Annotated in this window: 102 protein-coding genes, 3 tRNA genes, 1 other RNA gene, 3 pseudogenes and 1 other annotated feature (2 of these 110 only partly in view); of the genes and pseudogenes, 53 read left to right on the top strand and 56 right to left on the bottom strand. The window is 55.8% G+C overall.

Features of this window, described 5'->3' with window-relative positions:
• The 3 genes from eptA to rnt form a co-directional block, all read left to right on the top strand.
• Nucleotides 1-1,164: the 3' portion of a phosphoethanolamine transferase EptA gene (gene eptA / locus J2X14_RS03595; RefSeq protein WP_352409823.1), read on the top strand. It extends 471 nt beyond the left edge of the window; 1,164 of the gene's 1,635 nt are visible here — the last part of the coding sequence; the start codon falls outside the window, past its left edge; its stop codon occupies nucleotides 1,162-1,164.
• 309 nt (nucleotides 1,165-1,473) lie between these two features.
• Entirely contained in the window at nucleotides 1,474-1,881 is a 408-nt protein-coding gene (gloA, locus tag J2X14_RS03590) for a lactoylglutathione lyase (RefSeq protein WP_352409822.1), read from the top strand.
• Nucleotides 1,882-1,982: 101 nt separating this feature from the next.
• Complete coding sequence (rnt, locus tag J2X14_RS03585; protein WP_352409821.1) at nucleotides 1,983-2,657, top strand: ribonuclease T; 675 nt, start codon at nucleotides 1,983-1,985, stop codon at nucleotides 2,655-2,657.
• A gap of 57 nt (nucleotides 2,658-2,714) precedes the next feature.
• Here the strand turns inward: rnt and J2X14_RS03580 are convergent, their stop codons facing one another.
• Nucleotides 2,715-3,050 carry a Grx4 family monothiol glutaredoxin gene (locus J2X14_RS03580; RefSeq protein WP_205960846.1) on the bottom strand — a complete coding sequence of 112 codons (336 nt, stop codon included), beginning with the start codon at nucleotides 3,048-3,050 and terminating at the stop codon, nucleotides 2,715-2,717.
• 358 nt (nucleotides 3,051-3,408) lie between these two features.
• Here J2X14_RS03580 and J2X14_RS03575 point away from each other — a divergent pair, with 358 nt between their 5' ends.
• The gene (locus J2X14_RS03575; RefSeq protein WP_352409820.1) at nucleotides 3,409-4,215 is read left to right on the top strand and encodes a C40 family peptidase; all 807 of its coding nucleotides are present in this window, start codon (nucleotides 3,409-3,411) and stop codon (nucleotides 4,213-4,215) included.
• A gap of 60 nt (nucleotides 4,216-4,275) precedes the next feature.
• On the opposite strand, the gene cydH is transcribed toward J2X14_RS03575, so the two are convergent.
• Complete coding sequence (gene cydH / locus J2X14_RS03570; RefSeq protein WP_352409819.1) at nucleotides 4,276-4,365, bottom strand: cytochrome bd-I oxidase subunit CydH; 90 nt, start codon at nucleotides 4,363-4,365, stop codon at nucleotides 4,276-4,278.
• A 286-nt stretch (nucleotides 4,366-4,651) separates the two neighbouring features.
• On the opposite strand from cydH, the gene purR reads away from it, so the two are divergent.
• A complete protein-coding gene (purR, locus tag J2X14_RS03565; RefSeq protein WP_352409818.1) occupies nucleotides 4,652-5,677 on the top strand; it encodes an HTH-type transcriptional repressor PurR in 1,026 nt (341 codons plus the stop codon).
• Nucleotides 5,678-5,710: 33 nt separating this feature from the next.
• Here the strand turns inward: purR and punR are convergent, their stop codons facing one another.
• Nucleotides 5,711-6,619, bottom strand: coding sequence for a DNA-binding transcriptional activator PunR (gene punR / locus J2X14_RS03560; protein ID WP_352409817.1), 909 nt, complete (start codon nucleotides 6,617-6,619; stop codon nucleotides 5,711-5,713).
• 110 nt (nucleotides 6,620-6,729) lie between these two features.
• Here punR and punC point away from each other — a divergent pair, with 110 nt between their 5' ends.
• Together punC and cfa are read left to right on the top strand one after the other, a co-directional pair.
• A complete protein-coding gene (punC, locus tag J2X14_RS03555; RefSeq protein ID WP_352409816.1) occupies nucleotides 6,730-7,899 on the top strand; it encodes a purine nucleoside transporter PunC in 1,170 nt (389 codons plus the stop codon).
• Between the two features lie 263 nt (nucleotides 7,900-8,162).
• A complete protein-coding gene (cfa, locus tag J2X14_RS03550; RefSeq protein ID WP_352409815.1) occupies nucleotides 8,163-9,311 on the top strand; it encodes a cyclopropane fatty acyl phospholipid synthase in 1,149 nt (382 codons plus the stop codon).
• Between the two features lie 52 nt (nucleotides 9,312-9,363).
• Here cfa and J2X14_RS03545 read toward each other — a convergent pair whose 3' ends face one another.
• Nucleotides 9,364-10,011, bottom strand: a complete 648-nt coding sequence (locus J2X14_RS03545; RefSeq protein WP_352409814.1) for a riboflavin synthase subunit alpha — start codon at nucleotides 10,009-10,011, stop codon at nucleotides 9,364-9,366.
• A 218-nt stretch (nucleotides 10,012-10,229) separates the two neighbouring features.
• Here J2X14_RS03545 and mdtK point away from each other — a divergent pair, with 218 nt between their 5' ends.
• From mdtK to pykF, 5 genes are all read left to right on the top strand, one after another.
• Entirely contained in the window at nucleotides 10,230-11,603 is a 1,374-nt protein-coding gene (mdtK, locus tag J2X14_RS03540) for an MdtK family multidrug efflux MATE transporter (protein WP_352409813.1), read from the top strand.
• A gap of 138 nt (nucleotides 11,604-11,741) precedes the next feature.
• A tRNA-Val gene (locus J2X14_RS03535) sits at nucleotides 11,742-11,818 on the top strand.
• A gap of 4 nt (nucleotides 11,819-11,822) precedes the next feature.
• Nucleotides 11,823-11,899, top strand: a tRNA-Val gene (locus J2X14_RS03530).
• A gap of 6 nt (nucleotides 11,900-11,905) precedes the next feature.
• Nucleotides 11,906-11,982: transfer RNA gene (locus J2X14_RS03525), tRNA-Val, on the top strand.
• A 689-nt stretch (nucleotides 11,983-12,671) separates the two neighbouring features.
• Entirely contained in the window at nucleotides 12,672-14,084 is a 1,413-nt protein-coding gene (gene pykF, locus J2X14_RS03520) for a pyruvate kinase PykF (RefSeq protein WP_352409812.1), read from the top strand.
• Nucleotides 14,085-14,088: 4 nt separating this feature from the next.
• Here the strand turns inward: pykF and J2X14_RS03515 are convergent, their stop codons facing one another.
• Complete coding sequence (locus tag J2X14_RS03515) at nucleotides 14,089-14,292, bottom strand: hypothetical protein (protein ID WP_352409811.1); 204 nt, start codon at nucleotides 14,290-14,292, stop codon at nucleotides 14,089-14,091.
• A gap of 92 nt (nucleotides 14,293-14,384) precedes the next feature.
• On the opposite strand from J2X14_RS03515, the gene J2X14_RS03510 reads away from it, so the two are divergent.
• Nucleotides 14,385-14,621 carry a major outer membrane lipoprotein gene (locus J2X14_RS03510; protein ID WP_002908860.1) on the top strand — a complete coding sequence of 79 codons (237 nt, stop codon included), beginning with the start codon at nucleotides 14,385-14,387 and terminating at the stop codon, nucleotides 14,619-14,621.
• A gap of 72 nt (nucleotides 14,622-14,693) precedes the next feature.
• Here the strand turns inward: J2X14_RS03510 and J2X14_RS03505 are convergent, their stop codons facing one another.
• From J2X14_RS03505 to sufA, 7 genes are all read right to left on the bottom strand, one after another.
• Nucleotides 14,694-15,659: a L,D-transpeptidase family protein gene (locus tag J2X14_RS03505; protein WP_352410133.1), complete on the bottom strand. Its 966-nt coding sequence runs from the start codon at nucleotides 15,657-15,659 to the stop codon at nucleotides 14,694-14,696.
• Nucleotides 15,660-15,773: 114 nt separating this feature from the next.
• Nucleotides 15,774-16,190: a cysteine desulfuration protein SufE gene (sufE, locus tag J2X14_RS03500; RefSeq protein ID WP_352409810.1), complete on the bottom strand. Its 417-nt coding sequence runs from the start codon at nucleotides 16,188-16,190 to the stop codon at nucleotides 15,774-15,776.
• 27 nt (nucleotides 16,191-16,217) lie between these two features.
• Nucleotides 16,218-17,441 (bottom strand): cysteine desulfurase SufS, encoded by a 1,224-nt coding sequence (sufS, locus tag J2X14_RS03495; RefSeq protein WP_352409809.1) that lies wholly within the window; start codon nucleotides 17,439-17,441, stop codon nucleotides 16,218-16,220.
• Nucleotides 17,438-18,715, bottom strand: a complete 1,278-nt coding sequence (sufD, locus tag J2X14_RS03490; RefSeq protein ID WP_352409808.1) for a Fe-S cluster assembly protein SufD — start codon at nucleotides 18,713-18,715, stop codon at nucleotides 17,438-17,440. The genes sufS and sufD overlap by 4 nt, the downstream gene beginning before the upstream one ends.
• Nucleotides 18,690-19,436, bottom strand: coding sequence for a Fe-S cluster assembly ATPase SufC (gene sufC / locus J2X14_RS03485; RefSeq protein ID WP_352409807.1), 747 nt, complete (start codon nucleotides 19,434-19,436; stop codon nucleotides 18,690-18,692). Before sufC ends, sufD begins: the two co-directional genes overlap by 26 nt.
• 46 nt (nucleotides 19,437-19,482) lie before the next feature.
• Nucleotides 19,483-20,979 (bottom strand): Fe-S cluster assembly protein SufB, encoded by a 1,497-nt coding sequence (gene sufB / locus J2X14_RS03480; RefSeq protein ID WP_352409806.1) that lies wholly within the window; start codon nucleotides 20,977-20,979, stop codon nucleotides 19,483-19,485.
• A 7-nt stretch (nucleotides 20,980-20,986) separates the two neighbouring features.
• Nucleotides 20,987-21,361: a Fe-S cluster assembly scaffold SufA gene (sufA, locus tag J2X14_RS03475; protein ID WP_352409805.1), complete on the bottom strand. Its 375-nt coding sequence runs from the start codon at nucleotides 21,359-21,361 to the stop codon at nucleotides 20,987-20,989.
• Between the two features lie 391 nt (nucleotides 21,362-21,752).
• Between sufA and J2X14_RS03470 the strand changes: the two genes are divergently transcribed.
• Nucleotides 21,753-22,157, top strand: coding sequence for a hypothetical protein (locus tag J2X14_RS03470; RefSeq protein WP_352409804.1), 405 nt, complete (start codon nucleotides 21,753-21,755; stop codon nucleotides 22,155-22,157).
• Nucleotides 22,158-22,161: 4 nt separating this feature from the next.
• On the opposite strand, the gene J2X14_RS03465 is transcribed toward J2X14_RS03470, so the two are convergent.
• The gene (locus J2X14_RS03465) at nucleotides 22,162-22,593 is read right to left on the bottom strand and encodes a hotdog fold thioesterase (protein ID WP_352409803.1); all 432 of its coding nucleotides are present in this window, start codon (nucleotides 22,591-22,593) and stop codon (nucleotides 22,162-22,164) included.
• Entirely contained in the window at nucleotides 22,593-25,646 is a 3,054-nt protein-coding gene (gene ydiJ / locus J2X14_RS03460; RefSeq protein ID WP_352409802.1) for a D-2-hydroxyglutarate dehydrogenase YdiJ, read from the bottom strand. The genes J2X14_RS03465 and ydiJ overlap by 1 nt, the downstream gene beginning before the upstream one ends.
• A 218-nt stretch (nucleotides 25,647-25,864) precedes the next feature.
• Here ydiJ and ydiK point away from each other — a divergent pair, with 218 nt between their 5' ends.
• Together ydiK and rprA are read left to right on the top strand one after the other, a co-directional pair.
• On the top strand, nucleotides 25,865-26,995 hold the full coding sequence (gene ydiK, locus J2X14_RS03455; protein WP_352409801.1) for an AI-2E family transporter YdiK: 1,131 nt from the start codon (nucleotides 25,865-25,867) through the stop codon (nucleotides 26,993-26,995).
• Between the two features lie 244 nt (nucleotides 26,996-27,239).
• Nucleotides 27,240-27,349: antisense sRNA RprA (gene rprA, locus J2X14_RS03450), an RNA gene on the top strand.
• 67 nt (nucleotides 27,350-27,416) lie between these two features.
• Here rprA and ppsA read toward each other — a convergent pair.
• A complete protein-coding gene (gene ppsA, locus J2X14_RS03445) occupies nucleotides 27,417-29,789 on the bottom strand; it encodes a phosphoenolpyruvate synthase (protein WP_352409800.1) in 2,373 nt (790 codons plus the stop codon).
• Between the two features lie 607 nt (nucleotides 29,790-30,396).
• Between ppsA and ppsR the strand changes: the two genes are divergently transcribed.
• A complete protein-coding gene (ppsR, locus tag J2X14_RS03440) occupies nucleotides 30,397-31,224 on the top strand; it encodes a posphoenolpyruvate synthetase regulatory kinase/phosphorylase PpsR (protein WP_502889941.1) in 828 nt (275 codons plus the stop codon).
• Between the two features lie 139 nt (nucleotides 31,225-31,363).
• Nucleotides 31,364-32,410, top strand: coding sequence for a 3-deoxy-7-phosphoheptulonate synthase (locus tag J2X14_RS03435; protein WP_352409799.1), 1,047 nt, complete (start codon nucleotides 31,364-31,366; stop codon nucleotides 32,408-32,410).
• 339 nt (nucleotides 32,411-32,749) lie between these two features.
• Here J2X14_RS03435 and J2X14_RS03430 read toward each other — a convergent pair whose 3' ends face one another.
• From J2X14_RS03430 to thrS, 15 genes and pseudogenes are all read right to left on the bottom strand, one after another.
• The gene (locus tag J2X14_RS03430) at nucleotides 32,750-34,189 is read right to left on the bottom strand and encodes a protein adenylyltransferase SelO (protein ID WP_352409798.1); all 1,440 of its coding nucleotides are present in this window, start codon (nucleotides 34,187-34,189) and stop codon (nucleotides 32,750-32,752) included.
• Nucleotides 34,190-34,264: 75 nt separating this feature from the next.
• Nucleotides 34,265-35,005 (bottom strand): EAL domain-containing protein, encoded by a 741-nt coding sequence (locus tag J2X14_RS03425; protein ID WP_352409797.1) that lies wholly within the window; start codon nucleotides 35,003-35,005, stop codon nucleotides 34,265-34,267.
• 380 nt (nucleotides 35,006-35,385) lie between these two features.
• A complete protein-coding gene (locus tag J2X14_RS03420) occupies nucleotides 35,386-35,847 on the bottom strand; it encodes a C40 family peptidase (RefSeq protein WP_352409796.1) in 462 nt (153 codons plus the stop codon).
• 70 nt (nucleotides 35,848-35,917) lie between these two features.
• Nucleotides 35,918-36,673 (bottom strand): vitamin B12 ABC transporter ATP-binding protein BtuD, encoded by a 756-nt coding sequence (gene btuD, locus J2X14_RS03415; protein ID WP_352409795.1) that lies wholly within the window; start codon nucleotides 36,671-36,673, stop codon nucleotides 35,918-35,920.
• Nucleotides 36,673-37,218 carry a glutathione peroxidase gene (locus J2X14_RS03410; RefSeq protein ID WP_352409794.1) on the bottom strand — a complete coding sequence of 182 codons (546 nt, stop codon included), beginning with the start codon at nucleotides 37,216-37,218 and terminating at the stop codon, nucleotides 36,673-36,675. The genes btuD and J2X14_RS03410 overlap by 1 nt, the downstream gene beginning before the upstream one ends.
• Before the next feature lie 33 nt (nucleotides 37,219-37,251).
• A complete protein-coding gene (btuC, locus tag J2X14_RS03405; protein WP_352409793.1) occupies nucleotides 37,252-38,235 on the bottom strand; it encodes a vitamin B12 ABC transporter permease BtuC in 984 nt (327 codons plus the stop codon).
• Between the two features lie 101 nt (nucleotides 38,236-38,336).
• Nucleotides 38,337-38,765: a DUF2502 domain-containing protein gene (locus J2X14_RS03400; RefSeq protein ID WP_352409792.1), complete on the bottom strand. Its 429-nt coding sequence runs from the start codon at nucleotides 38,763-38,765 to the stop codon at nucleotides 38,337-38,339.
• 203 nt (nucleotides 38,766-38,968) lie between these two features.
• Nucleotides 38,969-39,268 (bottom strand): integration host factor subunit alpha, encoded by a 300-nt coding sequence (gene ihfA, locus J2X14_RS03395; protein ID WP_038626354.1) that lies wholly within the window; start codon nucleotides 39,266-39,268, stop codon nucleotides 38,969-38,971.
• Nucleotides 39,269-39,272: 4 nt separating this feature from the next.
• On the bottom strand, nucleotides 39,273-41,660 hold the full coding sequence (gene pheT, locus J2X14_RS03390) for a phenylalanine--tRNA ligase subunit beta (protein ID WP_352409791.1): 2,388 nt from the start codon (nucleotides 41,658-41,660) through the stop codon (nucleotides 39,273-39,275).
• Between the two features lie 14 nt (nucleotides 41,661-41,674).
• Nucleotides 41,675-42,658, bottom strand: coding sequence for a phenylalanine--tRNA ligase subunit alpha (gene pheS, locus J2X14_RS03385; RefSeq protein WP_352409790.1), 984 nt, complete (start codon nucleotides 42,656-42,658; stop codon nucleotides 41,675-41,677).
• Between the two features lie 72 nt (nucleotides 42,659-42,730).
• Nucleotides 42,731-42,855, bottom strand: a sequence feature (Phe leader region).
• A pseudogene (gene pheM / locus J2X14_RS20990) lies at nucleotides 42,805-42,846 on the bottom strand (pheST operon leader peptide PheM). It overlaps the preceding feature by 42 nt.
• Before the next feature lie 113 nt (nucleotides 42,856-42,968).
• Nucleotides 42,969-43,325 carry a 50S ribosomal protein L20 gene (rplT, locus tag J2X14_RS03380; RefSeq protein ID WP_352409789.1) on the bottom strand — a complete coding sequence of 119 codons (357 nt, stop codon included), beginning with the start codon at nucleotides 43,323-43,325 and terminating at the stop codon, nucleotides 42,969-42,971.
• Between the two features lie 39 nt (nucleotides 43,326-43,364).
• On the bottom strand, nucleotides 43,365-43,562 hold the full coding sequence (rpmI, locus tag J2X14_RS03375) for a 50S ribosomal protein L35 (protein ID WP_038626362.1): 198 nt from the start codon (nucleotides 43,560-43,562) through the stop codon (nucleotides 43,365-43,367).
• Between the two features lie 96 nt (nucleotides 43,563-43,658).
• The gene (gene infC, locus J2X14_RS03370; protein ID WP_038626364.1) at nucleotides 43,659-44,201 is read right to left on the bottom strand and encodes a translation initiation factor IF-3; all 543 of its coding nucleotides are present in this window, start codon (nucleotides 44,199-44,201) and stop codon (nucleotides 43,659-43,661) included.
• Nucleotides 44,202-44,204: 3 nt separating this feature from the next.
• Entirely contained in the window at nucleotides 44,205-46,133 is a 1,929-nt protein-coding gene (gene thrS / locus J2X14_RS03365) for a threonine--tRNA ligase (RefSeq protein ID WP_352409788.1), read from the bottom strand.
• Nucleotides 46,134-46,632: 499 nt separating this feature from the next.
• Here thrS and J2X14_RS03360 point away from each other — a divergent pair, with 499 nt between their 5' ends.
• Nucleotides 46,633-46,962 carry a hypothetical protein gene (locus J2X14_RS03360; protein ID WP_352409787.1) on the top strand — a complete coding sequence of 110 codons (330 nt, stop codon included), beginning with the start codon at nucleotides 46,633-46,635 and terminating at the stop codon, nucleotides 46,960-46,962.
• A complete protein-coding gene (locus J2X14_RS03355) occupies nucleotides 46,904-47,293 on the top strand; it encodes a hypothetical protein (protein WP_352409786.1) in 390 nt (129 codons plus the stop codon). Before J2X14_RS03360 ends, J2X14_RS03355 begins: the two co-directional genes overlap by 59 nt.
• 80 nt (nucleotides 47,294-47,373) lie before the next feature.
• Here the strand turns inward: J2X14_RS03355 and J2X14_RS03350 are convergent, their stop codons facing one another.
• Nucleotides 47,374-47,529 carry a hypothetical protein gene (locus tag J2X14_RS03350; protein WP_352409785.1) on the bottom strand — a complete coding sequence of 52 codons (156 nt, stop codon included), beginning with the start codon at nucleotides 47,527-47,529 and terminating at the stop codon, nucleotides 47,374-47,376.
• The gene (locus J2X14_RS03345) at nucleotides 47,522-47,818 is read right to left on the bottom strand and encodes a hypothetical protein (protein WP_352409784.1); all 297 of its coding nucleotides are present in this window, start codon (nucleotides 47,816-47,818) and stop codon (nucleotides 47,522-47,524) included. The genes J2X14_RS03350 and J2X14_RS03345 overlap by 8 nt, the downstream gene beginning before the upstream one ends.
• Before the next feature lie 217 nt (nucleotides 47,819-48,035).
• Here J2X14_RS03345 and fdhF point away from each other — a divergent pair, with 217 nt between their 5' ends.
• From fdhF to J2X14_RS03325, 4 genes are read left to right on the top strand one after another with little or no spacing between them, the layout of a single operon-like run.
• Nucleotides 48,036-51,008: a formate dehydrogenase subunit alpha gene (fdhF, locus tag J2X14_RS03340; RefSeq protein WP_352409783.1), complete on the top strand. Its 2,973-nt coding sequence runs from the start codon at nucleotides 48,036-48,038 to the stop codon at nucleotides 51,006-51,008.
• The gene (locus tag J2X14_RS03335) at nucleotides 51,008-51,496 is read left to right on the top strand and encodes a DUF1641 domain-containing protein (protein WP_352409782.1); all 489 of its coding nucleotides are present in this window, start codon (nucleotides 51,008-51,010) and stop codon (nucleotides 51,494-51,496) included. The genes fdhF and J2X14_RS03335 overlap by 1 nt, the downstream gene beginning before the upstream one ends.
• Nucleotides 51,489-52,868 carry a cytochrome ubiquinol oxidase subunit I gene (locus tag J2X14_RS03330; RefSeq protein WP_352409781.1) on the top strand — a complete coding sequence of 460 codons (1,380 nt, stop codon included), beginning with the start codon at nucleotides 51,489-51,491 and terminating at the stop codon, nucleotides 52,866-52,868. The genes J2X14_RS03335 and J2X14_RS03330 overlap by 8 nt, the downstream gene beginning before the upstream one ends.
• A complete protein-coding gene (locus J2X14_RS03325) occupies nucleotides 52,865-53,818 on the top strand; it encodes a cytochrome d ubiquinol oxidase subunit II (RefSeq protein WP_352409780.1) in 954 nt (317 codons plus the stop codon). The genes J2X14_RS03330 and J2X14_RS03325 overlap by 4 nt, the downstream gene beginning before the upstream one ends.
• Before the next feature lie 91 nt (nucleotides 53,819-53,909).
• Here the strand turns inward: J2X14_RS03325 and J2X14_RS03320 are convergent, their stop codons facing one another.
• Nucleotides 53,910-54,671: a DUF481 domain-containing protein gene (locus J2X14_RS03320; protein ID WP_352409779.1), complete on the bottom strand. Its 762-nt coding sequence runs from the start codon at nucleotides 54,669-54,671 to the stop codon at nucleotides 53,910-53,912.
• A gap of 270 nt (nucleotides 54,672-54,941) precedes the next feature.
• The gene (locus J2X14_RS03315) at nucleotides 54,942-56,072 is read right to left on the bottom strand and encodes an ABC transporter substrate-binding protein (protein ID WP_352409778.1); all 1,131 of its coding nucleotides are present in this window, start codon (nucleotides 56,070-56,072) and stop codon (nucleotides 54,942-54,944) included.
• A 165-nt stretch (nucleotides 56,073-56,237) separates the two neighbouring features.
• Between J2X14_RS03315 and ghoS the strand changes: the two genes are divergently transcribed.
• Both ghoS and J2X14_RS03305 read left to right on the top strand, forming a co-directional pair.
• On the top strand, nucleotides 56,238-56,537 hold the full coding sequence (gene ghoS, locus J2X14_RS03310; protein WP_352409777.1) for a type V toxin-antitoxin system endoribonuclease antitoxin GhoS: 300 nt from the start codon (nucleotides 56,238-56,240) through the stop codon (nucleotides 56,535-56,537).
• 68 nt (nucleotides 56,538-56,605) lie between these two features.
• The gene (locus tag J2X14_RS03305; RefSeq protein WP_352409776.1) at nucleotides 56,606-57,487 is read left to right on the top strand and encodes a fructosamine kinase family protein; all 882 of its coding nucleotides are present in this window, start codon (nucleotides 56,606-56,608) and stop codon (nucleotides 57,485-57,487) included.
• Between the two features lie 30 nt (nucleotides 57,488-57,517).
• On the opposite strand, the gene J2X14_RS03300 is transcribed toward J2X14_RS03305, so the two are convergent.
• Nucleotides 57,518-58,054, bottom strand: coding sequence for a YniB family protein (locus J2X14_RS03300; protein WP_352409775.1), 537 nt, complete (start codon nucleotides 58,052-58,054; stop codon nucleotides 57,518-57,520).
• Nucleotides 58,055-58,214: 160 nt separating this feature from the next.
• Here J2X14_RS03300 and hxpB point away from each other — a divergent pair, with 160 nt between their 5' ends.
• The 6 genes from hxpB to katE all read left to right on the top strand — a co-directional run bounded on the left by hxpB (nucleotide 58,215) and on the right by katE (nucleotide 65,522).
• Nucleotides 58,215-58,886, top strand: coding sequence for a hexitol phosphatase HxpB (gene hxpB, locus J2X14_RS03295; RefSeq protein WP_352409774.1), 672 nt, complete (start codon nucleotides 58,215-58,217; stop codon nucleotides 58,884-58,886).
• A 245-nt stretch (nucleotides 58,887-59,131) separates the two neighbouring features.
• A complete protein-coding gene (kduI, locus tag J2X14_RS03290) occupies nucleotides 59,132-59,968 on the top strand; it encodes a 5-dehydro-4-deoxy-D-glucuronate isomerase (RefSeq protein WP_352409773.1) in 837 nt (278 codons plus the stop codon).
• 22 nt (nucleotides 59,969-59,990) lie between these two features.
• Complete coding sequence (gene kduD / locus J2X14_RS03285; RefSeq protein ID WP_352409772.1) at nucleotides 59,991-60,752, top strand: 2-dehydro-3-deoxy-D-gluconate 5-dehydrogenase KduD; 762 nt, start codon at nucleotides 59,991-59,993, stop codon at nucleotides 60,750-60,752.
• Between the two features lie 124 nt (nucleotides 60,753-60,876).
• On the top strand, nucleotides 60,877-61,452 hold the full coding sequence (locus J2X14_RS03280) for a metal-dependent hydrolase (protein ID WP_352409771.1): 576 nt from the start codon (nucleotides 60,877-60,879) through the stop codon (nucleotides 61,450-61,452).
• A 189-nt stretch (nucleotides 61,453-61,641) separates the two neighbouring features.
• Complete coding sequence (locus J2X14_RS03275; RefSeq protein WP_352409770.1) at nucleotides 61,642-63,033, top strand: L-cystine transporter; 1,392 nt, start codon at nucleotides 61,642-61,644, stop codon at nucleotides 63,031-63,033.
• Nucleotides 63,034-63,257: 224 nt separating this feature from the next.
• Complete coding sequence (gene katE, locus J2X14_RS03270) at nucleotides 63,258-65,522, top strand: catalase HPII (RefSeq protein ID WP_352409769.1); 2,265 nt, start codon at nucleotides 63,258-63,260, stop codon at nucleotides 65,520-65,522.
• A gap of 684 nt (nucleotides 65,523-66,206) precedes the next feature.
• On the opposite strand, the gene osmE is transcribed toward katE, so the two are convergent.
• Nucleotides 66,207-66,542, bottom strand: coding sequence for an osmotically-inducible lipoprotein OsmE (osmE, locus tag J2X14_RS03265; RefSeq protein ID WP_352409768.1), 336 nt, complete (start codon nucleotides 66,540-66,542; stop codon nucleotides 66,207-66,209).
• Nucleotides 66,543-66,821: 279 nt separating this feature from the next.
• On the opposite strand from osmE, the gene J2X14_RS03260 reads away from it, so the two are divergent.
• A complete protein-coding gene (locus tag J2X14_RS03260; protein WP_352409767.1) occupies nucleotides 66,822-68,012 on the top strand; it encodes a multidrug effflux MFS transporter in 1,191 nt (396 codons plus the stop codon).
• Between the two features lie 122 nt (nucleotides 68,013-68,134).
• Entirely contained in the window at nucleotides 68,135-68,962 is an 828-nt protein-coding gene (nadE, locus tag J2X14_RS03255; protein WP_352409766.1) for an NAD(+) synthase, read from the top strand.
• A gap of 758 nt (nucleotides 68,963-69,720) precedes the next feature.
• On the opposite strand, the pseudogene J2X14_RS03245 reads toward nadE, so the two are convergent.
• From J2X14_RS03245 to J2X14_RS03225, 5 genes and pseudogenes are all read right to left on the bottom strand, one after another.
• Nucleotides 69,721-70,298 (bottom strand): annotated as a pseudogene (locus tag J2X14_RS03245) (phage major capsid protein); the annotation flags it as partial.
• 242 nt (nucleotides 70,299-70,540) lie between these two features.
• Complete coding sequence (locus J2X14_RS03240; protein WP_352409765.1) at nucleotides 70,541-70,906, bottom strand: hypothetical protein; 366 nt, start codon at nucleotides 70,904-70,906, stop codon at nucleotides 70,541-70,543.
• A gap of 10 nt (nucleotides 70,907-70,916) precedes the next feature.
• Nucleotides 70,917-71,243 (bottom strand): DUF1493 family protein, encoded by a 327-nt coding sequence (locus J2X14_RS03235; protein ID WP_352409764.1) that lies wholly within the window; start codon nucleotides 71,241-71,243, stop codon nucleotides 70,917-70,919.
• A complete protein-coding gene (locus J2X14_RS03230) occupies nucleotides 71,240-71,689 on the bottom strand; it encodes an STM2901 family protein (RefSeq protein WP_352409763.1) in 450 nt (149 codons plus the stop codon). The genes J2X14_RS03235 and J2X14_RS03230 overlap by 4 nt, the downstream gene beginning before the upstream one ends.
• A gap of 288 nt (nucleotides 71,690-71,977) precedes the next feature.
• Nucleotides 71,978-72,274, bottom strand: a complete 297-nt coding sequence (locus J2X14_RS03225; RefSeq protein WP_352409762.1) for a primase-like DNA-binding domain-containing protein — start codon at nucleotides 72,272-72,274, stop codon at nucleotides 71,978-71,980.
• Between the two features lie 21 nt (nucleotides 72,275-72,295).
• Between J2X14_RS03225 and J2X14_RS03220 the strand changes: the two are divergent.
• The 3 genes and pseudogenes from J2X14_RS03220 to J2X14_RS03210 all read left to right on the top strand — a co-directional run.
• Nucleotides 72,296-72,961: pseudogene (locus tag J2X14_RS03220) on the top strand (IS3 family transposase); the annotation flags it as partial.
• A gap of 193 nt (nucleotides 72,962-73,154) precedes the next feature.
• Nucleotides 73,155-74,018 (top strand): excinuclease Cho, encoded by an 864-nt coding sequence (gene cho / locus J2X14_RS03215; RefSeq protein WP_352409761.1) that lies wholly within the window; start codon nucleotides 73,155-73,157, stop codon nucleotides 74,016-74,018.
• A 96-nt stretch (nucleotides 74,019-74,114) separates the two neighbouring features.
• Nucleotides 74,115-75,146, top strand: coding sequence for an SDR family oxidoreductase (locus tag J2X14_RS03210; protein WP_352409760.1), 1,032 nt, complete (start codon nucleotides 74,115-74,117; stop codon nucleotides 75,144-75,146).
• A gap of 117 nt (nucleotides 75,147-75,263) precedes the next feature.
• On the opposite strand, the gene spy is transcribed toward J2X14_RS03210, so the two are convergent.
• A complete protein-coding gene (spy, locus tag J2X14_RS03205) occupies nucleotides 75,264-75,755 on the bottom strand; it encodes an ATP-independent periplasmic protein-refolding chaperone Spy (RefSeq protein WP_352409759.1) in 492 nt (163 codons plus the stop codon).
• A gap of 481 nt (nucleotides 75,756-76,236) precedes the next feature.
• Between spy and J2X14_RS03200 the strand changes: the two genes are divergently transcribed.
• Together J2X14_RS03200 and J2X14_RS03195 are read left to right on the top strand one after the other, a co-directional pair.
• Complete coding sequence (locus J2X14_RS03200; protein ID WP_352409758.1) at nucleotides 76,237-77,391, top strand: mandelate racemase/muconate lactonizing enzyme family protein; 1,155 nt, start codon at nucleotides 76,237-76,239, stop codon at nucleotides 77,389-77,391.
• On the top strand, nucleotides 77,384-78,661 hold the full coding sequence (locus J2X14_RS03195; protein WP_352409757.1) for an MFS transporter: 1,278 nt from the start codon (nucleotides 77,384-77,386) through the stop codon (nucleotides 78,659-78,661). The genes J2X14_RS03200 and J2X14_RS03195 overlap by 8 nt, the downstream gene beginning before the upstream one ends.
• 105 nt (nucleotides 78,662-78,766) lie before the next feature.
• On the opposite strand, the gene astE is transcribed toward J2X14_RS03195, so the two are convergent.
• The 5 genes from astE to J2X14_RS03170 are packed head-to-tail and all read right to left on the bottom strand — an operon-like array spanning nucleotide 78,767 to nucleotide 84,894.
• Nucleotides 78,767-79,783, bottom strand: a complete 1,017-nt coding sequence (astE, locus tag J2X14_RS03190) for a succinylglutamate desuccinylase (RefSeq protein WP_352409756.1) — start codon at nucleotides 79,781-79,783, stop codon at nucleotides 78,767-78,769.
• Nucleotides 79,784-79,839: 56 nt separating this feature from the next.
• Entirely contained in the window at nucleotides 79,840-81,171 is a 1,332-nt protein-coding gene (gene astB, locus J2X14_RS03185; protein WP_352409755.1) for an N-succinylarginine dihydrolase, read from the bottom strand.
• Nucleotides 81,168-82,637 (bottom strand): succinylglutamate-semialdehyde dehydrogenase, encoded by a 1,470-nt coding sequence (gene astD / locus J2X14_RS03180; protein WP_352409754.1) that lies wholly within the window; start codon nucleotides 82,635-82,637, stop codon nucleotides 81,168-81,170. The genes astB and astD overlap by 4 nt, the downstream gene beginning before the upstream one ends.
• Entirely contained in the window at nucleotides 82,634-83,677 is a 1,044-nt protein-coding gene (astA, locus tag J2X14_RS03175) for an arginine N-succinyltransferase (RefSeq protein WP_352409753.1), read from the bottom strand. The genes astD and astA overlap by 4 nt, the downstream gene beginning before the upstream one ends.
• On the bottom strand, nucleotides 83,677-84,894 hold the full coding sequence (locus J2X14_RS03170) for an aspartate aminotransferase family protein (RefSeq protein ID WP_352409752.1): 1,218 nt from the start codon (nucleotides 84,892-84,894) through the stop codon (nucleotides 83,677-83,679). Before J2X14_RS03170 ends, astA begins: the two co-directional genes overlap by 1 nt.
• Before the next feature lie 500 nt (nucleotides 84,895-85,394).
• Between J2X14_RS03170 and J2X14_RS03165 the strand changes: the two genes are divergently transcribed.
• From J2X14_RS03165 to J2X14_RS03145, 5 genes are all read left to right on the top strand, one after another.
• Nucleotides 85,395-86,831 (top strand): cytochrome ubiquinol oxidase subunit I, encoded by a 1,437-nt coding sequence (locus J2X14_RS03165; RefSeq protein WP_352409751.1) that lies wholly within the window; start codon nucleotides 85,395-85,397, stop codon nucleotides 86,829-86,831.
• A complete protein-coding gene (gene cydB, locus J2X14_RS03160; protein WP_352409750.1) occupies nucleotides 86,831-87,841 on the top strand; it encodes a cytochrome d ubiquinol oxidase subunit II in 1,011 nt (336 codons plus the stop codon). Before J2X14_RS03165 ends, cydB begins: the two co-directional genes overlap by 1 nt.
• A gap of 27 nt (nucleotides 87,842-87,868) precedes the next feature.
• Nucleotides 87,869-88,012, top strand: coding sequence for a DUF2474 domain-containing protein (locus J2X14_RS03155; RefSeq protein ID WP_352410130.1), 144 nt, complete (start codon nucleotides 87,869-87,871; stop codon nucleotides 88,010-88,012).
• Between the two features lie 222 nt (nucleotides 88,013-88,234).
• Nucleotides 88,235-89,374 carry an HNH endonuclease signature motif containing protein gene (locus tag J2X14_RS03150; protein WP_352409749.1) on the top strand — a complete coding sequence of 380 codons (1,140 nt, stop codon included), beginning with the start codon at nucleotides 88,235-88,237 and terminating at the stop codon, nucleotides 89,372-89,374.
• Nucleotides 89,375-89,383: 9 nt separating this feature from the next.
• On the top strand, nucleotides 89,384-89,869 hold the full coding sequence (locus J2X14_RS03145) for a YrhA family protein (protein WP_352409748.1): 486 nt from the start codon (nucleotides 89,384-89,386) through the stop codon (nucleotides 89,867-89,869).
• Nucleotides 89,870-90,277: 408 nt separating this feature from the next.
• Here J2X14_RS03145 and J2X14_RS03140 read toward each other — a convergent pair whose 3' ends face one another.
• The 8 genes from J2X14_RS03140 to J2X14_RS03105 all read right to left on the bottom strand — a co-directional run bounded on the left by J2X14_RS03140 (nucleotide 90,278) and on the right by J2X14_RS03105 (nucleotide 103,852).
• The gene (locus J2X14_RS03140) at nucleotides 90,278-91,708 is read right to left on the bottom strand and encodes a YchO/YchP family invasin (RefSeq protein WP_352410129.1); all 1,431 of its coding nucleotides are present in this window, start codon (nucleotides 91,706-91,708) and stop codon (nucleotides 90,278-90,280) included.
• A gap of 164 nt (nucleotides 91,709-91,872) precedes the next feature.
• Nucleotides 91,873-92,694 (bottom strand): uroporphyrinogen-III C-methyltransferase, encoded by an 822-nt coding sequence (cobA, locus tag J2X14_RS03135; protein ID WP_352409747.1) that lies wholly within the window; start codon nucleotides 92,692-92,694, stop codon nucleotides 91,873-91,875.
• Nucleotides 92,691-95,333, bottom strand: a complete 2,643-nt coding sequence (locus tag J2X14_RS03130; protein WP_352409746.1) for a nitrate reductase — start codon at nucleotides 95,331-95,333, stop codon at nucleotides 92,691-92,693. Before J2X14_RS03130 ends, cobA begins: the two co-directional genes overlap by 4 nt.
• On the bottom strand, nucleotides 95,330-99,418 hold the full coding sequence (gene nirB / locus J2X14_RS03125; RefSeq protein WP_352409745.1) for a nitrite reductase large subunit NirB: 4,089 nt from the start codon (nucleotides 99,416-99,418) through the stop codon (nucleotides 95,330-95,332). The genes J2X14_RS03130 and nirB overlap by 4 nt, the downstream gene beginning before the upstream one ends.
• A 10-nt stretch (nucleotides 99,419-99,428) precedes the next feature.
• Entirely contained in the window at nucleotides 99,429-100,217 is a 789-nt protein-coding gene (locus J2X14_RS03120) for an ABC transporter ATP-binding protein (RefSeq protein ID WP_352409744.1), read from the bottom strand.
• Between the two features lie 11 nt (nucleotides 100,218-100,228).
• A complete protein-coding gene (gene ntrB / locus J2X14_RS03115; protein WP_352409743.1) occupies nucleotides 100,229-101,104 on the bottom strand; it encodes a nitrate ABC transporter permease in 876 nt (291 codons plus the stop codon).
• A complete protein-coding gene (locus tag J2X14_RS03110) occupies nucleotides 101,101-102,366 on the bottom strand; it encodes a CmpA/NrtA family ABC transporter substrate-binding protein (RefSeq protein ID WP_502889960.1) in 1,266 nt (421 codons plus the stop codon). Before J2X14_RS03110 ends, ntrB begins: the two co-directional genes overlap by 4 nt.
• A 241-nt stretch (nucleotides 102,367-102,607) precedes the next feature.
• Entirely contained in the window at nucleotides 102,608-103,852 is a 1,245-nt protein-coding gene (locus J2X14_RS03105; RefSeq protein ID WP_352409742.1) for a nitrate- and nitrite sensing domain-containing protein, read from the bottom strand.
• Between the two features lie 168 nt (nucleotides 103,853-104,020).
• Here J2X14_RS03105 and J2X14_RS03100 point away from each other — a divergent pair, with 168 nt between their 5' ends.
• From J2X14_RS03100 to J2X14_RS03060, 9 genes are all read left to right on the top strand, one after another.
• Nucleotides 104,021-105,808 (top strand): methyl-accepting chemotaxis protein, encoded by a 1,788-nt coding sequence (locus J2X14_RS03100; protein WP_352409741.1) that lies wholly within the window; start codon nucleotides 104,021-104,023, stop codon nucleotides 105,806-105,808.
• A 386-nt stretch (nucleotides 105,809-106,194) separates the two neighbouring features.
• The gene (locus tag J2X14_RS03095) at nucleotides 106,195-106,686 is read left to right on the top strand and encodes an SH3 domain-containing protein (protein WP_352409740.1); all 492 of its coding nucleotides are present in this window, start codon (nucleotides 106,195-106,197) and stop codon (nucleotides 106,684-106,686) included.
• A gap of 85 nt (nucleotides 106,687-106,771) precedes the next feature.
• Nucleotides 106,772-107,989, top strand: a complete 1,218-nt coding sequence (gene icmH, locus J2X14_RS03090; protein ID WP_352409739.1) for a type IVB secretion system protein IcmH/DotU — start codon at nucleotides 106,772-106,774, stop codon at nucleotides 107,987-107,989.
• Complete coding sequence (tssM, locus tag J2X14_RS03085) at nucleotides 107,989-110,103, top strand: type VI secretion system membrane subunit TssM (RefSeq protein WP_352409738.1); 2,115 nt, start codon at nucleotides 107,989-107,991, stop codon at nucleotides 110,101-110,103. The genes icmH and tssM overlap by 1 nt, the downstream gene beginning before the upstream one ends.
• 10 nt (nucleotides 110,104-110,113) lie before the next feature.
• A complete protein-coding gene (tagF, locus tag J2X14_RS03080) occupies nucleotides 110,114-110,809 on the top strand; it encodes a type VI secretion system-associated protein TagF (RefSeq protein WP_352409737.1) in 696 nt (231 codons plus the stop codon).
• A gap of 34 nt (nucleotides 110,810-110,843) precedes the next feature.
• The gene (gene tagH / locus J2X14_RS03075) at nucleotides 110,844-112,016 is read left to right on the top strand and encodes a type VI secretion system-associated FHA domain protein TagH (RefSeq protein WP_352409736.1); all 1,173 of its coding nucleotides are present in this window, start codon (nucleotides 110,844-110,846) and stop codon (nucleotides 112,014-112,016) included.
• The gene (locus J2X14_RS03070) at nucleotides 112,013-112,789 is read left to right on the top strand and encodes a PP2C family protein-serine/threonine phosphatase (protein WP_352409735.1); all 777 of its coding nucleotides are present in this window, start codon (nucleotides 112,013-112,015) and stop codon (nucleotides 112,787-112,789) included. Before tagH ends, J2X14_RS03070 begins: the two co-directional genes overlap by 4 nt.
• A gap of 44 nt (nucleotides 112,790-112,833) precedes the next feature.
• Nucleotides 112,834-113,784 carry a hypothetical protein gene (locus J2X14_RS03065; RefSeq protein WP_502889959.1) on the top strand — a complete coding sequence of 317 codons (951 nt, stop codon included), beginning with the start codon at nucleotides 112,834-112,836 and terminating at the stop codon, nucleotides 113,782-113,784.
• A 54-nt stretch (nucleotides 113,785-113,838) separates the two neighbouring features.
• On the top strand, nucleotides 113,839-115,257 hold the full coding sequence (locus tag J2X14_RS03060; protein ID WP_352409733.1) for a serine/threonine protein kinase: 1,419 nt from the start codon (nucleotides 113,839-113,841) through the stop codon (nucleotides 115,255-115,257).
• A gap of 10 nt (nucleotides 115,258-115,267) precedes the next feature.
• On the opposite strand, the gene J2X14_RS03055 is transcribed toward J2X14_RS03060, so the two are convergent.
• Nucleotides 115,268-115,343, bottom strand: the end of a protein-coding gene (locus J2X14_RS03055) for a gamma-glutamylcyclotransferase (RefSeq protein WP_352409732.1). Its footprint extends 602 nt past the window's final position; the window shows 76 of its 678 coding nt (coding positions 603-678); its start codon lies off the right edge, out of view; its stop codon occupies nucleotides 115,268-115,270.

Here is a 115,343-nt window from a genome sequence, read left to right as displayed (position 1 = left end):
TGGTCTATCAGCTGCCTGCTGACAATTTTGCTGATTGCCGCCCTGATGTATAAAGATTACGCCTCGCTGTTCCGCAATAATAAAGGCCTGGTGAAAATGGTCACGCCCGCCAACGTCGTTAGCGGCGTGATTAATTATGCTGATAATCGCTGGCTACAGGGCAGTAAAGCGCTGGTTCGCATCGGACAGGATGCGCAAAAAGGCCCGCTTATCGACGCCGCCGAGAAAAAGACGCTGGTTATTTTTGTGCTGGGCGAAACCGCGCGGGCGGAAAACTTCTCGCTGGGCGGCTACCCGCGGGAAACCAATCCCAGACTGAAACAGCAGAACGTGATCTACTATCAGCACGCCAGCTCATGCGGAACAGAAACCGCGATCTCCGTGCCCTGTATGTTTTCCGGTATGACGCGCGCGCACTATAACGCCAACCTGGCGCATCATCAGGAAGGCTTAATGGATGTGCTGGCCCATGCGGGCATCAACGTGATGTGGCGTGAGAACGATGGCGGCTGTAAAGGTGCCTGTGACCGTATTCCGCATAGCGATATGACCTTATGGAAACTTACCGATCTTTGCCGCAACGACGCCTGCCTGGATGAAGTGCTGCTGCATCGTTTATCGCACTATATTGATGGCGTGAAGGATGATTCGGTGATTGTGCTGCATCAGATGGGCAGTCACGGCCCCGCTTACTATTTACGTTATCCGCCCGCGCTGCGCCGCTTTACGCCGACCTGCGACAGCAAACAGATTCAGGATTGCGATCATCAGGCGCTGGTGAACACTTATGACAATACGCTGCTCTACACCGACGCGATGCTGAGCGACACTATCGAGTTGTTGAAAACGTATCAGCAGCGCTTTAACGTGGCGCTGATCTATCTCTCCGACCATGGTGAGTCGTTGGGCGAGCATGGTATGTATTTGCATGGCACGCCTTATCTGTTTGCGCCCAGCCAGCAGACGCACATCCCTTTCCTGTTGTGGCTCTCTGCCGATTACGCCCGGACTTTCGGCATTAACCAAGCCTGCCTGCGACAGCATGCGCAACAGGATGAGATCTCGCAGGATAATGTTTTTCATACGCTGTTAGGGATGGTTAACGTGCAGACCAGCCTTTATCAGCCACAGCTTGACCTGCTGAAAAGATGCCAGGCGCATTAAGGTTGCATTAGACCAACTGGTCTATTACCCTGAGCGCCATGAATAAAACGGCCCACAGGCTGCCCGTGTACAGCCGCTTGCCAGGGGTAAATGGCTCTGTTTGCCGAGCAAAACATGACACGGGGGCAGTGCGTTAATCCACGCGCTCCAGGCAATTTTGCAGCTGTTGCCGGAGCGCTAAATTAAAAAACCCGCTTCAAGACGACCGGTCTACTGAAGGCTATCGTGGGTTTTCCCGTCTGGTAACAGGCAGCTATACTAAGCTTTTTTGACCGTCATCGGATGATGACCCCCTTTTTGGAGACTATTATGCGCTTACTTCACACCATGCTGCGCGTTGGCGATATGCAACGTTCCCTGGATTTCTATACTCGCGTGCTGGGCATGCGTCTGCTGCGCGAAAGTGAAAATCAGGAATATAAATATAACCTGGCGTTTGTTGGCTATACCGACGAAAGCGAAGGCGCAGTGATTGAGCTGACCTATAACTGGGGTGTGGATCACTATGATCTCGGCAACGCCTATGGCCATATCGCGCTGGGCGTGGATGATGTCGCAGCAACCTGCGAACGAATTCGTCAGGCGGGCGGTAAAGTGACCCGTGAAGCGGGCCCGGTTAAAGGCGGCAACACCGTTATCGCCTTTGTTGAAGACCCGGACGGTTACAAAATCGAACTGATTGAGAACGAACACGCTGGTCATGGCCTCGGCCACTAAGTTTTTTGGGCGCCTGCGGGCGCCCTTCTTTTTCCTGCTGCTGCAACCCCTGGCGAAATTTGCCATAATGCGCGCTGCATTTTTTCGCCAATGAGATCCTGATGTCTGAATCGAAACAACTGAACGCATTATCTGACCGCTTCCGCGGCTTTTATCCAGTGGTAATTGATATCGAAACCGCCGGATTTAACGCCAAAACCGATGCACTGCTGGAAATTGCCGCCGTTACGTTGAAAATGGATGAAAATGGCTGGCTGCAACGCGACCAGACGCTGCATTTTCACGTCGAGCCTTTTGCGGGCGCGATTCTGCATCCGGAGGCGCTGGCGTTCAATGGTATCGATCCTGAGAATCCGCTGCGCGGCGCGGTCAATGAATATGATGCGCTGCACGCTATCTTTAAACAGGTGCGCAAAGGCATAAAGGATCAGGGCTGCAATCGCGCCATTGTCGTTGCGCATAATGCCAATTTCGATCACAGTTTTATGATGGCCGCCGCTGAGCGAACGGCGCTAAAGCGCAATCCGTTTCATCCGTTCGCCACCTTTGATACCGCGGCCCTGAGCGGGCTGGTAGTGGGTCAGACGGTGCTGGCGAAAGCCTGTAAGGCCGCAGGCATCGCTTTTGACGCCAGCCAGGCGCACTCGGCGCTGTATGACACTGAGCGCACGGCGGAGCTGTTTTGCGAGCTGGTAAACCGCTGGAAACGTCTGGGCGGCTGGCCGCCGCTGCCGGTCGATGAGGAACAGCCTGCTGAAATCAGCGACGGTGAATAGTCCGTCCGCCGTAAAAAAGGGCGCCTGAAGCGCCCTTTGCTGTTGTAAGCGGAAAATTTATTCCGCTTCTTTATATTTTTCTGCTGTTTCTTTAATCAGCGTCTGCAGTTCGCCGCGCTGGAACATCTCGATCACGATATCGCAGCCGCCAACCAGTTCGCCATCTACCCACAGCTGCGGGAAGGTGGGCCAGTTAGCATATTTCGGCAGCTCAGCACGAATGTCAGGGCTTTGCAGGATATCCACATAGGCGAAGCGCTCGCCACAGGCAGAGAGAGCCTGAACCGTTTGCGCCGAAAAGCCACAGCTGGGTAACTTCGGCGAGCCTTTCATGTAAAGCAGAATCGGGTTTTCTGCGATCTGGCGCTGAATTTTTTCAACAGTACTCATAATTGCCTTCCTTAAATAGCATGCTTCGTGTCTATTGATTGTAGCGACTGTAGCGGGTTGCTGAAAACGACATTTTCTGTAAGGTTAAATGACGCGGGTTATTGTAGCGGCTTGTCACAGCAAAATAACCCGTATCAGCGCGATGCATTGCGCGGTGGTTAATACCTGGCAATAACTTTGCTGAGATAACCGCCTGTTTACGCTTATTTTTACATCTATATGCATTTAAAGTTTATTTCACTAAAAAAGGCTTTATCTTTTCGCAAAAAGTTCGATTAGAATTGGCCCTTCAGGAGTCTGTCGCTATGGCAGAAATAAGATTAACCTTGCGCTATCACTGCGCTTTGAGTGTAACCACACCATGCGTTTATTGATTACGCTTTTTATGCTGACCGTTGCTCAACTCTTTTTTAACGTTGCCGAGGCATCCCCGCAGGCGCCAGTCAAAGCCACTCAGCATAAAATTGATAAAAAAGCCGCCCGCGACGACGACCGTCGCAAGCGCCGGGTGGTAAAAACCACCAGTAAAAAAGCCCGTCCGGCCAGCGTCGAAAAAAACAAGCTAAAGAAGAAAAGTAAACCTGCCACGGTTGCCACAGCCAGCACGAAAAAGAGTCGTAGCGCGGTTAAAACCACCAGCGTAAAAAAAAGCATCAGTAAAAAAAGCAAACAGCGCTATGGTCGCCAGCGCGGCGAGAAAAAAACCGCTGTAGTCGCTAAGCGCGGCCCGCTGGAGATGAGCAAGGCGCATCGTGAGCGCTATCAAAAGGCGCGTGAAACGGCGATGAACAAACTGATGAGCCAGTTAGGTAAGCCCTATCAGTGGGGAGGCACCTCGCCTCATACCGGTTTCGACTGTAGCGGTTTGGTCTGGTACGCCTATAAAGATGTGGTGAAGTTTAAAATTCCCCGCACCGCTAATGAAATGTACCACCTGCGTGATGCGGCATCGATTAACCGTGAAGCGCTGGAAAAAGGCGATCTGGTGTTCTTCCGCATTAATAATCGTGGCGCAGCCGATCACGTCGGCGTCTATCTCGGTAACGGACGCTTTATCCAGTCGCCGCGCACCGGTAAAGATATCCAGATTAGCCAGCTGAGCGATGATTACTGGCAGCGGCACTACGTTGGCGCTCGCCGCGTGATGACGCCGCGCACCATTCGCTAACGCGGTTGCGCAACAAAAAAGCCTGTCATATGACAGGCTTTTTTTATTTCTGGCTGGCGATTAATTGATAACGGCGGTGAAGCTAAACGCCATGATCACCAGTAATGCCGCCACCGTGGTGCCTATTGATAGTTTTAAATCCGTGCTCATTTGGCCTCTCCTTTAACCACACAAAAAATAACGGTATAGATTTTCCCATACTCCCTGGTAAAAATCTCGTTTTCTTTGCGCCAGCTTGGTAGAATCCCCGCCTTGCGTTGCGCAACGACCAAAACCACCGTTGTCGACGACCCTTATTTTAAGACGTCCCGCCGCTAAGACGTACCTCAGCCCGCCTGATGATAACCCATACGCGTGCTGAATAACGCTATCGGGACGCAAACGATTAACATTAGCCTTATCAAACTATTACGATAGGCGCAGGAGTATCTTTTTAATGGCAACAATCAAAGATGTCGCAAAGCGTGCCGGCGTTTCTACCACCACGGTATCGCACGTCATCAATAAAACCCGTTTTGTCGCGGAAGAAACCCGTGAGGCCGTGTGGGCAGCCATCAAAGAACTACACTATTCGCCCAGTGCGGTCGCACGCAGCCTGAAAGTCAACCACACTAAATCGATCGGCCTGTTGGCGACGTCCAGCGAGGCGCCCTATTTCGCTGAGATTATCGAAGCGGTGGAAACGCGCTGTTTCGCCCGTGGCTATACCCTGATTCTGGGCAACGCCCATAACGATTTACAGAAACAGCAGGCTTATCTTTCCATGATGGCGCAAAAGCGCGTGGATGGCCTGTTGGTGATGTGCTCCGAATATCCTGAAGCGCTGCTGAAGATGCTGGAGGAGAACCGCAATATTCCTATGGTAGTCATGGACTGGGGCGAATCGCGCGGCGACTTTACCGATACCGTGCTGGATAATGCTTTCCAGGGCGGCTATCTCGCTGGCCGCTATCTGATCGAGCGCGGACATCGTGATATCGGCGTGATCCCCGGTCAGATGGAACGCAACACCGGCAGCGGGCGCTTCGCCGGTTTTGTCAAAGCGCTGAATGAGGCCAGCATTGCGGTACGCGAAGAGTGGATCGTTCAGGGCGACTTTGAGCCAGAGTCTGGCTATCGCGCTATGCAGCAAATCCTGGCGCAGAAGCAGCGCCCTACCGCCGTTTTCTGCGGCGGCGATATTATGGCGATGGGCGCGATTTGCGCCGCCGATGAGCTGGGACTGCGCGTGCCGCAGGATATTTCAGTGATCGGTTACGATAACGTGCGCAACGCCCGCTATTTTACCCCTGCGCTGACCACAGTGCATCAGCCGAAAGAGCAGCTGGGCGAAACCGCTTTTGATATGCTGCTGGACAGGATCACCAGCAAACGTGAAGAATCGCAAACCATTGAAGTCCATCCTACGCTGATTGAGCGCCGCTCTGTCGCCGATGGTCCCTTCCGCGACTACCGCCGCTAAGGTTCAGGCTCAGGAACCGCTGTTCCTGAGCCGCTACGCTTCCCGCAGCCATTCCCGATTGATCGTTTCCGTATCGCCAAGATAATCCAGCAGCCAGCGCAGCGCGGGCGAACTGCTTTGCTCCGACCAGCTGACGCAACAGAAGCTGTCGGGAAAAGGTTGCGGCAGCGCCAGCTCGGTGAGCTGCCGGGTTTTCAGCAGCGGTGCGGCGAAATGTCCGGGAACCATGCCCACACACAGCCCGGCACGCAGGCAGTCAAACGCGCTTTCCCAGTCGGGCACCACCAGACGGCGCTGATTATCCAGCGTCCAGGTGGTACGTCGTGGCAATGCGCGCGAGGTATCTTCCAGCACCAGCGAGGGCCAGGGACGAATATCATCATCCTCCAGCTGCCTGCTGACGCTGGCTAAAGGATGATCAACGCTTACTACGCAGCGCCAGTTAAGCGCGCCCATATCGCGAAAGGCAAAGCGCCCGCCAACCGGAATCGCCTGCGTCGCGCCAATCGCCACATCAACCCGCTCGTCCGCCAGCGCATCCCAAACGCCGTTAAACACTTCCGGCGTGATCAGCAGTTCCATATCCGGGAAGTGCCGATAGAAATCAAGCACCAGCTGACGGGTACGCTGCGGCTTAACAATGCGATCCACGGCGATGCTTAACTGCCCGCGCCAGCCATTCGCCACCTGCTGGCACTGCCGCCGCGTGGCTAGCATTTTTTTGATAACAGCACGGCCTTCGCGAATAAACAGCTCGCCTGCCTCAGTGAGTACCACGTCGCGATGGCGTCGCTCAAAAAGCGGCACCGCCAGCCAGGACTCCAGCTGACGTACGGTATAGCTGATGGCCGAGGGTACGCGATGTAGCTCCTCGGCGGCGGCAGAGAAGCTGCCATTGCGCGCCACGGCATCGACCACTTCCAGTGCATATTCAGACCACATGTTTTGCCTGCAAAATTTTTGATATCAACCGGCAAATTTTAGCGTTTCACAATCAGAAAAACATCCTTTAACCTCGCGCGGTCTGTTCACCTGCTAATAATGAGAAAGTGATGTCTGCTTCAAAAGGATTTATGCTCTATCTGGCGCTGCTCAGTACGCTGGGTTTTCTCGCCACCGATATGTACCTGCCCGCGTTTACCGCCATGCAGGAAAGTTTTCACACCTCTGCCGGCGTGATTAGCGCCAGCCTCACCGTGTTCCTTGGCGGTTTCGCCTGCGCGCAGCTGCTGTGGGGACCGCTCTCTGACCGTTTTGGTCGTCGACCGATCTTGCTGCTGGGTCTGGCGCTGTTTGCGCTGGGCTGTGCGGGGATGCTGTGGGCGGAGACCACCTGGCAGATGTTAATCCTGCGCTTTGTGCAGGCGGTGGGCGTCTGCTCGGCGGCGGTGAGCTGGCAGGCGCTGGTAGTGGATCGCTATCGCGGGGCGCAGGCGAATCGGGTTTTCGCCACCATTATGCCGCTGGTCGCGCTGTCGCCCGCGCTGGCGCCGCTGCTGGGCGCCTGGCTGCTGAGCCACTTTTCATGGCGATCGATTTTTCTGACGCTGTTTCTGGTAACGCTTCCGCTGCTGTTTGCGACGGCGAAGCTGAAAAAAAGCGCGCCCGCCTCTGAGCCAACCGGCCAGCGCAGCGGTTTTTTCCGTCTGCTGGCGTCGCGTATCTACAGCGGCAACGTGCTGATTTATGCCGCCTGCTCCGCCAGCTTTTTCGCCTGGCTGACCGGTTCGCCCTTTATCCTGCACGATTTGGGATTAAGCCCGGCCGATATTGGTTTGAGCTATCTTCCGCAGACCGTGGCGTTTCTGGTAGGCGGCTTTGGCTGTCGCTCGGCGCTGCAGCGTCGCAGCGGTCGCACGCTGCTGCCCTTCCTGCTGGTTTTTTATGCTGTGAGCGTAGCTGCGCTGTTTATCGTCTCGCTTAGCGATCGGGTTACGCTGTGGGGATTGTTAATTCCATTTTGCGGCATGGCGCTAGCGAATGGCGCTATTTATCCCATCGTGGTAGCCAATGCGCTGCTGCCCTTCCCGGATGACACCGGCAAAGCCGCTGCGCTGCAAAACTGCCTGCAGCTGGGCCTGTGCTTTTTTGCCAGCCTGGCGGTCTCTTCCTGGTTACGCCATCCGTTACTGACCACCAGCTCGGTGATGTTCTCAACCATTCTGCTGGTCGCGTTGGGCTATGCGTTGCAGTACGTGGCACACGAACGCACACATAATTAGCACCCTAATTATTAACCGTTGTATCTTGCCTTGCGGGAGCCTATACTCCTTGCAAGGCAGTCACTTATAACAGTTAGCGTACTTTTCCCCGGCCCATCGCCCGCTTTCCGCGACAATAATTGTGGCCCCGGGCTTTCAATGCCTTTCAATCCTCTGCGCAACGTCAGATATCTGGCACACGGTCTTCCGTGAGATTTCTCACAATCCTGAGAAATTGACTATTCTGTTTCTCAGGTTCGTATCACACAGGTGATGGAGAAGCTATGAGTACATCGTGCATAGAAGAAGTGAACCTGGAGGAAAACCATTGGTATCGTATCGTCCATGAAATGTTGGAAACGGCTGATATTGAGATCAATGGTAAGCGCCCCTGGGATATTCAGGTCAAAAATCCTGAATTTTTTAAACGTGTTTTGCAAGAAGGATCGCTTGGCCTGGGTGAAAGCTATATGGATGGCTGGTGGGATTGCGAGCGGCCAGATATATTTTTTCAACGCGTATTAAAACATCAACTTGATCAACAACTTCCTCATCATTTCAAAGATACATTACGTATCGCGGCAGCGCGGCTTACCAATTTACAGTCAAAAAAACGCGCGTGGATGGTGGGCAAGGAGCATTACGATTTAGGGAACGATCTCTTTTCACTGATGCTGGATCCCTTTATGCAATACTCCTGCGGCTACTGGAAAAGCGCTCAGACGCTGGAAGAGGCGCAACAGGCTAAATTAACCTTGATTTGCGAAAAGCTTAAGCTAAAACCTGGCCTGAAGCTGCTGGATATCGGCTGCGGCTGGGGCGGACTCGCTGAGTTTGCCGCGCGTCATTATGGCGTCACGGTCGATGGCGTGACCATCTCCGCCGAACAACAGAAAATGGCGCAGCAGCGTTGCGAAGGTCTGGACGTCAATATCCTGCTGCAGGATTACCGTGATTTAGATAATCAGTATGACCGCATCGTTTCCGTTGGCATGTTTGAACACGTCGGCCCGAAAAATTACGCCACCTATTTCAACGTGGTCGACCGTAACCTTAAGCCGGATGGCCTGTTTCTGCTGCATACCATTGGCGCGATAAAAACCGACATGCATGTCGATCCGTGGATCGATAAATATATCTTCCCCAACGGCTGTTTGCCGTCGGTACGCCATATTGCTGAAGCCAGCGAAGCGCATTTTATTATGGAAGACTGGCATAATTTCGGCGCCGACTACGACAAGACGCTAATGGCATGGTATGAGCGCTTCCTGCAGGCCTGGCCGCAGCTGGCGGAAAAATATGGTGAGCGCTTTAAACGCATGTTCACCTATTATTTAAACGCCTGCGCCGGGGCGTTTCGTGCGCGTGATATTCAGCTGTGGCAGGTGGTATTCAGCCGCGGCGTTGAGGGCGGCCTGCGCGTACCGCATTAACCGCTGTCGCGTATAAAAAAACAGGCAACCGGGTTGCCTGTTTTTTTATTATTTACTCTGCAATCTGATTAACCGTTGCCGCCAGCGTCGCTTCTCGCTGCGCCAGCACGCGCTCTACCGTATCCACAATCGCCTGCGTATGCGGATCGATTTCAATATTCACCCGCTGCCCCAGCTTTTTCGCGCCCAGCGTAGTGCGCATCAACGTTTCAGGGATAAGATGCACGCAAAATTTGGTTTTGGTGACATCGCCCACGGTCAGGCTGATGCCATCAATACCAATAAAGCCTTTGTGCAGGATATATTTCAGCAGCGTGCTGTCCTGCGGTTTGAACCAAATTTCACGGTTATTTTCTGCGTTAATGACCTTGCTGATTTCAGCTGTGGTCATAATATGGCCGGACATTAAATGACCGCCAATTTCGTCACTGAACTTCGCTGCTCGTTCAATATTTACCGTGTCGCCCGGCTGCAGATCGCCAAGATTGGTAATGCGCAGTGTCTCTTTCACTAAATCAAAGCTGACGCGATCGCCATTAATTTCGGTAACGGTCAGGCAGCAGCCGTTATGCGCTACCGAGGCGCCCAGCTCCAGGCCCGGTAATAACGCCGACGGCATTTTAATAATGTGAGTACGAAAGTTGGTTTTTTCTTCAATGGCAACCACCTCTGCGGTGCCCTGCACAATTCCGGTAAACATGATTCGGCCTCTGTGAGTTTTTGCTGATATTAACATACTCTCTGGTGCAGAGCAGGCGGGCAAAAGCGTGAAAAACGCCGCCTGGGTACCATAAAATGCGGTTTTCTTCCCGGTCTGATGTCGTTATGATTCTGCACCAGCGTTGTGCATCATTATCTATCTTTATTATCCTGTCTCTCTGGGTGTTATTCATTCCTTAAAACATAAAAGGTGTAAACGTGCAGAAGTATCTGACAGAAGCGCGTCAATTATTAGCGCTTGCTATTCCGGTTATTCTGGCGCAGGTGGCGCAAACCGCCATGGGATTTGTCGATACCATTATGGCGGGTTCGGTTAGCGCAACGGATATGGCTGCCGTTGCGGTCGGCACCTCGATCTGGCTGCCCGCCATATTGTTCGGTCACGGCCTGCTGCTGGCCTTAACGCCGGTAGTGGCGCAGCTTAACGGCTCCGGTCGCCGTGAGCGTATCGCCGGTCAGGTGCGTCAGGCTTACTGGTTGGCGGCATTGGTTTCCGTGCTGATTATGATTGTACTGTGGAACGCGGGTTATATGATCCACGCGATGCAGGATATCGACCCGGCGCTGGCTGATAAAGCAGTGGGCTATCTGCGTGCGCTGCTGTGGGGGGCGCCGGGCTATCTGTTTTTCCAGGTTGCGCGTAATCAGTGCGAAGGATTGTCGAAAACCAAGCCCGGTATGGTCATGGGTTTTATCGGGTTACTGGTGAATATTCCGGTTAACTATGTCTTTATTTATGGTCACTTGGGTATGCCTGCGCTGGGCGGCGTTGGCTGCGGCGTGGCGACGGCATCGGTTTACTGGGTAATGTTTATCGCTATGCGGCTGTGGGTGAGTCGGGCGCGTTCCATGCGCGATATCGCCCTGCCCGGCCATTTTAGCCCGCCGGACTGGCCGGTTCTGAAGCGTTTAACGTTCCTTGGGCTGCCGGTTGCGCTGGCGCTGTTCTTTGAAGTAACGCTGTTTGCCGTGGTTGCTCTGCTGGTTTCGCCGCTGGGGATCGTGAATGTGGCTGGTCACCAGATTGCGCTGAACTTCAGTTCATTGATGTTTGTGCTGCCGCTTTCGCTGGGCGTCGCGACCACCATTCGCGTCGGCTTCCGCCTTGGGCAGGGTTCGGTAGAGGCGGCAAAAGTCGCCGCCTGGACCGGTCAGGGCGTTGGCATCATGATGGCCGCCGCAACGGCGCTGTTTACCGTGACGTTCAGAGAGCAGATCGCCCTACTGTATAACGATAATCCGCAGGTGGTGGCGCTGGCGTCGCAGCTGATGATGCTGGCCGCGATTTACCAGTTCTCTGACTCTATTCAGGTTATCGGCAGCGGTATTCTGCGTGGCTATAAAGATACGCGCTCGATCTTCTTTATTACCCTGGTGGCGTACTGGGTGGTGGGCTTGCCCAGCGGCTATCTGTTGGCGCTAACCGACTGGATCGTCTCGCCGATGGGCCCGGCGGGATTCTGGTGCGGTTTTATTCTGGGGTTAACTTCCGCAGCGATTATGATGCTGTGGCGTATTCGTCGGCTGCAGAAATTACCCGCCGAACTGATCCTGCGCCGCGCGGAACATTAAGCTAAAGGCCCGCCGCGTCTAAAAAAACGGCGGGTCGCACAGTTGATGGGCAGTTGCGCAGAAAATTGCATGTTTCTACTTGCCAGCGGTGAACAGTGTCGCTAATATTCGTCCCCGCCGTCACCCAAGACGGCAGATGCGTTCTTAGCTCAGTTGGTTAGAGCACCACCTTGACATGGTGGGGGTCGATGGTTCGAGTCCATTAGAACGCACCAAAGTGCGTCCGTAGCTCAGTTGGTTAGAGCACCACCTTGACATGGTGGGGGTCGGTGGTTCGAGTCCACTCGGACGCACCAAATATTGCGTTCTTAGCTCAGTTGGTTAGAGCACCACCTTGACATGGTGGGGGTCGATGGTTCGAGTCCATTAGAACGCACCACTCTCTTTTCTCACGGGTTTCACTCTTCCGCTCCTGCGTTTATATCTTTTTACTTCCGTTTCGTTTCTGCACACCTGTCCGCTGCTACCTCTGCACATTATCTGTTTCGTACTCGCACCTGAATTGGTTTTCGCTGCGGTAAAATCCGTTGTTCACACCGGTTTTATTTCTGCGTTTGGCATTTAAAACGCCGTTATTTTTTGTGTAATTTATTTTCCGCGCAAAAAAAATTACACAAAAACAGGGCATGAATAAAGGCATCCGTTATCAGAACTTTCCTGGTATACAACCGGCGCGCGCTCTGGTTTGCCGCCCTTTTTTTCATTGCCTGACCGGCTGGATACGCGGGCTAAAACAGGTTGCCGCAACGTGACTTTCCTTGATCTGGAACCAGCTGCCTTCACGCTTTTTGATTGGTTTTCGTATACTTAGCGTCTATACTATCTTCCGGTGTCTCACTTGAATGGTTTCAGCCAATTGACGTGCCCTTACCTACACATACAACCAGTTGCGCAACTCGCCCACAGGGGCTACGGAACATCATCGCTCAACTTCCTCTGCACGCTTTATATCTGTCACCTATTCTTAGTTTGTATCGCAGTCCGCTCACTGAGCATGAATATTTCCCCGATGCACCAGGCATCGACCTCAAACCTTAATCATCCATCACAACTTACAGATAACTTGTCATGAAAAAGACCAAGATCGTTTGTACCATCGGCCCGAAAACTGAATCAGAAGAGATGCTGACCAACCTGCTGGAAGCGGGCATGAATGTTATGCGTCTGAATTTCTCTCACGGTGATTACGAAGAGCACGGTCGCCGTATCGCCAATATCCGCGCGGTTATGGAAAAGACCGGTCATCAGGCGGCTATCCTACTGGATACCAAAGGCCCGGAAATCCGCACCATGAAACTGGAAGGCGGTAGCGATGTGTCGCTGAAAGCGGGTCAAACCTTCACTTTCACCACCGATCAATCGGTGATTGGCAACAACGAACGCGTTGCGGTGACCTACTCCGGCTTTACCGCCGATCTGAAAATTGGCAATACCGTGCTGGTAGACGACGGTTTGATCGGTATGGAAGTCACCGAAGTCACTGAAAATACCGTGGTATGTACCGTACTGAACAACGGCGACCTGGGTGAAAACAAAGGCGTTAACCTGCCGGGCGTTTCCATTCAGCTGCCTGCACTGGCGGAAAAAGATAAGCGCGATCTGATTTTCGGTTGCGAACAGGGCGTGGACTTTGTTGCCGCCTCCTTTATCCGTAAGCGTTCAGACGTGCTGGAAATCCGTGAGCATCTGAAAAAGCACGGCGGCGAGCATATCCAGATCATCTCCAAAATCGAAAACCAGGAAGGTCTCAACAACTTTGATGAGATCCTCGACGCCTCTGACGGCATCATGGTTGCACGTGGCGACCTCGGCGTGGAAATCCCGGTTGAAGAGGTGATTTTCGCCCAGAAGATGATGATCAAAAAATGTAATAAAGCACGCAAAGTGGTGATTACCGCTACCCAAATGCTTGATTCCATGATCAAAAACCCGCGCCCTACCCGTGCGGAAGCGGGCGACGTGGCCAACGCCATTCTCGACGGCACGGATGCGGTGATGCTTTCTGGTGAAAGCGCCAAAGGTAAATATCCGCTGGAATCAGTACGCATCATGGCGACCATCTGCGAACGTACCGATCGCGTGATGAAATCGCGTATTGATACCGTTAACGACAACCGCAAGCTGCGTATCACCGAAGCCGTATGTCGCGGTGCGGTAGAGACCGCAGAAAAACTGGAAGCGCCGCTGATTGTGGTAGCGACCGAAGGCGGTAAATCAGCGAAATCAGTGCGTAAATATTTCCCGGACGCCACGATTCTGGCGTTAACCACCAACGACATCACTGCTCGTCAGCTGCTGCTGAGCAAAGGCATTGAAGCGCGCGTGGTGAATGAGATCGCCTCTACCGACGATTTCTACCGTATTGGCAAAGAAATTGCGCTGGAAAGCGGCTACGGCCAGAAAGGCGATGTGGTTGTTATGGTTTCTGGTGCACTGGTACCAAGCGGAACAACAAATACCGCATCGGTACACGTACTGTAAATACTTACAGCCTTATGGATAAAAAGCGCCGCGAGGCGCTTTTTTTATTTCTGCGGTAAGCGTTATTTCCAAAAATTCCAATTGAAAATAACAATAAAATCTGCGTTTCACGCAAGATAAAATCAATTAAATCTGACTGTTTTGATTTATTTTTTGGCATTATTGGCATAACAGATGTTTCTTTGAGCGAACGAGCAAAATTAAGCATGTTCTCATCAAAAATTTATTCTCATACCAAAAAACTTTGTGTAATACTTGTAACGCTACATGGAGATTAACTCAATCTAGAGGGTATAAATAATGAATCGTACTAAACTGGTACTGGGCGCGGTAATTCTGGGTTCAACTCTGCTGGCTGGTTGCTCAAGCAACGCTAAAATTGACCAGCTGTCAAGCGACGTTCAGACTCTGAACGCGAAAGTTGATCAGCTGAGCAACGACGTGAACGCAATGCGTTCTGACGTACAGGCTGCTAAAGACGACGCAGCTCGTGCTAACCAGCGTCTGGACAACCAGGCTCATTCTTACCGTAAGTAAGAGTACTGGTGTAATAAAAATGGTGCCCAATGGGCACCATTTTTTTTGGCCGCTACCAGCACACTATACTCTTCAGCTTTTGCCCTGCGCGCGCGCCTCTGTATCCTGCTGCTGTGCGCTCTCCAGCGCATCCTGCGGCGCTGTTTGCACCTCACTCACCGCTTGGCCCAGGTTAACCAGAACCGGCATGCCAGAGCGGCGTTTAAGCGTTGCTTCGATTAACGCCTTATCGCTCTCTTCGCTGTTGATAAAGCGCTTCAGTGTTTTGCTGAGCGGCAGCGGCATAGTTTGTGGATCGTCCTGCTCATTACGCGACAGCGGCTGGTGAACTTCGATATAGCGTTTGCCGTCAGGCTCAATAGCGTACTTCACCGGCTGATTAACAACCTGCACCCGCGTTTTTTCTGACACGCTGTCAAACAGCGCGGCAATGTCATCAGGACGCAGACGAATACAGCCGGAGCTGACGCGCATACCAATGCCGAAATCCGCGTTGGTGCCGTGAATCAAATAATGGCCGCTACCGTAAGCCAAACGCAGCGCAAACAGGCCCATTGGATTATCAGGTCCGGCAGGAAACACCGCCGGTAGCTTTACGCCGTCCTGCGCGTAGCGCTTGCGGATATTCGGCGTTGGCGTCCAGGTGGGGTTAGGGATTTTTTGGCTGATATGGGTCACCATCGAAGGCGTCATAATTCCCTGCTGACCGATGCCAATGGGATAAACGATCACCTTATTCTCTCCTTTGGGATAGTAATAGAGGCGCAGCTCCGCCAGGTTGACCACAATGCCCTCGCGTTTGGTATCAGGCAGCAGCATCTGATGCGGAATAGTGAGTTGGCTCCCGGCGGCAGGCAGCCAGGGATCGGTGCCTGGATTCGCTTCCAGCATATTCAACAGGCCAACCTGATAACGCGCAGCAATCGACTCCAGCGGGCGCTTATCATTCGGGACTTGCGTCGTGGTATTTTCGCCAATCAAACGGCTGTTTTCAGCGGGTAAAGGATATTCAGCAGCGCTAACCAGGCGCGGCACCATCAGCGCGGCGCAAATTAGCCAGCCGACGAAAGGAAAGTGAAGGTTCATGTAGGCTTCTCTCATGGTGAAAAAACGCACCCCGTTACGGTTAACGGGGTGTGAGAGAAGTGTAGCTTAGCAAAGCGCCTGAGCGCGGGTACGGATAGTACGGATCATCGCTTCCAGTCCCTGAGAACGGGACGGCGTGAGGTGCTGCGTTAACGCCAGCTGTTCAAACCAGGGACGCACATCAAATTCCACAATCTGCTGCGGCGTCATGCCCTGATACAGGCTAAATACAATCGCAATCAAGCCTTTAACGATGGCAGCGTCGCTGTCGCCCATCAGTTCGATGGTGTCGTCAGCGGCCTGATGCATCACAATCCATACCTGACTCTGGCAGCCGGAAACGCTGTATTCCGCCTGATGGAAGGAATCAGACAATTCTGGCAGCTTCCCTCCCAGTTCAATCACATACAGATACTTCTCTTCCCAGTTGGCGCAGCGGTTAAAATTGCGCACCAGCTTCTCTTTCTCTGGCAGAATCGCCATTCCTCTCTCCCTTGCCAGCCGGACGGCTTAGCCCCCCAGCAGGCGATGAATACGTGTCAAACCCGCGGCAAGCCGATCGGCCTCTTCCTCGCTATTATACATAGCGAACGAGGCGCGACACATAGCAGGCACGCCGTAGTGCTTCATTAACGGCATCGCGCAATGGTGGCCGGTGCGAATAGCGATCCCGTACTGATCGAGGAAGCTGCCCACATCGTAAGCATGATGGTTGCCGAGATTAAAGGCGATCACGCCAGCACGTTCCTGCAGCCCGTAAATCGTGAGATCGGGCACCGAAGCAAGCTTATCGAGCGCGTAGCGCATCAGCGACTGCTCGCGAGCCTGGATATTATCCAGCCCCAGCGCTTCGACATAGGCCAGCGCAGCGCCAAGGCCGATAATGCCGCCGGTATTGGGCGTGCCCGCTTCCAGGCTCCAGGGCGCTTTGGCGTAGGTGGTGCCTTCCGGCAGCACCACATGCTCAATCATCGAGCCGCCACCTTCCCACGGCGGCATCGCTGACAGCAGCGCCTGGCGACCATACAGAATACCGATCCCGGTCGGGCCATACAGTTTATGCGCGGAGAAGATGTAAAAGTCGCAGTCGATATCCTGCACATCCACCCGCTGATGCATCACCGCCTGCGCGCCGTCGATCAGCGTCACCAGACCTGCCGCTTTCGCCTGCGCCACCAGCGCTTTGACCGGGTTAACCGTACCCAGCACATTCGAAACGTGCGTCACCGCCAGCAACCGCGTTTTGCTGTCGATCAGCGAAGCGAGCTGCGCGCAATCCAGTTCCCCGTCCGCCGTCAGCGGCAACACGCGAATAGTGGCGCCGGTTTGCGCGGCGATCATCTGCCACGGCACGATATTCGCGTGATGCTCCATGGCGGTGATAATGATGTTATCGCCCGCCCGCAGCTGGCTACCGCCCCAGCTGTTGGCAACCAGGTTAATGCCTTCGGTGGTGCCTTTAACGAAAACAATCTCTTCCGGCGAGGCGGCATTAAGAAAACGCGCCGCCTGGGCGCGCACGTTTTCCATATCCGTGGTGGCGGCGGCGCTAAGGGTATGAATCCCCCGATGCACCGCGGCGTAGCCGTGCTGGTAAAAATGACTTTCGGCGTTAATCACCGCCAGCGGTTTTTGCGCGCTGGCCGCGCTGTCGAGATAGGCCAACGGCTGTCCGTTGACCTCGCGTGCCAGAATCGGAAAATCGGCCCTGACGCGTGCGAGATCAAAACTCATTGAATGCCTCCGGGAAAACGTTGTGCGATACGCTCCAGCACAAAGGCCTTCAGCGTGTCATCAGCAATCGCTTCTGTTAGCTCTGCGGCAAAGGCGTAGACGATCATGCGCTGGGCCGCTTCTTCGCTGATACCACGCGCGCGCAGATAGAACATCTGCTCTTCGTCGATGCGGCCAACCGTTGCGCCGTGGCTACATTTCACGTCATCCGCATAGATTTCCAGCTGTGGTTTGGTATCCACTTCCGCCAGACGCCCTAACAGCAGATTGTTGTTGGTCATTTGACCGTCGGTTTTCAGCGCGTGCTGCGCCACCTTGATCATGCCGTTAAACACCGCACGCGCGCGATCGCGTACGATAGTTTTGTGCAGCTGACGGCTCTGACAATAGCCTTTGTTATGCTCAAGGTAAGTACGGGTATCGCATACCTCTTTATCGGTCGGCAGCACCAGGCTGTTGATCGCCAGCTCGCTGTTCTCGCCGTTGAGCTGCGCACTGGTATTGTGACGGCTCAGGCCCGCGCCCAGCAGGAAACTGTGGCTGCTGACGCGTGCATCGCGTCCGGTAACGATGTCGTTATGCGCAAAGTGATAGCTACCGGCATTCTCAAACGAAAGCTTGGTATGGGTCAGCTGCGCATTGTCGCCAACGGTCATCGTCAGGCGCGCGCCGGTAAAGTGCGGCTGCGCATTCAGGCTCACGTAATGCTCAATGACCTGTGCCTCGGCGCCATCCTCAATTTGCAGATGGTGACGATAGTGTGCGGTATTCAGCTGCTCCGCCTGCCCGCTGCTGATATGCAGCAGATAGAGCGGACGCTCAGCGGCTTTACCGCGCGGCAAACGCAGCGTGGTCGCCTGCTCGGCGAGGCTTTCGGTCAGGTGCAAAAACACCTCCGGCTGCACCGGCGCGGCAAAGTTGCGTCTTTCCGCCGCGCTGGAGACCTGCACATCGAAGCGATCGAACTGGGTGTCGCTCAGTTCCGCGTTAAAATGGCCGTCAACAAACACCAGACGCACCGCATCAAGCGGCAGCGCCAGGCGCGCCACGTCGTCAGCCGTCAGCGCGGGCGCATCGGGCAGAACAAAGTGCTGACTAAGCAGATCGTCCAGCGGGGTATATTTCCAGTTTTCATGCTTACGGGTCGGCAAACCGATCCGCATCAGCTGCTGCCAGTGCTGCTGCGCCTGCATTGAGCGCACGTCGCCGCGTGACTCAAACAGATGATGCCACTGCTGCAGCGCGTTTTCACTCCTGGTCGGTAAGCCAGCCATAGCCTTGCTCCTCCAGCTGTTTCACCAGCGTAAAGTCGCCAGATTTCACGATCTTGCCCTGATAGAGCACATGCACATAGTCCGGCTTGATGTAATCCAGGATGCGCTGGTAGTGCGTCACAATGATAAAGGCGCGTTTGCCGTCACGCAGCGAGTTAACGCCGTTAGCGACAATTTTTAAGGCATCGATATCCAGACCGGAGTCGGTTTCATCCAGAATGCAGAGATCCGGCTCCAGCGCCGCCATCTGCAGAATATCGTTACGTTTCTTTTCGCCGCCGGAGAAGCCGACGTTCACTGAACGGGTCAGCAAATCTTCCGGCATTTTCAGCAGGTCGATTTTCTCTTCGATAAAGTCCTGGAAATCGAAGCGGTCCAGCTCATCCTGTTGACGATATTTACGCACCGCATTCACGGCGGTTTGCAGGAAGAACTGGTTGCTGACGCCAGGGATTTCTACCGGGTACTGGAAAGCCATAAAGATGCCTTCGCCAGCGCGATCTTCCGGCGACAGCTCCAGCAGATCTTTATCTTTAAACGCTACCGAACCGCCAACCACTTCATACTCTTCACGGCCCGCCAGCGTGGCGGAAAGCGTACTTTTACCGGAACCGTTAGGGCCCATGATGGCATGAACTTCGCCCGGTTTTACCTCGAGATCCAGTCCGCGCAGGATGGCCTTATCTTCAATACTTACCTGTAAATCTTTAATGCTTAACATGTTTTATCCTTCGCTTGCCCACAGGCAACGATGCATCGCGCTGGCATTAGCCAACGCTGTGTTCCAGACTAATGGCCAACAGCTTTTGCGCCTCAACGGCAAACTCCAGCGGCAGTTCCGAGAAAACGTCTTTACAGAAGCCGTTAACGATCATGGAAATCGCATCTTCCTCGCTGATCCCGCGCTGCAGGCAGTAGAAGAGCTGGTCTTCACCGATACGTGACGTGGTCGCTTCATGCTCCAGCTGCGCGGTATTGTTACGCGTCTCCACATACGGGAAAGTATGCGCGCCGCAGTCCGGGCCAATCAGCATGGAGTCACACTGCGTAAAGTTACGCGCGTTGGTCGCGGTCGGCATAATTTTCACCAGGCCGCGATAGGTGTTCTGGCTTTTACCGGCGGAAATCCCTTTCGAGATAATGGTCGATTTGGTGTTTTTACCAATATGGATCATTTTGGTGCCGGTATCGGCCTGCTGACGTCCGCTGGTCAGCGCCACGGAGTAAAACTCACCGATGGAGTTATCGCCGCGCAGAATAACGCTGGGGTATTTCCAGGTGATGGCGGAGCCGGTTTCCGACTGCGTCCAGGACATCTTGCTGCCGTCGCCTTCGCACAGCGCGCGCTTGGTCACGAAGTTCAGAATACCGCCCTGGCCTTCGCCGCCCGGGAACCAGTTCTGCACCGTGGAATATTTCACTTCGGCGTTTTTATGGATAATCACTTCCACCACCGCCGCGTGCAGCTGATAGGTATCACGTACCGGCGCGGAGCAGCCTTCGATATAGCTGACGTAGCTATCTTCATCCGCCACCAGAATGGTGCGCTCAAACTGACCGGTTTTCGCCGCGTTGATACGGAAATAGGTAGAGAGCTCCATCGGGCAGCGCACCCCTTTCGGGATATACACGAAGGTGCCGTCAGAGGCGACCGCCGAGTTCAGCGCGGCAAAGAAGTTATCGTTGTGCGGCACCACGGTACCGAGATATTTCTTCACCAGTTCCGGATGATCGTGAATAGCTTCCCCAAAAGAGCAGAAAATAATGCCCTGCTCCGCCAGTTTATGGCGATAGGTAGTGGCCACCGATACTGAGTCAAAAATGGCGTCTACCGCCACCTCTTTGCCTTCGCGTACCGGTACGCCAAGCTGTTCAAAGGCGGTTTCCACTTCCTGCGTCAGGTAGCTGCTGCTGGCCTGCGCGCCGGAGGATTGCAGTGCGCCCGGCTCAGAGGCGCAGCTGTCGTCGCAGTTGCCGCAGGACGGCGCTGAGTAATAGCTGTAATCCTGATAATCCAGCTTGTCGTAATGGGCCTTCAGCCAATGCGGCTCTTCCATCTGCAGCCAGGCTTCATAGGCTTTCAGACGAAATTCCAGCATCCATTCCGGTTCATTACGCTTGGCGGAAATCGCACGCACGACCTCTTCGCTGATGCCGTGCGCCAGCTCATCGGTTTGCAGTTGGGTAAAGAAGCCTTCTTTATAGTTTTTGCGGCCGCCTTCCCAGATTTGTACGTCATCTGATGCTTCACTGTTTCGGGACATAGCACTGTTACTCAACGCCAAAGCTCTCACCACAACCGCAGGCGTGTTGAGCTTTAGGATTATTAAATTTAAATACCTGATTCAGACCTTCGCGAACGAAATCTACCTGCGTACCATCAATAAAGGGCATCGCCTGAAGCGGCACGTACAGCGTTGCGCCCTGATGAGTAAACAGCAGATCGTCCGCTGCTGGCTCTTTCACCAGGTCCATGGTATAGCCGAACCCCGCGCAGCCAGACTGCTTGATGCCCAGCCGGAGTCCTGAAACATGCGGATCGTTAGCGGCAAGCGCCTTGATTTGCTGCGCTGCGCTGTCAGTAATGGTCAAACCCTTCCAGCTAAAATCATCTGGAGAGAAAGAGGCCGGATTTGCAGATTGCATTGTTTATTACCTCGCGATGCGATGCCTTACAGGCTTATCCCACTATGTTAGTGATAATGATAATTGCTTCAACCTCTTGTTTTGCAGGGATAAGCGCAAAATGCCTTTTTCAAGTCCGTTAATTAAGGATAGTCCCTGCCAGACCAGGTTGCGTTGGCCATTAAGGGGCGCTTTTTCACCGGGAATAATATTTTAAAATCATCCATTTAAAAAGCGCTACCTGCGTTAACCTTTCACATCCTCTATTTTACGCTTATATAAGATGGTTGGGATTGCTATCGCCAATTTTATCAACAGGCCGCATTAATCGATAAATTATTCCGCTACGCCATTGCAACCTGGAGCAATTTTATTATGATAATGATTATCATTAACACATCTCTGGTGACGCATGAACGTCTCTGTCAATGCCTGGCTGCAATATAAAATTGATGAATATAAGTTTGCCGTGCGCGACATTACGGTAGATTTTTATCTGGCGCAGGCCAAACTGAACCGCCCCGATTGCTCACTCGATCAGCTACGCAATTTCAATGACACCTGCTTAGATATGGCCGAACTTTGTCAGCTCAATGGCGATGAGCAAAGTTATCTGCATGCGCTGGGAAAACTCCATCATCGTCTGTTACAGGAAATCAATAACACGCAGCGGGAGCGGCTGTTTCGTATGCAGGCCTGCCAGCTGGCGCGCCATACGCTGACTAAACTTTGTCAGCAGCTGGCGCTAAGCGGCGACTGGGAAAAAGCCACCGTGCTGCAAAGCGATTTCGTTAAGCATGCTGGTTGGATCTGGTAAGGGCTTACTCGCTGGGCGCGCCGGGCCTGACCGAGGTGGTCAGGCGCGAGCTGCAGCAAAGACGGTTTTCATCATCATAAATATCTATCTGCCAGACCTGGTGCGTGCGGCCAAGATGCAGCGGCCGACAACGGCCTCGCACCTCGCCTGCGCGTACCGCACGCAGATGGTTGGCGTTAATTTCCAGCCCCACCAGCATCTCATCATCCTGCGTACAGAGGTAGCCCGCCATCGAGCCTAAGGTTTCCGCCAGCGCGGCAGATGCGCCGCCATGCAGCAGCCCAAAAGGCTGATGTGTACGCGCATCGACCGGCATCGTCGCTTCCAGCCCGTCATCATACATCGCCGTAAAGCGAATGCCCAAATGCCCGACCAAACAGCCGTCGGCCTGGGCATTGATCTGCGCCAGGGTAGCCTGTCGTTTCCAGATCGTCATCAGATAAGCTCCAGTAACGCCTGTAGTGGATGACGCATGCCATTGCCTTCGATACGCTTCACCTGGCTGCGGCAGGAGTAACCGGTTGCCAAACAGCGCTGGCGCGGCAGTTTTTGCAGCTGCGGATGCCAGGAAAGCTCATAGATGCCCAGCGAATTATCGAGATTTTTCGCCTCATGGCCATAGGTGCCCGCCATGCCGCAACAGCCGACGTTGATATTCTCCAGCCGGGCGCCAAAACGGGCGAAAATCGCGGCCCATTGATGCGGCGTGGCTGGCAGCGTGGTGACTTCGGTGCAGTGGGCGAACAAGTACCAGGCCTCGCCTGCCAGCGGCTGGATGGTGCGCGCGGAGAGCGCCTGATGCAGCCACTCATGCACCAGCTGCACATGGAAGTCGCCGCGTTTATCACCCAGCGTCTGCTGATATTCATCGCGATAACAGAGCACCAGCGCCGGATCGACGCCCACCATCGGCATGCCCAACTGCGCCAGCCGGTTAAGGAAATCAGCGGTTTTCTGCGCGGTGCGGGCAAAGCGCTTCAGGAAGCCTTTAATATGCTGCGCTTTACCGTTCGGCGAAAACGGCAACAGCACCGGCTGATAGCCCAGCTTTTCGATCAGGCGCACAAAATCCGCTACCACCTGCGCTTCGTAATAGCTGGTAAAAGGATCCTGCACCACCAGCACCGTTTTTTCCCGCGCGTTGGCGTCCAGCCGCTCCAGCTGCTCCAGCGTCATGGCGGACGCGGTATGGCCTGCCAGCTGCTGTTTCAGCGTAGGGGATGAGAGCAACGGTAAATCAACCATGCCGATATGGCGCTGGCTGAGGTTGCGCATCCAGGGCTGGCGCAAAAAAAAGTTAAACGCGCGCGGCGCACGCGCCATCACCGGCGCATAGCTTTCTACCGCCGCCACCAGATGGTCGCTGAGCGGGCGCAGATAACGCGTGTGGTAGAGCTGCAAAAAGCGCGAGCGGAATGCCGGAACATCGATTTTAATCGGACATTGCGTTGAGCAGGCTTTACAGGCGAGACAGCCCGACATCGCCTCTTTCACCTCATGCGAAAAGTCATATTCGCCTTTTCGCGCATACCAGCTGTTGCGGGTACGGGCGATGAAGCCGCGCAGGCTAATCGTGGACTCCGGGATCTGCTGCTCCAGCGTCAGCGGATCGACCCCTTTTTCCGTCAGCAGACGTAGCCATTCACGCGTCAACGTCGCGCGCCCTTTCGGGGAATGGATGCGATCGCGGGTGATTTTCATCGAGGGGCACATCGGGCTGCGCACGTCGAAATTAAAGCACAGGCCGTTACCGTTACACTCCATCGCACCGCGCCACTCATTACGTACCCCCAGCGGAATTTGCCGGTCGTAATAGCCGCGCTTCACGCCATCGACCTGCATCATCGGCTCATCGACGCCAAACGGCGTACAGATTTTGCCAGGGTTAAGACGGTTAGCGGGATCGAAAGCCGCCTTGATGCGGCGCAGCTCTTCATACAGCGTTGCGCCAAAAAAGGCGGGGCTGTACTGCGCGCGAAAACCCTTGCCATGCTCGCCCCACAGCAGGCCGCCGTAGCGCGCCGTTAGCGCCACCACCTCATCGGAGATCTGCTTCATTAGCATCTCCTGCTGCGGATCGCACATATCCAGCGCCGGACGCACATGCAGCACGCCCGCGTCCACATGACCAAACATGCCGTAATCCAGGCCGTGGTTATCCAGCAGCGCACGGAACTCGGTGATATAGTCCGCCAGATGCTCCGGCGGCACCGCCGTATCCTCTACAAACGGGATCGGCTTGGCGCGCCCTTTGGCATTACCCAGCAGGCCAACCGCTTTTTTACGCATATTGTAGATGCGCTCGATGGCGTCGATATCGTTACAGAGCTGATAGCCGATAACGCCGCTCTGCGGCTGCGCAATCAACGTATCAAGACGCTGGCAGAGCGTACTAATCTGCTGGTCAATCAGCTGAGCATCATCTCCGGCGAACTCCACGATATTAATGCCCAGCATCGCTTTGTCCGGCACATCGGTAATTAACTCACGCACCGAATGCCAGACAATATCTTCACGCGCCAGGTTCAGCACTTTTGAGTCAACGGTTTCAACCGACAACGCGTTGGCTTCCACCATTAACGGCGCATTACGCAGCGCCGAATCAAAGGAATCATATTTGATATTCACCAGCCGACGCACCGCCGGTAGCGGCGTAATATTCAGCCGGGCCTCGCTGATAAAAGCCAGCGTGCCCTCTGCGCCGCACAGGATGCGCGTTAAATCGAACGTTTGCAGATCATCGCTGAGTACGTGACGCAAATCGTAGCCGGTAAGGAAGCGGTTCAGCGGCGGGAATTTTTCCGTTATCAGCGCGCGCTGTTCGCGGCAGCGTGACAGCACCGTATGATAGATGCGTCCTTCCGGCGTCTGCTCGGCGGCCAGCTGCTCCGCCAGCGCTATCGGCATGGCGCGCGTGTCGATAATCTCGCCACCCAACACCACCGCCCGCAGCCCCAGCACGTGATCGGAGGTTTTGCCATACACCAGCGACCCCTGACCGGAAGCGTCGGTATTGATCATGCCGCCCAGCGTGGCGCGGTTGCTGGTGGAAAGCTCCGGCGAGAAGAAGTAACCGTAAGGCTTCAGGAAGGCGTTAAGCTGATCTTTTACCACGCCCGCTTCAACCCGTACCCAGCCCTGTTCCGGGTTAATTTCCAGGATACGGTTCATGTAGCGCGACATATCGACCACGATGCCCTGATTAAGCGACTGCCCGTTGGTGCCGGTGCCGCCGCCGCGCGGAGTAAAGACCAGGCGGGTAAACTGCGGCATCGCCGCCACGCTGGCCAGCAGTGCGACATCGGCCGTGGAGCGGGGAAATAGCACCGCATCCGGCAACAGCTGATAGATGCTGTTATCGGTCGACATGGTGAGACGATCGGCGTAGCTGGTGGCCGTATCGCCGGTAAATCCGCGTTGTTTAAGCGTGTCCAAAAATGACAGCACCAGTTGCACAAGGCCTGGCGCCTGAGAAATCTGTGGGATCATTATCGGGTGACCAAATGTTGTGTATCGTTTGCGCGTACTGTTTTATCAGCAGATTCCCGTTGTATCACATTTTTTTATGGTCCGCTGTTTTTTCAGAAAACGTAAAAACTTCCACTGCTTAACCCTGTCGCAACGCTAAGAAATCACGCATTATTATGTGATGAGCGGCAACGGGCTGCTTATAATCGCAAGGCGCAAATTAAGGATCTTTTTTTCGTATGAGAAAACTGCAACAGGATATGGATTTAACCCAAATTCTATTCTCTCTGATGTTCATCCTGCTGATGATTGTCGCCAGCTTCTGGGTGGTGCAGCCATTTATTTTGGGATTTGCCTGGGCAGCGATGGTGGTGATTGCTACCTGGCCGCTGATGATTAAGCTACAGGCTTTGCTTTGGGGACGGCGCACGCTGGCGATTATCGCTATGACGCTTATTCTGCTGCTGCTGTTTATTATTCCTGTCGCATTACTGGTTAATAGCCTAATTGATAACACCGGGCCGGTTATCGCCTGGGCGACGTCAGGGGATCTTCATCCGCCGCAGCTGAGCTGGCTGAATGATGTGCCAATGGTCGGCAACAAGCTGTATAACAGCTATCACCTGCTGCTGGACGGCGGCGGCAGCGCCATCATGGCGAAAGTGCAGCCTTATGTCGGGCGCACAACCGGCTTTTTTGTCGCCCAGGCGGGCCATTTCGGCCGTTTTCTGCTGCACCTTGGTCTGATGCTGTTGTTCAGCGTGCTGCTTTACTGGCGCGGCGAGCAGGTTGGCGAAGGCATGCGCCACTTTGCCTTCCGCCTGGCGGGACGCCGCGGCGATGCGTCGGTGCTGCTGGCCGGACAGGCGATCCGCGCGGTGGCGCTGGGCGTGGTGGTTACCGCGCTGGTGCAGGGCGTGCTGGGCGGTATTGGCCTGGCGATAGCCGGTATCCCTTACGCCACGCTGCTGACGGTGCTGATGATTCTGTTCTGTCTGGTGCAGGCGGGTCCGCTTCCGGTGCTGATTCCGGCGGTTATCTGGCTTTACTGGAGCGGCGATACCACCTGGGGCACAGTGCTGCTGGTCTGGAGCTGCGTTGTCGGCACGCTGGATAACGTGCTGCGTCCGGTGCTGATCCGCATGGGCGCGGATTTACCGATGATTTTGATCCTCTCCGGCGTTATCGGTGGTTTGGTCGCTTTCGGTATGATTGGCCTGTTTATTGGGCCAGTAGTGCTGGCAGTCTCTTATCGTCTGGTCTCAGTTTGGATGCATGAAGCGCCGATGCCGCAGGACGACCCTGAAGATGTGGTGGAAGAACTGGCGGAACATGAAGAAGACGTAAAGAAAAATAAAAGCTCACAATAATCCATCTGCCAGGCAGCAAAGGCTGTCTGGCCCCTTCCCCGCTTTTACTCCTACAAAAAAACATTAACCCTGCTTAATATTTATACGCAGTTACGTCTTTTGAGGTAGTGCCACTGTGAAACTGATTACCTCTGGCACAGTTTTAAGGCCTGAAAAGGCTAAGAAGCCGCACAAAATATAACGAACGGTTAACTAATAAGAGGATTCTTAATGACTGTCAGGCCGTAGCTGAATACTATGAGTCCCATGTTTAGGATCAACCCCCTGATTTTTAAACAACCTTTTTCCCCTGAGTAAAGTGAAGAATTGCTGTGTGTAGTCTTTGCCCATCCCATGTGATGGGCTTTTTTTTATGCTTTTTTCATAAGAAAAGGCCGGAAATTCCGGCCTTTATCGTTAAGTAACATTATTAAGGGATCTTTTACTTTAACTCAGCCAGGCTGAGCCAGGTCTGCACAACCGTATCAGGATTTAACGACAGGCTGTCGATACCCTCCTCCATCAGCCAGGCGGCGAAGTCCTCGTGGTCGGAAGGTCCCTGACCACAAATGCCCACATATTTTCCCTGCTTCTTCGCGGCGCGGATAGCCATCGACAGCAGCGCCTTAACCGCCTCGTTACGCTCATCGAACAGCTCAGAGACCACGCCGGAATCGCGATCTAGCCCTAACGTCAGCTGCGTCATATCGTTTGAGCCGATAGAGAAGCCGTCGAAGTGTTCCAGGAACTGCTCCGCCAACAGTGCGTTGGAGGGGATTTCACACATCATAATGATCTTCAGACCGTTTTCGCCGCGTTTCAGTCCCTGACGCGCCAGCTCGTCGATCACCGCTTCCGCCTGCGCCACGGTACGCACGAAAGGCACCATGATTTCGACGTTGGTTAATCCCATCTCATTGCGTACGCGCTTCACGGCCTCACACTCCAGCGCAAAGCAGTCGCGGAAGCGATCCGCCACGTAACGTCCGGCGCCACGGAAGCCCAGCATCGGGTTTTCCTCTTCCGGCTCATAGCGTTCACCGCCGACCAGGTTGGCATACTCGTTAGACTTAAAGTCAGACAGGCGCACAATCACCCGCTTCGGCGCAAAGGCGGCACCGAGCGTGGCGATGCCTTCGGTCAGGCGGCCAATGTAAAACTCTAACGGATCGTCAAAGCCCTTCATTAACTCACGGATTTTCTGCTGCAGCTCCGGCGTCTGCTGATCAAACTCCAGCAGCGCTTTGGGATGCACGCCAATCATGCGGTTAATGATAAATTCCAGACGCGCCAGGCCGACACCTTCGTTTGGCAGGCAGGCGAAATCAAATGCCCGATCGGGGTTGCCGACGTTCATCATGATTTTCAACGGTAGCTCAGGCATTTTATCAACCTGCGAGCTTTTTACGTCAAAGTCGAGCAGATCATTGTAGACATAGCCGGTATCCCCTTCAGCGCAGGAGACCGTGACCTTATGACCATCCTTCAGCCGATCGGTGGCGTCGCCGCAGCCTACCACCGCCGGGATGCCTAACTCACGCGCGATAATCGCCGCGTGACAGGTGCGCCCGCCACGGTTAGTCACAATCGCCGCCGCTTTTTTCATGATCGGTTCCCAGTCCGGGTCGGTCATATCGGTGACCAGCACATCGCCCTTTTGGATACGGTTCATTTCGCTGATATCGTGAATAACTTTCACTTCACCCGCGCCGATGCGATGGCCGATGGCGCGGCCTTCCACCACCACCTGCCCTTTACCCTGAAGGGTGTACCGCTCCATAACCTGCCCGTTTGAGCGCACGGTTTCGGGGCGCGCCTGCACGATATACAGCTTGCCGGTATGGCCATCTTTCGCCCACTCAATATCCATCGGACGCTTATAGTGCTTCTCGATTTGCAGTGCCTGCTGTGCCAGCGCCTGCACTTCATCATCATTAAGGCAGAAACGGTCGCGATCCTGCTGCGCGACATCCTCGATTTTTACCTGCTCGCCATGGGCCTGCGAATCGGCATAGACCATACGGATTTTTTTCGAACCCATATTGCGGCGCACAATGGCGGGACGGTTTGCCTGCAACGTAGGTTTATGCACGTAAAACTCATCAGGGTTCACCGCGCCCTGCACCACCATTTCACCCAGGCCCCATGCGGCAGTGATAAACACCACCTGGTCAAAACCTGACTCGGTATCGATGGTAAACATCACGCCGGAGGCCGCCTCATCGGAACGCACCATGCGCTGCACGCCTGCGGAGAGCGCCACGCCGCGATGATCGTAGCCCTGATGCACGCGATAAGAGATAGCGCGATCGTTAAACAGCGAAGCGTAAACATGCTTCACCGCAACCATTACGGCATCAATGCCCTGCACGTTAAGGAAGGTTTCCTGCTGACCGGCGAACGACGCATCCGGCATATCTTCAGCGGTTGCGGAAGAGCGCACGGCAAAAGAGGCGGCGGCATCATCTGCGGACAGCTGCTGATAGGCTTCGCTTATCGCCGCTTCCAGCGCGGGCTGGAACGGGGTTTCAACAATCCACTGGCGGATCTGTTTACCCGCTTTAGCCAGTTCATCCACATCATCAATGTCGGTTTCATCCAGCAAGGCATAAATCCGCTGGTTAACGCCGCTCTGATCGAGGAATTGATTGAATGCTTCCGAAGTGGTGGCAAAACCGTCGGGAACGGAGACGCCAAGCGACGACAGGTTAGTAATCATTTCACCCAGAGAGGCGTTTTTTCCTCCCACGCGATCAACATCGTTCATGCCTAACTGGCTATACCAGAGCACTAGCGGCATTTCTTGACTGGACATTGGGGCAATCCTTTTATGATAAATTTGAGGGGCACACAGAAAATGGCGTTGCTCTCCTGAATAATTCGGTTTGCACGCTGGCGGCGACGCCGCCCATTTCTGCCGTTCACGCCGGTATGTGTTCGACGTAACGGCGGAAAAGCCACGCACCTGCAATCCGAAATATAGGGGGTATAACGCTTATCCAGCCTGGCACAGAGGAATGTAAAAACGAAAGAGGTGAATCGTTAAAGCAGCGCAAAAAAAGATATTTTAAGAAAACTCCGCCTCTAATTTTTTCGTTGCGCAACAAAATGAATTTTAATAAAATACTTTAAATTCAAATAATTAAATTAATGTAATCGCTTTACCTGTTTTATTTCGTTGCGCAACGTTGCGCCCGCTTTTTTATCCATTTATTTTTCTTATCCTGCCTGAATGATAAATAAAAACAGGAACGCCATTTCATTTACTCTGCGATTAAAAAAACCCGGAAAAGCACAGCGAATAAAACATTCAAAATAACTATTTTTGAACATTTAGTTTCAATAACTATGCGAAATTGCTGATTGATTTTATTGTCGATTATCTGCCAGGCTCAGTTAACCCTGTATAAGAGAGAATAAGTATGACGGCAGAACGCAGCGTTTTTTATATCTCTGACGGCACCGCGATCACCGCTGAGGTGTTGGGACATGCGGTGATGTCGCAGTTTCCGGTGGCGACCAACAGTTTTACCCTGCCCTTTGTGGAGAATGTGCAGCGTGCGCAGGCCGTTAAAGCACAGATCAACGCCATTTATCAACTAAGCAGTCTGCGTCCTCTGGTGTTTTTCTCTATTGTACTGCCTGACGTGCGCGATGTGATTTTGCAGAGCGACGGCTTTTGTCAGGATATTGTGCAGGCGCTGGTCGCACCGCTACAGCAGGAACTGGGCATGGCGCCCGCGCCTGTTGCCCACCGTACCCACGGCTTAACCGCCAGCAATTTGGGCAAATATGACGCGCGTATCGCCGCCATCGACTATACCCTCGCACATGATGACGGCATTTCGCTGCGCGGCCTCGATGAGGCGCAGGTGATTTTGCTGGGCGTTTCCCGCTGCGGTAAAACCCCGACCAGCCTTTATCTCGCCATGCAGTTTGGCGTACGGGCGGCAAACTATCCGTTTATTGCCGATGATATGGATAATCTGAAGCTGCCCCCGGCGCTGAAACCTTTTCAGCATAAGCTGTTTGGTTTGACGATCGATCCTGAACGGCTGGCGGCGATTCGTCAGGAGCGCGCCGAGAATACGCGTTATGCCTCAATGCGGCAGTGTCGGCTGGAGGTGGGCGAAGTTGAAGCGCTGTTTCGCTCGCACCAGATTCGCTATCTCAACAGTACTAATTATTCGGTTGAAGAGATCGCTACCAAAATTCTCGATATCATGGGGCTGGATCGTCGGATGTATTAAGCACAGGCCCGCTGTTTGTTATGCATCAGGTCACGCTTTACCCCTTTCAGGCGGTTGAATTTACTGCTGGTTGGTTTATTGTGATCGTCATCACTTCCCGGCGCTTCTGCCGTTGTGAAGACATTATTCTGAGATCTCAATGAACAAGACTGATGAACTGCGAACTGCTCGCATTGATACGCTGGTGACGCCCGCCGCGCTGGCGGAGAAGTACCCAATTAGCGAGGCTGTCGCTGAGAATGTTACCGCCGCCCGCCAGCGCATCGCACGCATTCTGGCAGGCGACGATCCGCGTCTGCTGGTGGTTATTGGCCCCTGCTCGCTGCATGATCCGCGCGCCGCGCTGGAGTATGCCGCTAAGCTTAAGGCGCTGCATGATAAGTATCACTCCCGCCTTGAAATTGTGATGCGCACCTATTTTGAAAAGCCCCGCACCGTTGTCGGCTGGAAAGGGCTGATTTCCGATCCCGATCTTGATGGCTCTTTTCGCGTGAATGAAGGGCTGGCTATCGCGCGTAAGCTGCTTTTGGATATCAACCGGTTGGGTCTGCCGACCGCGACAGAGTTTCTGGATATGGTGATCGGCCAGTTTATTGCTGATTTGGTGAGCTGGGGCGCTATCGGCGCACGCACCACCGAGAGCCAGATTCATCGTGAGATGGCTTCGGCGCTTTCCTGTCCGGTCGGCTTTAAAAACGGTACCGACGGCAATACCCGTATCGCTATTGATGCGATTCGGGCGGCGCGGGTGAGCCATATGTTTTTGTCACCGGATAAGCATGGTCAGATGACGATTTATCAGACCAGCGGTAATCCGTCTGGCCATATTATTATGCGCGGCGGGAAGGTGCCGAATTATCATCCGCAGGATATTGCTGAGGCGGCAGCCAATTTGCGTGAGTTTGCTTTGCCGGAGCAGTTGGTGGTGGATTTTAGCCATGGGAATTGCCTGAAGCAGCATCGCCGTCAGCGTGACGTGGCGGAGTCGGTTGCGCAGCAGATTCGTGACGGTTCACGTGCGATTGCAGGCGTGATGATTGAGAGTTTTTTGCAGGAAGGTAATCAGCCGGTGGTGAGCGGGCAACCTCTTACTTATGGCCAGTCAATTACCGATCCTTGCCTCGGCTGGGAAGATAGCGAGGCGGTGCTGGCGCAATTGGCGGACGCGGTGGATAGCCGTTTTTAGTTGCGGAGCGCGCGGGACAAGACAGTGCCTGCACAGGTAGACGGCGCAAAACGGTGCCTGTGTAGGTAAACGGCGCAAAACGGTGCCTGCGCAGAAAGTGCAGGCTGGGTAGATAGCGCAAAACGGTGCCTGCGCGGGGAGTGCAGGCCGATCGTAAAGACGCAAAATACGTCATCCCTGACAGCTCGACCCGCGCCGTCCATGGCGCGGGACGCTTTACTCTTCTGCCTGCACTCCCCACGCCTTACGTTCAGTGCATATTTGCGAGAGATTAACTGCGAGCTGCTGCCAGTTTGTACTCTTCTGCTTGTACTCCCCGCGCCTTACGTTCGGTGCAAATCAGCTGGAGCAGCTGACCTCGATTTTTTTGCCTTCGTCCGGCGGACGGCGGGTCAAATCGGCATAGTCCGGCGCATCGCTGAATGGGTTACATAACGCCTGATGCAAATGTTGCAGCATAGTGATGTCATTCCGTTCCGCGCCTTCAATTGCCTGCTGCGCCAGGTAGTTACGCAATATCACCGCCGGATTGGCGGCTTTCATCTGCTGTTCGCGATCGGTATCGCTGCGCCCATCTTTTAATAAACGCTGCTGATAACGCAGATACCATTGATCGAATGCTGCACGGTCGATAAATTCATCGCGCAGCGGCGAGCGGCTCTCCTGCTGCTGCGTTGCGCTGAGCATGCGGAAGGTGCGCGTATAGTCGCTGCCCTCCTGGCTCATCAGCGCCAGCAGCCCGGTTAATAGCTCGTTGTCCTCCGCCTGCGGCGTAAGAAAGCCCAGCTTCGCGCGCATTTTTTCGCCCCACGCCGCCATTAGCGCGGGTTCATACCGGCTCAGCGCCTGTTTGAGCTGCTCGGTGGTCATCAGATCCGACAGCGCATGCGCCAGTCGGTTAAGATTCCATAGCCCAATCATCGGCTGATTATCAAAAGCGTAACGTCCCTGATAATCGGAATGGTTGCAGATAAAGCCCGGCTGATAATCATCCAGAAAACCGTAGGGACCATAATCCAGCGTCAGACCCAGAACCGACATATTGTCGGTATTCATCACCCCGTGAGCGAAGCCCACGCTCTGCCAGGCGGCGATCAGGCGCGCGGTGCGCTCCACGACATCGCTAAACCATAACAGATAACGATCCGCCTCCGATTCCAGCTGCGGCCAGTGATGATGAATCAGGTAATCGGCCAGCTGCCGTACTTTCTCCGGCTCGCCATTATAGAAGAAATGTTCAAAATGACCGAAGCGCGCATGGCTCTCCGCAACGCGCAGCAGCATCGCGCCGCGCTCTTTGGTTTCCCGGTAAACCGGCTCATCGCTGGTCACAATGGTCAGCGCCCGGCTGGTGGGAATACCCAGATGATGCAGGGCTTCAGAGGCGAGGAATTCACGCACCGTTGAGCGCAGCACGGCGCGCCCATCGCCCATCCGTGAATAAGGCGTTAAACCGGCACCCTTTAAATGCCAGTCAAATTTTCTGCCGTCAGCGAGCTGCTGCTCGCCCAGCAGAATGCCGCGTCCGTCGCCCAGCTGTCCGGCCCAGACGCCGAACTGATGCCCGCTATAGACTTGCGCCAGCGGTTGCATACCTGGCAACAGCGTTTCGCCGCTCCAGACGCCAATTTTATCCTCGCGGAACCAGCTTTCATCCAGTTCCAGCTCACGCGCCAGCGCCTCGCTATGGTACAGCAGGCGGGGCTGTTTCAGCGGTGTCGGCTTCAGCGCGGTATAAAATCCGCTTAACTCGTTATGCCAGGTGTTATTAAACTCCATGCTGCCTCCGTTTGCCGCAGTAGAGTTTAAGTGTAACCCTGATGTGGAGAGGTAAACAAAAACCGCGTGGGTTTATTAGCCGTGAACGTCAGAAAAGCCGGATGGCGGCTCCATCAGCGTAGCCAGTTCGCTCTCAGGAACGGGGGGAAACAGCGCGCCCTGCATACCGGCAAAGGTAAACGGGGTAATCTGTTCCAGCATGGCGAGATCGTCAATGCCCGACGCGATAAACTGCTCACAGTGATCGCTAACCTGATGCACGATCGCCTGTAGCATGGCGTGATAAGAGGCGCGTTTTAGTGTCTGCTGCAAAAAATATTTATCCAGCCGAATACGGTTGAACAGGTTATCGTAAACCGCTTTTGCCGGTGCTTTGCCTGAGCCAAAATTATTCAGAGTTAATTTAAAATTATCGCTTAGTTGGCTTAATAACGGATGATCCTTTCCCGCTTTAAACGCAGGGAAGTTCTCATTAATCGCTAATTCCAGCGCCGGAAACGACCGCAGCTTACGCAGCAGAAATTCACTGGATAAAATGGTCTCAACCATCTCTTCATCGACGCTCAAAATTACCGCAACATTATTCTGCAGAAAAAAGTCATGATAATGCTCAATAACGCCGATCTGCTTTTGTAATGTTTGTAAGCGCTGTTCGCCGTTGAACTGAGATAACAGAATATCCTGCGGTACAACAACATTATGAGAAGTGTGTATAAAGCTGGATAGCAAATCTACGGCAAGTAATCGACCCTTTAAAGCATAAACAGGGTTGAAGGCTGTATGAATAAAATAATCAGCAAAAACTGTAGTTGTCATTTTTTTAGCCATAAAAAAGTGGCAATTCAGGCATCCTATACTAAGGAAAAACCACAATCAATAGCATCCTTAATGCCAGGTAACAGCCCCTTGCGCCTCTTTTTGTGCAGTAACTCACTGATAGTGCGATGTTTAACTCAAATTTACCTTTATGGCCGCTTATGTTTTCCTGCGCTGATCCACGCTAATAAATAAGATTTAATGATGATTCCCATGATGATAAGGAATATCTGACTTACCGCACAATTAAAAAGGCTGCTTATGTAAAGCCGAAACTTCATTCATTCCGGCATAACATTTCCGGCCTATCATTTCATATTTTAAAAGCTGATTAAATGAGCATTTTCTGAATCGATTGGTGCTTTTTCAGCAGGTTATTCTTAAATTCTTCGCGCCTGCCAAAATACTTTTCGCCAGTAATCGTTATCCAGCGAAGAGCGGATTACCCCTTTGCTGGTTGAGGCATGAATAAACTGTTTATCGCTGTCGTAAATGCCGACGTGCAGACCATTCTCACCGCGACCCGTTTTAAAAAAAACTAAATCACCGGGAAGTAACTCATCTTTATCAATGCGCGTGCCTATATCGGTTTGCGCGCGTGTGCTGCGCGGCAACTGTAAATTAAAGCGATCGCGAAACGTCAGATAAACAAAACCGGAACAGTCAACGCCGCTCCGGCTCAGGCCGCCGTAGCGATAAGGCGTACCGTGCCAGCGACTTAGCTGCTCGTTCAGTTCAGCAATAACGGTGATGGAATCAGAAAGACGTCCGTCAGGCGGTGGCGCATGATGACTACAGCCCACCAGCAATACACTAAGCAAAATTAACCCACCGATTCGCATAACCTGTGTCCTTTCTGTGTAAGCGCAGCCGGGCTAACTGTAGCGGTAAGCCTTCACGCTGGCAATCCTCTCAGCGCATCTCTTCAGCCACTAACCAGCTCTCACCTTCCGCCTGTAGCTTACGAAAAGCCAGGCCATAAAGCGCGCGTAGCGTCTCAGGCTGTAACACCGCCTCTGCCCGCCCCTGCTGTACCACTTTCCCCTGCTGCATCAGCCAGACATGACGTGCATGACGCAGGCTATGATTCAGGTCATGGCCGCTGGTGATAACCGCGCCGCCCGCACGGCAAAACGTTGTTAACTCGTTATCCAGCGCCTGCTGCTGCGCCACGTCCAGTCCGCTGTAAGGCTCGTCGAGTAGCAGCAGCGTTGCAGGCCGCGCGGCGCATGGCCATACCTGTAACAGCACCGCCATCAGCCTTACGCGCTGCCATTCGCCGCCGGAAAGCTGGGTCAACGGTCGCGTGAGTTTATCGCGCAGCTGAAAAGCATTGAGGAGTCGCGATAGCAGCGTATCCTGTGCCGGTTTTGCCGCCGTCAAATGCTGCTGTAAATAGTGGAATACCGCCATTTGCCCTGGCTGTTGCTGTTGCTGCGGGAGCCAGGCGCGTCGGCGCGCCAGCGATGCCCGTGACCACGCTTCCAGCGGCGTGCCGCTAAGACGCACGATGCCTTCGCCGGGCAGAAGCCCGGCCAGACGCGCCAGTAAGGAGCTTTTACCGGCACCGTTGGGGCCAAGCAGATGGATTAGCTCTCCGCTATTAACCTGAGCGTTAAAAGCCTGCAGGCGTCCGGCAACGGCCGCCTGCTCAACGGATAACAACATTATTTCGCCAGCGCGAGCTTAATGCTTTCCATTACGATCGGGTCTTCCGGGGTCATATCCGGCGCGAAACGCTGCACCACCTCACCGTTGCGGCCCACGAGGAACTTTTCAAAATTCCATAAAATATCGCCCTTCTCTTTTGGCCCCCGGCCTTTACTTGTCATACGCTCGTAGAAGCCGCTGTTTTCCGGCTCTACCGCTTCCGGGCATGCCGCGATCAGCTGCTGGTAAAGCGGATGACGTTCAGGCCCGTTTACCTCGATTTTGCTAAACATCGGGAAACTGACGCCATAATTGGTGCTGCAAAAGGCGGCGATCTCTTCGTTACTGCCTGGCTCCTGACCAAGAAACGCGTTGCACGGGAAGCCCAGCACATTAAAGCCAGATTTATTCCAGGCGCGCTGCAGATTCTCCAGCTCCTTATATTGCGGCGTCAGACCGCACTCAGAGGCGACGTTAACAATCAACAGCACATCGCCTTTCCATTGTTCCAGCGTGGTACGTTTGCCATCCAGCATAACCAGTTCAGTATCGTAAATGCTCATGCACGTTTCCTGTTTCAAGGTGTGATACAGCCCTTAGCGGCGCTGCGTGAGTAATAACCAAATAAACAGCGGCGCGCCCAGGGTGGCGGTAACCACGCCGATGGGCAACTCCGCTGCGGTAAGTACCAGTCTGGCAATGATATCGGCAGCAAGCAATACGGCGGCCCCTGCCAGGGCACTGGCGGGCAGCAGCATACGGTGATCGGTCAGCCCGTTCAGACGCAGCAAATGCGGTACCACCAGACCGATAAAGCCAATGGCGCCCGCCAGCGCGACGCTGACGCCCACCAGCCACCCCATCGCCACCACCAGCAGGTTACGCCACAGAAAAAGCGACAGACCGAGCTGGCGAGCGCTGACTTCGCCCAACGCCAGTAAATTCAGAATTTTCGCCTGCGCGCCCAGCCAGCCCAGCACCGGCAGCAAGGCCAACATCAGCCAGCGGTAGCGCCAGTCGATGCCGCTAAAGCCGCCCATCATCCAGTACATCAGCTGGCGCAGGTCGAGATTGTTACTGAAATAGACCACCCAGGTCATCGCCGCGCTACAGATAATTCCCAGCGCGACGCCCGCCAGCAGCAGGCGGCTATTGGAAAGATGACGCTTTGCAAAACGCAGCAGAATAAAGGTGACCAGCAGCGCACCGGCAATGGCTGCCAGACTAAACGCCCAAAAATCGCCATTGCCCAGCAGCACGCACAGCACTAGTCCGATGCCCGCGCCGTTTGATACTCCCAGCAGGCCTGGCTCCGCCAACGGATTTTCAAACAGCGCCTGCATTACGCAGCCCGCGACGGCCAGCGAGGCGCCGACCAGCAGCACGCTTAAGGTGCGCGGCAGCCGCAGTTGCCAGACAAACAGCTGGCCCTCTTCGCTCAGCCAGCGGTCAGGCGGGATCCATGTCTCTCCCGCGCACAGGCTTATCAACGTCATGCCCAGCAGAATAGCGCTCAGCCAGCCCAGCCAGCGATAAGCGCGGCGATCCGCCTGACGGGAGAGTTCAGTTAGCAGCGACATAGCCGTAGTTTTATAAGGAAAACAGAGATTTGATTGTAGTGGCTGAGGCAAAAAAAGAAAGGAATAAGAGAGGCCGGGCGCGCAGGCCCGGCGTAGCGCGCTTAGCCATGCGGCTGAAAATCAGGCCGATGGCCTGCCGCGCCATGGCTGTGACGATCCGCAGTCAGCTGAGGGTTGTTATGTTCTTCATGGTGCGCCGTGGGCCGATGCTGTTCGGGTTGCTGATGACGCGTTACCGGCTTTCTGCGTTCAGGTTGCTGATGCGCCTCAGGCCGATGGGGCTGCCAGCCGTTGCCGTTCCAGTAACCGCGCGGCCCTTGCTCGCCGATATGGCGGCCGCGATGCGCCTGCCACCATGTCGGGGCGCGCCAGTCATAGCCATCCCAGAAATATCCTCGATGATCGCGATCGCCAATATGGATCGTCACGCCAGCTGGCGTTAAATCAAACGAAACGGCGGCGCTGGCGACAACGGGCAGCGCGGTCAGAATGCTCAGCGCCAGGCATGGAAGTAATGTTTTCAATTTCATCGGGGTACCTCATCTGGTTTTCTCCCCTGTTTATACGCCTCAATTGCCCGCTGTCACTATCGTCCTGAGACGATTTTCACCTTATTTTCCTGCGGCTTACGCATTCCTTACATTGTGATGGCTTTATGGAAACCACAGCGTTCTGGCGCGGAAAAATGGCAATAAAAAAGGCCGCACGGGGCGGCCTTTTTGCTGCTGACAGATCAGCTGTTTTTCGGGGACGCGTTCTCGACGCGGCTTTTCAGCTTTTGTCCAGGGCGGAACGTCACGACACGACGTGCGGTGATAGGAATATCTTCACCGGTTTTCGGGTTACGTCCCGGCCGTTGATTTTTGTCGCGAAGATCAAAGTTGCCAAATCCAGACAGTTTGACCTGCTCGCCGTTTTCCAAAGCTCTTCTTACCTCTTCAAAAAACAGTTCAACCAGCTCTTTGGCATCCCGTTTACTCAGCCCAAGCTTTTCAAACAGGTATTCCGACATATCAGCTTTTGTAAGCGCCATAGGTTCAATCCCTCAAGGTTGCCTGGAATCGCTCTTTTAATGCCGCAACACAGTTGGCGACGGTTGCGGCAATCTCGTCTTCTTCGAGTGTCCGGCTGGTATCTTGCAAAATCAGGCTTATCGCGAGGCTCTTAAAACCTTCGTTTACGCCCTTACCACGGTACACGTCAAACAAGTTTACGCCAACTATCTGATTTGCGCCAACTTTCTTACACTCCGCAATGATATCTGCTGCGGGAACCGTTTCAGCTACCACAACGGCGATATCGCGACGGTTTGCCGGGAAGCGTGAAATCTCGCGCGCATCAGGCAGGACGCGGTCTGCAACCTTATTCCAAAGCAGTTCAAACACTAAGGTGCGGCCATTGAGGTCCAGCTTGCGTTCCAGTTCAGGATGAATCACACCGATAAATCCGATGCGCTCGCCCTGTAAATAGATCGCTGCGCTTTGACCCGGGTGCAGGGCCGGATTCGCTTCGGCACGGAATTCAATGGCATCCAGCTTGCCGGTCAGCTCCAGTACCGATTCCAAATCACCTTTTAAATCATAGAAGTCGACGGTCTGACGCGCCAGGTCCCAATGCTCTTCGAAGCGGTTACCGCTCAGTACGCCAGCCAGCATAACATCCTGACGAATACCTAAATCTGCTTGCGTATCCGGCACAAAGCGCAAACCGCTTTCAAACAGGCGCACGCGGCTCTGCTGACGGTTCTGGTTATACACTACCGCAGAGAGCAGACCGGTCCAGAGCGAAAGGCGCATCGCAGACATATCGCTGGAGATCGGGCTGGGCAGAATCAGCGCTTCCTGGCCTGGATGCAGCAGCGCCTGCACTTTAGGATCGACAAAGCTGTAGGTAATCGCTTCCTGATAGCCTTTATCCACCAGCAGATTTTTCACGCGCTTCAGCGACAGCGAAGCTTCGCGATGCTGCGTCATAACCAGCGAGGCTTTAACCGGCACATCGGGGATGTTGTTATAGCCGTAGACGCGCGCGACCTCTTCCACCAGATCTTCTTCAATCGCCATGTCAAAGCGCCAGCCTGGCGCTACCGCCCGCCACTCGCCTTCGCTCACGCTAACTTCACAACCCAGGCGCTGCAGAATATCGGTGACCTGCTCATCAGCAATGTGATGACCAATCAGACGATCCAGCTTCTCACGACGCAGGGTAATGGTAGCGCGAACCGGCAGCTGTTCCTGTACGCTGGTATCGACGACCGGGCCGGCTTCGCCGCCGCAGATATCAAGCAACAGACGCGTAGCACGCTCCATGGCCTGCTGCTGCAACGCTGGATCGACGCCGCGCTCATAACGATGAGAGGCATCGGTATGCAGACCGTGACGACGGGCACGACCGGTAATCGCCAGCGGAGCGAACCAGGCGCACTCCAGCAGCACGCTGCTGGTATCTTCATTCACGCCTGAATGCTCGCCGCCAAAGATGCCGCCCATGGCCAGCGGCTTATGATGATCGGCAATCACCAGCGTATCGCTGTTCAGCTTCACTTCGTTGCCGTCAAGCAGCGTCAACGCTTCATCCTGCTGCGCCATGCGCACCACGATGCCGCCGTCGATGCGATCCAGATCGAAGGCGTGCATCGGCTGACCCAGCTCCAGCAGCACGTAGTTGGTCACGTCTACCACCGGATCAATAGAGCGAATGCCGCAGCGACGCAGCTTCTCTTTCATCCACAGCGGCGTGGCCGCTTTAACATTGATATTTTTCACTACCCGGCTCAGGTAGCGCGGGCAGGCATCAGTGGCGTCTACGCGAATCGGCAGCGTATCGCTGATGGTTGCCGGTACTGCGGCCATCTCCGGCGCGTTCAGCGGCAACGCGTTCAGCACCGCTACGTCACGTGCGATGCCGATAATGCCAAAGCAGTCGGCACGGTTCGGCGTAATGCTGATTTCGATGCTGTTGTCGTTCAGCTGCAGATAATCACGGATATCGCTGCCAATCGGCGCATCCGCAGGCAGTTCAATAATGCCGTCGTGGTCATCGCTGATGCCCAGCTCGGAGAAGGAGCAGAGCATGCCTTCTGACGGCTCGCCACGCAGTTTCGCCGCTTTGATTTTAAAATCACCCGGCAGCACGGCACCGACGGTGGCAACGGCCACTTTCAGGCCCTGACGGCAGTTTGGCGCACCGCAGACGATATCCAGCAGACGATCGCCGCCGACGTTGACCTTGGTGACGCGCAGCTTATCGGCGTTGGGATGCTGACCGCATTCCACCACTTCGCCCACGACCACGCCGTGGAAAGCGCCTGCGACCGGTTCAATGCCATCGACTTCCAGACCTGCCATGGTGATTTGTTCCGCCAGGGCCGCGCTATCAAGAGCCGGATTTACCCATTCGCGTAACCAGAGTTCACTGAATTTCATTGGATAACCTGCCCTTATTTAAACTGTTTGAGGAAACGAAGATCGTTTTCGAAGAAAGCGCGCAGATCGGTCACGCCATAACGCAGCATGGTCAGACGCTCCATGCCCATGCCAAAGGCGAAGCCAGAGTAGATCTCCGGGTCGATGCCGACATTACGCAGCACGTTTGGGTGCACCATGCCACAGCCCAGCACTTCCAGCCATTTGCCGTTTTTGCCCATGACATCCACTTCCGCAGAAGGCTCAGTGAATGGGAAGTAGGAAGGACGGAAGCGGATCTGCAAATCTTCCTCAAAGAAGTTGCGCAGGAAATCGTGCAACGTGCCTTTCAGGTTGGTGAAGCTGATATCTTTATCGACAATCAGGCCTTCCATCTGATGGAACATCGGCGTATGCGTCTGATCGTAGTCGTTACGGTAAACGCGGCCCGGCGCGATAATGCGAATCGGTGGCTGCTGGTTTTTCATGGTGCGGATCTGCACGCCGGAGGTCTGGGTACGCAGCAGGCGCGTCGCATCAAACCAGAAGGTGTCGTGATCGGCGCGCGCCGGATGGTGGCCAGGAATGTTCAGCGCATCGAAGTTATGATAGTCGTCTTCGATTTCCGGGCCGGTCACCACAGCAAAACCCAGCTCGCCAAAAAAGTCTTCGATCCGATCGATGGTGCGGGTCACCGGATGCAGACCGCCATTTTCGACGCGGCGTCCTGGCAGGGAAACATCAATGGTTTCGGCGGCCAGACGCGCGTTAAGCGCAGCGGACTCCAGCGCATCTTTACGTGCGTTGAGCGCTTCCTGCACCTGCTGTTTGGCTTCGTTAATCACCGCTCCTGCTGCCGGACGCTCTTCGGCCGGCAATTCACGCAGGGTGGTCATCTGCAGGGTCAGATGCCCTTTTTTACCCAGATATTCGACGCGGACGTTATCTAACGCCGCAACATCCTGCGCATGTTCAATGGCTGCCCTGGCGTTGGCAACCAGCTCTGCGAGATGGGACATTGTTTCCTCTTCTTCCAGCCTAAGGCCGGGCTGTTTCAGGTGGGGACCAGAAGTCCATATTGGTTCGCGGAAAACAAAAAAGCCTCCACGAGGGAGGCTTTCAGTGCGATTTTTCGTTTCTTTTTTCGCGCACAAGCCCCCGGAACTCAGGTGCTAAAGTAAAAAAAGAAACGAAAAATAGCGTGCATGCTTGGGTTACCTTGTCGCTTGCGTTAAACGGCTCTATTGAAATGCCAGCAGGCGGAAAAGTCAATCTTTTGCTGCGGTTACATAAAATGAAAGAGGGAGCAAGCTCCCTCTTTCATCTGACTTACGCCAGAGCTGATTTCGCTTTTTCAACCAGTGCAGTGAATGCCACTTTGTCGAATACAGCGATGTCGGCCAGGATTTTACGGTCAATTTCAATGGACGCTTTTTTCAGGCCATTGATGAAACGGCTGTAAGAGATACCGTTCTGACGCGCTGCTGCGTTAATACGCGCAATCCACAGCTGACGGAACTGACGCTTACGCTGACGACGGTCGCGGTAAGCATACTGACCAGCTTTGATAACAGCCTGGAAGGCAACGCGGTATACACGTGAACGTGCACCGTAGTAGCCTTTAGCTTGTTTTAAGATTTTTTTGTGACGTGCGCGAGCAACTACACCACGTTTTACACGAGCCATTTAGCTCTCCTGTTCTATATTCTGATTGAAAAAATTAACTTATGCGTACGGCAGGCAGGCAATAACCAGACCCAGATCGCCTTTAGACACCATGGCTTTCGGGCGCAGGTGACGTTTACGCTTGGTTGATTTTTTGGTCAGGATATGACGCAGGTTCGCGTGCTTGTGCTTAAAGCCACCTTTACCGGTTTTTTTAAAGCGTTTAGCCGCGCCACGGACAGTTTTAATCTTAGGCATTTATAAAATATCCACTTCGCATTGTTAATAAAATGAACCAGACAGGCGAATAAAACCGCACAGCGCGAACGCTGCGCGGCATTATTACTTGAAAGCCTACTGTTTCTTCTTGGGTGCGAGCACCATGATCATCTGGCGGCCTTCAATCTTCGATGGGAAGGATTCAACCACTGCCAGTTCACTCAGATCTTCTTTCACGCGGTTAAGCACTTCCATACCGATCTGTTGGTGCGCCATCTCACGTCCACGAAAACGCAGGGTGATTTTGGCTTTGTCGCCTTCTTCCAGAAAACGAATCAGGTTGCGTAGTTTGACCTGATAGTCGCCTTCATCGGTACCAGGGCGGAATTTAATTTCCTTCACCTGGATAACTTTCTGCTTCTTCTTCTGTTCCTTAGAAGACTTACTCTTTTCATAGAGGAACTTGCCGTAATCCATTATACGACAAACCGGCGGTTCGGCGTTAGGGCTGATTTCAACTAAATCAACACCTGCTTCTTCAGCTTTTTCAATAGCTTCGCGTAAACTAACAATACCAAGCTGCTCGCCTTCGACGCCAGTCAGACGCACCTCGGTAGCACGGATTTCACCGTTAATACGATTGGGACGCGTCGGTTGAACTCGTTTTCCGCCTTTAATACCTTATTCCTCCAATTGATGAAGATTGCGGCTGCGTATTTCTTGCTGCAGCTTCTCGATCAGCACATCCACGTCCATGGACCCGAGGTCTTTACCGCGGCGGGTACGAACGGCTACTTTACCAGCCTCTACCTCTTTATCGCCGCAAACCAGCATATAAGGGACGCGACGTAATGTGTGCTCACGGATTTTAAAGCCAATCTTCTCGTTTCTCAAGTCTGCTTTTACACGAATGCCCGCATTCTGTAATTTTCGCGTTAATTCGTTCACATAATCAGACTGCCCGTCGGTGATATTCATCACCACCGCTTGTACCGGTGCCAGCCAGGTTGGATAAAAACCGGCGTATTCTTCAGTGAGAATACCGATAAAGCGTTCCATTGAACCCAGAATAGCACGGTGAATCATCACCGGCACCTGTCGTTCGTTATTTTCACCTACATAAGAGGCGCTCAGACGGCTCGGCAAAGAGAAGTCGAGCTGAACGGTGCCGCACTGCCATGGACGATCCAGGCAGTCATGCAGGGTGAATTCAATCTTAGGACCGTAGAAAGCGCCCTCGCCCGGCTGGTATTCGAACGGAATCGCGTTCTCTTTCAGCGCCGCAGCCAGATCCGCCTCTGCGCGATCCCATAAATCATCGCTGCCGATGCGTTTTTCCGGACGGGTAGACAGTTTCACCACGATTTTTTCAAAACCGAAGGTGCCGTACATGTCATACACCATCTTAATGCAGCTGTTTACTTCGTCACGCACCTGATCTTCAGTACAGAAAACGTGCGCGTCGTCCTGCGTAAAGCCGCGTACACGCATCAAACCATGCAATGCGCCAGACGGCTCGTTACGATGACAGCTGCCGAACTCCGCCATACGTAACGGCAGGTCGCGGTATGATTTTAGACCCTGATTGAAAATTTGCACGTGGCCGGGGCAGTTCATTGGCTTGATGCAATATTCACGGTTCTCCGAAGAGGTGGTGAACATCGCTTCTTTGTAGTTTTCCCAATGGCCGGTTTTTTCCCACAGTACGCGGTCCATCATAAACGGACCTTTCACTTCCTGGTACTGATACTCTTTCAGTTTGCTGCGAACAAAGGTTTCCAGCTCGCGGAAAATTGTCCAGCCGTCGTTATGCCAGAACACCATTCCCGGCGCTTCTTCCTGCATATGATAGAGGTCAAGCTGCTTACCGATCTTACGATGGTCACGCTTGGCCGCCTCTTCCAGACGTTGCAGATAGGCGCTCAGCTGCTTTTTATCCGCCCAGGCGGTGCCATAAATGCGCTGCAGCATCTTGTTGCTGCTGTCGCCACGCCAGTAGGCGCCCGCGATTTTTTGCAGCTTAAAGTGATGGCAGAAACGCATGTTCGGCACGTGCGGCCCACGGCACATATCAACATACTCTTCATGATGATAAAGGCCAGGACGGTCGTCGTGGCTGATATTTTCATCAAGAATGGTGGTTTTGTAGTTTTCGCCGCGCTCGGCAAAGACGTCACGCGCTTCCTGCCAGCTGACTTTTTTCTTAACGACGTTGTAGTTCGTTTCAGCCAGCTCATGCATACGCTTTTCCAGCCGATCGAGATCTTCCTGGGTCAGGGTATGATCAAGGTCAACATCGTAATAAAAGCCGTTATCGATCACCGGACCAATAGCCATTTTTGCGTTCGGCCACAGCTGCTTCATGGCATGACCCAGCAAATGCGCGCAGGAGTGACGAATAATCTCCAGGCCCGCGTCATCTTTGGCGGTAATAATGGCTACGTTGGCATCTTCAGCGATAGGATCGACTGCATCCACCAGCTCGCCGTTAACACGACCGGCGATACAGGCTTTCGCCAGACCAGGTCCGATATCTTGCGCGATATCCATCACGCTAACCGGGCCGTCAAAGCTGCGCTGACTGCCGTCAGGAAGAGTAATTACAGGCATTTCATATCCTTAATTGCAGTGGTAACCCACACGAAAGATTACATGCAAACATTGGTTTAATTAGTGTTTCAACAACTTACATCCCAAAACCGACCCACAATTGTCAATTTGGTACGCAGCCTAAGGCTCACTGCAAAAGTCGCCGGGCCGGGTAATTGCTGAAGAGTGAACATCTTACACGCTAAAGAGATGATCTTAAACAGAAGAAAACAGAGAACAGGCGACAACACAGAGCAGCCTATGCAAACACGGGTTTTCAGGAGAGAAAATAGGTCCATGGCCAGGCGCGCCTTACCGTATCCCCTGCCCGCTTATTGATCCCCTTGTTCACCACCGCTCGCCGCAATGTATATACAAAAAAACCTCAGAAAACGAAAATAAATTAGCTGCAAGCAATAACCAGCACCAAAAATCAGCTTGAAACAGGAAAAAAGCGCTTGATGCCAGGCAAAAACTACACTAATTTGTATATACAGAATTGCATGGAGGCCATTCGAAAATGAAGCTACTGGTTTCACCAAAAATCGTCAGAAAGTTGGCAGGAAAGATCCCGCCGGTAACAGAAGGCGAAATCCTTCAATGTTTCTCTAACCGACAGGGAGCGTTCCTTGAAGATACCAGAGAGGATCATCAAAGCAATCCGCCTACGCAATGGTTTATTGCTGAGACAGATTATGGCGTGCGCCTGAAAGTGGTCTTTGTATTTTACCCAGGTAAAGGGGTGGCAATAAGGACAGCGTACTCCCCTAATGAGGCAGAAATACGCATTTATGAAAAATATGGACAAAGTGAAGGTTATTATGAGCAAAAACGCGAAACAGGCTACTGAGTCAAAAAGTATCACGACAACGGATGAGGCGTGGGAAACTGGCGAGCTTGGCAGGAGCGAAGCTCACGTTAAGGTTTCTGACATTACGGCTGAATTTGAGTTCGACATTAACGAAGCGCTTGAGCTTCAGCCGATATCTATCCGTCTGAATAAATCCCTGATAGAAGATCTGAAGATGATTGCGGAATTAAACGGGCTAGGCTATCAGCCCCTGATTCGCCAAATCTTAAACAGGTTCGTTGACTGTGAAAAAAAGAAACTTTTACAGGAAGTGCATTCAGAAGAAATGAAGAAACTATCGGCACGCAAAAAAACCAAAAAAATAGCTTAATGTAACCTGCTTTCGGTTGCTTCTTGTCTAAAAAAACGGCCCGCGTTTGCGGGCCGCTAGCGTATTAAAGAAAATTTTTCTTATTGCTGTTTATCGCTGCAGAGCCGATCCCATAGCTCATTATGCGTATTAATCGCGCGAATAGTGCGTACATCCATCACTTCCGCATCGTTGCCATGGGTATAAATTGGTTGAAATAAGGTACAGGATGAATCGACGCTGGCGCGGTCAATCATCGACGTTGTATTTCGACTGGCGCAGCTTGTCACGAGCAGCAGCGTCACTGACAGTAGCGTTAGACGTCTCCACATGTTTAGCCACCTTGATATTATCCGCCTGTTTTTTAGCAATCGCCTCCGCCTGTTGGGTTTGCAGCTGTGCCGCCGCGACATCCCCGCGAGCCTTCTCTTGCGTCTTGCCGATTTTTTTTCCACCAAAGTAGGATCCTGCAAGCCCGACAACCACTGCCAGACCTCCCAAAACCCAACTCCAGCCCCCGGACAGTAATGACATTACTTCACTCATGATAAGGCCCTCCACTTTAGCCAGCCTCACTTTAAAGCGTAGGCAGCAAGCGCAGGCGCGCAACCCATTGAAATAATTTTTACCCGCTGTAACCCGTTTTTTCGTGTCTCACTTTGCCGGGAGTGGTGCCACGGTCTACCTTCAATGACATAACTTTACGAAAACAGGGAAAGCGCCACAGGAAGTGGTCTGATGCAATGTCTTATGAGAGCGCCCGATGAGCCAAAACACCTGCACCATTATTTACAACGGCGAGCATTTAAGCGGTGAAGCCGACCAGCCACTTATCGATTTTTTGCAGGCGCGAGGCAAAATCTTGCCGCACGTTTGTTATCACCCTTCTCTTGCGCCCCTGCAATCCTGCGATGTCTGCTGGGTGGAGTATCAGGGCGATCTGGTGCGTGGCTGCACGCTGCGCACTTACGAAGGCCTGGCGATCTCCAGCCACCAGCCTGAAGCCAAAGCGGCGCAGGAAGAAGGCATGGATCGTCTGCTGGCGCGTCATGAACTCTACTGTACCCTGTGCGAGCACAATACCGGCGACTGCACGCTGCATAATACCGTCGCCGATATGCATATTCCGATTCAGTACTATCCCTACCAACGCAAACCTTATCAAAAAGATGAAAGCAACCCGTTCTACACCTACGATCCCGATCAATGCATTCTGTGCGGACGCTGCGTAGAGGCGTGTCAGAACGTGGAGGTTAATGAAACGCTCTCGATTGATTACAGCGCCGAGCATCCGCGCGTGCTGTGGGATGGCGGTACGGAGATCGCCGGTTCCAGCTGCGTAAGCTGCGGTCACTGCGTAACTGTCTGCCCCTGCAACGCGCTGCTGGAAAAAACCATGCAGCCCAACGCTGGTCCCTTTACCGCGATGCCGGAAGACCTTAAGCGTCCGATGATCGATTTAGTGAAATCGCTGGAAAATACCATCGGCGCGCCGCCGATTACCGGCGTTTCACTGATGGATATGGCGATGCGCCAGAAAGAGATCAAAAAAACCAAAACCGTCTGCACCTACTGCGGCGTCGGCTGCAGTTTCGAGATGTGGACGCGCGACCGTCATATTCTCAAGGTTCAGCCGGTGGCGGATGCGCCCGCCAATGGCATCTCCACCTGTCTGAAAGGTAAATTCGGCTGGGATTTTGTTAACAGTCCGCAACGGCTGACCACGCCGCTTATCCGTGAAAACGGGCGCTTCCGGCCAGCCAGCTGGGATGAAGCGCTGGACACCATCGCGCAACGGCTGAAAACCATTGCCGCGCAGCACGGCGGTGACAGCATCGGTTTTATCGGCTCCAGCAAGGGCAGCAATGAAGAAGCCTATCTGACGCAAAAAATCGCCCGCCTGATCTTTGGCACCAACAATGTCGATAACTCCTCGCGCTACTGCCAGAACCCGGCAACCGAGGGGCTGTTCCGTACCGTCGGCTATGGCGGCGATGCAGGCACCATTGAGGATCTGCAAAAAGCGGATTTAATCGTGATCGTCGGCAGCAACCTGGCGGAAAACCATCCGGTTATCGCCTCGCGTATCAAGGCCGCGCAAAAGCATCACGGCCAGAAACTGCTGGTGGTCGATCCGCGCAAGCATGAGATGGCGGAACGCGCCGATCTCTACCTGCGCATCAATCCCGGCAGCGACAGCCTCTGGGCCTCCGCCATGTCGCGCTATATGTTTGAGCATGGCTATGCCGATGAGGCGTTTCTGACGGAAAAGGTTAATCAGACGGAAGAATACCGCGCCTCGCTGGCGTCGTTTACCCTGAACAGCGTCAGTGAACAGACCGGGCTGGAGGTTGAGCAGTTGATTCGCGCAGCGGAGATGATTGGCCAGGCCGAACGGGTTTGCATCCTCTGGGCGATGGGCATTACCCAACACAGCCACGGCGCGGATACCAGCACCGCCCTGTCCAACCTGCTCCTGGTCACCGGCAACTATGGTCGGCCGGGCACCGGCGGCTATCCGATGCGCGGACACAACAACGTTCAGGGCGCCAGCGATTTCGGCTGCCTGAGCAATATCTATCCCGGCTATGAAAAGGTCACCGACGCCGCGGTACGGGAAAAGTGGGCGCATGCCTGGGGCGTAACGCCGGAGGCGCTCTCCGATCGGGTCGGCTCGGATAACTACCTGATGATCCAGCATGCGCACGAAGGCGCATTAAAAGCGATGTATATCATCGGCGAAGAGACCGCCTTTTCCGACGCCGACGCCAGCAAAGTGCATGAGGCGTTCAGCAAACTGGAATTTATGGTGGTGCAGGATATTTTTATGAGCCGCACCGCCGCTTTTGCCGATGTGGTGCTGCCGGGCTGCCCCAGCGTGGAAAAAGAGGGCAGCTACGTCAATACCGAGCGCCGCATCCAGCGTTTTTATGAAGTGATGCCGCCGCTGGGCGACAGCCGACCCGACTGGCGCATTCTTAGCGACCTCGCCGCTCGCCTCGGGCACCGCTGGCACTACACCCATCCGGGCGAAATCATGGCGGAAGCCGCGCGCATTGCCGATATTTTCGCTGGCGTCAGCTATCAGCATCTCAGCGGCTGGCAATCGCAAATCTGGCCGGTGAAGCCGGACGGCAGCAGCACGCCGCTGCTCTATACCGACGGTTTTAAGTTTCCTGACGGCAAAGCGGTACTTTATCCCATCACCTGGCAGCCGCCGCAGGAAGCGCCGGACGACGAATACGATCTCTGGTTAAACAATGGCAGGATGCTGGAACATTTTCAGTCCACCAATCAAACCGGGCGCGGCGACCGCATGTTCTCTCTTTCACCAAACGGATTTGTCGAAGTCAGCCCGCAGCTGGCGCAGGCGCGTCAGATTCAGCAGGGCGACTGGGTCAGCATCGAATCACGGCGTGGCGCGATCGAGGTGCCGGTAGTCGTGAGCGATCGCGTAGCGGGCAACGTGCTGTTTATGCCGATTCACCACGGCAAGCCTGGCGTTAACGGCCTGACCGGCGACCATCACGATCCTGACGTTAATACCCCGGCCTACAAAGAGATCGCGGTAAAAATGGTGAAGCTGGCGCATCCAGCGCTGGCGGAGCCGTTGCCGCAGCAGAACTTCCGTCACGGCAGCCGCACCCCGCTGCCCGGCCTGCCGATTGACATCAAATGGCAACAAGAGGGCTACACGCTTCCTCCTCTACACACTCAACATCCGGAGAAATTTTAATGGCTGAACCGATGAATTATGATGTCCCGCCACCCAAAACCGAACCCGACGCGCATGATGCACTGCACGATCTGCTGCACAACCTGCATCATCACGGTTTTCTGCGTCTGGCTAACGATGTGGTTTCAGCCAACACGCAGATCGCCAAAGTATTGGTAGACGGGTTAAACAAGCCCGGCTCGCAGAATGCCATGCAAAACCTGTCGGTGCTGCTGATGGCGCTGTCCGATATTCCACCGGGAGAGTTTCATAAAACGGTACATGCGATGAAATCCGCGTTTAATGCGGTGAATTTGCATGCGGAAAGCCAACAGCAGCATGAGGTTGCGCCGGGCGTGAGCGGCACCTGGAAACTACTGCACGATGAGAGTTTATGGCACGCGGTAATGCCGCTGGTCGCTGGTTTGAAAGCGTTTGCCAGCGCCATGGAGCAGCCCGCGCCAGACAAGCCCATCAGCGCCTTCACCGGCAAAGATAGCCATGCCTGATGCCGAACTGACGCTGCTGCTCTCCCGCGGCCAGTTTGCGGTCACCATCGGCCTGCATATTATTCTTGCTGGCTTCAGCTTTGGCCTGTCGCTATGGCTGGTGGCGCTGGAAGGCGCCTGGCTGTGGCGCAGGCAGCAGCGCTATTTAGATCTTTATAATTTCTGGCTGAAGATCTTTGCGCTCAACGTGGCGGTGGGCGTGGTTTCCGGCGTGGTGATGGAATTTCAATTTGGCACCAACTGGGCGCCGTTTATTACACGCGTTGGCGGCCTCATCGGACCGCTAATGTTCTATGAAGTGCTGGTCGCCTTCTTTCTGGAAGCGGGCATGGTCGGGGTGATGATGTTTGGCATGGCGCGCATTGGCCCACGCCTGCATTTTATGGTCACCGTGCTGGTGGCGGTGGGCGCCTTAATCAGCGTGTTCTGGATCCTGGCGGCCAATTCATGGATGCAAACCCCCGCAGGCTTTCTCATTGATGAACAACAGCGCTTTCAGCCGCAAAGCTGGATGGCGATTATCTTTAACGCCTCTTTCCCCTGGCGGGCGACCCACATGCTGCTGGCGATGCTGATCGGTACCGCTTTTATGGTGGCGGGCACCGGTGCCTGGCAGCTGTTACACCACAGCGATAACGATCGCGCGCGCCTGATGCTGACTCTCAGCCTGTGGCTGCTGCCGTTTTTAACCCTGACCCAGGCGGTGGTGGGCGATCTGCATGGTGAAAACACGCTGGAACATCAGCCCGCCAAAATGGCGGCCATCGAAGGCGACTGGCAGCGCCCACCACCGGGCGAAGGCGAGCCGCTGCGACTGTTTGCCCTGCCCGATCAGCAACAGCAGCGCAACCACTGGGAAGTGGCGATCCCGCAAGTCGCCTCTCTTTATCTACGCCATAACCTGAGCGGCCAGATCAAAAGCCTGCGTGAATTCCCGCCCGAAGATCTTCCTCCGGTGGCGCCGGTGTTTTTTGCTTTCCGCGTGATGGTGGGATTAGGGATGTTGATGCTAACCGTAAGCCTTACCGCGCTGCTCCAACGGCTGCGTGGCCGCCTGTGGCAGTCGCGCTGGCTGCTAAAGCTGCTGGTATTGATGGGGCCAGCTGGCTTTATCGCCCTGCTCTCCGGCTGGGTCGTGACTGAAATGGGCCGTCAGCCCTGGACCGTTTATGGCCTGGTTCGCACTGCCGACAGCGTTTCGCCTGTCTCTGCGCATCTGGCGCTGGCCTCCGCAGGCGCTATTTTGCTGGTCTACGGTTTGGTATTTACGATTGGCCTGCGCTATCTGCTGCGCTACGCACGCCAGGCGCCGCAGGTTAATGAACCCGGCCCGGCGCAGGAGATGCGTCCACCACAGGGAGCAGAAAAGTGATCGCCCTGACGCTGGATGATATTTCTGCCGCTACGTTAGCGGTTTCCCTGTTGATGTATCTGCTGCTGGACGGCACCGATCTTGGCGTCGGTATGCTGCTGTTTTTCTTTCGCGACGCTGAAGCGCGCCGCAAGCTATCGCTGAGCATTCTTCCCATCTGGGACGCCAACGAAACCTGGCTGGTGCTGCTGGCGGGCGGCATGCTGGCGCTGTTCCCGTTGCTCTACAGCACGCTGTTCAGCGCGATCTATCTGCCGCTGTTTATTATGCTGCTGGCGCTGGTGGGACGGGCGGTGGCGCTGGAGTATCGCGGTCATGTTAGCCGACGCTGGCATCGTTATCTCGACCTGGCGCATGGCCTCAGCTCGCTGATCGCCGCCTTTACGCAAGGCGCGCTGGTGGGGCTGGTGATTACCGGTCGCACCCAGCAAGGCCCGTTTAGCTGGCTGACGCTTTATCCGACGCTATGCGGGTTTGGCTTAATGGCTGCTTACCTGCTGTGCGGCTGCTGCTGGATTATGTGGCGTATTTCAGGCCCGGAGCCTGCGTTCGCTCACCAGCTGGCCTGGCTTTTTTTAGTGCTGAGCCTTACGTTAATGGTGGCGATTAATTTGTTGGAAAACGGCGCACTGTTACAGGCGTGGCAACGTGTGCCGGGTAAAGTGCTAATGCTGATGATGGCATTGACGCTGATTGCCTTGCTGCGGGCGTTGTACCGCGAACGGCCAATCCTGTCGCTGGCGCTGGTATTAACCTTAATCACCCTGTGCTGGGCGCTATTGATCGTTGGCCTTTATCCGTGGCTGCTGCCCGGACAGCTTACCATTTCCCAGGCGGCGGCAACGCCAGCCACGCAGCGCTTTTTGTTAGGCGGCTATGCCTTGATTTTGCCGCTTACACTGGCCTATAACAGTTGGGCGTTCTGGGTGTTTCGCGCCAAAGTGCGTTAGCGCAGCGCAAGGTGAAGCAGGCTTTGCCATCTGATAGCGCCGCCCGTAAGCGGCGCAGAACCGTTGCGGGCGGCCGTGGGCAGCCCGATGGTTACATGGCGTAAGAGAGCAGGATCTGCGTTTTGGTATCGGTATGATCCGGCGCAGACTCTGGCGGATTGTTATTCCAGGTGACGTTATAGGCCAGTTTCAGCGCAAAGTGCGCGTTAATCGCTACCTGCAGGCCGGTCTCTGAGTTAACGGTGGTGTTGTCGTTAAAGCTGCTCAGCACCGAAACGCCCTGAATAAATTTCGTGGTCTCGGTCATCTGCCACTGGTAGCTCAGCGCGCCGTAGCCCAGCCCCTGGGTTTCATGTCCACCGTCGTGGAAATCGTCATAGCGCACGCCCGGACCAAATTCCACCCGCAGCAAATGCACCGGACCGTTCAGCACCTGACGACCGTAACCGGCAGCCAATACGTCACGGGAATCATAACCGTTAAAACGATCGCTCAGCCAGCTGGCCTGACCAAACAGGTAGTCGTTGTCGGTCATGTTATAACGGGTACGGCCGCCCACCTGATAAGTCTCGGAAGAGCGCTCATCGTTAGAAGAGGTATTTGCCGCGTTGCCCCACAGACTGTAGGCGGTGTTCGGCTGATACCACGTCATATTGGTTTGGGCAGTTAAAGAAGAGCTTTTGGTATTCCCGGTTTGCGCCAGGTAACCCGCCGCGGCGTTGCCTTCAAACGGTTTTTTGGCGGTGGAAGGATCGTCCATTACGGTAAATACGTTGTTATCAGCCATGGCCTGATGACAAAAAGTACCGGCGGAAAGTAACAGCCCGGCGGAAAATTTCTTAAGCAAATTCATTTATTGTGATCCGTACGACAGTTTAAAAAAGGGAGAGTCTGAAGGGTTTTACGCTGCGATCAACGTCATTTACGGTAAATTTTGTAAACAGACATTAAATAGCAAAAATACCTAAGCATTCAGCGAAAACAGTGCTAAGAATTGGATTTTTCTTATTAACGGCGCGCATTATAAAGGGTATTTAAGCGAAACGCAGCACAACGCAATAAATATTTATTTGCGTTTAAAATCAATAAAAAAGCACGCCGGGCGGCGTGCTTAACCGCGGTTTTAGCGCTGCGGTGCCGCCGAGCCGAACACGCCTTCTCCTTCCGGAATCGTGGTAAAGCGCGTCACGATTTCATGCCAGCTGTTGGCCGGATCCAACTGTGGGAATGACTGCGGATAAATAAACTTCGCCAAATATTCGATACCGACAATATTCCACGGGTGATTATAAAAGTTATGGTAAACGCCATAGAAACGCCCTTCTTTCACTGCCTCAATCTGCGCGAACCCCGGACGCTGTTTCATTTTTTCAAATGCGGCATCAACCTGCGGCTGCGTTACGCCATAGCCGAACGGCACGGCGGCATTGTTTTTGCTCGCCCATTGTGAACCCGAAACGATATAGGCGTCCGGTTTGGTCGCGATCACTTTTTCCAGCGACACATCGCCGGTTGCGCCAGGCAGCAGGTCAGAACCGATATTGGTGGCCCCTACCGCCTCGACCATTGCGCCCCAGCCGACATGCGCATGGGTAAAGCAGCAGGATTCCAGCCCGCCCAGGCCCGCTTTTGCCTCAATGAAAACGCGCGGTTTCGGTGAAATCGCCTGCACCTTATCCTGAATAGACTGATAATGCTGCTGATAGAAATGGGTGTACTGCTGCGCTTCCTGCTCGCGGTTCAGCGCCTCGCCTAATAACGTCACGCTGGCAGGCGCATCCTTCACCGGGTTTTTAAACGTATCAATAAACATCACCGGGATATTCAGCTGTGCCAGCTTCGCCAGCACGCCGGTCTCGATTAATGACGGTTTTGAGCGCAGCTGTGCAATCATCAAATCGGGACGCTGGGCGATAACACTTTCCAGATTAACTTCGCCCTTGTCGCTGAAGCCCATATCAGCAATTTTTGCCGCCTGCGGCCATTTACCCAGCATCAGTTGCCAGGTGTGCGCATCGCCTTTCTTCAGCAGGTTATTCCAGGCCACGATGCGCTGGAAAGGATTCGCGCGATCGAGCAGCGCCAGCGCGAGAATATCGCGTCCGTCCTGGATAACAATCCGCTGCGGCTCCTTATTCAGGGTGATTTTCTGCCCGTCGAAATCAGTCAGGGTTACCGGATAAGTGGTTGCTACGGCTGACGCAGAGGCAGCCAGCAGTAAAGCAGAGGCAGAAAGTTTTATCGCACGATGCACATCGTTCTCCTTGTCACAGACAATGCCTGTCGGATAGTTATCATAAAGTTAGCGGCATGATACTAATGATAATCAATCCTATTATCAAACAGCTTTTGTTAACGATTCGCCGCTTTGGCGGCAATGGTCTAAGCTAAAATCTCTTTCGGGAACAATGAGGTGAATATGAGCTCATCAGACATAACCCGTTACGTTGTTACCTTTCGTTACCAGGACACCGGGCTGGCTGCCGGTCTGGAGCTGAACAGCGCCATGACCAACAGCGGTTTTACCACCACCCTGCAGGATGACGAAGGCCACACCCATGAATTAGGCACCAACAGTTACGGCCTGGTCAGCGCCAAAAACGCTGAAGAGGTGCGTCAACAGGCTGTCAGCATCGGCGCGCTGGCGCTGGAAAGCGAGCCTGACGTTGACGTGCAAATCTTTGCTGACTATCTCCAGCAAAATCGGCCTGATGTTTAAGGCCCGACCTGCGCGTTCGCGCTGATTTTTATGCCCTATCATGACACAGCGACAATGAGGATAGCCCCATGTGGTCAGCCATAACTCGTCTGTTGAATGAACAGTCAGGAAATGCGGAAATTACCCAGCGCACCGAGCTGCCCGGCGGTGAGGTTCATGCCGCCTGGCTGATACGCCATGGTGAACAGCAGATCTTTGTGAAATGCGACGATCAGGAGATGCTGGGTGCCTTTACGGCGGAAGCGGATCAGCTGGCGCTGCTGGCACGCAGCCAGACGGTACGGGTGCCGGAAGTGTATGGCATCGGCAGCGATCGTGATTACAGCTTTTTACTGCTGGAATATATTGAGCCGCGTGCGCTGGATGAAAACAGCGCCTTTCAGCTGGGCGCGCAGCTGGCTCAGCTGCATCAGTGGAGCGAACAGCCCCATTTTGGTCTCGATTTCGATAACAACATCACCTCGATGCCGCAGCCCAACAGTTGGATACGCCGCTGGTCGCGTTTCTTTGCGGAACAGCGGATCGGCTGGCAGCTTCAGCTGGCTGCGGAAAAAGGCATTCTGTACGGCAATACCGAGTTGATTATCGATTGCGTGCAACGTGCGCTGGCTACGCATCATCCGCAACCTTCCCTGCTGCATGGCGACTTATGGCCGACAAACTGCGCAGGCGGCGAGCATGGGCCGTGGATCTACGATCCCGCCTGTTACTGGGGCGATCGTGAGTGCGATCTGGCGATGCTTTCCCACGCGCCAGCCTTTGCGGAAAAAATTCTGGCGGGTTATCAGTCGGTGTGGCCGCTGCCGGAAGATTACCTGCAGCGCCAGCCGGTTTATCAGCTCTATTATCTGCTGAATCGCGCCAATGTGTTTGGCGGTCACTGGCTGCATGAGGCGCAGCGCGCGGTAGGTTTACTGCTGGAGCTGGACGAAGAGGAAAAGCGGGCCTGAGGAGAGCCTCCTTCCGGCCCGCTAACGGGTTCAGATAAAGCCGATCAATGACAGCACAAAGTAGCCTGCTACGGCGATCGCTATCGGCAATATATAGAGCGGGAAAATTTGCAGGAAAATGGTATGCCGCGGCACCACAATTTTCTCCTCCAGCTGTTGGCGGCTGCGCCCTTCTTCTCCTTTGGCCTGTTCCAGGATCAACATATCTTCGATCCCTTCTTTTATATGACGCGACTGACGCCACATGCGCGCGCCGGAGGCCTGCAGCGCCAGCCCGACGAAAATCAAAATATAAATCAGCCAGAAACCGATATTGCCGCCCGCGTTAAAATCGGGCACCGGCGAATGACGCCAGAAAAAACCCAGGAACGGCGTATTAAAGCGGATCATATCGATCATCACGTGAATAAAATCGAGCAGCACCGCATCAATACCGGGCCGCTTTTCGCTGTGTTTGAACATGAAATTCATCAGCGATACCAGCGTGGAAATCAACGCCGGGAGAAAAATAATCCAGCCAGCGACGCGTTTAATGATGGCAACACGGCCAGCCTGTTGATAAGTCATGGTTTCTCCTTGCACCTGTAGTCTGGCAGTAAGTCTACCTGCTGTATGGGAAAAGCGCCTGAAAAAAAGCGCTGACTGCGCTTTTAACCGGCAGGTCTGCCCATGCCTGCTGAAAAGCTTCATGCTATGTTAATCACCACATCGATAAATGGAGCCTTGTATGACCTATACCCGACCTGTACTGGCCGCGATATTTGATATGGACGGATTGCTGATTGATTCCGAGCCTTTGTGGGATCAGGCTGAGCTGGACGTTTTTGCCACGCTGGATGTTGATCTGTCGCGTCGCAGCGAACTGCCCGATACGCTGGGCCTGCGTATCGATCAGGTGGTGCGTATGTGGTACGAAACGCTGCCGTGGAATGGACCCAGCCAGCAGGAAGTCACCGAACGCATTATCACTCGCGCAATTAATCTGGTAGAAGAACATAAACCGCTGCTGCCCGGCGTGGAGCAGGCGCTACAGCTCTGTCAGGCGCAAGGCTTAAAAATTGGTCTCGCCTCCGCTTCTCCGCTGCATATGCTGGAAAAGGTGCTGGCGCTGTTTAACCTGCGCGACTATTTCGAGGTGTTGGTTTCCGCCGAGGCGCTGCCTTACAGCAAACCGCATCCGCAGGTTTATCTGGATGCCGCGGCACGTCTGGGCGTCGATCCGTTAAACTGCGTTACGCTGGAAGACTCCTTTAACGGCATGATTGCCACCAAAGCGGCGCGTATGCGTTCCGTGGTGGTTCCCGCGGCGGAATATCGCAACGATACGCGCTGGGCGCTGGCGGACGTCAGGCTTGACTCGCTGACCCAGCTCACCGCTCAGCAGCTGAAAGGCTATTAATATTTGCTCTGCCTGCCTGTGTTTTGCAGGCAGGTTCCCGCATGCTCGTCGCGAGCTGTGCTTTACTTTTCTTAGGGCAGCCACGCTTTTATTGATGATGATTTTTCCGCAAATATGATCCCGCGTGCAAAATAAATAAAACAGCATTTCATTTTTATTGAATTCGTATGCCGACCTGCCTATGATTCTGGTAACGACACACCCGTACCTGATTTTATCGGTTTCAAACTCAGAGAGGCATCGACATGCAAGTCCGTCAAAGCATCCATAGCGACCATGCCCGCCAGCTTGATACGGCTGGCTTACGGCGCGAATTTCTTATCGAAAACATTTTCACGCCTGACAACTACACCATGACCTACAGCCATATCGACCGCATTATCGTTGGCGGCGTGATGCCGGTAGGTGAAAGCGTCACCATTGGCAGCGAAGTGGGAAAACAGCTGGGCGTCAGCTATTTCCTTGAGCGGCGTGAACTCGGCGTGATCAATATTGGCGGGCCGGGCCTGATTGAGGTGGATGGCAAAGCCTGGGAGATCGGCAACCAGCAGGCGCTTTATGTGGGCATGGGCGCGCAGTCAGTGGTGTTTAAAAGCGTGGATGCCAGCCAGCCCGCTAAGTTTTATTACAACAGCGCTCCGGCCCATACGCGCTATCCCGACAAAAAAATCACTCTGGAAGAGGCATCGCCCACCACGCTTGGCGACGCCGCCACCGGCAACCGCCGCACCATCAATAAATTCATCGTGCCGGATGTGTTGCCTACCTGTCAGCTCACTATGGGCCTGACCAAACTGGAAGAAGGCAGCCTGTGGAATACCATGCCCTGCCATACCCATGAACGCCGGATGGAAGTCTATTTTTACTTCGATATGGATGAGGAAACCGCCGTGTTTCATATGATGGGCCAGCCGCAGGAGACGCGTCATCTGCTGGTACATAACGAACAGGCAGTGATCTCGCCAAGCTGGTCGATTCACGCCGGCGTCGGCACCAAACGCTATACCTTTATCTGGGGCATGGTGGGTGAAAATCAGGTCTTTGACGATATGGATCACGTCAAAGTCAGCGAACTGCGTTAACGGCGATTACAGGAAGCAGAACATGATACTGAATGCATTTAATCTCGAAGGAAAAGTGGCGCTGATTACCGGCTGTAATACCGGTCTGGGCCAGGGAATGGCTGTGGGGCTGGCGCAGGCGGGCTGCGATATTGTCGGCGTTAACCACGCGGGTGCGGACGATACGCCAGCGCTGGTGGAAGCTACCGGTCGCCGCTTTATCAATATCAATGCCGATCTGATGGACAGCAGCTGCATCGCGCAGGTGGTGGAACAGGCAGTGGCCGCTTTCGGACGCATCGATATTCTGGTCAACAACGCGGGTATTATCCGCCGTCAGGATGCGATTGAGTTCAGCGAACAGAACTGGGACGACGTCATGAATATCAACAGCAAAACGGTATTCTTTATGTCGCAGGCGGTAGCGCGTCAGTTTATCAGCCAGGGCAACGGCGGGAAAATCATCAATATCGCCTCGATGCTCTCTTTCCAGGGCGGCATCCGCGTGCCTTCCTATACCGCCTCCAAGAGCGCGGTAATGGGTCTGACGCGTTTGATGGCCAACGAATGGGCGGCGCATAACATTAACGTGAACGCCATTGCGCCCGGCTATATGGCGACCAACAACACCGAGCAGCTGCGCAAAGATGAAGATCGCAGCCAGGAGATTCTGGGGCGTATTCCGGCGGGACGCTGGGGCATACCTGACGATATGATGGGCCCGGTGGTGTTTCTCGCCTCCGCCGCCTCGGATTATGTCAACGGCTATACGCTGGCGGTTGATGGCGGCTGGCTGGCACGCTAACGCTAAGCGGACGGGGCCTGGCCTCGTCCGCTGTTCACTTTTGGTTACAGCGTCACAACTTCCCTTCTACTGGATAAATCCCCTATACTGGATGCATTGACAGTTATGTATCCAGGTTATCTCCATGACGGCCGAAGGCCACGTTATTTTCGCCATCGCCAGCGCTATTTTTGCTAAACGCGCTGAGCTGACGCCAGAGCTGGCTAACGGCGACTGGTGGCACATTATTCCGGCGGTTCTGCTGACCTGCCTGCTGCCTGATATCGATCATCCCCGCTCTACGCTTGGTCAGCGGTTTCGCTGGATTTCGCAGCCTATTGCGCGCGCGTTTGGTCATCGCGGCTTTACGCACAGTTTGCTGGCGGTGCTCGGCGGCGTTACGCTGCTGCAGTTTAACCTGCCGCACGGCTCGCCGCTGCCCAGCGATGCCATGCACGGCATGGTGTTGGGTTATCTCAGCCATATCGCTGCCGATATGCTGACGCCCGCCGGTGTACCGCTGCTGTGGCCGTGCCGCTGGCGCTTTCGCCTGCCGATCCTGCGCCCCAACTCGGGCAATCAGCTGGAACGTCTGTTCTGTTTGACGCTGGTTGCGGGCGCCCTGTGGTTTCCGCCCGGTATGCCCCATTTTGGTGCCGACGGCTGGCCTGCGCGCATCATGGACGGGGTGCAAAACGGCATTGATCGTTTATTAAAGTAGCCAATTGCTGGCTTTGCATACAAAATCTGACAAAAAGTTATAACCCATTCCATTCGGATCTAATGGCGTCAGCTGCTGACCTGATACCATGCCGCCCATTGCGCAACACACTGCGCTGATAAAAACACTTCTTCCTGCCCCACAGGCTGCGCGTTAACGCGGCGGTGGGGTAATCTCATGGAGAAAAAAATGAACGTTCCACTTATTTTGAATGTTTTGACGTTTATCGTCCTGCTGGTGGTGTTATCCCGGCTGGGTCGCCAGGGCTGGAGTCTGTCGAAAAAGGTATTGGTTGGTCTGGTGATCGGCGTGCTGTTTGGTCTGGCGCTGCAGATGATCTACGGCGAAAACGCGGCGGTACTGAAAGAGTCCATCAGCTGGTTTAACGTGGTCGGCAACGGTTATGTTCAGCTGCTGCAGATGATCGTGATGCCGCTGGTATTTGTCTCTATTCTCAGCGCCGTGGCGCGTCTGCATAACGCCTCCTCGCTGGGTAAAATCAGCGTGCTGACCATTGGCGTCCTGCTGTTTACCACCGCTATCGCCGCGCTGGTCGGCGTCTTTGTCACTACCCTGTTTGGCCTGACCGCCGATGGGCTGGTGCAGGGCGTGCAGGAAACGGCGCGTCTCTCGGCGATTCAGTCTAACTATGCGGGTAAAGTGGCCGATCTCAGCACGCCGCAGATGCTGCTGTCGTTTATTCCAAAAAACCCGTTTGCCGATCTGGCCGGTGCGAATCCTACCTCGATCATCAGCGTAGTGATTTTTGCCGCTTTCCTTGGCGTTGCTGCGCTGCAGCTGCTGAAGGATGACCGCGAAAAAGGCGAGCGCGTGCTGAAGGCGATCGAGGTTTTACAGCTGTGGGTAATGAAGCTGGTACGCCTGATTATGAAGCTGACGCCTTACGGCGTGCTGGCGCTGATGACCAAAGTGGTCGCTGGCTCCAACCTGCAGGATATTATCAAGCTTGGCGGTTTTGTGGTGGCCTCGTATCTCGGCCTGGCGATAATGTTTGCCGTTCATGCTCTGCTGCTGTCGGTTAACGGTATTAATCCGCTGCGCTTTTTCCGTAAAGTGTGGCCGGTTCTCACCTTCGCCTTTACCAGCCGCTCCAGCGCCGCCAGCATTCCGCTGAACGTGGAAGCGCAGACCCAGCGTCTCGGCGTGCCGGAATCCATCGCCAGTTTCTCCGCCTCGTTTGGCGCCACGATTGGTCAGAACGGCTGCGCCGGTCTCTACCCGACCATGCTGGCAGTGATGGTTGCGCCAACCATGGGCATTAACCCGCTGGATCCGGTATGGATTGCCACGCTGGTTGGTATCGTCACCCTTAGCTCAGCCGGTGTGGCGGGCGTAGGCGGCGGCGCCACCTTTGCCGCGCTGATGGTGCTGCCCGCGATGGGCCTGCCGGTGACGCTGGTTGCCCTGCTGATCTCCATCGAGCCGCTGATCGATATGGGCCGTACGGCGCTTAACGTCAATGGCTCCATGACCGCCGGTTCCCTTACCAGCCACTGGCTGCGTCAGACCGACAAAAAATTGCTTAACAGTGATGAACAGAGCGAACTGGCGCATCGTTAATCGTTGACGCCCGAAAAGTAGCCTGCGCCCGCGCGCCAGGCTGTTCATCACCTAAAGGCCGGATTCTCCGGCCTTTATTTTTTTCCGACCCGCTTTGCTTGTTATCGCTTTCTCTTCGCCGTTTTCCACGCGCTATAACACAAAACCCTGGAAAATCCAGGCGTACCTAACGTGCTGTTCTATAGTTAATGGAGCCTTGAACGACATCAACAGGAGCAATGCTAATGTCGAAAGAAACTGATAATAAGGAACTGAGCCACAGCGCACCGGCTACAGGTCCTGAATCCGCCAAGCCAGGTCTGGACTCTTTAGCCCCCGCAGATGGTTCGCATCAGCCTTCAGCCGAACCGACGCCGCCAGGTAAACAGCCCACCGCGCCGGGCAGTCTGAAAGCGCCCGCCACGCGTAACGCCAAACTCGATCAGCTGGAGGCGCACCGTAAAGGTGGCGAAAACTTCCCGCTGACCACCAATCAGGGCACGCGCATCGCCAACGATCAAAATTCACTGAAGGCGGGTACGCGCGGTCCGACGCTGTTGGAAGATTTCATCATGCGTGAAAAAATCACGCATTTTGACCATGAACGCATTCCCGAGCGTATCGTGCATGCGCGCGGCTCGGCGGCGCACGGCTATTTTCAGCCCTATCGCGCCATGACTGACGTAACCAAAGCGGATTTTCTGCGCGACCCTGAGCAGGTGACGCCGGTTTTTGTCCGCTTCTCTACGGTTCAGGGCAGCGCCGGTTCGGCCGATACCGTGCGTGATATTCGCGGCTTCGCCACCAAATTTTATACGCAGGAAGGCGTGTTTGATCTGGTCGGCAACAATACGCCGGTGTTCTTTATTCAGGATGCGCACAAATTCCCGGACTTTGTTCATGCGGTGAAACCCGAACCTCATAATGAAATTCCGCAGGGGCAAAGCGCCCATGACACTTTCTGGGATTATGTGTCGCTACAGCCGGAAACGCTGCATAACGTGATGTGGGCGATGTCCGACCGCGGCATTCCGCGTAGCTATCGCACTATGGAAGGCTTTGGCATTCATACGTTCCGCATGATTAATGCCGAAGGCAAAGCGACCTTTGTGCGTTTTCACTGGAAGCCGGTAGCAGGCAAAGCGTCGCTGCTGTGGGATGAGGCGCAAAAGCTGACCGGACGCGATCCTGATTTCCATCGTCGCGATCTGTGGGAAGCGATTGAAGCGGGCGATTACCCGGAATATGAGCTGGGTGTGCAGCTGATCCCGGAAGCGGATGAGTTTAAGTTTGATTTCGATCTGCTGGATGCCACGAAGCTGATTCCTGAAGAGCTGGTGCCGGTTGAGCTGATCGGTAAAATGGTGCTGAACCGCAATCCGGATAACTTTTTTGCCGAAACCGAGCAGGTTGCCTTCCATCCGGGCCATATTGTGCCGGGACTCGATTTTACCAACGATCCGCTGTTGCAGGGCCGCCTTTTTTCCTATACCGATACGCAAATCAGCCGCCTTGGCGGCCCGAATTTCCATGAAATTCCGATTAACCGTCCGGTCTGCCCGTATCATAATTTCCAGCGTCAGGGCATGCATCGCATGGATATCGATACCAACCCTGCGAACTATGAGCCGAACTCCATCAACGATAACTGGCCGCGTGAAACGCCGCCGCAGCCGCGCCGTGGCGGTTTTGAAAGTTACCAGGAGCGCATTGAAGGGCATAAAGTGCGCGAGCGCAGCCCGTCGTTCGGCGAATATTATTCCCAGCCGCGTCTGTTCTGGCTGAGCCAGACGCCGATTGAGCAGCAGCATATTATTGAAGCGTTCTCTTTTGAGCTGGGCAAGGTCGCACGCGCCTATATTCGCGAGCGCGTGGTGGATCATCTGCTGCATATCGATGTTTCGCTGGCGCACGGCGTGGCGCAGAATCTCGGTATCGCGCTGTCGGATGAGAAGCTGCATACCGTGCCGCCGAAAGATGTTAACGGTCTGAGGAAAGATGTCAGCCTGAGCCTGTACGCGATCCCGAACGGTAATATTAAAGGCCGTCAGGTAGCGCTGCTGCTGAGCGACGGCGTAAAAGCCGCCGATGTGCTGGCGATTCTGCAGGAGCTTAAAGCGCATGGCGTTCATGGCAAACTGCTGGCGTCGCATATGGGTCAGGTTCGTGCCGATGATGGCTCAAGCCTGCCGATTGACGGTACCTTTAGCGGCCTGCCTTCGGTGACGGTTGATGCGGTGATTGTGCCGGACGGCAATATTGATGCGCTGCTGTTGAGCGGCGATGCGCGTTATTATTTGCTGGAAGCTTATAAGCATCTGAAGGTGATCGGCCTGAGCGGCGATGCGCGACGTTTTAAAGCGCAGTTCGGCCTCGGCGACGAGGAGCCGGAAGAGGGTCTGGTAGAGGATGTGAAAGCGGAAGGCGTGCTGATGAGCGAGTTTATCGCTTTCCTTGGCGCGCACCGTATTTGGTCGCGTAGTCAGAAGGCGCTTAGCGTGCCGGCGTGATGGTCGTGCGGCGGGCGCTTACCCGCCGCTATTTTGCTGGTTTTGCTGAGATGGCTTCTCGTCTGCTGGGATGGCTCCTTGTCTGCTGGTACGGTTTCTGCTCAGGGAACCCAGGCAGATCGTAAAGACGTAAACAACGTCATCCCTGACAGCTCGGCCCGCGCCATCCCTGGCGCGGGACGCTTTACTCTTCTGCCTGGGTTCCCTTCGCCTTAAATTCGGTGTCGTCTGTGAAAAGAACCTTTCAAATCTGAGGCTCGGGTTCCCTTCCCCTTGCGTTCGGTGTCGTCTGTGAAAAGAACCTTTCAAATCTGAGGCTCGGGTTTCATCCTTCCCCTTACGTTCGGTGTCGTCTGTGAAAAGCACCCTTTAACTTTGAGGCTTAGGTTCCCTACCCCTTACCTCAAGTTCGGTGTCGTTTGTGAAAAGTATCTTCCAACGCTGAGGCTTGGGCTCCCTTCGCCTTAAGTTCGGTGTCGTGTGTGAAAAGAACCCTTTAACTTTGAGGCTTGGGTTGCCACGCGGAAATTCTGTTTACTGAATGCAGCGAACGGGTGTGCGGAGTGATTAAGCGTGAGAGGGTATGTAAATGGTGGTGTGAGAGGCGGCGTATGGTGGGCGTTCGGGGAGCAGAAGCAGCGGAGGCGGCCTTCTCAGGCCGCCTCCGTTAATTTTGGTCAGGTTTTACTGATTAACCTGCGGATCGGTATCGTACTCTTTACAGCTCTGGAAACCGTAGTTCATTACGCGACCGGTATCGTTATAGCTGACGAAATAGGTCTGCGCCTTGCCGTCACGCTCGCCCAGCACATAAGTCTGGCAAGTGCCGCGCGCGTGCGCCATGGTGATTTCCGTAGAGGCCGGGCCCGCAATCTGACGAACCTGGTCACGCGTCATCCCTTTTTTCACATCCTTCACTACAGGCTGAGTCACGAAACTTTCAGCGCGATCGTAAGCGGTACAACCAGACAACACCGCTAAAGCCACTGCAGCACCGATAAATCCTGTGAGTTTTTTCATCTTAATGTTCCTCATTGATTGTCCATGTGAAGTAAGCCTGGAACATAACTGCTGATTTATCAAATTTATGGCGCAGATTTATCGGTTTTCAGCCGATGTCTGATTAACCGGGTGCGTGGTTCGTTGAGTCACGTAATGATTGCAGCGTGAAACCGTGGGGAAAGCGCCGACAAACTCGTATAATCGCGCCGCCTGCGCCCGCTGCCAGGATGCAGCCCGCAGAGGCCTGCGCGATTAATGCTCATCGAGCCACTTATTTTTTGACAGGGAGACCACACCATGACAACCGCTCATCGCAGTCCTGTGGGCTACGCCATAAGCCTTGGCTTACTGGCGGCGCTGGGGCCGCTTTGCATCGATCTTTATCTACCGGCGCTGCCTGACCTGGCGCAGGATCTCAATACGCCAACCGCAACCGCGCAACTAAGCCTGACCGCAGGCCTGCTTGGGCTGGGCTTCGGTCAGCTGCTGTTTGGCCCGCTCAGCGATAAAATGGGCCGCCTGCGGCCGCTCACGCTGTCGCTGATTTTGTTGATTATCGCTTCGGTAGGCTGCGCGCTGGCGCAAAACATCAATCAGCTGCTGCTGGCGCGGCTGTTTGAAGGGCTGGCTGGCGCTGGCGGCGCGGTGCTGTCACGCGCCATCGCCCGCGATATGTATAGCGGCCACGATTTAACGCGCTTTTTCGCCATGCTGATGCTGGTTAACGGTCTCGCGCCGATTGCCGCGCCGGTGATGGGCGGCGCGCTGATGGCGTTCCTCGACTGGCGCGGGCTGTTTATGGTGCTGGCGCTGATCGCCCTGCTGCTGCTAATCATGTCACGCGCTAAGCTGCATGAAACCTTGCCGCCTGAGAATCGTAGCCACGGCTCGCTGCTCTCCGCCTGGGGGGCGTTGGGTAAAGTGGTTACCCATCGTCCCTTTATGGGCTTTTGCCTGACCCAGGGATTTATGATGTCCGGTATGTTCGCCTATATCGGCGCGTCACCGTTTGTGCTGCAGCAGATCTATGGCCTGTCGCCGCAGGCGTTCAGCTTCTGCTTTGCGCTGAACGGCTTGGGGTTGATTATCGCCTCGCAAACCAGCGCCCGCCTCTGCCCATTGTGGGGAGAATATCGCGTGCTGAAAGGCGGCCTGACGCTGGCGTTTGTCGCCTCCGCCACACTGGTGTTAACCGGTGTTAGCGGCGCTGCGCTGCCGCTGGTGCTGGTTGCGCTGTTCTTTAGCGTTGCCAGCAACGGCGTGATCTCGGTTACCGCCGCCTCGCTGGCGATGCAGAGCCAGGGCAAACGGGCGGGCAGCGCCTCGGCGGTGATCGGCGTCACTATGTTTACCCTCGGCGCGATCAGCGTACCGGTTACCGGCCTGGGCGGCACCTCGGTGCTCACCATGACCTTAACCATTTTCGGCTGCTACCTGCTGGCGATCGTGACCTTTCTGCTGCTGGCGAAAAAACCGCAAACTGTCTGAATTAACCGCGCCTGAGTCCTCCTCAGGCGCAAACCCGCTTGTTGTTTTGCCTGATGCACGTTAGCTTTAACCAGATACGCATTCGCAACAAGCCATCAGGCTACTGATTTAAGGAGTGGTTTATGTCACTGCAGCAGGAAATAATTAAGGCGCTGGATGTCAAGCCGACCATCGATGCCCACCAGGAGATCCGTACCAGCGTTGATTTTCTGAAATCCTATCTGAAAGCCCATCCTTTTTTAAAAACCCTGGTGCTGGGCATCAGCGGCGGTCAGGATTCGACGCTCTGCGGTAAATTGAGCCAGCTGGCGATGAGCGAACTGCGCGAAGAAACCGGCGACAGCGAGTACCAGTTTATTGCCGTACGTCTGCCGCATGGCGTGCAAGCAGATGAAAAAGATTGCCTGGATGCGCTCGATTTCATCCAGCCCGATCGTACGCTGGTGGTCAATATCAAAGAGGCGGTGCTGGCCAGCGAGCGTGCGCTGAAAGAGGCAGGCATTAAGCTGAGCGACTTTATGCGCGGCAATGAAAAAGCGCGTGAACGGATGAAAGCGCAATACAGCATCGCCGGAATGACCAAAGGCCTGGTTGTCGGCACTGACCACGCGGCAGAAGCGGTCACCGGTTTCTTCACCAAGTATGGCGACGGCGGCACCGATATTAACCCGCTGCACCGCCTCACCAAAGGCCAGGGCAAAATGCTGCTGAAAGCGTTGGGTTGCCCGCAGCATCTCTATCTGAAACACCCGACGGCGGATCTGGAAGACGATCGTCCGGGCCTGCTGGATGAAGTGGCGCTGGGCGTCAGCTACGGTCAGATTGATGCCTACCTTGAAGGTCAGCAGATCGACGAGTCCGCAGCGAAAATCATTGAGAACTGGTATCAAAAAACCGAGCACAAGCGCCGCCTGCCGGTCACTGTTTTTGACGATTACTGGAAAAAATAAACGCCCCGTGAGCTGGCTGCCGCGTGCGGCCCGCTCGGCCTCCATCGCAGGAAATCTTCGGCGCATACCGAGCAGGCTGCCGCGTGTAGCCCGCTCGCTTTCTCTCTACCTTGCCTTACCTCCTTTCCCGCCGCATTCAGCCTTTTCCTAACATCAGCGTAACGTTGTATAGCGCGCCCGCTTTACCGTTACGCCCAGCAAAACCTGTCCGCTTGTATGTTGAAGTCGTCAGATTAAACTGGCAATAAAGGTGCTGCCGCATGACCGTCCTGTGAGATTTCAAGCCCGTAAGTGGGCTTTTATGCGCAGCATTTTTTCAGCACCAGCCCGAAAAACTGACTGGGTGGTTAACTCCAGCCCGCATTTTGCCAGACCGGGAGAACTGAAATGAACATGAAAGTTGTTGTGGGTATAGACATAGCCAAGAACAGCTTTAACGTGTGTGTCAGTGGATGTTCTGGCACATATCATTTTGATAATTCAGCCAAAGATTTGAAGAGTTGCCAGTTTTGGATAGTTGAAGTTTTAGCGGACGCAGGAATATATGGGGCGGGCGATTTAATATTCGTTCAATGTTATATATGGCTGTACTTTCGGCTGTGCGCTTCAACCCGGAAGTAAAGGCTTTTTGTGAAAAAATTACAACATAAAATATTTTATATATTTTTTAGATAGTTAAATGATATATAAAGACTTAAAAAGCATTATTGCTATACACACTGCAACACACAGCCTCAGTTAACTCATTAGATACCGGTATCCACTTCGGAAAAATCCAGAATCTCCTGTGTGGTTTTCGGGTATGCGTAGACGGGATTCAGGCTGATAACGACTTCTTCCAGCTTTGGCGTGGCGGTTTCCGTGCGGGCTTCGTTTTCACCCCCGCGCTTCACCGCCGCCCCACCGGTTGAGACCAGTTTCTGTAGGCATTACTTTTTGTGGTTTTAACAGTGGAGATCGCACGCATTACAGAATCATCCATAACCCGGCGCATAATTTCTTTATCCAGCTCAGGAATTACCGTATAGCCACCGTCAGCGCCTTCAGCTGTGGAAAGGGCGCGAGTTTCACCGGTCATAATCCAGGTGCGAAGCTCATCACTGGTTAGTGTCTTTCCCTCTGCGGGCTGTCCTGGCTGACGGCGTTCTTCCTCTGCCACCGCCTCAAGGCGGAAAATATCCTTATCGAGGCTTTCAGCACGGGCGCGGTGTTCGTCGAATTGTTTACTCTCTTCAGCGGTCAGGCTGCGCTTCTCAGCGTCGGCTTTTTCCAGCAGGGAGCGCATAGCAGATTTAAGAGCAGATTTTTCCTGGCGAAGTTCAAGCAGTTTTTTCATTGAAGTGGTTTCCATTGGTAGTAAATGAATCGGACGTGAAACCAGCACAGGAGGGAAGGCCATTTAATCTTTTTCTGTGACGGACAAACTGATTAAATGACCTGAGTGGCGGCTCACGTCTGAGTGCCACCAGCCAATATATAAAGGATAATAATAAAAAGACCGCTACAGAAGCGGCCAAAATACCGGAAAACATGAGGACAAGATATTTACAAAATTTCTTTTTATTTCAACTCTATTTATTAATCTGATGAGCTACCGCTTTCACCGAGTGCATGCTCTATTTCGCACAGCCACCAGGACAACGTAGAAGCGGTTTCGCTTACGTGGTCGCATAATTCAACACTGGGTTTAGCCCCCTTGCGCATTTTATCTATGGCTTTCATATAAACATCATCAATCGCCGGGCCGATAAATCTTTTTTCAAAATCCGTCAGCCTTCCTTCTTTTAGTTCTCTATGATATTTCTTGCGCTCAGCAAGGGCATATTCCTTCAGTTCGGTTATCTTGTTGCTGATATTTTTATCCTCCCTGAATCGGGGATGTTGTTTATCCAGTTCCTGCTCTAACCAGTTAATACGCGTTTGAATTTCTTCAAGCCTTTGCATATTTTATTCCTCAGTTGTATAACCACCGACCTGCTTTGGCTGATTCTATAAGCATTTTGACAGTGAGCTGGGCTGGGGGAGAATGATCCGTTTTTAGTCTCTCAGGAAGCAAAAAATTGGGTAAAAAAGGGATACCGACACGGGGATAGTACCTAAACCAGTTGATACCAGAACAGTCCACAGCAAAACGCTCCGAAAACTGCTCCATCATACTAAATACATCTTCAAATACGGTCATTGAATGACCCGATGTCAAATTATCGTCTATACCGAGTTCATGCGCACCCAGTACTTGCCTGACAAACTGTAAAATTTCATTTTCTTTATCATCATTCATACCCGATGCTCCGGCTTAACGATGAGATTAAAGCGCCATATGCTGTTCCGTGTGATCATAATCACATCATACGCAGTAATGATGACACCTAACCACGGCAACCACCGACCAATTAAACCGCCCAGGCTGCTTGTTTTAGCCCACTGCCCGTTTAACATCGTTTTCCAGGTTGGTGATTTCCACTGGCTGTTCAGGCGATGCCTGATAAGAACTCTCATCGCCACAGATAAAGGACTGGTATTTGGGGTTGTCCTTTTTGCGTCCAGCTTTCCACGGGTGGGAACCATCGGGATACCACCAATAATAAGTGCCAGGGAAAAAATGTCGCTTACCCCTAATTGCTTGCGGGCCTCATCCAGCACTATCCAGAACGCCAGTTCTCCGGCACTAAGATTTAGCATTCCATCAAAAAAATATGTTCCGTTAAGCTCTTCTGTTGTGTCCATGTCGTTAAGTCCCTTTTGTTTAATCCTGCTTAATAGTAACGAACAAATATCAAACAATCCAGACCCGCAAAATGTCCTGATTACGATGAGAGTTCGCCAGTGATAATACAGCCTTTAAAAGTTTTTGCATTTTACTGTCTACTCTGTCTACCTGAATGCTTTCAGACCAGTACTGGCGCGGCTTTCAGGCTGGTAGACAGTAATTTCAATACCATCCACCAAGATTAACTTATTAAATATAAAGGGATTTATTAAAAAAACATCCTGTCAGGTAGACAGTGTGCCGATTTAAAAACTTTTATCGCTGTCATCCGGCGAATCAACACCATAAGCACGCGGTAAAAACTCCTCTGCAGCCTCTCCGATCCCCACATTAGTTTGTCTCCTTCCATTAATGGTTCTTGTTAAATACTCCGCTCCGAACTCCCGCGCAGCCGCCGCTATCGCCTTGCCAAAATTAGATACCGCCAGAGGCTTAATGCCATTATATTCTGCAAAAGCCAGGTAAAGATGATAGAGATATTTTTTTGGCTCCAGTTTAATATAGCTTCCTCTCCCCATCATTAATCCTTCTGCTTTGTCCATAAAATACAGCGCGGCGCAATGGATCTGCGGGACAGCGGGCAACAGTGCGGAGTTAACAGAGTCTGGCGACTGATGAAACGAGCCGGAATAAAGGCTCAGGTCGGATACCGAAGCCCGCGGGCACGTAAAGGCGAGGCCAGTATCGTGTCGCTCAACAGGCTCCAGCGACAGTTCAATCCGGATGCTCCGGATGAGCGTTGGGTAACGGACATAACCTGCATCAGGACCCACGAAGGCTGGCTGTATCTTGCCATAGTTGTTGATCTGTTCTCACGCAAAATTATTGGCTGGTCAATGCAATCCCGGATGACAAAGGACATTGTTCTGAACGCATTGCTGATGGCTGTATGGCGACGTAATCCCCAAAAACAGGTGCTGGTTCACTCGGATCAGGGCAGTCAGTTTACAAGGCATGAGTGGCAGTCACTCCTGAAATCACACGGACTGGAGGGCAGCATGAGCCGCCGCGGTAACTGCCACGATAATGCGGTTGCAGAAAGCTTTTTCCAGTTATTGAAACGCGAGCGGATAAAGAAAAAGATCTACGGAACGCGGGAAGAAGCCCGCAGCGATATTTTTGATTACATCGAAATGTTTTATAACAGTAAGCGTCGGCATGGTTCGAGTGATCAGATGCCACCGACGGAATACAAAAATCAATATTACCAACGGCTCGGAAGTGTCTAAATTACCAGTGGCGATTCATAACGGACATTCATCTCCTGTAACCACTGCGCTTATTTTACCGTTACGCGCAGCAAACCCTGTGCGGCAGCGCGTCGGTGGCGATGATAAAAAACGCAATGCGTCGATTTTTCACCCTGTTCAAGCTACGTTTCGGCTGATAGACTGGATATGCAACCAGTAAACGGAGTCACCTGTGGTAAGACGTGCTGCCAGCCACCGCCTGGAATTTGAACCGGCGGCCATTTATGAATATCCCGATCATCTTCGCTCGTTTCTCGCCGAGATTCCCAAATTGCCCGGCGTGTATACCTTTCATGGCGATAGCGACGTGATGCCGCTCTATATCGGCAAAAGCATTAACCTGCGCACGCGGGTGATGTCCCATTTCCGTACGCCAGATGAGGCAAAAATGCTACGTCTGACGCGTCGCCTTAGCTGGATTACTACTGCCGGTGAACTGGGCGCGCTGCTGCTGGAAGCGCAAATGATTAAAAACCAGCAGCCGCTGTTTAACAAACGGCTGCGGCGCAACCGCCAGCTCTGCTCGCTACAGTGGGACGGCGTGACCGTGCCCAATATTGTCTATGCGCGCGATGTCGATTTCTCCGCCTCCCCTAACCTGTTTGGGCTTTACGCCAGCCGCCGCGCGGCGCAGGAAACCCTTAAAAACATCGCCGATGAGCATCAGCTCTGTTACGGCCTGCTGGGGCTGGAAAGCTACAGCAAAAGCCGCGCCTGCTTCCGCGCCAGCCTGAAACGCTGTGCGGGCGCCTGCTGCGGTAAAGAGCTGATTAGCGATCACCACCAGCGTCTGCTGGCTGCGCTGGAGAAAGTGCGCGTGATTTGCTGGCCGTGGCCGGGCGCCGTCGCGCTGGTGGAGGAAGGCCCGCAGGAAACCCAGATGCATATTATCCATAACTGGTTTTACCTCGGTTCCGTCAGTCATCTTGATGAAGCGAAAAATCTCACCAGCCCGCCAAAAGGGTTCGATAATGATGGCTATAAGTACCTTTGTCGGCCGATGCTGAGCGGAAAATATCCGATTATCCCGCTTTAATCCGCTCCCCCGCTTCGCGTGAATTGTGATTTGCGTCTACCTTTTAATCAGTTGTGTCGCGGTTTGTTGGCACTTTACTGATGAAAAGGAGAACGCATGTCTCAACACGATCACAGTAAGTTTTCTCGTCGCCAGGTAGTGGGCGGCCTGATGGGTAGCATGGCGGTAACCGGTATGGCGATGGCGGGCAGCGCCAGCGCGGCAGAAAGCGGTAGCGCTGGTGCGACGCCAAACAATGCGCCGCCGCTGACCGGCAAAAACCCGCTTGATGCTTTCCCCAAGCCCCCTTTTGAACGCCAGCCGCAGGATCCGCCGGGCCTGGCGAGTAAAATGGTGCCACGTCCCGATCATGGTGAAGAGAGCTATCGTGGCAGCGGACGTCTGGCTGGTCGTAAGGCGCTGATTACCGGCGGCGATTCCGGCATTGGCCGTGCGGTGGCGATTGCCTATGCGCGTGAAGGCGCTGACGTAGCAATTAACTATCTGCCGGAAGAAGAGTCGGATGCCAAAGAGGTCATCGAACTGATCAAGGCAGCAGGCCGTAAAGCCGTCGCCATTCCGGGTGATATTACCGATGAGGCTTTTTGTCAGAAGCTGGTTAATGATGCCGCGACGCAGCTGGGCGGGCTGGATATTCTGGTTAACAACGCCGGTCGCCAGCAGTATGTGGAATCGATTACCGAGCTAACCACCGAGTCGTTTGATAAAACCTTTAAAACCAACGTCTACGCGATGTTCTGGATCACCAAAGCGGCGATGGCGCATCTCAAGCCGGGCGCAGCGATTGTCAATACCACGTCGGTACAGGCGGGCAAGCCGAGTCCGATTCTGCTTGACTACGCGCAGACCAAAGCGGCGATTGTCGCCTTTACCAAAGGGCTGGCAAAACAGGTGGCGGAAAAAGGCATTCGGGTCAACGCCGTTGCGCCTGGCCCGTACTGGACGCCGTTACAATCCAGTGGCGGTCAGCCGATGGAGAAAGTGATGTCGTTTGGCGAGGACGCGCCGTTTGGTCGCCCCGGACAGCCGGTGGAGATCGCCCCGCTCTATGTGACGCTGGCTTCGGCGGAGAGCAGTTTTAGCTCAGGTCAGGTCTGGTGTTCTGACGGCGGTACCGGCACCTTCTGATAACAAAACCGCCGACGCTGCCCACGGCGCAAAGCCATGGACAACGTCGGCGGTCTCAGGAATTCTCACGCGTGACGATTATTCGTCAGCGGTCTCGAAAATGCTCCCGCGCGACGATTATTCGTCAGCTGGCGGTGGCGTCATCTTACCGTCGTGCATCGGCTTTGCAGTCAGACGTTTCTCAAAGTTAGCGTTGTACTGCTTCTTCTGCTCTGGCGTCAGCACGTTATACAGTTTGTTTTGCGTTTCCATCATCGCCACGGCGTTTTCTTTCGCGTTGGCGGTCATCTTCTCAGCCTGCGCTTCCGCTTTGCTGCGGTCAAAGCTATCGGCAGCGATAATCGCGTGATTCGCGCGACGCTCTTCCATTGACGGACGCTTCATCTCTTTGCGCGCATCTTTCATGATGTCGTGCATCTGCTGTTTCTGCGCATCGGTCAGGTTCAGATTTTTAAACATTCCCATTGGGCCGTGCATCATCGGACCTTTATGGTGCATCGCTTTTTCGCTGCCCGCCGGTGGTGGCGTCAGGGTATCTGCTGCATGAACAATGCTTGCCGCACCAAAAGCCAGAGCGGAAGCAACAAAAAGAGAGGTGAGTTTACGCATGGTATTGTCCTTACTTATCAGTTTTATGACGACAGCTGATGTCGCTGCTACGGAAATGAGTCTACGACATCAAACGTCAACTACTCAGAGTCTGAGTAAAGCCCTGAAAGCATAGAAGATAAAAATGCAGCGATCCTGGAGAGAATAAGAAGATTAAGGGCAAGAATTGCAAAAGAATATGACATTGTGCGGAAAACAGCGGTAATTGTGGAGAAGTGTAACCCTGGCGACAGAATAGAGGAAAGAAAAAGTTAACGCCGCCCAGGAAAATTCTGTTCCCGCCGCTTTTTTGTGAGCTGCTGCGCAAGCGTTTATACAGATGCCAAAAGATCCACCATTTTCCCGCCTTAACTTTATGCGCCTGAATAATGCCTCGCGTCCCGCCTGTTTTTTATACTGGTGTCGGTTAATTCCAGTTAATGCTGAAAAAAACGTAAAACCCGGTTCTTACTCTGATTCCCCTACTTCTAAGGTTCATGGCATGAAAATAACAAGTATTGAGGTGATACGCCTCAGCCTGCCTTTTGACAGCGATCGTCCGCTGGCCACCGCGCAGGAAACGCCCTGGAACGCCGCTTCGCCGTCACTTAAGAAAATGGAAACGCTGCTGGTGCGTATTGAAACCAGCAGCGGCCTGCAAGGCTGGGGCGAAGCCTTTGGCCATCTTGCCAATCCCGTTACGCAGCAGGCGTTACAGCAGCTGGTGATCCCCTGCTTTCTCGACAAACCGGTGCCGCAAAGCCGTGTCGCGCTGGAAGCGCTGATGGCGGACGCGGAAAAGGCGCTGCATGGCTTTGGCCGTGGCGGCCCGGTGCGCTTTGGCCTGTCAGCCATTGATATTGCGTTGTGGGATCTGCTGGGACAACAGCTGGAGCAGCCGCTGTGGCAGTTGCTGGGGGCAAAGCGCCAGCAAATTAGCCTCTATGCCAGCCTGGTTAGCTATAACAACCAGCCGGAAGAGGTCGCCCGTCAGGTCACCCGTGCCTGGCAGGCGGGTTTCCGCACGCTGAAGCTGCATGAAACTGAGTATGCCGCCATCGCCGCCGCCCGCGCCGCTCTGCCGCCGGAAGCGACGCTGATGGTGGACGTCAATTGCCCGTGGACGGTAGCGGAAGCCAGCCTGCGCGCCCGTCAACTGGCGGAGCTGAAGCTGGGCTGGCTGGAAGAGCCGGTCTGGCCGCCGGACGATGCGCATGGCCTGGCGACGGTGCGCAGTGCGGGAACGCCGATTGCCGCAGGGGAAAATGCCGGCGGCGAGTGGGGCTTCACCGCGCTGTTCGACAGCGGCGCAATTGACGTAGCGCAGCCCAGCGTGGCGAAAGTGGGCGGCATCAGCGCGCTGTTGCGCGTCGTGGCGCAGGCGGCAACGCATCAGGTCAAAGTGGTGCCGCACTGCTTCTATTACGGGGCCGGGCTGCCGGCGACGGCGCATATCGTGGCCGCGTTGCCCGACGATATTCAACTGGAAGTGCCGTTTATCCGCTTCACCTCGCTGCTTTATCCTCAGTTAGCTTTTGCCCCAACCCTGACCCTGCCGGATACGCCGGGGCTGGGCTTTGCGCCCGATGCGCAGGTGATGCAACAGCACACCATCGACCATATTCAGGTAAACATGGAAGGAACCCGTTATGTTTAAAAATTATCGTAGCCTTGTCGCCCTGCTGCTGTTTTCTGCCGGAATGTTGAACTATCTCGACCGGGCCGCCCTCTCGGTGATGGCGCCGCTGGTGAAACAGGATCTGCATATTGATGATGCGCAGATGGGCATCCTGTTTAGCTGCTTTTTTATCGGCTATTGCCTGTTCTGCTTTTTAGGCGGCTGGGCTGCCGATCGCTTTGGCCCACGGCGGGTATTTGCCTGGGCGGCGGGGATCTGGTCGCTGTTTTGCGGCGCCACCGCGCTGGCGGGAAATTTCACCCATTTGCTGATTATGCGCGTGCTGTTTGGCATCGGCGAAGGCCCGATGGGCACCACCACCAATAAATCGATCTCGAACTGGTTTCCGCGTAAGGAAACCGGCCGCGCCGTCGGCTTCACCAATGCCGGACAGCCGCTGGGCGCAGCGGTTGCCGCGCCGATTGTCGGTCTGGTCGGTCTGCATTTTGGCTGGCGCATCTCGTTCGTGGCGATTGCCCTGCTGGGCTTTGTCTGGCTGGCGTTCTGGCTGTGGCTATTCCGCGATAAGCCGGAAGAGCATCCGCGCGTCACCGAACAGGAGCGCCAGCTGATTACTACCCAACGCCCCGCTACCCGCAATGCAGAAGCGGGCGCGCGTCCCGCAGGCATCTGGCGCTATGTCTTTTCGCTGCCGGTATTGGGCGTCGCCGCCGCGTTCTTCTGCTTTAACTATATCCAGTTCTTCTTTCTGTCGTGGCTGCCCAGCTACCTGACCGATTATCAGCACCTGGATATTAAAAGTATGAGCCTGATCGGCGTGCTGCCCTGGCTGGGGGCAACGGCAGGATTTATTGGCGGCGGGCTGATTTCGGATGCCATCTATCGGCGCACCGGTAATTTCCTGCTGTCGCGTAAGCTGGTAATTTTCGCCGGGCTGGCGGTGGCGGCGGTTAGCGTGATGCTCACCGCCTGGGCGGAAAACGTGATCTTCGCCGTTGCGCTGATTACGCTTGCCAGCGTGTTCGCCTACATGACGCCGCAGGCATGCTGGTCGCTGCTACAGGATATTGTTCCGGCAGATCGTATCGGCACCGCTGGCGGCTTTGTGCATCTGCTGGCGAACCTGGCGGGGATTCTTTCTCCGGCGATTACCGGTTTTCTGATCCAGTACGGCGGAGGCTACGCTTCGGCGTTCCTGCTGGCGAGCGCGCTGGCGCTGACCGGCATCGTGTTGCTGGCGCTGTTTGTACGTCAGCGCAGCGTTATCAGGCTGCGTGCTCTGGCGTAGCCGATTAAAACCTTATCAGGCTGCGCGCACCGGCGTAGCCGATATGCTGGCCCGGCATCGTTGGGTTAGTCGCTTCCTTCTGGCCCGGCATCACCGGGCCTTTGCTTATTTCACCGGCTCCGCCGCATCATTGCTCAACGCTGCATTGTGCGCATTATCCTCCACCAGCATCAGCCCGGCACGCAGCCCAGGCGCGACGTCCGGATTAGGAAACAGCACATACTCACGCGCCTGCTGCACGAAATAGCGCGTCTCGCCATCTTCCGCCAGCAGCATGCCTTGCGGAAAAGCGGTGAAGTTCAGCGTTTCCCGGCTCATATGCAGCTGAAAATATTCGCTGTTGCGCGTAATCTGCTGCGTAACCCGATAGCGACGCGGCATTGCGGCAATCGGCGGCAGCGCGTCACCCGAAACCAGCGCCGCCAGCGCCTGCGCCGCCGCCTGAAACTGCGTCAGATCGTTGTGCCCAAACGGCAACGCCTTACCCAGCTCCAGCGTACAGCTGGCGGCCTGGAAGTGTTCGCTACTGTAATGGGTAAAGGTGCCGCCCGGCGCGCGATGGAACACCAGCGCTTCCAGCCCCGCCGCCGCCAGCCACTGCATAAAATCATCAGGCCAGGGACGCGAGCTAAACGGCATCACGCCGAAGCGCGTATGGTACGAGCCGCGAATAGCGGTATGCAGATCGAGATGCCAGCGCGTTTCCTGATGCGTGCCGACCTGCCAGAAGGTTTCCAGCGCCTGTTCCAGACGCAACGCGCGTTGCGCCTCCGGGCAGTTTTCAAATTGCTGCCAGCGACCGCCAAACAGCCGGTTCAAATCACAGCGCAGATAGCGTTTATTGGCGCGCAGCGCAGGCGGATTGCCGAACAGTACCAGCAACCTTACCGCCAGCGGCAGCTCGCCCTGCAGCAAACGGGTAATTAATGCGTTAAGCATCTCGACCGGCGCGGTTTCATTACCATGAATACCAGCGGAAATAGCCACGGCCTGCTGCGTCGGCGTCGGCGGCGTCAGTTCAAGAATCCCCTCATCCAGCCACTGCCAGCGCAGATGCGGCGAGCTACCGCTGGTGACGCCCGGCGCGTTGCCGGAAAGCGTTTGCTGTAAAAAATCCTGCATGACATCTCCTGTTACGCGGGAAACCCACAGCGCGAAACGATCGCGTCACCGGGGTTTTACTCCTGCTGGAATGAATAAACATTTCCTAAGTCTAGCAAACGCGTCAGCTCATCCAGGGCAACACGCCCTTCAATCAGTAACTGCGGATCGGCCAAATCGGCCTGGGTCAGCCGATCGCGGTAATGGCGATCGACCCATTGGTTAAGCGTGGCAAACAGGGTGTCATTCATCATCACCGCCGGGTTCACCGCCTGCTGTTCTGTTGGGTTAAGCGCCACGCGCAGGCGCAAACAGGCCGGGCCGCCGCCGTTGTTCATGCTTTCACGCAGGTCAAACACCTTCAGCTCACGAATGGGTCCGCCGCTCTCTACCAGCTCGGTTAAATAGCGCCAGACGCCATGATGCTCACGTGCCTCCTGCGGCAAGACCAGCAGCATAGTACCATCTTCGCGACTGAGTAGCTGACTGTTAAACAGATAGGTTGCCACCGCCTCCGCCACCGACACGCGGTTTTCCGGTACCACGATCGGCGTAAAGCCTGGCACCCGTTCGCTTAAGTCATTCAGCAATTTATCCTGATGCAGAAACGCCAGCTGATGACAGAACAGCACCCGCTGATTGCTGACAGCAATCACATCGTTATGGAAAACGCCCTGATCGATCACCGCTGGGTTCTGCTGGGCAAACAGCGTGCGCGCCGGGTCAAGCTGATGCAGCCTGGCCACCGCCTCGCTGGCCTCGCGCGTCTGACGCGCCGGATAGCGCGCGGGCACCAGTCCGCCATGCGTCTCTTCGCGGCCATAAACAAATAGCTGTACGCCCGGCTCGCCGTAGTCGCCGCCAAAACGATTATGGTTCGCTGCGCCCTCATCGCCCAGCAGCGCCACCTGCGGCAGCGCGTGATGATGGGCGAAATAGCGCTCGTCGCGGAAAATGGCACGCAGCAGCGCGCCGGTGGTGGGCGCTTCAATGGCGCGGTGAAATTTATTATTCAGGTTCGCCACGGTGAAATGCGTTTTGCCGTCGGCGCTGTCGGCGGAAGGCGAAACCGTCGCGGCATTGGCTACCCACATCGCCGAAGCGGAACTCACGCCTGAAAGCAGCTGCGGCGCCTGACGAGCCGCTTTCGCCAGCACCTGCGCATCGCTACCGCTAAAGCCAAGCTGACGCAGCAGCAACAGATGCGGCCGCTCGTGCGGCGGGATCACGCCCTGGGCAAAACCGGCATCCGCCAGCGCCTTCATTTTCAGCAGCCCCTGCTGCGCCGCCAGCTTAGGATTGGAAACCTGATGCTGATGGCGCGTCGAAGCCTCATTACCAAAAGAAAGGCCCGCATAGTGGTGCGTTAACCCCACCAGGCCATCAAAATTCACTTCTCTGGCTTTCATCGGTCTGTCTCCGCCTGGCTGAAGTCAAGGCCCGGCGACAGCGTCGCAGGCAGGGTCAGTTCGGGCGTCTCCAGCGAGGCCAGCGGCCAGGCGCAGTAGTCGGCTGCGTACCAGGCGCTGGCGCGGTGGTTGCCGGATGCGCCAATGCCGCCAAACGGCGCGGTGCTGGCGGCGCCGGTCAGCGGCTTATTCCAGTTAACAATGCCCGCGCGCGCCTCAAGCAGCAGCTGGTCAAACTGTTCCCGCTGCGGTGAAATCAGCCCGCACGACAGGCCATAGCGGGTGGCATTCGCCAGCGCGATCGCCTGCTCAAAGCTGTCGTAACGCACCACCGCCAGCAGCGGCCCGAACACCTCTTCATCCGCAATATTCTTCACCCCGGTGAGATCGATAATGCCGGGCGTCAACAGCGCGCTGTCGCGAGCGGGCCAGCGCATTTTCAGCAGCACCTTGCCGCCTGCGGTAATGCGTTTTTGCCACTCCTGATAGATATGTTCAGCCGCCTGCGGCGAAATCACGCTGCCCATAAAGGGCTGCGGCTCATCGTCCCAGCGCCCAATGCGCAGCCGCTGCGTGACCTCCACCAGCCGCTGCAAAAAGGCATCGCCCTGCGCGCCGCGCTTCACCAGCAGCCGACGCGCACAGGTACAGCGCTGCCCGGCGGTAATAAAGGCGGATTGCACGGCGATATGCACCGCCGCATCAGTATCCGTCACCTCTTCCACGATCAGCGCATTATTACCGCCCATCTCCAGCGCCAGCATTTTTTCCGGCTGTCCGGCAAACTGCCGATGCAGCTGATAACCGGTGTTGGCGCTGCCGGTAAACAGCACGCCATCGATCTGCGGCTGCTGCGCCAGCGCCTGGCCTACAGCGCGCGCGCCCTGCAGCAGATTCAGCACCCCCGGCGGAATGCCCGCTTCCAGCCACAGACGCAGGGTCTTTTCGGCGGTCAGTGGCGTCAGCTCGCTGGGTTTAAACACCACGCTGTTACCCGCCAGCAAAGCAGGCACAATATGACCGTTCGGCAGATGGCCGGGGAAATTGTATGGACCAAATACCGCCAGCACGCCGTGCGGACGATGGCGCAGCGCGCTCTCCGCCTGCTGATGGCTGCCGGTGCGCTCATGATAGGCTTTAACCGAGATGGCGACTTTGTTGATCATCGCCTGCACTTCGGTCAGCGCCTCCCAGCGCGGCTTGCCGGTTTCGCGGGCGATGGTGGCAGCCAGATCGTTTTTATGCTGTTCCAGCTGCGCGGCAAAATTTTCTACTATTGCCTGGCGCGCCGCAAACGGCTGACGCGCCCAGGCGGGAAACGCCTCGCGCGCCGCAGCGCAGGCGGCGGCCACCTGCTGCTCATCGGCTTCGTTGCCGTGCCACAGCGGCGCGCCGTCAACCGGATCGTTTTTGCTCAGGCTTTCACCCTGGCCGCTCAGCCACTCGCCATTGATACAGTGCGTCATGCTTTTTTCTCCTCGCTACAAAGTGGCACCGCCCGCAGGGTATCGCCGGGCTGACAGCGTAAAATGTCGGCGGCGGCGGCCGACACTGTTATCCGTCCGCTGTGCGGATCGGCGGGCAGCAGCAGCACGCGATAATGGTGATAATTGTCGTTGCTGACCAGACAAAGCGGCAGCGATGGGTCGCTGGCCTCTTCCGGCGCGATCGCTTCGACGCGCAGCAAACGGCTTTTGCGCACCGCGCGGATCTGCTCAATATCGCACTCCAGCGTCGGGCCGCCGTCAAAGATATCGACATAGTTTTGATAGCGGAAACCTTCCGCCTCCAGCACCGCGCGGGCGGGCGCGGTTTGCGGGTGTACCTGGCCAATAACCGCCTGCGCTTCCGCTGACAGGTAGTGAACATACAGCGGATGCTTGGGCATCAGTTCGGCGATAAAGGCTTTCTGCCCGGTGCCGCTGAGGAAATCCGCCTGGGTAAAGTCCATTGAGAAAAAGTGACTGCCCACGCTTTCCCAGAACGGCGATCGCCCCTGTTCATCGCTGACGCCGCGCATCTCCGCCACCACTTTTTCCATAAAGCGATCGCGGAATGCGGCAATAAACAAGAAGCGTGATTTTGACAGCAGATAACCGTTTTTGCCGTCGCGGCGCGCAGGATCGAGAAACAGCGTACAGAGTTCGCTGCTGCCGGTATGATCGTTGCACAGCGAGAGCGTGGCGAGGTTGTTATAAACCTCCAGCTCTTTTGAAGCGTGAACCTGGGTGCCGACGCGGAAGTTATACCAGGGATCCTGTAATCCCACCGCCACCTCAATCGCGCAGATGCCGCAGGCCTGATGGGTTTCGCTGTCCGCCAGCACAAACACATAGCCCTGCTCGGCACGCGGCAGCGTATCCTGCCAGGTCTGAATCGAACGCTCAATGCGCGCCGCCAGCGTTTTGCTGTCGGCAGGCAGCGAGGTCAGGCCGCCGCCGGTTTTACCCGCCAGCGCCATGAGCTGCGGCAGATCGTCGCGCTCTACGGGGCGAATATACATCATCACGACGCTCCTTTAATGACCGATGCGCAGGCGCGTTCAAAGCGAGCCAGCCCCTCCTGCACATCCTGTTCGCTAATGATCAGCGACGGCGCAAAGCGCATCACATTGGCACCGGCAATCAGCACCATCACGCCCTGTTCCGCCGCCGCCAGGCTGAACTGTTTCGCCTGGCCGCTGAAATCTTCATTTAATACGCAGCCAATCAGCAGGCCGAGACCGCGAATCTCTTTAAACAGATGCAGCCGCTGGTTAATGGCGTTCAGTCCCTCAACAAACCACTGATGACGCTGCTGCACGCCCGCCAAAACCTCAGGACGATTGATCAGCTCCAGCACTTTGCCGCCTACCGCGCCCGCCAGCGGGTTGCCGCCATAGGTGGTGCCGTGACTGCCGACATTCAGCGTCGCGCCCAGTTTTTCCGTGGTCAGCATCGCGCCGATCGGGAAACCGCCGCCCAGCGCCTTGGCGGTGCTCAGCACGTCCGGCGTGACGCCGTAGTGCATATAGGCATAAAGCGAACCGGTACGCCCCACGCCGCTCTGTACTTCATCAAAAATCAGCAGCGCGTGATGGCGATCGCACAGTTCACGCAGCCCGCGCAGGAAAGCGGCATCGGCTGGCAGCACGCCGCCCTCGCCCTGAATCGGCTCGACGATGATCGCCGCGGTCTGGTCATTAATCAGACGCGCTACCGAATCAAGATCGTTAAACACCGCATGTTCAATGCCGCCCGGCAGCGGCGCGAAATCTCTGGAATAGGCGGGCTGACCGCCTGCTGAAACGGTAAACAGCGTGCGGCCATGAAACGCATTGTTAAAAGCGATGATGCCGCTTTTCTCCGGGCCAAAACGGTCATGGGCATATTTACGCGCCAGCTTCAGCGCCGCTTCGTTCGCCTCAGCGCCGGAGTTACAGAAGAAAACCCGCTCGGCAAAGGTGGCATCAATCAGCTGTTTCGCCAGGCGCAGGATCGGCGCATTGGTGTAGCCGTTGCCGGTATGCCAGAGTTTGGCCGCCTGCTGCATCAGCGCCTGCTGAAGTTCAGGATGGGCATGGCCCAGCGCATTCACGGCGATGCCACCGGCAAAATCGATATAATCCTTGCCGTTTTGATCCCACAGCATGGAGCCTTCCGCCCGATCCGGCACAAAGCTGGCAGGTGAATAAGCGGGAACCATCCAGCGATCGAAATCCTGACGAGAAACTGACTGTTGCATAGCGGCCTCATCGCATCACCCGGCGGGTGAATCAAAAGTTTAAATTATGTTAATGAAATGATTCATTGCAGCTCTACTCTAGATTGCATGCTCTGTGCCAGCCAGCGTTTAAAGTGCATAAATTAAGCGCATCAACCTAAATTCAATGGGTTACGCGTTGCTTTTATTCATTTAATTTGCATAAATAGTGAATAAATATCTGACGAGGCGCGATAAATGGCAGAATAAACAGCGGAATTATGCAGCGGGAAAATAAAATATTGCTTTTGTGATCCTGAATAACATTTGCTGTTAAAACGGGGCAAAGTAAGCACGGTAAAAAGGCGGTGTGCATCAATTTAGTGCGGAACAGGCGATAACTGTTATAGGCGAATCATTATTTTCTGTTTCTGTTATAGTCATCATTTCTGTGTTCCACTAAACCCTCTTCTACACTTGTTGTGTTATCGGCAAGGTCTTATCCCTTTTGGAAGCTTAATAATGTACATCTCGAGGTGGCTATGTTCGGTTTAGACGCATTCGAACTGGCAAGGATACAATTTGCGTTCACAGTCTCTTTTCACATAATTTTTCCCGCGATTACCATCGGTCTTGCCAGTTTTCTGATGGTGCTGGAAGCGTTATGGCTGAAAACCCGTAATGACACGTGGCGCGACCTGTATCATTTCTGGTTGAAGATTTTTGCGGTGAATTTCGGTATGGGCGTGGTCTCCGGCCTGGTAATGGCCTATCAGTTCGGCACCAACTGGAGCGGTTTCTCTGCCTTTGCCGGCAGTATTACCGGCCCGCTGCTTACCTATGAAGTGCTTACCGCCTTTTTCCTGGAAGCGGGCTTCCTTGGCGTGATGATGTTTGGCTGGAACCGCGTGGGGCCGGGCCTGCACTTTTTCTCCACCTGCATGGTGGCGCTGGGGACGCTGATGTCCACCTTCTGGATCCTCGCTTCCAACAGCTTTATGCATACGCCGCAGGGCTACGAAATTGTTAATGGTCAGCTGATCCCGGCGGAGTGGTTTAAGGTGGTATTTAACCCCTCTTTCCCTTACCGCCTGCTGCATATGGCCACTGCTTCGTTCCTGTCGACCGCCTTTTTTGTCGGCGCGTCTGGCGCCTGGCATCTGCTGCGCGGCAATAAAAGCCCGGCGATCAAGCGGATGTTTTCCATGGCGATGTGGATGGCGCTGATTGTTGCCCCGATTCAGGCGGGTATCGGCGATGCGCACGGCCTGAATACGCTGGAGCATCAACCGGCCAAGATCGCCGCTATTGAAGGCCACTGGGAAAATGTCCCTGGCGAGCCGTCGCCGCTGATTCTGTTTGGCCTGCCCGATATGCAGGCGGAAGAGACCAAGTATGCGCTGGAGGTGCCGGTACTGGGCAGTATTATCCTGACCCACAGCCTGACCAAACAGATCCCGGCGCTGAAAAGTTTCCCACCGGAAGATCGTCCTAACTCCACCATCGTGTTCTGGTCGTTCCGCATTATGGTGGCGCTGGGTCTGCTGATGATTCTGGCGGGCGTCTGGAGCCTGGTGCTGCGTCTGCGTAAACGCCTGTACGATCAGCGTCTGTTCCACCGTTTTGTGCTGATTATGGGGCCGTCTGGTCTGCTGGCGATTCTGGCGGGCTGGTTTACCACTGAGATCGGCCGTCAGCCGTGGGTGGTGTATGGCCTGATGCGTACCCGTGACGCGGTTTCCCATCACGGCACGCTGCATATGTCGATCAGCCTGCTGGCCTTTATTCTGGTTTACGCCTCGGTGTTTGGTGTGGGTCTGGTCTATCTGCTGAAGCTGGTAGGTCGTGGGCCGCAGCCGTTCGTCGATCATGCGCCGCACGGTGGTCCGGGCACGCCGCGTACGCCAGCCCGTCCGCTCTCTGCCGCCGATGAGTCGCTGGATGAGCCTACGAAAGATGATCTGGGAGGAATTAAATAATGGGTATCGATCTTCCGCTGATCTGGTTCGTCATCATTGTGTTTAGCATTCTGATGTATGTGGTGATGGACGGCTTTGACCTTGGCATTGGTCTGCTTTATCCGATGGTACGCGAGACGAAAGATCGCGACGTCATGATGAATACTGTGGCGCCGGTCTGGGATGGTAATGAGACCTGGCTGGTGATGGGCGGCGCCGGGCTGTTCGGCGCGTTCCCGCTCGCCTATTCAGTGATTCTGGATGCGCTGGCGGTACCGTTGACGATTATGCTGATCGGGCTGATTTTCCGTGGCGTGGCGTTTGAGTTCCGCTTTAAGGCAACGGTATCGCATCGCGCGTTTTGGGATAAGTCGTTTATTGCCGGTTCTTTTATCGCGACTTTTGCCCAGGGCGTGGTGCTGGGGGCGTTTTTGAACGGTTTCCCGGTGCAGGGTCGCGAATGGGCGGGCAGCGTGTTTGACTGGGTCACGCCGTTTAGTCTGTTCTGTGGGCTGGGGCTGGTGGTGGCGTATGCGCTGCTGGGCGCCAGCTGGCTGATTATCAAGACGGAAGGCCATTTATTGCAGACTATGCGTAAGCTGGCGCGTCCGCTGTTGCTGGCGCTGCTGGTGGTGATGGCGATTGTCAGCGTCTGGACGCCGCTGACGCATCAGTCGATTGCCGACCGCTGGTTTACGACGCCGAATCTGTTCTTTTTCCTGCCGGTGCCGATTTTGGTGGTGCTGGTGTCATGGGCGCTGTGGCGCAGCGCCTGGCGGCCGGATGCGCACTATACGCCGTTTATTCTGACGCTGGCGCTGGTGTTTTTGGGCTTTAGCGGGCTGGGCATCAGTATTTGGCCGAATTTGATTCCGCCGGATATTACTTTCCGCGCCGCCTCGTCGCCGCCGGAGAGTCAGGGTTTTATGCTGGTCGGCGCGCTGTTTATTATTCCGCTGATTCTGGTTTATACCTTCTGGAGCTATTACGTGTTCCGCGGCAAAATCGATCCAGAGCAAGGTTATCACTGACAGGAGAGCGCGATGGCAATACAACGCATGACGGAGAAAAGCGCGAAGCAGCCGCTGTGGCGGCGGCTGTTATGGCTGGTGATTATCTGGGGCGGCAGCGTGCTGGCGCTGTTTTTGGTCGCCAGTTTTTTCCGCGTGTTGATGTCCGCCGCCGGTTTGCGAACGCATTAAGGCTTTCGTTATAGCCTGATAAACCCATCCCCTCTCCAGCAGAGGATGCAAGGGTAACAAATAAAGCCGCCTTCCTAAAGGCGGCTTTTACTTTTCAACCCGGCTCTTTTTCCCTGCGAGATATTTCCTTTTACGACCATATTGTTTAAAAAAAAGTCAGTGGAATTTTATTCATCGCTCCGCAAAGTAGAAAGCTATTTCCCGACCATAAGGATAGCGGTCATGAGCTTTAGCTTACCCGGAACGGATCTTTATTATCTGCCACGTGACGACCTTGCTCCCGAAAGATATGAGCAGATTACCCGTCCCGTTTTCGCCTGGCCGCGTATCGACAACGAATATGTTTTTGATGATCGCCCGTCGTTGAACTTTCAACTTATTAATATGTACAGGCGTGACGTTTACGGTTATACCCACCAGTGGCCGCCGCATGGGCCACGTGAGCGGGAGAAGTTAAAGGAGATGATATATTGCGGCGACGTGGTGATGCTGGAGAAATTTAATTTTTCGCCAGGCGACCTGTTTTATATCGATAACCATGGCGAGTTGATTTGTCGTGACAGGCTGGCGTTTAAGTTTGACGGGGCGCAGCGGATTATACGCGCATACAAACATGCCGTGGCACGTCGTGACTATAGCCAGCGAGGCGGCAAACCACGTCCCACTGTTATGCCCTCTCAACGGATAAGAAAAAAGCAGCCCTCCGCGCTCAGCATTATTGACAGTAAAATGGCAGGTCGACTGCTGGCCGCTGGCGCCCTTTACCACCAGCATCCAGAGATGTTTGCTGAGACCGCGCGCAAGCTGGGCGATAAGGCAGCGCAAGGTTTTGAGCAGGTATTGAATGAGCAGACAGCGGGCACTCTGGTCGCATTCTCTTCACTGCTTATGCTGGGCAGAGCTTCCGCTAGTGGCCGTCCCAGCGCTATCAACCCGGACGAGATGAAACACTATCTGGGAAAGGTCAAAGGCAGGACTAAACTCTTACATAATATCGAAGCCATAGAGTTAGATTATTTGCGACGAGACAGAGCTGAGCTTGCGACGATGAGAAATCAATTTAAAGCGATTAAAAGAAAATTTCTGAAAGAAGCGGCAGATCATTCTGATGTAAGACAAAGGCTTAGCATTAAAGATCGAGAGATTATGAGCCGCGGAAAAAACCCTGAAGGATGGGATGTTCATCATAAAATTCCTCTGGATGATACTGGAACGAATGATTTCTCTAACCTTGTTTTAATCCGTCGCCATGATGAACATAAGATATTAACCAATGCGCAAGCGACAGTTATAAATAATATGCAGCCCGGAGAGAGCAGAAAAATAATCTGGGTAATTCCTACAGGCATAATTTATCCATGAGAACAAACCATGAGCCAGATAAAAAACGTTATCTCCGAAATCAGAAGGTTGGCTGACGAGCTGGATTACCAAGTTTATCCTCCGGTAGCATTCCCCATTTCTCTTTATAAATATGATTTTGGTCGTAAAATCGCTATTGCGCCTGAATCATTCTGGTTACAGTATAAAGAGTTTGTAGAACTTGCTGATGGATTTCATATTGACGGTTACTATTTGTATGGAATAAATAATCATGCCGACTATAAAAATGACCTTTTCACCTTCAACGGTTTTCTGACAAGCATTGCCAACGAAACGCCCAGCATGATGATTGAGGATGATTTTTATTGCATTGAGTTTGGCACATCTTCGCTTGATACCTATACCTATGACGTCAGAACCCATAAATGGGAATCACGCGACAGGCAGCAGCATCAGAATCTTTTTATTTCCTGCGATACGCTGGCAGAGTTTTTACAGGCGGTTATTGATGATATTTGTCAGCAAGAAGAATAAATAATTGGAAAAGGCTGTAACGCATTGCCCTGTACGTTGAATTGTTGAACGGGGAAAGCGTCGTCTGCCGGTGTCTTGCTTGCTCAGGGCGTGTCGCCTGCAGGTGTGGTGCCTGCTCAGGGTGTTCAGGCAGATCGTAAAGACGCAAACAACGTCATCCCTGACAGCTCGACCCGCGCCGTCCGTGGCGCGGGACGCTTTACTCTTCTGCCTGAACACCCCGCGCTTTTAGTTGCGCGTGGTCTGGATGAAAGCTAACCACCTCTGGTTGCCCTGCGCTTTGCGTTATATGTGGTCTGGGTGAAAGCTAACCACCTCTGGATGCCCTGCGCTTTGCGTTATGTGTAGTTTGTGTAAAAGGTAACGCTGCTGCCTGAACGTCCATTGTTAACAGCAGGCGTTGGCGGGTTAAAATGCGGGTTGCATTATGTCGAAGCGATCCGCAGCAGGGGCCTGCAATGATATCGGCGGCGTGACCTGTAGCGTTATCCAGTTCGAGGTGACGCGCTGCTGTTTCTCATCCTCCAGGGTGACGGAGAGACGATACTGATTGCTGGCGCCGGGGCTGCTGTCCCACTGCGGTATAATTACCGTCCAGCCATGAGGATTGGTGTTATTCGCCGGTGGCGTCAGGCTCAGCGCTTGCGTATCGCCCTGCCAGCTCACGGCGGTAATGCGGTTGACCGCGCGGATCTGTAACTTCAGCGTCAGGGTTTCTCCTGGCTGGAGCTGCCAGGGCGGCGTCGCTAAAAATACCGACAGCGTTTTGCGCTGGCGGAACTCCAGCACCGGCGTGGTATTACGCTCAACAAAATCGTAGCGGCTGCCGCGCAGCGATCGCGCTTCGGCAACGTTATCCGCAGAGAGCTGTTTGCTCAGCGCCACGCCGGGACGGTAGTTAATGCGCATGCCTAACTGATCCTGCGACTGGCCGCTTTCGCCCTCTTTATGCGATGCGGTGAAGGTCAGCAGCGGCACCGGCGTGTAATTCACCCCTACCTTCACCGCCACCGGGTTTTTCTCCAGGCTGCCGCTGTTAAAGAGATCAACCTGATCGCCCAGATATTGCTCCCAGGTGACCGAAACGCCCAGCTGGCGATAAAACGGCAGGTAGCCCTGCGTGGTGATATCGTAGCCGCGCGCCATACGGTTTTGCTGGCTGCTGCTGCGGTTACGCCAGCCGCTGAGCGGCGTATAGTAATTTGCTGACAGGCGCAGGAAATCGCTCCAGGCTTCGGTGCCGAGCGAGGCGCGCTGTAAGCCTGAATCCATTTCACGATCGATAAAGGTGTTATAGCCCAGCAGCCAGTTATCCGCGACCCAGCGCTGCCCCAGGCCAACATTGCCCACCAGCCCTTCATCGGTTTGCGTCACGCCCAGCTGCGAAAAGGTCAGGTATTGATAGTTGTCCTGCCAGGGGGTAAGCAGCTGCCCGCCGCTGCCGATAAAATTCCCCTCCATGTCGACCTGCAACGACAGTTGCGCCATGCCGTAGGGAGAGAGCAGCGACTGCCCTTCATCCACCAGCCGTTCGGTCACTTCATCGCGCAGATGATTAAACGCCCAGACACCCGCCTGTTGCCCAAACGATGCATCGCTGGTGCTGTTGCTGGCCTCGCCAATGCTTTTAGCGATCTGCGCCAGCCGCGTGGAAAACGCCTCTTCTGAGGAAACGTCGCCGCCCAGGCTGGGAAGCGACTGCTCGATAGCGCTGAAACGCGCCGGATCCGCAAAGGGTGCGTCCGGCACCTGGTTTTGCGGCTGAAAAGCGTTGGCGTTCTGGCTGAGCAAGGGTGCGCCGAGCAGCAGAACAAAAGCGGATAAGGTAAATCGTTGCATTAATAACATAGCGGCGTCAGGAGTAGCTTAAGCTTTCATCATTGGTGGCCGTAATCAGCATGAATAAGCTCTTAGCTTAGCATAATTGTGAACCAGATCATGATTTTCCCGACACTGCGTCAGTCCGAAAAGCGTGCTGTTATGACGCTATATTCCGCCTGCGTTTATCCGTGGGCCGTGAGTGCCTCTTTCTCATTGTGTTGCGCCTCAGCGGCACGATAGAGCGTCACCACGTCACCCACGATAATCAGCGCGGGCGACTGCGGCTGATGGTGCGCAATGGTGGCAGGCAGCTGCGCCAGCGTAGAAATCAGCACGCGCTGGTCAGGCCGCGTGCCGCGCTCAATCACCGCCACCGGCGTATCGGCGGCGCGCCCGTGGCAACACAGCTGCTGGCTAAGCTCGGCGCTCCAGGTAAGCCCCATATAGAACACCAGCGTCTGGCTGGCATCCTGCAGGCTCTCCCAGGCGATCTGCGGTTTGCCCGCTTTGCCATGACCGGTGATAAAACGCACCGACTGCGCCATCTCCCGATGCGTCAGCGGAATGCCGCAGGCGGCAGCACAGCCGACCGCAGCGGTAATGCCCGGCACAATTTCGCAGACGATATTCGCCGCCTGTAACTGCTGCATCTCTTCACCGCCGCGACCAAAAATAAAGGGATCGCCGCCTTTCAGCCGCACCACATTGCGTCCGCTGCGCGCTAAATCTATCAGCAGCTCTCCGATCTGCTGCTGTTTCATGCCGTGAAAACCGGGCGTTTTGCCCACGTCGAGCGCCAGCGTGCCAGCAGGAATCCGCGCCAGCACCTCCTCGCTGACCAGCCGATCGTAAACCACCACGTCCGCGTCCTCGAGCCGCCGCAGCGCCTTAAGCGTAAGCAGTTCGGCATCGCCCGGCCCAGCGCCCACTAGCCAGACGCGACCCTGCGGCTGATTAGTGCTGCCGCCTAACAGTTGGTTTAGTGCAGGTAACCGCTGTGTCATGCTGACCTCCCGCTTACCGCCTCGCTTTGCTGAGGGGCGTGTTGTTGAATAAGTTTTTTCAGTTCAGGAATACAGGAGCCGCAGTTAGTGCCGCACTTAAGCTGCTTGCCCAGCGCCGCACAACTCAACGCGCCCTGGCGAATCGCGGCGATAATCTGCTGCTCGCCGATGCCGAAACAGCTGCAAATGGTTTTTCCACGCGCCTCTTCCTGAGTGGCGCGGCCCGCCAGCAGCGCAAACCGCGCTGCCGCTGAAACGGGCGGCTGCTGAAAGGCGCTGGCGATCAAGGCATCATCAATGACCGGACGGCGCGCGGCAGTGTAAAAAGCGAGCATAACTTCACCCAGATGCCAGGCGATCAGGTGATAAAACGCCTGCTCGTCGCCCGCCTGCTGTAACGTCCATTCAGGCCTCAACTGCGCTTGCAGCCAGTGACGCGGGTCGCCCTGATGCGCCAGCGAAAAGCGGGAAAGCTCCGCCGTCATTGGCACGCGGCACCACCAGCGGCTCGGCGCGATCGTGACGTTGTCACGTATAAACAAGGTTCCCTGCCAGTCGCTGTGCCAGGGCTGAATGCTTACCGGCGTCTGTTTGCTCTCCGGCTGACCGGAATGCGCACAACGCCAGGGCGCCACCAGCCGATCAACGTTGCCTTCGGCGCAAAACTGTTGGTTCCAGTGCATCGGCACAAACAGCGTGCCCGGCGTTTGATCTTCCGTCAGGCTGGCGCGGGCGATCATCCAGCCGTGCCGCGACTGAATACGCACCAGCGCATCGGGCCAGATGTTGTGGCGCAGCGCGTCGTCAGGATGCAGCGCAACAAAAGGTTCGGAAACGTGCTGCAACAGGCGCGGCACCAGGCCGGTGCGCGTCATGGTATGCCACTGATCGCGGATGCGTCCGGTATTCATCATCAGCGGCCAGCGTGGCGTGGCGGCAACGCGCGGCCCGGCAGGCGTCACCGGCACCAGCCGCGCTTTGCCGTCGGCATGATAAAAGCGGCGCTGACCAAACAGCCGGGCGCACCCCTGGGGAAACGCAGCATTTACCGGCCACTGGATCGGCTGCAAGGTATCCCATGCGCGGTTGCTGAGCTGCGCCAGACCGCTGATATCAAACGCGCGCCGTCCGTGATTTTCAAAGCCGGACAGCGCGGCATGTTCGCGGAAGATCTCCGCCGGATGTTGCCAGCCAAAGGCCGCGCCGTAGCCCAGACGCTGCGCCACCTGCGCCAGCATCCACCAGTCAGGACGCGCTTCGCCCTGCGGTGGCGTAAAGGCGCGCTGACGTGAAATTCGCCGCTCAGAGTTGGTCACCGTGCCGTTTTTCTCGCCCCAGGCCTGCGCCGGTAACAGGATATCGGCAAACGCGCTGGTATCGGTGGCGCGCACGACCTCAGAGACGATAACCAGCTCGCAGCGTTGCAGCGCCTGCGCCACGGCGTTGCCATCCGGCAGCGACACCGCCGGATTGGTGCCCATGATCCATACCGCTTTCACCTCGCCGCGTCCTATCGCCTGAAACAGCTCTACCGCCTTCAGGCCCGGCTGCGCAGCCACCCGCTCGCTCTGCCAAAAGCGTTGCAGGCGATCGATATTCTCCGCAGTAAAATCCATATGCGCCGCCAGCTGGTTAGCCAGCCCGCCCACTTCGCGTCCGCCCATGGCGTTTGGCTGACCGGTCAGGGAAAAGGCACCGCTGCCCGGTAGGCCGATTTTGCCGCTAAACAGGTGAGCGTTGAGGATCGCGTTGCACTTATCGCTGCCGCTGGAGGATTGATTAATGCCCATGCACCACAGCGTCAGCACCCGCGACTGTCCGGCAAACAGGCGATAAAACTGTTCGACCTGCGGCTGCGGCAGCTGGCAAAGCTGCGCCACCCGCTCCGGCGTCCAGTGGTCGGCGGTGGCCAGCGTTTCTGCCACCTGCGTCAGATGCGGCAGCATCGTGTCATCGCCGTAGCCGCCCGCAGCCAGCCAGCGCAACAGCCCGTTAAACAGCGCGCCATCGCTGCCCGGCGCCAGCGGCAAATGCAGATCGGCCAGGTCGCAGCTGGCGCTGCGGCGCGGATCGATAACCACAATACGCAGCGCTGGATTCTGCTGTTTCGCCTGTACCAGCCGCTGATAAGCCACCGGATGCGTCCAGGCGGCGTTGGAGCCTACCAGCACTACCACCTCAGCAAGGGTAAAATCCTCATAGCAACAGGGAACCGCATCCGCGCCCAGCGCCCGCTTATAGCCGGTCACCGCCGACGCCATACAGAGGCGCGAATTGGTATCGATATTGCCGCTGCCGATAAAGCCTTTCATCAATTTATTGGCGACATAATAATCTTCAGTCAGCAGCTGACCGGAGGCGTAAAACGCCACCGCATCCGGGCCGTGCTGCTGAATAATCGCCTGCAAACGTTCGGCCACGCTATCCAGCGCCGTTTGCCATGAGACGCGACGCCCGGCGATCTGCGGCCACAGCAGGCGGCCCGCTGGCGTCAGGGTTTCGCCCAGCGCCGCGCCCTTCACGCACAGGCGGCCCGCGTTGGCCGGATGCTCGACGTCGCCGCTGATGTGCCAGCCCTGCGCGCCCGCACTCACCTGCACGCCGCAGCCGACGCCGCAGTAAGGACAGGTGGTTTTCATGACGCCTCCGCCACGCGCAGTTTGCCCACCGCCAGCGGCGCGTTGCCGACCAGCACCCGTCCGGCGGCGATGCGCACCGGCCAGCAGCGCAGCTGCACATCCGCCCCATCAAGCGCGATACCGTCACGCAGCCGGAAACGCTGTTTATAGAGCGGTGAAATCACGATTGGCTCACCGGCGGCATCGCCAAGCATGCCGCGTGACATCACGCTGGCAGCGCTGCCGGGTTCGTTGTCATCCAGCGCATATACCGCATCATTAAACCGGAACAGCGCGATACGCTGACCGCCAAGCCGCGCGCCGATGCCCGCCTGCGGCGGAATCGCCTCCAGCGCGCCCATATCATTCCAGGGTTCCTGCGGCAGCGGCAGCATCGCCGTCTGCGGCGCGCGCGCGGGCTGGATCTGTCCGCGCGCCAGCTCCCACTGCAGGGTTTCATCCTGCTGGTCGCTGTTCAGCGTGGCGCGGAACAGCCGCAGCCGGTCCGGCGACGCCAGCGTGGTGCGCCATTCACACTGCCAGCTATCGACCACCTGCTGCATCTCCTGCTCCAGCTCCGCGCCAATCCCCAGGCTGTCGTGGATCACCACCTCACGCAGGTAATCCAGCCCGCCCTCCAGGTTATCCAGCCAGACGCTGGTGCGCTGCAGGCGGTCAGCGGTACGGATATAGAACATCAGCAGGCGATCGACATAGCGGATCAGGGTTTCATCATCCAGATCGCCCGCGAACAGATCAGCGTGGCGCGGCTTCATGCCGCCGTTGCCGCACACATACAGGTTCCAGCCGTTTTCCGTGGCGATCACGCCGATATCTTTGCTCTGCGCTTCGGCGCATTCGCGGGTACAGCCTGAAACCGCCATTTTGATTTTGTGCGGCGCACGCAGCCCTTTATAGCGATTCTCCAGCGCAATGGCGAAGCGGGTAGAGTCCTGCACGCCATAGCGACACCAGCTGCTGCCGACGCACGATTTCACCGTACGCAGCGACTTGCCATAGGCGTGCCCAGTTTCAAACCCGGCGTCGAGCAGCGCCTGCCAGATAGCGGGCAGCTGATCCAACGCCGCGCCGAACAGGTCAATACGCTGACCGCCGGTAATTTTGCTGTAGAGATTGAAGCGTTGCGCCACCTGACCGATTGCAATCAGCCCCTGCGGCGTGATTTCGCCGCCGGGAATGCGCGGCACCACCGAGTAGCTGCCATCTTTCTGAATATTGGCGAAGTAGCGATCGTTGGTCTCCTGCAGCGGCAGATGCTGCGGCGTTAACAGATAATCGTTCCAGCAGGAGGCAAAAATCGAGGCGGCCAGCGGCTTGCAGATTTCACAGCCGTGTCCGCGCCCGTGCTGCGCCAGCAGTTGCGTAAAGGTTTTGATCTCGCCCACGCGCACCAGGTGATAAAGCTGCTGACGCGAATAAGCGAAGTGTTCACAAACGTCTTTTTTCACCTCCACGCCCTGCGCCGTCAGCTGATGCTCCATCACCTGTTTCACCAGCGCGCTACAGCCGCCGCAGCCGGTGGCGGCTTTGGTACAGCTTTTCAGCGCCGCCATATCGCCGCAGCCGTTGCTGACCGCCTGGCAGATATCGCCTTTGCTGACGTTATGACAGGAGCAAATTTGCGCGCTCTCCGGCAATGCTGCCACGCCCGCCGTTTTGGGCGCTGCGCCTGCCGTGCGCGGCAGGATCAGGCTTTCCGGCTGCGACGGCAGCGGCATCTCATTCAGCATCATCTGCTGTAGCTCGCTGTATTCACTGCTGTCGCCAATCAGCACCGCGCCCAGCAGCCGCTTGCCATCGCCAGAAACCACGATCTTTTTATAAATTTCCTGCGGGCCGTTGGTCCAGTGATAGCTCTGACTGCCTGCGCTGCGGCCATGCGCATCGCCCAGCGAAGCGACTTCCACGCCCAGCAGCTTGAGTTTGGTGCTCATATCCGCGCCGGTAAACGCGGCGGCTTCATCCGCCAGACGGCTGGCAAGCACGCGCGCCATCTGGTAACCCGGCGCCACCAGGCCGAAGATCTGCCCTTGCCACAGCGCGCATTCGCCTATCGCCGCAATGGCCGGATCGCTGGTCGTGCAGCCATCGTCAATCACTACGCCGCCGCGCGGCCCCAGCGCCAGCCCGGCGTCGCGCGCCAGCTCATCACGCGGGCGGATACCGGCGGAAAACAGAATCAGGTCGCTCTCAAGGGTGCTGCCGTCAGCAAAATGCAGCCGCAGCGAGCCATCCTGCTGGCTTTCAATCTGCCGCGTTTCGGTGTTGGTCAACACCGTGACGCCCAGCGCTTCGATTTTACGCCTTAGCATCTGCGCGCCGCCGTCATCCAGCTGCACCGCCATCAGCCGTGGCGCAAATTCCACTACCGAGGTTTCCAGCCCGAGCATTTTCAGCGCGTTTGCCGCTTCCAGCCCCAACAGGCCGCCGCCGATCACCACGCCGCGTCGGGCATGCGCGGCACGCGCCTTGATGGCATCAAGATCGGTTAAGGTGCGATACACAAAGCAGTTCGCCGCATCAAAGCCCGGGATCGGCGGCACAAAAGCGTAAGAGCCAGTGGCGAGCACCAGGCGATCCCAGGCCATTTCCCGCCCGTTGCTGTCGCGGACGCAGCGACGCTGGCGATCGATATGCGTGACCTTTTCGTGACAACGTAACTCAATATCATAGCGGGCGAAAAAATCTTCGCTTACCAGCGACAACGCCTGCGCATCGCGTCCAGAAAAATATTCAGAAAGGTGCACGCGATCGTAGGCGCTGTGCGGCTCTTCCCCATACACCACCAGCTGATAGCGCAGATGCAGCTGCTTATGCACCAGCTGTTCAAGAAAATAGTGGCCAACCATGCCGTGACCTATTACCACCATAACCGGTTTGTTCATCGTTGTGCTCTCCGCAGCCTCAGGCTGCCTGCTGGAAGGGGTAAAGCCAAACAGCGCGCCTTCGCTAATCGGGGCGCTGCGTTGCAAATGTTGCAGCAGCGAGGCTGCCGCTGAGGTGTCGCCATAGAGGATCGCTCCGGTGAGCCTGCCGTCGCGCAGCACCAGCCGCCGATAGTGCTGACTGAGCGGATCACTGGCGGTCAGCGAACGGCTGCCGGACACGCAGCCGGTTTCACCCACGCTAAAGATCTCAATGCCGGTGACTTTCAGTCGTGTGCCCTGCGGCTGGTAATAAAAGTCGGCAACCGGCGCATCGGCCAGCTGATGCGCCAGCACCTCGGCCTGCGCCAGGCACGGCGCCAGCAGGCCCCAGGTTTCACCTTCGATTTCACAGCATTCGCCCAGCGCCCAGATGTCTGGCACCGCGCTGCGCAACTGCCGGTTGACCTGAATGCCCTGAGCGCAGGGAATACCAGCTGCGCGCGCCACCGCCACCGCAGGTCTGACGCCGATAGCGATAATCACCTGCGCGGCGGATATGCGCTCGCCACTCGTCAGCGTGACACTGTCACCGTGAATCTGTGCGATACCCGCTGCCAGGCGGCAAGCGATGCCACGCTGTTGCAGCGTCTCTGCCAGCAGCCCAGCGGCGGTTTCATCCAGCTGACGATCCAACAGCCAGCCATGACGATGCACCAGCGTGACCGCACAACCGCGCAGGCGTAGCGCCGCCGCCGCCTCAATGCCCAGCAATCCGCCGCCCAGCACCACCACCGGCCCCTTTAGCGCCAGCATCCGCTCCACGTCGCGCAGCGTGCGGAAGCCGCCGACATGCGGCTGGTCGATACCGGGAATCGCGGGCATCAGCGGATCGGCGCCGGTGGCAAACACCAGCCGATCCCAGCGCAGGCTGCGCCGTTGCGTAGTGAGCGATTTTTGCGCCACATCCACTGCCAGCACCTTTTCACCCGCCAGCAGCGTAATGCCCTGCTGCTGATACCAGTACGGGGCATGAATCAGCGTTTCCTGAAACGCTTTTTCGCCGCTCAGCACCGGCGAGAGCTGAATGCGGTTGTAGTTGCCCTGCGCCTCGCTGCCGATCACCGTGATGCGATAGCGTTCGGGCGCCAGCTGCAGCAGGGTTTCCACCATCCGCATCCCCGCCATGCCGTTACCGATAACCACCAGATGTTCAGGCATTGCTGACTCCTCAGGCCGCGTGGCGCTGTTTTTCATACAGGAAATGCAGAATCTGCTGGCGCAGATGGTGATAATGCGGGTCGTCCGCCAGCGCGACGCGTGAACGCGGACGCGGCAAATCGATGGTAAGAATTTCGCCCAGCGTCGCCGCAGGGCCGTTGGTCATCATCAGCACCCGATCTGACAGCAGCACCGCTTCGTCAACATCATGGGTGATCAGCACGATAGTGGTGTTCAGCTCCTGTTGAATGCGCATCACGCTGTCCTGCAAGTGAGCGCGCGTCAGGGCATCCAGCGCGCCGAACGGCTCATCCATCAGCAGCACACGCGGCTTCATCGCCAGCGCGCGGGCGATGCCGATACGCTGTTTCATGCCGCCCGATAGTTCCGACGGGCGTTTATGGGCCGCATGGCTCATCTGCACGCGCGCCAGGTTATGCTCAATCCAGTCGCGCCGCGCCGCCCGGCTCATGCTGTGCTGGAACACCTGATCCACCGCCAGCGCCACGTTCTCCTGCGCCGTCAGCCACGGCAGCAGCGAGTGATTCTGAAACACCATCGCCCGCTCCGGGCCAGGGCCGGCTATTTCGCGGTTATCGCACAGCAGCACGCCGTCGCTGGGCAGCGTCAGCCCGGCGATCAGGTTAAGCAGCGTCGATTTACCGCAGCCGGAATGACCAATCAGACTGAGCGTTTCCCCGGCGCGCACGTCAAACGAGACGTTATCCAGCGCCACAAACTCGCCGTCGGCGCTGTGAAAGCGCTGGCTGACCTTTTGCACCTGAATGATATTTTGCATCGCGTATTCCCCTATTTTTCCCAGCTGAAACGACGCGCCAGCAGCATCAGCCCCTGCTCCAGCAGCAGCCCCACCACGCCGATAACAAAAATGGCGATCAGAATGTGTTCTACGTTGAGGTTGTTCCACTCGTTCCAGATCCAGAAGCCGATGCCCAGCCCGCCGGTCAGCATCTCTGCGGCGACAATCACCAGCCAGGCGATGCCAATCGACAGGCGCACGCCGGTCAGTACCGCAGGCAGCACCGCCGGAAACAGGATTTTGCGCATAATGGTCCACTCAGAGAGCTTCAGCACCCGCGCTACGTTGAGGTAATCCTGCGGAATACGCTGCACGCCTTCCGCGGTATTGATGATCATCGGCCAGATCGAACAGATAAAAATGGTCCAGCTGGAGGCGGGTTCAGCGCGTTGAAACAGCAGCAGGCCAATCGGCAGCCAGGCCAGCGGGCTGACCGGCCGCAGCAGCGCAATCAGCGGATTACACATCTGCGCCAGAAAACGGAAACGCCCGATCAGGAAGCCCGCCGGAATGCCTACCAGCGCCGCCAGGCCGAAGCCCACCGCCACGCGCGTCAGGGAGGCGATAACGTTCCAGCCGATGCCCTGGTCATTGGGGCCGCCGTTATAAAACGGGTGGGCAAACAGCTTCAGCGCCGCCTCGCCGGTGGTCAGCGGCCCGGGAAAGCCGCTGCTGCTCAGCGCCGCGATCTGCCAGATAACCAGCAGCAACAGCAGGCCGCAGCAGGCCGGGATCAGCTGTTTCAGCAGCGCATTCAGGCGTCCGCGACGACGCCGAGGACGCGGCGCAACAGGCGGCAAAACAATCACTTCCGCTACCGCAGGCGCGTTTTCCGCGTCCGGCACGATCTGAGCTCTGTTTTTCATGCGGGTTCTCCTCGGCGTTTAATGGCAAAATCGTTGGCCCAGGCGGCAGGATTGCTGCCATCCCAGATGCGGCCGTCGATCAGGGTGCTGCGCCGCATTTCGCTCTGCGGCAGCGCAATATGGCCAACCGCGCTGGCGGCCTGGCGGTAGATGTCGGTGCGGTTAATGGCGCGCGCCACCGCCAGGTAATCGGGCTGCTGTTTCAGCAGGCCCCAGCGCTGGAGCTGGGTTAAAAACCACATGCCATCCGACAGCCACGGATAACTCACTTCGCCATCGCGGAAAAACTGCATGGGATGCGCATCCTGCCAGCGGCGGCCGAGACCATCCTGATACTGTCCAAGCATGCGTCCGGTAATCATCTCCGGCTGAGTATTGAGACAGGCGCGTCCGGCAATCGCCCGCGCCGTTTCGCGGCGGTTATCGTCGGACGCGTCGATCCAGCGGGCGGCATCCAGCACCGCTGCGGTCAGCGCGCGGGCGGTGTTGGGGTTCTCATTAACCCACTGCGCGCGCGTGGCGAGAATTTTCTCCGGATGATCCGGCCAGACCTGTTGGCTGGTCACGGCGGTATAGCCGACCTGCTCGCTGATGGCGCGCTGGTTCCACGGTTCGCCCACGCAGAAACCGCTCATGTTGCCGATTTTCATGTTCATCACCATCTGCGGCGGCGGCACCACCAGCAGACGCAGGTCGCGGAACGGATCGATGCCGACGCTGGCCAGCCAGTAATAGAGCCACATGGCGTGCGTGCCGGTGGGAAAGGTATGGGCAAAGCGCAGACTTCCCGGTTCGCTGGCGGCGACCCGCTGTTGCAGGCTGTTGCCGTCGTTAACGCCCTGCGCCCGCAGCTGCTCAGAGAGCGTAATCGCCTGACCGTTATTGTTCAGCGTCATCAGGTTCGCCATCGGCTGCTGTTTCCCGGCGATACCGAGATGCAGGCCGTAGATCATGCCGTACAGCGCATGTGCGGCATCCAGTTCGCCGGAGGCAAGCTTATCGCGCACCGCCGCCCAGCTCGCTTCTTTCGACGGCTGCAGGCTGATGCCATATTTTTTATCGAATCCTTTTAACGCCGCCATCACCACCGGCGCACAGTCGGTCAGTGGAATGAAACCCACACGCACCTGTGGCTTTTCCGGCGCATCGGAACCCGCCGCCCAGACCACGCTGCCAAGGCCCGGCACCAGAGCGCTGCCCGCCGCCAGGGCGCTACCGACGAGAAAACGACGACGTGACGACATAAAACGCGCGTTGCTCATTCTGTGGTTCCTGAAAAAAAGAGATAAAAAAAGGCGTCCGTCGCATAGGCTATAAGCCTGCGTTCGGACACCTTTATCCAAAGCACCGATTTCACCGCCGTTGGCGAAACCCGTGCGCATATTGTGTTTAGATTATTGCAAGCGGCGTGCCAGCTTTTTGCCGCCGCCGGACGCGCCCTGACGGGGGTTAATGCCCGCAGGCGCACTCCGGTGTAACAAATTACGCACGTTAATTGTGCAGCTACCTGTTTTGGGGCAGCGAGAAGGCGGCGGCCACCTCGACCATTGCGCCGGCAATCTCCGCTACCCGCTTGTTTTGATCCATCGCCATCTTGCGCAGCGTATGCCACGCCTGCTGTTCGTCGTACTGGTGATGCTGCATCAGCAACGCCTTGGCGCGATCGATCTGTTTACGCTCCGCCAGCGTCGCGTGCATCGCCGCCAGCTCTTCGCTTTGCGCCTGTAGCCGCTGGGCCTGATTCTCAATCAACGCCAGCAGCGAGCGTCCCAGCTGCGGCGCGATGCCGCTGGCATCCAGCGTGCCGCCCTCTTCCAGCCAGGGGGTGTTCGCCACATAGAGGCTGTAGGCCAGCGGCGCCTGGCCGCTGGCGCACGGCGGTGCGGCGCGGGAAACGTCCAGCTGCACAATCCCCTCGCGACAGACCTGCATGACCCGTCGCCGCAGCCGCTCTTCAATTTGCTTCATGCCGTCCAGCCGCTCGCTAAGCAGCTGAAACCAGCGCAGCGCATCGGCGGCGCGCGCGCTCATCCCGCTACAGGCGATGCGCCGCAGCTTTTCGGTTTCCTGACCCGCTTCGGCGATGGCGCGCCAGGCCTGTAGGCTCTGCTCATCGGCAAACTCACAGAAAGTACGAAAACAGCGCTCTTGCGCCTCCAGCAGCGTGACCAGCTGCTGACGATCCTGGCTGCTGAATTTTCCGGCGGCAAAGCCTGCCGCGCCGGTGGCCCGCTCCTGTCCGGCCAGCTCTTTGCCCTGCATAAAGCTGAACAGCGCCAGCAACGTGCGCGATATGCTGTGGCTGGCATTATCCGCCGCTTCAAAGATCAGATGCAGCAGGTGGCGAATCAGCTCGCTGAATTGCTGCATCGCTTCAATATGCGGCAGCTGACGATGCTGTACCTGTTGCCGCAGCGCCGCCAGCCCGTCGAGCGCCTGCAACGCCAGCGCCATCCGACCATAAAAGCGGCTGGCGGCGGCGCGCGTTTCCGGCGGCGGCAGCTGCGCCAGCATCGCGTTCAGCGCGTTATCGACCTCAAGCTGGCGCGTCGCCAGATGCGGCGGCAATAAATCAGTTGAGCTACAGAGCCAGAGCGTGGAAATACCGCGCTCACGCTGCAAGCCATGAATCAGCGCGCTGATTGCCGTCAGCAGCGCGTCGTTATCCAGCAGTTCCTGCAAGGCCAGCTGTTCGCTTTCCCGTGACGCTGACCAGTAACGCCAGCCATAACCGGTGATGTTTTGCATCGTCGCCCGTCCCGTAAAAAGTTTTCAGGCAAAGATTAAGCAAAGGGCGTGCCGCTTATACGCACGGCGCGAGAATAGTTTTTACTTATATTTTACTCCGCTGCCTCAAGTTGTTTACACAGATTACCGATACCCGAAACAGTGATTCACGTTCCATGAGGCTCCAGCATGCTCTCTTCAATTCGTGCCCGTATTGTTGCTATAACCACCGCCTGCGTGGTGGTGGCGTTAATGGTTAATGCCACGCTGAACTACCTGGTGACCGAAAAATATAACCAGCAGGCGATCACCAGCACGCTGGAAGCGGTGGCTGACAGCCATAACGCCGCCATTGCCGAGTGGGTGGCGAGTAAATCCACCATGATCGCCTCGCTGCAATCGGTGGCGCTGAGCGCCGATCCGATCGCCGCGTTCCAACAGATTGCCAGGGCGGGTGGCTTTACCAACGTCTATGCCGGTTACGCCAGTAAAGTTGCGAAATTTTCCGACGCCGCCGGTATTCCCGCTGATTTTGATCCCACGGGCCGCCCGTGGTATTTGCAGGCGCAGGCGGCGGGCAAGCCCATCGTGACGCCGCCCTATGTCGATGTCGCCAGCGGCAAACTGGTGGTCGCCTTCGCCGTTCCGGTGATCCAGAACGGCACGCTCCAGGCGGTGCTCTCCGGCGATGTGGCGATGGATAGCGTGGTGGCGAACGTTGGCTCGATTCATCCTACGCCCGCCAGCAGCGGCCTGCTGATCGATAACAACGGCACCATCGTGACCACCAGCGATATGGGCATGGCCCTGAAGCCGCTGAAAACGCTGTTGCCGGATCTGGATGTGCCCACCCTGCTCAGCAGCACAACGCCGGTAGCGGCGCAGCTTAACGGCGTCGATAAGCTGTTGCTGGCGAAGCCGGTCAGCGGCACCGACTGGTATCTGGTGGTGGCGCTGGATCGTGCGGAAGCTTACGCCGGGATGCATTCGCTGCTTTCCGCTTCGGCGATATCACTGATCCTGCTGGTGCTGGTGACCGCGCTGGTGATTAGCCTGCTGATTGGCGCGCTGATGCGTCGCCTGCTGCTGATTCGTGATGCGATGCGCGCGATCAGTTCCGGCGATGACGATCTGACCCAGCGTCTGCCGGTTAACGGCAATGATGAAGTATCGCAAATCGCCTGCGCCTTTAATGCCTTCACCGATAAGCTGGCGACGGTTATGACGCAGCTGCGCGACGCCAGCGGCTCGGTGCAGGTCGCCGCCAATGAGATCGCCAGCGGCAATGCCGACCTCTCCGGCCGTACCGAACAGGCGGCCAGCAACCTACGCGAAACGGTCAGCGCCATGGATGCCATTAGCCAGTCGGTGACGGAATCAACCCAGTCGGCGATGCAGGCGAATCAGCAGGCGGCGTCCGCTTCTGAAGCCGCACGACGCGGCGGCGAGGTGGTCTCCAGCGTTATCACCACCATGCAGACCATCGAGCAGGCCTCCGGCAAAATCGGCGATATCATTAGCGTGATCGACGGCATCGCCTTTCAAACCAATATCCTTGCGCTGAACGCGGCGGTCGAGGCGGCGCGCGCCGGTGAACAGGGACGGGGTTTTGCGGTGGTCGCAGGCGAAGTGCGTAATTTGGCGCAGCGCAGCGCCCAGGCGGCAAAAGAGATCAAAACGCTGATCGACAGCACCACCGAAAGCGTGGCGACCGGCTCGCGCTATGTACGCATGGCGGGCGAAAGCATGGATAACATCGTCAGCAGCGTCGCCAGCGTATCTGACATTATGGAGGGCATTACGCTGGCCAGCGAAACCCAGCTGCACGGCATTCAGGGGGTGCATTTAGCCATCGGCAAACTGGATGAAATGGTGCAGCAGAATGCCGAGCTGGTAGTGGAATCGACTGCCGCCGCCGCCGCGCTGAAATTCCAGGCCAACGAACTGGCCGATACCGCCGGTCACTTCCGTCTGTAAATTCTGAAATAGCCTGTCCGACGGCGCTCCAGCGCCGTCGGGTCATCCTCTGCTGCCCGCCACTTTCTTTTTTCGCGTATTGCATTAAGCCTGCGCTACGCCTGCATTGCTGTCTATACTTGCCACATAATGTTTCGCGCCTGCCCGCGGGCAAACGCGCGCTGAAGGTATGCGGCGGCAAATAACATGAGAAACAGACCCGCGCAATGGTTTGAAATCTCAAAAGTGTCAGGTAGACTGAGCCTGGTTTTATCTTTCTGTAAATCTGAGCAATTTTTCCAGCCAGCCGCGTCACCTTTCGGCAAGCATCCAGCTTGCCTGCCGCGTCTCTGCGCTACAGGCACTGGCTTTTGTCCAGATAATCTGATGAGATCGTGAGGATCAAAGTGAAAATTCGTTTCGCGCTGACATTACTCGCTGTTATAACCGTTGCCGGCTGTAAACCACCTCCACCGCCCGTCAATGACGACACGCTGGTCAGCAGCACCGTCAACGGCGTGACGCTGGTGCATCGCCACGCGGTCAGTGCGCCCGGCGAGTTTACACCGGTGGATGAATCTTACCGCGCGTTGTATAACGCCTCGGTGATGACCCTGCCTGACTACGGCGGCAAGGTGGTGCGCTATCTGGAAAACGGCAAGCCTTTCCAGGTGTTGGGTAAGGTGGAGAATAACTGGCTGGCTATCGCCGAGCCGGATGATACGCAGCTGATCGGCTATGTACCGATGAAGGCTGGCGTGCCCAGCGACCGCTATGAGCAGGCGCTGCGCAACGATCGCCCGCGTCCGCGTCGCGCCAGTAAGCAAGTCTGTGTTGATGTCGGCGGTGACAGTAAAGCCTGCCGCAAAGACAATACCGCGACCTGGATCCTTGATTAAGTTACGCCTGTCGGCGCACAGCCCGGCAGGTACTCCCGGTTACTGCTGAAAATGGGATATTTTCAGTCTGGAATAATGTGATTCAATGACGCCTGTAGATACTGCCCGTGAAGCACATGACACGAGCACGGATAATATATTACTGGCAGCGGCCTCCCCGCTGTTGAATACCATTGTGCATATTCGTATGGCCGCCACGCATGACGACCCGGCCGGGCTGCGTCTGCAGCTGGTGGAAGAGGTGCGTCAGTTTGAAAACCGCTGTAAAAAAGCGGGCCTGCCGTTTGAAACCATTATTGGCGCACGTTACTGCCTGTGCAGCACGCTGGATGAAGCGGCAGCGCAAACGCCGTGGGGCATTCGCGGCGTCTGGTCAGGCAACGGCTTGCTGGTGACCTTCCATAACGAAAGCTGGGGCGGCGAAAAGTTTTTCCAGCTGCTCTCCCGGCTTTCACAAAATCCGACGCAACACCTGGCGCTGCTGGAAGTGATTCATTATTGCCTGCTGCTGGGCTATGAAGGCCGCTATCGCGGCATGGAGAATGGCCGCCAGCAGCGTGATACCCTGCGCACGCGCCTCGGGCAGCTGATTGTTGAAACGCGTCAGGGCCAGGATGCGCCTGCCAGCGTAACGGTTGAACCCCGGCCGCTGACCAGTGAATTCTGGCGACCGCCGGTGCCGCTCTGGAGCTGTTTCCTGATTACCGCGTTGATTGCCGGTTTATTTTACAGCGGCCTGAACTGGCGGCTGGGCAACCAGGCAGAGCCGCTGCTGCGCGCCCTTTATCAGGCTCCGCTGCCTGAGGTGACGTTGTCACGCGGGGCGACGCCGCAATCCCTGCTTAATTTGCGTCAGCGTTTAAGTGATGTGCTGGCCGCCGGTCAGCTGGAAGTCAGCGACGGCCCCTTCGGCAGCAAAATTATTCTCCCCGCGGATAAACTTTTCGCGCCGGGCGCCACCGCGCTGAACAGCTCAGGACGCGCATTGCTGATGCGTGTCGCTGCGGCCGTGCAGGATATCAAGGGCACGCTGCTGGTTTCCGCCTATACCGATAACCGCGTTGCGCCGAGTAGCCGCTTCCCTTCCAGCTATGAATTTTCTCTGGCGCGCGCGAAAGCGATTACCGCCTTGCTGAATCAGCAACTTTCCGCCGGTCATCAGGCGAAAGCCGAAGGACGCGGCGATAGCGAGCCGCTGCTGCCGAATGACAGCGAAGAGAATCGCGCCCGCAATCGACGTATTGAAATTACGCTGTTCGCCTCACCGGCTCCGGTGAACCCCGCGCAAAAGGAGAAGCCGTAATGAAGAAAGTATGGCCCCCGTTGCTTGCCAGCCGCCTGGCCTGGGGCTTTCTCGGCATCAGCGCCTTTGCCTGCCTGGTCTGGATTGTTGGCCCGCTGTTGATCGTTAACGATACGCGCCCGCTGGAGCCGGTGTTTAATCGCCAGCTGGTGATTGGCCTCGGCTATTTTTTCTGGATTTTGCTGCAGCTGATCCCACGGCTCTACAACGCCTGGTTTAATAATCGTCTGCTGACCAACCTGCAACAGCAGGCGATGATCGATCCGATTGAGCAGCAGGCAACGGAAAATATGCTGACCGATCGCTTTAACGAAGCTATCGCGCTGCTGAAAAAACCGCAGTTTGGCCGTAAACGTCACGGCAGTCGCTGGCAGCGCTATAGCGCGCCATGGCTCTATCAACTGCCGTGGTACATGATGGTCGGCGCGCCGGGCGCGGGCAAAACCACCGCCCTGCTCAATTCCGGGCTGGAGTTTCCGTTAACCGACAGCCTTGGCAAAAGCGCGGTGCGCGGCATCGGCGGCACGCGCCACTGCGACTGGTGGTTTACCGATCGCGCCGTGCTGCTGGATACCGCCGGTCGTTATACGTTGCAGGAGAGCCAGCGCGCCCGTGACGCCAGCGAATGGCAAACCTTTATTGCGCTGCTCAAGCGCTATCGCGCGCGTCAGCCGATTAACGGCGTGATCATGACAATAAGCGTGGCCGACCTGCTCAGCGATGCCGCCGAGGCGCGTTATGCGCAGGCCAACGCCCTGCGTCAACGGATGCAGGAGCTGCACCAACAGACCGGCATCGCTTTTCCGGTCTACATCATGGTGACCAAAACCGATCTGCTGAAAGGCTTTATGGGCTATTTCGCCACACTGGATAAGCAGCAGCGCGACCGTATCTGGGGCTTTACCTTTCCCTGGGAAGCGAACCGTGAAGGCAGCCATACGCTTAACCGCCATTTCGAACAGCAGTTCACGCTGTTGCAGCAGCAGCTACAGCGCGATGTGGCGCACCGGATGACGCAGCAGAATGACCTGGTTCAGCGCGCCGATTGCTTCCTGTTCCCACAGGAGTTCGCCTCGCTGCGCCCGCTGCTGGCGGAATATCTGGATATTATCTTTTCCCCGGTCGGCGGCGCGGTCGCCTGGTCGCCGCGCGGCCTGTTCTTTACCAGCGGCACCCAGGAAGGTCTGCCTTTCGACCGCATTATGGGCCAGCTGACGCGTAAACTGCAGCTGCCGCGCACCGGCGAACACTCTATCGCCGCCTGGGATAGCGTTAACCGTGCCGCGCCCATTCCCGGCAACAAGGGACAAAGCTATTTTATTCGCCATCTGCTCAGCGATCTGATTTTTGCCGAAAGCGGGCTGGCGGGCAGCGATCGCCGCTGGGAAGATCGCAACCGTCTGCTGCACCGCACCGCCTGGGGGGCGATGGCCGCCGGGCTGCTGCTGGCCTGTGGCCTGTGGGTAACCAGCTATCTGCAAAACCAGCACTATTTGCAGCAAATTGCGCAGCGCGTCCCGCCGTTGACACAACAGGGCAAGGAACTTTCCCGGCAAAACGTCGGCACCATTTTCGATCTGCTACCCTATTTGAATAGCCTGGTGAAATTGCCGCAGGTAGCGAGTTTCTCGCTGGATAGCCCGCCGCTCAGCATGCGTGCCGGGCTGTATCGCGGCGATCAGGTCAGCGATGCCGCCTGGGTGCTGTATCAGAATGCGCTGAAATCATTGTTATTGCCGCGCGTCGCACAGGAAATTACGCGGATTCTGGGCAGTGATAAAGGCGGTGACAGCGAGTTTAGCCGTAATGCGCTGCGCGCTTATCAGATGCTGTATCAGCCGCGTAACTATGATGGTGAATTCCTGCGCGGCTGGTTGATGCAAAACTTACAGCGTACCCTGCCTGCGAACGTGACCACGCACGATCTCCAGCAGCTTGACTGGCATCTCAGCCAGCTGCTGGACCGGCAGATTCAGTCGTCGCCTTTCGCTCGCGACAACGCATTAATTATGCGTAAGCTGGCGGCCAACCTGGCGAGTTCAACGGCGGACGGCAAACAGTTGGCGACCGCGCCCGCAGGAACCGTGCAGCAAGCGGGCCATCGGCATCAGTGAGGTAACGGTTATGGCGGAGAAATTAGCCCCCGGCTGGTACGGCAAGTTACCGGTTACCGGCGATTTTCTGCAGCGGCGGCTGGCGGAAAATTTGGTCACCGGATGGTCCAACTGGTTTCAGCAGGGGCTTTCCCAGGGGCATCAGCAAAAAGAGACGGCGGAAGCCTTTCTGCGCGCCCCGGTATGGAACTTTATTATTCCGGTGACGCCCGGCTTTCAGCGCATTCAAATGGGCTGTTTGCTGCCCTCACGCGATCGCGTTGGCCGCAACTGGCCGCTGGTGGCGGTAAAAACCTTTACCCCGGAGCAGTGGCATCCGGCGCAGCTGATTATCGCCGGTGACTGGTATCGTCAGCTGGGCAACTGTCTGCTGCAGGCGGTACGCGAGCCGCAGCCGGTGGAAGTGCTGGATCAACATCTGCTGGCGCTGGCGCCGCTGCCGGTGCCGGAAAAACAGCGCTCCGCGATTATGGATGTGATCGGCTATCAGGATCTGCCCTGCACCTTAAGCTGGCGCGAAGTCGCCGATCGCTTTAACCCGCAACATTTTATCAGCTACTGGTGGAGCAACCGCTGCGACGGATTTCCTCACGCCACGCACAAACACAGCGGCATCTTAAATGCCCAGCTTTTTTCCCTGCTGTTTAACCCGGCCGCGGGCGCGCAGCCGGGGCGTAACGGTCTCTACCCACCGATGTTCGAGTAGTGCCTTTGTCCCGACTTTTGATGCAGGAATCATCATGCGATTTACCATTGTGCAACAGACTGGCGTGCCCCATCAGACGGTGGAATTTTTACCTCCCGGCGGAACCATCGGCCGCAGTCAGGACAACGATTTAGTCCTGCCGGATGAAGCGCGGGCTATTTCTCGCCTGCAGGCGGTGGTTCATGTTTCAGCGCAGGGTGAATGCCGCCTGACCAATCGCGGCAGCGTCACCACCGTGGTGCTAAACGGACGTCCGCTGGATCGCGACAGCCAGGTAACGCTACAGCATGGCGATACCCTGGCCGTTGGCGATTATCAAATTGAAGTGCGCGATCCGCGCCATGAAACCGTGAGCGAAAATCTCGCCAATAGCCTTGATCCGCTGTCGCTGTTTCAGCAGCACGCCCTGACCGACGATCCGCTGGGTATGGCGCAACATGAGGCGTCGCCGATGCGGGTGACCAGCACGCTGGAGGAGCCTGCGGTAGTGGATAACGGCGCCAGCCGCGCCAACACGCACAGCGGCGGCCGCCTGGATATCGATCCGCTGCCGCGTGACCAGAGCGAGCGCAGCGAAAACGCCGAGCCCTGCAGCGATAGTCGGCTGATTCAGGCGCTGCTGGACGGCATGGGGCTGGATAACCACGGCAAGGAAGCGTTGACCGAAGAGCAGATGCGCATGACCGGCCGCATCCTGAGCCTGTTTTCACAGGGCACAGTGGCGCTGCTCTCCTCGCGCTCGATCCTTAAGCGCGGGGTGAAGGCGGAAATGACCATGATCCTCAACGAGGCCAACAACCCGTTTAAGATTTTGCCGTCGGGCAAAACGGTGCTGATGCAGATGTATCAGAGTCAGATGCCCGGCTTTATGCAGCCGGAACAGGCGGTGCGCGATGCGCTGGTGGATTTACAGGCGCATCAGCTCGGCATGATTGCCGGTATCCGGGCGATTATCGCCGCGATGCTGCAATCGTTTAATCCGCAGCGGCTGGAAGATAACGCGCGACAGGATGGTCAACTGCCCAAAATGCGTTTTACCGCCCATCGCAAAGCGGCGCTGTGGGACTATTTCATGCGCAGCTACCAGCGCACCGCCGGTGAGCTGGAGGATGATTTCCACTCCCTGTTCGGCGAAGCGTTTTTGCACGCCTATGATATGGAAGTGAACCAGTACAAAGACTCTCAGACGCGGATGGAGAACGAATGAATATCGCCTTTGCTATGACCTCGCAACAGGGCGAGCGTACCAGCAACCAGGATCGGCTGGGGCATCTGCTGACCGAACAGAACGCCTGCTTTGCGGTGTGCGATGGCGTGGCCGGTCTGCCCGGCGGCGAACAGGCGGCGCGCATCGCCTGCGATACGCTGCTGGATACGCTTGGTGCGCTGCCGCTGTTTACCCTTCAGGAGAGCCGCCAGGCAATTGAAAAAAGCGATCGCGCCATCCGTGAAGCACAGCAGATAAATCCGAAATTACAGCGCATGAGTACGACCCTCGCCGCGCTGTTTATTGACCGCACCCAGCAGCTGGCGTGGTGGGCGCACGCGGGCGATAGCCGCATTTATCATTTCCGGCGTGGCTACCTGAAACAGGTGACGCACGATCACAGTCTGGCGCAGCGCATGAAGGATGCCGGTTATGAAAATACCGGCATTAACAGTAATTTACTTTATAATGCGCTCGGAGCTGAAACGATGCGCGAGGTGAGTTACAGCGAGGTGATTACGCTGGAAGATGGCGACGCCTTTCTGGTGTGCAGCGACGGCTTTTGGCTGCATCTGGCGACTGCCGAAATGGAGCAGGCGCTGCGCATGGTCAATAGCTGCGAAGAGTGGCTAACGCTGATGCAACAGGCCATCGATCGGGTACGCAAGCACGATAACCTGAGCGCCTTCGCCATTTGGGTCGGGTCGCCGCAGGAGACGACATTATTACAGTCACTGGCTGATTCGGCACGCCTGTTGCCGCCTCGCGATTAATTCCAGGGAGCATTATGAGATTGCTGATTACATGCCCACAGGCGATAAAATTTGGCGTGACCGGCGCTATCGCGCTGTTTACGGCCTTTGCTGCCAACGCCGAGAATTACCGCGTGGTCTATTCCCCCAGCATGGCGCTGGAGGTGTTTATTGATAATGTCGCCAGCAACGCGCCGCAGGACTGGTGTAAAGATACGCTGCACCTGCGCATTGTTTCCGGTGAAAGCAAAGATTCGACGGTATTAACCACTTTTTTACCCCGCGTCGGTACGCTGCTGGCCAACCAGTGTGGCAAGTTGCAGGAGCTGCCGTGGGAGATGATGGATGGCCAGGGCGCAGCGCTGGCGAGCGGAACCGCGGTGAAAGCGCAAAACTGGCGGCCCATTGTCACCGCCGATGCGACCGCCACGGCGAACGCCGATAACGCCGCTCCGCTCGATCTTTCACGCCCCGCCAACAGCGAGCCGCTACAGCATTTCGACCTGCCGGGCGGCTGTCATTTCCGCACCTGGTGGGATGAAAGCGGCCAGTCGATGTTTATCCCTGATAATCGCGATCTGAGCTGCTCGACCGAGGGGTGGCTGGAAGGCGCCAGCCAGTTAACGCTGGTGAGCGACGGCAAAAGCGAACCGGTTACGGTGCATTTCTGGCAGGGCTATCCGCTGATTGGTCTGAAGCCCGACAGCGCGACCTTAAGCATCGTGAATATCAATAATCAGCGCATGGTGGTGACCAACGCCAATGCGGAAGATAGCTGGGCGATCCTGCCGTTTGATAATCATCTGCACCTTTGGCAGTTCAACGGAACGCTGCTGGTCAAAATGGATAAAAGCGCCGCACAGGATCTTTCGGCGGTCAGAGCGCGGGTTAGCGCCGTGCGCAAAGCCTGGTCAGGCATGCTGCCTGCTAAGCAAAAAGTCACCGTTATGCTGGTGGATGCGCTGCATCCCGATCTCGCCGATCCGGCGATTGGCGCATACCGCACCTTAAATTAAACGCAGGCGCGTGCCTGCAGTAAACAGGCCGTAAACGCTCAGAGAGTGGTAACTATGTCGGCAAATGAAGAGCAGAATATGGTGGCTGGCGCCCTCCCGGCGGGCCATCGATTCAATGAGTTTGAAATCAAGGATGTGATTGGCGGCGGCGGTTTCGGCATTGTCTACCGCGCGTGGGATCATTTGCTGGAACGTACTATCGCCATTAAAGAGTATATGCCAGCGTCGCTGGCGATACGTAATGACGACCTGTCGCTTGGCCTGCGCAGCGAACGATTCAGCAAACTGTTTAACGCCGGGCTGAGCAGCTTTATTCAGGAAGCCCGCCTGCTGGCGCGCTTTAACCATCCCGGCCTGCTGCACGTGCTGCGCTTCTGGGAAGAGAACGGCACCGCCTATATGGGCACGCTCTGGTATAGCGGCATGTCGTTAAAAGCATGGCAACAGCAGCATCCGGATACCATCAATGAAGCGTGGATACGTCAGCTGCTGCCGCCGCTGTTTGGCGCGATTGGCACCATTCATCAGGCGGGCTATCTGCATCGCGATATCGCGTTGGATAATATTCAGATTCAGGATAACCAGCTGCCGGTGCTGCTGGATTTTGGCTCGGCGCGTAAAGAGATCGGCAACCTTTCCGATGAAACGGAGATCATGCTGAAACCAGGCTACGCGCCGATAGAGCAGTACAGCGAAGAGACCGATAGCGATCAAGGTCCCTGGACCGATATCTATGCGCTGGGCGCGGTGCTGCATACGCTGATAACCGGCAGCCCGCCGCCCGCCAGCGTGGTGCGCTGCATTGAGGATCACTATCAGCCGCTGGCGCAGCGTCAGCCTGAAGGCTATTCGCTGTCGCTGCTGCATGCCGTCGATCGCGCGCTGATGATGAAGCCTTCTGAACGCCCGCAGTCGGTGGATGAGCTGGCGACGCTGATCTCTCTGCCGGTTAGCGATGTCCAGCAGCTGGTGAGCCAGGTCAATGCGGTGCAGGAGAAAGAGCCGGAAATGGCCCCTACGCCGGAACCGGTGGTGCTGGCGGTGAATCACGGCGCTGCCAGCGCTGAGCCGCTCACCCTGCGCGCACCGCGTCGTCTTTCGCTGCCGTTGATTTTACTCAGCGGCGGCGCATTGCTGGCGGTGATTGCTATCGCCACTCTGGTGAACAGCGGCGGCGATCAGCCAGCCGAAACCACCCGCGAAAACAGCGCGCCAGCCGAGGCGGCGCAGCCGCAGCCGCAGGGCAGCGGCCCGACGCTGGCAACGGTCTATCTGCGTTTACGCAGTAACGAGACGGTAAGCCTGAACGGGGAAACGCTGGATGTGAAGCCGAGCAACAACGGCTACGCGGCGCTGAATCTCGCCGCTGGTCGTTATCTGATTGAAGTACAGCAGGAGGATGGCGTACACAGTCAGCAGTTGGAGATAAACCGCGCCGGAACCTGGCTGATTAATCCGGCACGCAAGAAGTAATTTGCCGGGGCTAGCCCTGTAAGCCGTGATGCGTCACCTGCAGTTCGCGTACCTGTCTGGCCAGATCGGACAGCGCGGTATCTTCC

The sequence above is a fragment of the Mixta sp. BE291 genome (genome assembly GCF_031457955.1).
Lineage (GTDB): Bacteria > Pseudomonadota > Gammaproteobacteria > Enterobacterales > Enterobacteriaceae > Mixta.
This window is presented reverse-complemented; position numbering and strand designations above follow the sequence as displayed.

Coding starts and splice junctions, on each gene's coding strand:
- gloA (WP_352409822.1), top strand. CDS start 1,474: ATGCGCTTACTTCACACCATGCTGCGCGTTGGCGATATGCAACGTTCC.
- rnt (WP_352409821.1), top strand. CDS start 1,983: ATGTCTGAATCGAAACAACTGAACGCATTATCTGACCGCTTCCGCGGC.
- J2X14_RS03575 (WP_352409820.1), top strand. CDS start 3,409: ATGCGTTTATTGATTACGCTTTTTATGCTGACCGTTGCTCAACTCTTT.
- cydH (WP_352409819.1), bottom strand. CDS start 4,365: ATGAGCACGGATTTAAAACTATCAATAGGCACCACGGTGGCGGCATTA.
- purR (WP_352409818.1), top strand. CDS start 4,652: ATGGCAACAATCAAAGATGTCGCAAAGCGTGCCGGCGTTTCTACCACC.
- punR (WP_352409817.1), bottom strand. CDS start 6,619: ATGTGGTCTGAATATGCACTGGAAGTGGTCGATGCCGTGGCGCGCAAT.
- punC (WP_352409816.1), top strand. CDS start 6,730: ATGTCTGCTTCAAAAGGATTTATGCTCTATCTGGCGCTGCTCAGTACG.
- cfa (WP_352409815.1), top strand. CDS start 8,163: ATGAGTACATCGTGCATAGAAGAAGTGAACCTGGAGGAAAACCATTGG.
- J2X14_RS03545 (WP_352409814.1), bottom strand. CDS start 10,011: ATGTTTACCGGAATTGTGCAGGGCACCGCAGAGGTGGTTGCCATTGAA.
- pykF (WP_352409812.1), top strand. CDS start 12,672: ATGAAAAAGACCAAGATCGTTTGTACCATCGGCCCGAAAACTGAATCA.
- J2X14_RS03515 (WP_352409811.1), bottom strand. CDS start 14,292: ATGCTTAATTTTGCTCGTTCGCTCAAAGAAACATCTGTTATGCCAATA.
- J2X14_RS03510 (WP_002908860.1), top strand. CDS start 14,385: ATGAATCGTACTAAACTGGTACTGGGCGCGGTAATTCTGGGTTCAACT.
- J2X14_RS03505 (WP_352410133.1), bottom strand. CDS start 15,659: ATGGTGCCGCGCCTGGTTAGCGCTGCTGAATATCCTTTACCCGCTGAA.
- sufE (WP_352409810.1), bottom strand. CDS start 16,190: ATGGCGATTCTGCCAGAGAAAGAGAAGCTGGTGCGCAATTTTAACCGC.
- sufS (WP_352409809.1), bottom strand. CDS start 17,441: ATGAGTTTTGATCTCGCACGCGTCAGGGCCGATTTTCCGATTCTGGCA.
- sufD (WP_352409808.1), bottom strand. CDS start 18,715: ATGGCTGGCTTACCGACCAGGAGTGAAAACGCGCTGCAGCAGTGGCAT.
- sufC (WP_352409807.1), bottom strand. CDS start 19,436: ATGTTAAGCATTAAAGATTTACAGGTAAGTATTGAAGATAAGGCCATC.
- sufB (WP_352409806.1), bottom strand. CDS start 20,979: ATGTCCCGAAACAGTGAAGCATCAGATGACGTACAAATCTGGGAAGGC.
- sufA (WP_352409805.1), bottom strand. CDS start 21,361: ATGCAATCTGCAAATCCGGCCTCTTTCTCTCCAGATGATTTTAGCTGG.
- J2X14_RS03470 (WP_352409804.1), top strand. CDS start 21,753: ATGAACGTCTCTGTCAATGCCTGGCTGCAATATAAAATTGATGAATAT.
- J2X14_RS03465 (WP_352409803.1), bottom strand. CDS start 22,593: ATGACGATCTGGAAACGACAGGCTACCCTGGCGCAGATCAATGCCCAG.
- ydiJ (WP_352409802.1), bottom strand. CDS start 25,646: ATGATCCCACAGATTTCTCAGGCGCCAGGCCTTGTGCAACTGGTGCTG.
- ydiK (WP_352409801.1), top strand. CDS start 25,865: ATGAGAAAACTGCAACAGGATATGGATTTAACCCAAATTCTATTCTCT.
- ppsA (WP_352409800.1), bottom strand. CDS start 29,789: ATGTCCAGTCAAGAAATGCCGCTAGTGCTCTGGTATAGCCAGTTAGGC.
- ppsR (WP_502889941.1), top strand. CDS start 30,397: ATGACGGCAGAACGCAGCGTTTTTTATATCTCTGACGGCACCGCGATC.
- J2X14_RS03435 (WP_352409799.1), top strand. CDS start 31,364: ATGAACAAGACTGATGAACTGCGAACTGCTCGCATTGATACGCTGGTG.
- J2X14_RS03430 (WP_352409798.1), bottom strand. CDS start 34,189: ATGGAGTTTAATAACACCTGGCATAACGAGTTAAGCGGATTTTATACC.
- J2X14_RS03425 (WP_352409797.1), bottom strand. CDS start 35,005: ATGACAACTACAGTTTTTGCTGATTATTTTATTCATACAGCCTTCAAC.
- J2X14_RS03420 (WP_352409796.1), bottom strand. CDS start 35,847: ATGCGAATCGGTGGGTTAATTTTGCTTAGTGTATTGCTGGTGGGCTGT.
- btuD (WP_352409795.1), bottom strand. CDS start 36,673: ATGTTGTTATCCGTTGAGCAGGCGGCCGTTGCCGGACGCCTGCAGGCT.
- J2X14_RS03410 (WP_352409794.1), bottom strand. CDS start 37,218: ATGAGCATTTACGATACTGAACTGGTTATGCTGGATGGCAAACGTACC.
- btuC (WP_352409793.1), bottom strand. CDS start 38,235: ATGTCGCTGCTAACTGAACTCTCCCGTCAGGCGGATCGCCGCGCTTAT.
- J2X14_RS03400 (WP_352409792.1), bottom strand. CDS start 38,765: ATGAAATTGAAAACATTACTTCCATGCCTGGCGCTGAGCATTCTGACC.
- ihfA (WP_038626354.1), bottom strand. CDS start 39,268: ATGGCGCTTACAAAAGCTGATATGTCGGAATACCTGTTTGAAAAGCTT.
- pheT (WP_352409791.1), bottom strand. CDS start 41,660: ATGAAATTCAGTGAACTCTGGTTACGCGAATGGGTAAATCCGGCTCTT.
- pheS (WP_352409790.1), bottom strand. CDS start 42,658: ATGTCCCATCTCGCAGAGCTGGTTGCCAACGCCAGGGCAGCCATTGAA.
- rplT (WP_352409789.1), bottom strand. CDS start 43,325: ATGGCTCGTGTAAAACGTGGTGTAGTTGCTCGCGCACGTCACAAAAAA.
- rpmI (WP_038626362.1), bottom strand. CDS start 43,562: ATGCCTAAGATTAAAACTGTCCGTGGCGCGGCTAAACGCTTTAAAAAA.
- thrS (WP_352409788.1), bottom strand. CDS start 46,133: ATGCCTGTAATTACTCTTCCTGACGGCAGTCAGCGCAGCTTTGACGGC.
- J2X14_RS03360 (WP_352409787.1), top strand. CDS start 46,633: ATGAAGCTACTGGTTTCACCAAAAATCGTCAGAAAGTTGGCAGGAAAG.
- J2X14_RS03355 (WP_352409786.1), top strand. CDS start 46,904: ATGAAAAATATGGACAAAGTGAAGGTTATTATGAGCAAAAACGCGAAA.
- J2X14_RS03350 (WP_352409785.1), bottom strand. CDS start 47,529: ATGATTGACCGCGCCAGCGTCGATTCATCCTGTACCTTATTTCAACCA.
- J2X14_RS03345 (WP_352409784.1), bottom strand. CDS start 47,818: ATGAGTGAAGTAATGTCATTACTGTCCGGGGGCTGGAGTTGGGTTTTG.
- fdhF (WP_352409783.1), top strand. CDS start 48,036: ATGAGCCAAAACACCTGCACCATTATTTACAACGGCGAGCATTTAAGC.
- J2X14_RS03335 (WP_352409782.1), top strand. CDS start 51,008: ATGGCTGAACCGATGAATTATGATGTCCCGCCACCCAAAACCGAACCC.
- J2X14_RS03330 (WP_352409781.1), top strand. CDS start 51,489: ATGCCTGATGCCGAACTGACGCTGCTGCTCTCCCGCGGCCAGTTTGCG.
- J2X14_RS03320 (WP_352409779.1), bottom strand. CDS start 54,671: ATGAATTTGCTTAAGAAATTTTCCGCCGGGCTGTTACTTTCCGCCGGT.
- ghoS (WP_352409777.1), top strand. CDS start 56,238: ATGAGCTCATCAGACATAACCCGTTACGTTGTTACCTTTCGTTACCAG.
- J2X14_RS03305 (WP_352409776.1), top strand. CDS start 56,606: ATGTGGTCAGCCATAACTCGTCTGTTGAATGAACAGTCAGGAAATGCG.
- J2X14_RS03300 (WP_352409775.1), bottom strand. CDS start 58,054: ATGACTTATCAACAGGCTGGCCGTGTTGCCATCATTAAACGCGTCGCT.
- hxpB (WP_352409774.1), top strand. CDS start 58,215: ATGACCTATACCCGACCTGTACTGGCCGCGATATTTGATATGGACGGA.
- kduI (WP_352409773.1), top strand. CDS start 59,132: ATGCAAGTCCGTCAAAGCATCCATAGCGACCATGCCCGCCAGCTTGAT.
- kduD (WP_352409772.1), top strand. CDS start 59,991: ATGATACTGAATGCATTTAATCTCGAAGGAAAAGTGGCGCTGATTACC.
- J2X14_RS03280 (WP_352409771.1), top strand. CDS start 60,877: ATGACGGCCGAAGGCCACGTTATTTTCGCCATCGCCAGCGCTATTTTT.
- J2X14_RS03275 (WP_352409770.1), top strand. CDS start 61,642: ATGAACGTTCCACTTATTTTGAATGTTTTGACGTTTATCGTCCTGCTG.
- katE (WP_352409769.1), top strand. CDS start 63,258: ATGTCGAAAGAAACTGATAATAAGGAACTGAGCCACAGCGCACCGGCT.
- osmE (WP_352409768.1), bottom strand. CDS start 66,542: ATGAAAAAACTCACAGGATTTATCGGTGCTGCAGTGGCTTTAGCGGTG.
- J2X14_RS03260 (WP_352409767.1), top strand. CDS start 66,822: ATGACAACCGCTCATCGCAGTCCTGTGGGCTACGCCATAAGCCTTGGC.
- nadE (WP_352409766.1), top strand. CDS start 68,135: ATGTCACTGCAGCAGGAAATAATTAAGGCGCTGGATGTCAAGCCGACC.
- J2X14_RS03240 (WP_352409765.1), bottom strand. CDS start 70,906: ATGCAAAGGCTTGAAGAAATTCAAACGCGTATTAACTGGTTAGAGCAG.
- J2X14_RS03235 (WP_352409764.1), bottom strand. CDS start 71,243: ATGAATGATGATAAAGAAAATGAAATTTTACAGTTTGTCAGGCAAGTA.
- J2X14_RS03230 (WP_352409763.1), bottom strand. CDS start 71,689: ATGGACACAACAGAAGAGCTTAACGGAACATATTTTTTTGATGGAATG.
- J2X14_RS03225 (WP_352409762.1), bottom strand. CDS start 72,274: ATGGACAAAGCAGAAGGATTAATGATGGGGAGAGGAAGCTATATTAAA.
- J2X14_RS03210 (WP_352409760.1), top strand. CDS start 74,115: ATGTCTCAACACGATCACAGTAAGTTTTCTCGTCGCCAGGTAGTGGGC.
- spy (WP_352409759.1), bottom strand. CDS start 75,755: ATGCGTAAACTCACCTCTCTTTTTGTTGCTTCCGCTCTGGCTTTTGGT.
- J2X14_RS03200 (WP_352409758.1), top strand. CDS start 76,237: ATGAAAATAACAAGTATTGAGGTGATACGCCTCAGCCTGCCTTTTGAC.
- J2X14_RS03195 (WP_352409757.1), top strand. CDS start 77,384: ATGTTTAAAAATTATCGTAGCCTTGTCGCCCTGCTGCTGTTTTCTGCC.
- astE (WP_352409756.1), bottom strand. CDS start 79,783: ATGCAGGATTTTTTACAGCAAACGCTTTCCGGCAACGCGCCGGGCGTC.
- astB (WP_352409755.1), bottom strand. CDS start 81,171: ATGAAAGCCAGAGAAGTGAATTTTGATGGCCTGGTGGGGTTAACGCAC.
- astD (WP_352409754.1), bottom strand. CDS start 82,637: ATGACGCACTGTATCAATGGCGAGTGGCTGAGCGGCCAGGGTGAAAGC.
- astA (WP_352409753.1), bottom strand. CDS start 83,677: ATGATGTATATTCGCCCCGTAGAGCGCGACGATCTGCCGCAGCTCATG.
- J2X14_RS03170 (WP_352409752.1), bottom strand. CDS start 84,894: ATGCAACAGTCAGTTTCTCGTCAGGATTTCGATCGCTGGATGGTTCCC.
- J2X14_RS03165 (WP_352409751.1), top strand. CDS start 85,395: ATGTTCGGTTTAGACGCATTCGAACTGGCAAGGATACAATTTGCGTTC.
- cydB (WP_352409750.1), top strand. CDS start 86,831: ATGGGTATCGATCTTCCGCTGATCTGGTTCGTCATCATTGTGTTTAGC.
- J2X14_RS03155 (WP_352410130.1), top strand. CDS start 87,869: ATGACGGAGAAAAGCGCGAAGCAGCCGCTGTGGCGGCGGCTGTTATGG.
- J2X14_RS03150 (WP_352409749.1), top strand. CDS start 88,235: ATGAGCTTTAGCTTACCCGGAACGGATCTTTATTATCTGCCACGTGAC.
- J2X14_RS03145 (WP_352409748.1), top strand. CDS start 89,384: ATGAGCCAGATAAAAAACGTTATCTCCGAAATCAGAAGGTTGGCTGAC.
- J2X14_RS03140 (WP_352410129.1), bottom strand. CDS start 91,708: ATGCAACGATTTACCTTATCCGCTTTTGTTCTGCTGCTCGGCGCACCC.
- cobA (WP_352409747.1), bottom strand. CDS start 92,694: ATGACACAGCGGTTACCTGCACTAAACCAACTGTTAGGCGGCAGCACT.
- J2X14_RS03130 (WP_352409746.1), bottom strand. CDS start 95,333: ATGAAAACCACCTGTCCTTACTGCGGCGTCGGCTGCGGCGTGCAGGTG.
- nirB (WP_352409745.1), bottom strand. CDS start 99,418: ATGCCTGAACATCTGGTGGTTATCGGTAACGGCATGGCGGGGATGCGG.
- J2X14_RS03120 (WP_352409744.1), bottom strand. CDS start 100,217: ATGCAAAATATCATTCAGGTGCAAAAGGTCAGCCAGCGCTTTCACAGC.
- ntrB (WP_352409743.1), bottom strand. CDS start 101,104: ATGAAAAACAGAGCTCAGATCGTGCCGGACGCGGAAAACGCGCCTGCG.
- J2X14_RS03110 (WP_502889960.1), bottom strand. CDS start 102,366: ATGAGCAACGCGCGTTTTATGTCGTCACGTCGTCGTTTTCTCGTCGGT.
- J2X14_RS03105 (WP_352409742.1), bottom strand. CDS start 103,852: ATGCAAAACATCACCGGTTATGGCTGGCGTTACTGGTCAGCGTCACGG.
- J2X14_RS03100 (WP_352409741.1), top strand. CDS start 104,021: ATGCTCTCTTCAATTCGTGCCCGTATTGTTGCTATAACCACCGCCTGC.
- icmH (WP_352409739.1), top strand. CDS start 106,772: ATGACGCCTGTAGATACTGCCCGTGAAGCACATGACACGAGCACGGAT.
- tssM (WP_352409738.1), top strand. CDS start 107,989: ATGAAGAAAGTATGGCCCCCGTTGCTTGCCAGCCGCCTGGCCTGGGGC.
- tagF (WP_352409737.1), top strand. CDS start 110,114: ATGGCGGAGAAATTAGCCCCCGGCTGGTACGGCAAGTTACCGGTTACC.
- tagH (WP_352409736.1), top strand. CDS start 110,844: ATGCGATTTACCATTGTGCAACAGACTGGCGTGCCCCATCAGACGGTG.
- J2X14_RS03070 (WP_352409735.1), top strand. CDS start 112,013: ATGAATATCGCCTTTGCTATGACCTCGCAACAGGGCGAGCGTACCAGC.
- J2X14_RS03060 (WP_352409733.1), top strand. CDS start 113,839: ATGTCGGCAAATGAAGAGCAGAATATGGTGGCTGGCGCCCTCCCGGCG.